The 111635-nt window shown below is 58.6% G+C and carries 112 protein-coding genes, 4 tRNA genes and 1 pseudogene (2 of these 117 running past the window's edge); 85 read left to right on the top strand and 32 right to left on the bottom strand.

Annotated elements, in window-relative coordinates; translation table 11 throughout:
- The 3 genes and pseudogenes from LOY56_RS19090 to LOY56_RS27065 all read left to right on the top strand — a co-directional run.
- A protein-coding gene (locus tag LOY56_RS19090) for a PLP-dependent aminotransferase family protein (protein WP_258616545.1) crosses the window boundary here: on the top strand, window positions 1–990 show its 3' portion. The gene continues 396 nt to the left of window position 1, outside the view; only the last 990 of its 1386 coding nucleotides appear in the window; its start codon lies beyond the left edge, outside the window; the stop codon is at window positions 988–990.
- Between the two features lie 108 nt (window positions 991–1098).
- Window positions 1099–2154: pseudogene (locus tag LOY56_RS27070) on the top strand (methyl-accepting chemotaxis protein); the annotation flags it as partial.
- A 27-nt stretch (window positions 2155–2181) separates the two neighbouring features.
- Complete coding sequence (locus LOY56_RS27065) at window positions 2182–3063, top strand: methyl-accepting chemotaxis protein (protein ID WP_408980393.1); 882 nt, start codon at window positions 2182–2184, stop codon at window positions 3061–3063.
- A 195-nt stretch (window positions 3064–3258) separates the two neighbouring features.
- Here the strand turns inward: LOY56_RS27065 and LOY56_RS19080 are convergent, their stop codons facing one another.
- Entirely contained in the window at window positions 3259–4017 is a 759-nt protein-coding gene (locus LOY56_RS19080; RefSeq protein ID WP_258616534.1) for a hypothetical protein, read from the bottom strand.
- Between the two features lie 396 nt (window positions 4018–4413).
- Between LOY56_RS19080 and LOY56_RS19075 the strand changes: the two genes are divergently transcribed.
- The 4 genes from LOY56_RS19075 (at window position 4414) to LOY56_RS19060 (ending at window position 4826) form a co-directional block, all read left to right on the top strand.
- Window positions 4414–4489: transfer RNA gene (locus tag LOY56_RS19075), tRNA-Glu, on the top strand.
- Between the two features lie 2 nt (window positions 4490–4491).
- Window positions 4492–4567 (top strand) — tRNA-Gly (locus LOY56_RS19070).
- Between the two features lie 104 nt (window positions 4568–4671).
- Window positions 4672–4747 (top strand) — tRNA-Glu (locus tag LOY56_RS19065).
- A 3-nt stretch (window positions 4748–4750) separates the two neighbouring features.
- A tRNA-Gly gene (locus LOY56_RS19060) sits at window positions 4751–4826 on the top strand.
- A 60-nt stretch (window positions 4827–4886) separates the two neighbouring features.
- Here LOY56_RS19060 and LOY56_RS19055 read toward each other — a convergent pair.
- A complete protein-coding gene (locus tag LOY56_RS19055) occupies window positions 4887–5753 on the bottom strand; it encodes a DNA-binding response regulator (RefSeq protein WP_258616533.1) in 867 nt (288 codons plus the stop codon).
- A 410-nt stretch (window positions 5754–6163) separates the two neighbouring features.
- Here LOY56_RS19055 and LOY56_RS19050 point away from each other — a divergent pair, with 410 nt between their 5' ends.
- From LOY56_RS19050 to LOY56_RS19000, 11 genes are all read left to right on the top strand, one after another.
- The gene (locus LOY56_RS19050; protein ID WP_258616531.1) at window positions 6164–6358 is read left to right on the top strand and encodes a Flp family type IVb pilin; all 195 of its coding nucleotides are present in this window, start codon (window positions 6164–6166) and stop codon (window positions 6356–6358) included.
- A 27-nt stretch (window positions 6359–6385) separates the two neighbouring features.
- Window positions 6386–6916 carry a prepilin peptidase gene (locus LOY56_RS19045; RefSeq protein ID WP_258616529.1) on the top strand — a complete coding sequence of 177 codons (531 nt, stop codon included), beginning with the start codon at window positions 6386–6388 and terminating at the stop codon, window positions 6914–6916.
- Between the two features lie 2 nt (window positions 6917–6918).
- On the top strand, window positions 6919–8247 hold the full coding sequence (locus tag LOY56_RS19040; RefSeq protein WP_258616526.1) for an AAA family ATPase: 1329 nt from the start codon (window positions 6919–6921) through the stop codon (window positions 8245–8247).
- A gap of 15 nt (window positions 8248–8262) precedes the next feature.
- Entirely contained in the window at window positions 8263–9075 is an 813-nt protein-coding gene (cpaB, locus tag LOY56_RS19035; RefSeq protein ID WP_258616523.1) for a Flp pilus assembly protein CpaB, read from the top strand.
- A gap of 73 nt (window positions 9076–9148) precedes the next feature.
- Window positions 9149–10477: a Tad domain-containing protein gene (locus LOY56_RS19030; RefSeq protein WP_258616522.1), complete on the top strand. Its 1329-nt coding sequence runs from the start codon at window positions 9149–9151 to the stop codon at window positions 10475–10477.
- Between the two features lie 8 nt (window positions 10478–10485).
- A complete protein-coding gene (locus tag LOY56_RS19025; protein WP_258616520.1) occupies window positions 10486–10965 on the top strand; it encodes a TadE/TadG family type IV pilus assembly protein in 480 nt (159 codons plus the stop codon).
- Complete coding sequence (locus tag LOY56_RS19020) at window positions 10965–11459, top strand: TadE/TadG family type IV pilus assembly protein (protein WP_258616519.1); 495 nt, start codon at window positions 10965–10967, stop codon at window positions 11457–11459. Before LOY56_RS19025 ends, LOY56_RS19020 begins: the two co-directional genes overlap by 1 nt.
- Entirely contained in the window at window positions 11453–12673 is a 1221-nt protein-coding gene (locus LOY56_RS19015; protein ID WP_258616517.1) for an AAA family ATPase, read from the top strand. The genes LOY56_RS19020 and LOY56_RS19015 overlap by 7 nt, the downstream gene beginning before the upstream one ends.
- Window positions 12674–12676: 3 nt before the next feature.
- Window positions 12677–14119 carry a CpaF family protein gene (locus LOY56_RS19010; protein ID WP_258616516.1) on the top strand — a complete coding sequence of 481 codons (1443 nt, stop codon included), beginning with the start codon at window positions 12677–12679 and terminating at the stop codon, window positions 14117–14119.
- On the top strand, window positions 14116–15102 hold the full coding sequence (locus LOY56_RS19005) for a type II secretion system F family protein (protein WP_258616512.1): 987 nt from the start codon (window positions 14116–14118) through the stop codon (window positions 15100–15102). The genes LOY56_RS19010 and LOY56_RS19005 overlap by 4 nt, the downstream gene beginning before the upstream one ends.
- A gap of 29 nt (window positions 15103–15131) precedes the next feature.
- Window positions 15132–16094: a type II secretion system F family protein gene (locus tag LOY56_RS19000; protein WP_258616508.1), complete on the top strand. Its 963-nt coding sequence runs from the start codon at window positions 15132–15134 to the stop codon at window positions 16092–16094.
- A 487-nt stretch (window positions 16095–16581) separates the two neighbouring features.
- Here LOY56_RS19000 and LOY56_RS18995 read toward each other — a convergent pair whose 3' ends face one another.
- The 6 genes from LOY56_RS18995 to LOY56_RS18970 form a co-directional block, all read right to left on the bottom strand.
- The gene (locus LOY56_RS18995; RefSeq protein ID WP_258615292.1) at window positions 16582–18003 is read right to left on the bottom strand and encodes an IS1182 family transposase; all 1422 of its coding nucleotides are present in this window, start codon (window positions 18001–18003) and stop codon (window positions 16582–16584) included.
- Between the two features lie 221 nt (window positions 18004–18224).
- Complete coding sequence (locus LOY56_RS18990) at window positions 18225–18494, bottom strand: DUF3613 domain-containing protein (RefSeq protein WP_258616504.1); 270 nt, start codon at window positions 18492–18494, stop codon at window positions 18225–18227.
- Between the two features lie 18 nt (window positions 18495–18512).
- Window positions 18513–19220: a tetratricopeptide repeat protein gene (locus LOY56_RS18985; protein WP_258616499.1), complete on the bottom strand. Its 708-nt coding sequence runs from the start codon at window positions 19218–19220 to the stop codon at window positions 18513–18515.
- A 119-nt stretch (window positions 19221–19339) separates the two neighbouring features.
- On the bottom strand, window positions 19340–20563 hold the full coding sequence (locus LOY56_RS18980; protein ID WP_258616497.1) for a type II and III secretion system protein family protein: 1224 nt from the start codon (window positions 20561–20563) through the stop codon (window positions 19340–19342).
- Window positions 20564–21132: 569 nt separating this feature from the next.
- Complete coding sequence (locus LOY56_RS18975) at window positions 21133–21450, bottom strand: hypothetical protein (RefSeq protein ID WP_258616496.1); 318 nt, start codon at window positions 21448–21450, stop codon at window positions 21133–21135.
- Window positions 21451–21542: 92 nt separating this feature from the next.
- On the bottom strand, window positions 21543–22169 hold the full coding sequence (locus LOY56_RS18970) for an alanyl-tRNA editing protein (RefSeq protein WP_258616493.1): 627 nt from the start codon (window positions 22167–22169) through the stop codon (window positions 21543–21545).
- Between the two features lie 90 nt (window positions 22170–22259).
- On the opposite strand from LOY56_RS18970, the gene LOY56_RS18965 reads away from it, so the two are divergent.
- Window positions 22260–23276 carry a LysR family transcriptional regulator gene (locus LOY56_RS18965; protein WP_258616492.1) on the top strand — a complete coding sequence of 339 codons (1017 nt, stop codon included), beginning with the start codon at window positions 22260–22262 and terminating at the stop codon, window positions 23274–23276.
- Window positions 23277–23362: 86 nt separating this feature from the next.
- Here LOY56_RS18965 and LOY56_RS18960 read toward each other — a convergent pair whose 3' ends face one another.
- Window positions 23363–23770: a PA2817 family protein gene (locus LOY56_RS18960; protein ID WP_007905217.1), complete on the bottom strand. Its 408-nt coding sequence runs from the start codon at window positions 23768–23770 to the stop codon at window positions 23363–23365.
- Between the two features lie 106 nt (window positions 23771–23876).
- On the bottom strand, window positions 23877–26324 hold the full coding sequence (locus tag LOY56_RS18955) for an acyl-CoA dehydrogenase (RefSeq protein WP_258616490.1): 2448 nt from the start codon (window positions 26322–26324) through the stop codon (window positions 23877–23879).
- A gap of 344 nt (window positions 26325–26668) precedes the next feature.
- Between LOY56_RS18955 and LOY56_RS18950 the strand changes: the two genes are divergently transcribed.
- From LOY56_RS18950 to LOY56_RS18935, 4 genes are all read left to right on the top strand, one after another.
- Entirely contained in the window at window positions 26669–27292 is a 624-nt protein-coding gene (locus tag LOY56_RS18950) for a glutathione S-transferase family protein (RefSeq protein WP_258616489.1), read from the top strand.
- Window positions 27293–27425: 133 nt separating this feature from the next.
- Window positions 27426–28358 carry an ABC transporter ATP-binding protein gene (locus LOY56_RS18945; protein WP_123494600.1) on the top strand — a complete coding sequence of 311 codons (933 nt, stop codon included), beginning with the start codon at window positions 27426–27428 and terminating at the stop codon, window positions 28356–28358.
- Window positions 28355–29134 carry an ABC transporter permease gene (locus LOY56_RS18940; RefSeq protein ID WP_258616486.1) on the top strand — a complete coding sequence of 260 codons (780 nt, stop codon included), beginning with the start codon at window positions 28355–28357 and terminating at the stop codon, window positions 29132–29134. Before LOY56_RS18945 ends, LOY56_RS18940 begins: the two co-directional genes overlap by 4 nt.
- 163 nt (window positions 29135–29297) lie before the next feature.
- Window positions 29298–30503: an ISL3 family transposase gene (locus LOY56_RS18935; protein WP_258616484.1), complete on the top strand. Its 1206-nt coding sequence runs from the start codon at window positions 29298–29300 to the stop codon at window positions 30501–30503.
- Between the two features lie 44 nt (window positions 30504–30547).
- Here the strand turns inward: LOY56_RS18935 and LOY56_RS18930 are convergent, their stop codons facing one another.
- Window positions 30548–31063 carry a DUF2062 domain-containing protein gene (locus LOY56_RS18930; protein WP_258616483.1) on the bottom strand — a complete coding sequence of 172 codons (516 nt, stop codon included), beginning with the start codon at window positions 31061–31063 and terminating at the stop codon, window positions 30548–30550.
- Window positions 31064–31199: 136 nt separating this feature from the next.
- On the opposite strand from LOY56_RS18930, the gene LOY56_RS18925 reads away from it, so the two are divergent.
- The 13 genes from LOY56_RS18925 (at window position 31200) to LOY56_RS18865 (ending at window position 44081) form a co-directional block, all read left to right on the top strand.
- Complete coding sequence (locus LOY56_RS18925) at window positions 31200–33434, top strand: DNA internalization-related competence protein ComEC/Rec2 (protein WP_258616482.1); 2235 nt, start codon at window positions 31200–31202, stop codon at window positions 33432–33434.
- Between the two features lie 97 nt (window positions 33435–33531).
- Window positions 33532–34167 carry a MotA/TolQ/ExbB proton channel family protein gene (locus tag LOY56_RS18920; protein ID WP_258616481.1) on the top strand — a complete coding sequence of 212 codons (636 nt, stop codon included), beginning with the start codon at window positions 33532–33534 and terminating at the stop codon, window positions 34165–34167.
- Window positions 34164–34592: a biopolymer transporter ExbD gene (locus LOY56_RS18915; RefSeq protein ID WP_258616480.1), complete on the top strand. Its 429-nt coding sequence runs from the start codon at window positions 34164–34166 to the stop codon at window positions 34590–34592. The genes LOY56_RS18920 and LOY56_RS18915 overlap by 4 nt, the downstream gene beginning before the upstream one ends.
- Window positions 34592–35602 (top strand): tetraacyldisaccharide 4'-kinase, encoded by a 1011-nt coding sequence (gene lpxK / locus LOY56_RS18910; protein WP_258616479.1) that lies wholly within the window; start codon window positions 34592–34594, stop codon window positions 35600–35602. The genes LOY56_RS18915 and lpxK overlap by 1 nt, the downstream gene beginning before the upstream one ends.
- 25 nt (window positions 35603–35627) lie before the next feature.
- The gene (locus tag LOY56_RS18905) at window positions 35628–35813 is read left to right on the top strand and encodes a Trm112 family protein (protein ID WP_003174668.1); all 186 of its coding nucleotides are present in this window, start codon (window positions 35628–35630) and stop codon (window positions 35811–35813) included.
- Window positions 35810–36574, top strand: a complete 765-nt coding sequence (gene kdsB / locus LOY56_RS18900) for a 3-deoxy-manno-octulosonate cytidylyltransferase (RefSeq protein WP_258616478.1) — start codon at window positions 35810–35812, stop codon at window positions 36572–36574. Before LOY56_RS18905 ends, kdsB begins: the two co-directional genes overlap by 4 nt.
- Window positions 36574–37038, top strand: coding sequence for a low molecular weight protein-tyrosine-phosphatase (locus tag LOY56_RS18895; RefSeq protein WP_258616477.1), 465 nt, complete (start codon window positions 36574–36576; stop codon window positions 37036–37038). Before kdsB ends, LOY56_RS18895 begins: the two co-directional genes overlap by 1 nt.
- Entirely contained in the window at window positions 37035–38054 is a 1020-nt protein-coding gene (gene murB / locus LOY56_RS18890; protein WP_258616476.1) for a UDP-N-acetylmuramate dehydrogenase, read from the top strand. The genes LOY56_RS18895 and murB overlap by 4 nt, the downstream gene beginning before the upstream one ends.
- Window positions 38055–38349: 295 nt before the next feature.
- Window positions 38350–38823, top strand: coding sequence for a (2Fe-2S)-binding protein (locus tag LOY56_RS18885; protein ID WP_258616475.1), 474 nt, complete (start codon window positions 38350–38352; stop codon window positions 38821–38823).
- Window positions 38820–41141 (top strand): xanthine dehydrogenase family protein molybdopterin-binding subunit, encoded by a 2322-nt coding sequence (locus LOY56_RS18880; protein ID WP_258616474.1) that lies wholly within the window; start codon window positions 38820–38822, stop codon window positions 41139–41141. Before LOY56_RS18885 ends, LOY56_RS18880 begins: the two co-directional genes overlap by 4 nt.
- Window positions 41141–42124, top strand: coding sequence for an XdhC family protein (locus tag LOY56_RS18875; RefSeq protein WP_258616473.1), 984 nt, complete (start codon window positions 41141–41143; stop codon window positions 42122–42124). Before LOY56_RS18880 ends, LOY56_RS18875 begins: the two co-directional genes overlap by 1 nt.
- Window positions 42121–42714, top strand: coding sequence for an NTP transferase domain-containing protein (locus LOY56_RS18870; protein ID WP_258616471.1), 594 nt, complete (start codon window positions 42121–42123; stop codon window positions 42712–42714). Before LOY56_RS18875 ends, LOY56_RS18870 begins: the two co-directional genes overlap by 4 nt.
- A 449-nt stretch (window positions 42715–43163) precedes the next feature.
- On the top strand, window positions 43164–44081 hold the full coding sequence (locus LOY56_RS18865) for a DMT family transporter (RefSeq protein WP_258616465.1): 918 nt from the start codon (window positions 43164–43166) through the stop codon (window positions 44079–44081).
- 26 nt (window positions 44082–44107) lie between these two features.
- Here the strand turns inward: LOY56_RS18865 and LOY56_RS18860 are convergent, their stop codons facing one another.
- The 3 genes from LOY56_RS18860 to rne all read right to left on the bottom strand — a co-directional run bounded on the left by LOY56_RS18860 (window position 44108) and on the right by rne (window position 49726).
- On the bottom strand, window positions 44108–45001 hold the full coding sequence (locus tag LOY56_RS18860) for a LysR family transcriptional regulator (protein ID WP_258616459.1): 894 nt from the start codon (window positions 44999–45001) through the stop codon (window positions 44108–44110).
- Window positions 45002–45183: 182 nt separating this feature from the next.
- On the bottom strand, window positions 45184–46389 hold the full coding sequence (locus LOY56_RS18855) for an ISL3 family transposase (RefSeq protein WP_258614918.1): 1206 nt from the start codon (window positions 46387–46389) through the stop codon (window positions 45184–45186).
- A gap of 151 nt (window positions 46390–46540) precedes the next feature.
- The gene (gene rne / locus LOY56_RS18850) at window positions 46541–49726 is read right to left on the bottom strand and encodes a ribonuclease E (protein ID WP_258616458.1); all 3186 of its coding nucleotides are present in this window, start codon (window positions 49724–49726) and stop codon (window positions 46541–46543) included.
- A 701-nt stretch (window positions 49727–50427) separates the two neighbouring features.
- On the opposite strand from rne, the gene rluC reads away from it, so the two are divergent.
- The 3 genes from rluC to LOY56_RS18835 are packed head-to-tail and all read left to right on the top strand — an operon-like array spanning window position 50428 to window position 53052.
- On the top strand, window positions 50428–51390 hold the full coding sequence (gene rluC / locus LOY56_RS18845; RefSeq protein WP_258616457.1) for a 23S rRNA pseudouridine(955/2504/2580) synthase RluC: 963 nt from the start codon (window positions 50428–50430) through the stop codon (window positions 51388–51390).
- A complete protein-coding gene (locus LOY56_RS18840; protein ID WP_258616455.1) occupies window positions 51377–52039 on the top strand; it encodes an HAD-IA family hydrolase in 663 nt (220 codons plus the stop codon). The genes rluC and LOY56_RS18840 overlap by 14 nt, the downstream gene beginning before the upstream one ends.
- Window positions 52040–52062: 23 nt before the next feature.
- Window positions 52063–53052: a S49 family peptidase gene (locus LOY56_RS18835; protein ID WP_258616452.1), complete on the top strand. Its 990-nt coding sequence runs from the start codon at window positions 52063–52065 to the stop codon at window positions 53050–53052.
- Between the two features lie 387 nt (window positions 53053–53439).
- Here the strand turns inward: LOY56_RS18835 and LOY56_RS18830 are convergent, their stop codons facing one another.
- The 3 genes from LOY56_RS18830 to LOY56_RS18820 form a co-directional block, all read right to left on the bottom strand.
- Window positions 53440–53712: a hypothetical protein gene (locus LOY56_RS18830; protein ID WP_258616451.1), complete on the bottom strand. Its 273-nt coding sequence runs from the start codon at window positions 53710–53712 to the stop codon at window positions 53440–53442.
- Window positions 53712–55484, bottom strand: coding sequence for an S-type pyocin domain-containing protein (locus LOY56_RS18825; RefSeq protein WP_258616450.1), 1773 nt, complete (start codon window positions 55482–55484; stop codon window positions 53712–53714). Before LOY56_RS18825 ends, LOY56_RS18830 begins: the two co-directional genes overlap by 1 nt.
- Window positions 55485–55910: 426 nt before the next feature.
- Window positions 55911–56489: a nucleoside triphosphate pyrophosphatase gene (locus tag LOY56_RS18820; protein WP_258616449.1), complete on the bottom strand. Its 579-nt coding sequence runs from the start codon at window positions 56487–56489 to the stop codon at window positions 55911–55913.
- Window positions 56490–56594: 105 nt separating this feature from the next.
- On the opposite strand from LOY56_RS18820, the gene LOY56_RS18815 reads away from it, so the two are divergent.
- The 17 genes from LOY56_RS18815 (at window position 56595) to LOY56_RS18735 (ending at window position 70319) form a co-directional block, all read left to right on the top strand.
- Window positions 56595–57122, top strand: coding sequence for a YceD family protein (locus LOY56_RS18815; RefSeq protein WP_004371317.1), 528 nt, complete (start codon window positions 56595–56597; stop codon window positions 57120–57122).
- A 13-nt stretch (window positions 57123–57135) separates the two neighbouring features.
- A complete protein-coding gene (rpmF, locus tag LOY56_RS18810) occupies window positions 57136–57318 on the top strand; it encodes a 50S ribosomal protein L32 (RefSeq protein WP_003179396.1) in 183 nt (60 codons plus the stop codon).
- A gap of 3 nt (window positions 57319–57321) precedes the next feature.
- The gene (plsX, locus tag LOY56_RS18805) at window positions 57322–58332 is read left to right on the top strand and encodes a phosphate acyltransferase PlsX (RefSeq protein ID WP_258616446.1); all 1011 of its coding nucleotides are present in this window, start codon (window positions 57322–57324) and stop codon (window positions 58330–58332) included.
- Window positions 58333–58457: 125 nt separating this feature from the next.
- On the top strand, window positions 58458–59396 hold the full coding sequence (gene fabD / locus LOY56_RS18800; RefSeq protein WP_258616442.1) for an ACP S-malonyltransferase: 939 nt from the start codon (window positions 58458–58460) through the stop codon (window positions 59394–59396).
- Window positions 59397–59412: 16 nt separating this feature from the next.
- Window positions 59413–60156 (top strand): 3-oxoacyl-ACP reductase FabG, encoded by a 744-nt coding sequence (fabG, locus tag LOY56_RS18795; RefSeq protein ID WP_258616434.1) that lies wholly within the window; start codon window positions 59413–59415, stop codon window positions 60154–60156.
- A 192-nt stretch (window positions 60157–60348) separates the two neighbouring features.
- Window positions 60349–60585 (top strand): acyl carrier protein, encoded by a 237-nt coding sequence (acpP, locus tag LOY56_RS18790; RefSeq protein WP_003442511.1) that lies wholly within the window; start codon window positions 60349–60351, stop codon window positions 60583–60585.
- 108 nt (window positions 60586–60693) lie between these two features.
- The gene (fabF, locus tag LOY56_RS18785; protein WP_258616427.1) at window positions 60694–61938 is read left to right on the top strand and encodes a beta-ketoacyl-ACP synthase II; all 1245 of its coding nucleotides are present in this window, start codon (window positions 60694–60696) and stop codon (window positions 61936–61938) included.
- Window positions 61938–62753: an aminodeoxychorismate lyase gene (gene pabC / locus LOY56_RS18780; protein ID WP_258616424.1), complete on the top strand. Its 816-nt coding sequence runs from the start codon at window positions 61938–61940 to the stop codon at window positions 62751–62753. Before fabF ends, pabC begins: the two co-directional genes overlap by 1 nt.
- Before the next feature lie 3 nt (window positions 62754–62756).
- Window positions 62757–63965, top strand: coding sequence for an endolytic transglycosylase MltG (gene mltG, locus LOY56_RS18775; RefSeq protein WP_258616422.1), 1209 nt, complete (start codon window positions 62757–62759; stop codon window positions 63963–63965).
- A 19-nt stretch (window positions 63966–63984) separates the two neighbouring features.
- On the top strand, window positions 63985–64617 hold the full coding sequence (tmk, locus tag LOY56_RS18770; protein WP_258616421.1) for a dTMP kinase: 633 nt from the start codon (window positions 63985–63987) through the stop codon (window positions 64615–64617).
- Window positions 64610–65596, top strand: coding sequence for a DNA polymerase III subunit delta' (locus LOY56_RS18765; RefSeq protein ID WP_052964848.1), 987 nt, complete (start codon window positions 64610–64612; stop codon window positions 65594–65596). The genes tmk and LOY56_RS18765 overlap by 8 nt, the downstream gene beginning before the upstream one ends.
- 32 nt (window positions 65597–65628) lie before the next feature.
- Entirely contained in the window at window positions 65629–65985 is a 357-nt protein-coding gene (locus LOY56_RS18760) for a PilZ domain-containing protein (RefSeq protein WP_258616417.1), read from the top strand.
- Between the two features lie 13 nt (window positions 65986–65998).
- Window positions 65999–66790 carry a TatD family hydrolase gene (locus LOY56_RS18755; RefSeq protein ID WP_258616416.1) on the top strand — a complete coding sequence of 264 codons (792 nt, stop codon included), beginning with the start codon at window positions 65999–66001 and terminating at the stop codon, window positions 66788–66790.
- A 381-nt stretch (window positions 66791–67171) separates the two neighbouring features.
- Window positions 67172–67810 carry a TetR/AcrR family transcriptional regulator gene (locus LOY56_RS18750; RefSeq protein ID WP_007903981.1) on the top strand — a complete coding sequence of 213 codons (639 nt, stop codon included), beginning with the start codon at window positions 67172–67174 and terminating at the stop codon, window positions 67808–67810.
- A 141-nt stretch (window positions 67811–67951) separates the two neighbouring features.
- Window positions 67952–68920 carry a GTP 3',8-cyclase MoaA gene (locus LOY56_RS18745; protein WP_258616415.1) on the top strand — a complete coding sequence of 323 codons (969 nt, stop codon included), beginning with the start codon at window positions 67952–67954 and terminating at the stop codon, window positions 68918–68920.
- Between the two features lie 216 nt (window positions 68921–69136).
- Window positions 69137–69742 carry a DUF4823 domain-containing protein gene (locus tag LOY56_RS18740; RefSeq protein WP_258616414.1) on the top strand — a complete coding sequence of 202 codons (606 nt, stop codon included), beginning with the start codon at window positions 69137–69139 and terminating at the stop codon, window positions 69740–69742.
- 16 nt (window positions 69743–69758) lie between these two features.
- Window positions 69759–70319, top strand: a complete 561-nt coding sequence (locus tag LOY56_RS18735; RefSeq protein ID WP_258616413.1) for a DUF1285 domain-containing protein — start codon at window positions 69759–69761, stop codon at window positions 70317–70319.
- 74 nt (window positions 70320–70393) lie between these two features.
- Here the strand turns inward: LOY56_RS18735 and LOY56_RS18730 are convergent, their stop codons facing one another.
- Entirely contained in the window at window positions 70394–71266 is an 873-nt protein-coding gene (locus tag LOY56_RS18730; RefSeq protein WP_258616411.1) for a triacylglycerol lipase, read from the bottom strand.
- A 248-nt stretch (window positions 71267–71514) separates the two neighbouring features.
- Between LOY56_RS18730 and LOY56_RS18725 the strand changes: the two genes are divergently transcribed.
- From LOY56_RS18725 to LOY56_RS18680, 10 genes are all read left to right on the top strand, one after another.
- Window positions 71515–72231 carry a FadR/GntR family transcriptional regulator gene (locus LOY56_RS18725; RefSeq protein ID WP_258616409.1) on the top strand — a complete coding sequence of 239 codons (717 nt, stop codon included), beginning with the start codon at window positions 71515–71517 and terminating at the stop codon, window positions 72229–72231.
- 41 nt (window positions 72232–72272) lie between these two features.
- Window positions 72273–73148, top strand: coding sequence for an SMP-30/gluconolactonase/LRE family protein (locus LOY56_RS18720; RefSeq protein ID WP_258616406.1), 876 nt, complete (start codon window positions 72273–72275; stop codon window positions 73146–73148).
- Window positions 73149–73420: 272 nt separating this feature from the next.
- Window positions 73421–74239, top strand: coding sequence for an SDR family oxidoreductase (locus tag LOY56_RS18715; RefSeq protein ID WP_258616403.1), 819 nt, complete (start codon window positions 73421–73423; stop codon window positions 74237–74239).
- A gap of 130 nt (window positions 74240–74369) precedes the next feature.
- Window positions 74370–75374: a substrate-binding domain-containing protein gene (locus tag LOY56_RS18710; protein ID WP_258616402.1), complete on the top strand. Its 1005-nt coding sequence runs from the start codon at window positions 74370–74372 to the stop codon at window positions 75372–75374.
- A 66-nt stretch (window positions 75375–75440) separates the two neighbouring features.
- Window positions 75441–76985, top strand: coding sequence for an L-arabinose ABC transporter ATP-binding protein AraG (gene araG / locus LOY56_RS18705; RefSeq protein ID WP_258616399.1), 1545 nt, complete (start codon window positions 75441–75443; stop codon window positions 76983–76985).
- Between the two features lie 9 nt (window positions 76986–76994).
- On the top strand, window positions 76995–77963 hold the full coding sequence (gene araH / locus LOY56_RS18700) for an L-arabinose ABC transporter permease AraH (RefSeq protein ID WP_258616397.1): 969 nt from the start codon (window positions 76995–76997) through the stop codon (window positions 77961–77963).
- A gap of 220 nt (window positions 77964–78183) precedes the next feature.
- Window positions 78184–78897: a GntR family transcriptional regulator gene (locus LOY56_RS18695; RefSeq protein ID WP_258616395.1), complete on the top strand. Its 714-nt coding sequence runs from the start codon at window positions 78184–78186 to the stop codon at window positions 78895–78897.
- Window positions 78894–79892 carry an ADP-ribosylglycohydrolase family protein gene (locus LOY56_RS18690; protein ID WP_258616393.1) on the top strand — a complete coding sequence of 333 codons (999 nt, stop codon included), beginning with the start codon at window positions 78894–78896 and terminating at the stop codon, window positions 79890–79892. The genes LOY56_RS18695 and LOY56_RS18690 overlap by 4 nt, the downstream gene beginning before the upstream one ends.
- 83 nt (window positions 79893–79975) lie before the next feature.
- Window positions 79976–81442 carry a cytosine permease gene (locus LOY56_RS18685; protein WP_258616391.1) on the top strand — a complete coding sequence of 489 codons (1467 nt, stop codon included), beginning with the start codon at window positions 79976–79978 and terminating at the stop codon, window positions 81440–81442.
- Window positions 81435–82364, top strand: a complete 930-nt coding sequence (locus tag LOY56_RS18680) for a PfkB family carbohydrate kinase (protein ID WP_258616390.1) — start codon at window positions 81435–81437, stop codon at window positions 82362–82364. The genes LOY56_RS18685 and LOY56_RS18680 overlap by 8 nt, the downstream gene beginning before the upstream one ends.
- A gap of 90 nt (window positions 82365–82454) precedes the next feature.
- Here LOY56_RS18680 and LOY56_RS18675 read toward each other — a convergent pair whose 3' ends face one another.
- The 4 genes from LOY56_RS18675 to LOY56_RS18660 form a co-directional block, all read right to left on the bottom strand.
- Window positions 82455–82835, bottom strand: coding sequence for a Rho termination factor N-terminal domain-containing protein (locus LOY56_RS18675; RefSeq protein WP_258616387.1), 381 nt, complete (start codon window positions 82833–82835; stop codon window positions 82455–82457).
- A gap of 44 nt (window positions 82836–82879) precedes the next feature.
- Window positions 82880–83134: a hypothetical protein gene (locus tag LOY56_RS18670; RefSeq protein WP_258616384.1), complete on the bottom strand. Its 255-nt coding sequence runs from the start codon at window positions 83132–83134 to the stop codon at window positions 82880–82882.
- Window positions 83135–83177: 43 nt separating this feature from the next.
- Entirely contained in the window at window positions 83178–83498 is a 321-nt protein-coding gene (locus LOY56_RS18665; protein ID WP_258616382.1) for a hypothetical protein, read from the bottom strand.
- Window positions 83499–83638: 140 nt separating this feature from the next.
- On the bottom strand, window positions 83639–84289 hold the full coding sequence (locus tag LOY56_RS18660; protein WP_258616381.1) for an HD domain-containing protein: 651 nt from the start codon (window positions 84287–84289) through the stop codon (window positions 83639–83641).
- A gap of 222 nt (window positions 84290–84511) precedes the next feature.
- Between LOY56_RS18660 and LOY56_RS18655 the strand changes: the two genes are divergently transcribed.
- The 5 genes from LOY56_RS18655 to LOY56_RS18635 all read left to right on the top strand — a co-directional run bounded on the left by LOY56_RS18655 (window position 84512) and on the right by LOY56_RS18635 (window position 89128).
- Window positions 84512–84994 (top strand): GNAT family N-acetyltransferase, encoded by a 483-nt coding sequence (locus LOY56_RS18655; protein ID WP_258616379.1) that lies wholly within the window; start codon window positions 84512–84514, stop codon window positions 84992–84994.
- Between the two features lie 210 nt (window positions 84995–85204).
- Window positions 85205–86197 carry a 2-dehydro-3-deoxygalactonokinase gene (locus LOY56_RS18650; protein ID WP_258616375.1) on the top strand — a complete coding sequence of 331 codons (993 nt, stop codon included), beginning with the start codon at window positions 85205–85207 and terminating at the stop codon, window positions 86195–86197.
- Window positions 86198–86216: 19 nt separating this feature from the next.
- Window positions 86217–86837 (top strand): 2-dehydro-3-deoxy-6-phosphogalactonate aldolase, encoded by a 621-nt coding sequence (locus LOY56_RS18645; protein WP_258616373.1) that lies wholly within the window; start codon window positions 86217–86219, stop codon window positions 86835–86837.
- Window positions 86838–86884: 47 nt separating this feature from the next.
- Window positions 86885–88033 carry a galactonate dehydratase gene (gene dgoD, locus LOY56_RS18640; RefSeq protein ID WP_258616371.1) on the top strand — a complete coding sequence of 383 codons (1149 nt, stop codon included), beginning with the start codon at window positions 86885–86887 and terminating at the stop codon, window positions 88031–88033.
- A gap of 291 nt (window positions 88034–88324) precedes the next feature.
- A complete protein-coding gene (locus LOY56_RS18635) occupies window positions 88325–89128 on the top strand; it encodes an IclR family transcriptional regulator (protein WP_258616370.1) in 804 nt (267 codons plus the stop codon).
- On the opposite strand, the gene LOY56_RS18630 is transcribed toward LOY56_RS18635, so the two are convergent.
- Complete coding sequence (locus LOY56_RS18630; RefSeq protein ID WP_258616368.1) at window positions 89129–90181, bottom strand: NAD(P)-dependent alcohol dehydrogenase; 1053 nt, start codon at window positions 90179–90181, stop codon at window positions 89129–89131.
- A 191-nt stretch (window positions 90182–90372) separates the two neighbouring features.
- Between LOY56_RS18630 and LOY56_RS18625 the strand changes: the two genes are divergently transcribed.
- Window positions 90373–91263 (top strand): AraC family transcriptional regulator, encoded by an 891-nt coding sequence (locus tag LOY56_RS18625; RefSeq protein WP_258616367.1) that lies wholly within the window; start codon window positions 90373–90375, stop codon window positions 91261–91263.
- Between the two features lie 90 nt (window positions 91264–91353).
- On the opposite strand, the gene LOY56_RS18620 is transcribed toward LOY56_RS18625, so the two are convergent.
- Entirely contained in the window at window positions 91354–93018 is a 1665-nt protein-coding gene (locus LOY56_RS18620; RefSeq protein ID WP_258616366.1) for an electron transfer flavoprotein-ubiquinone oxidoreductase, read from the bottom strand.
- 547 nt (window positions 93019–93565) lie between these two features.
- On the opposite strand from LOY56_RS18620, the gene LOY56_RS18615 reads away from it, so the two are divergent.
- The 10 genes from LOY56_RS18615 (at window position 93566) to LOY56_RS18570 (ending at window position 103152) form a co-directional block, all read left to right on the top strand.
- Window positions 93566–94315, top strand: a complete 750-nt coding sequence (locus tag LOY56_RS18615) for an electron transfer flavoprotein subunit beta/FixA family protein (RefSeq protein WP_258616363.1) — start codon at window positions 93566–93568, stop codon at window positions 94313–94315.
- Window positions 94316–95245, top strand: coding sequence for an electron transfer flavoprotein subunit alpha/FixB family protein (locus LOY56_RS18610; protein WP_258616362.1), 930 nt, complete (start codon window positions 94316–94318; stop codon window positions 95243–95245).
- Window positions 95246–95326: 81 nt separating this feature from the next.
- Entirely contained in the window at window positions 95327–96175 is an 849-nt protein-coding gene (locus tag LOY56_RS18605) for an ABC transporter substrate-binding protein (RefSeq protein ID WP_258616361.1), read from the top strand.
- 9 nt (window positions 96176–96184) lie between these two features.
- Window positions 96185–96541, top strand: coding sequence for a DUF4398 domain-containing protein (locus LOY56_RS18600; RefSeq protein ID WP_258616359.1), 357 nt, complete (start codon window positions 96185–96187; stop codon window positions 96539–96541).
- Window positions 96538–97350: an OmpA family protein gene (locus LOY56_RS18595; protein WP_258616358.1), complete on the top strand. Its 813-nt coding sequence runs from the start codon at window positions 96538–96540 to the stop codon at window positions 97348–97350. Before LOY56_RS18600 ends, LOY56_RS18595 begins: the two co-directional genes overlap by 4 nt.
- Window positions 97351–97557: 207 nt before the next feature.
- Window positions 97558–98997 (top strand): PLP-dependent aminotransferase family protein, encoded by a 1440-nt coding sequence (locus tag LOY56_RS18590; RefSeq protein ID WP_007903895.1) that lies wholly within the window; start codon window positions 97558–97560, stop codon window positions 98995–98997.
- Between the two features lie 87 nt (window positions 98998–99084).
- Entirely contained in the window at window positions 99085–99552 is a 468-nt protein-coding gene (locus tag LOY56_RS18585) for a translation initiation factor 2 (protein WP_258616357.1), read from the top strand.
- A gap of 167 nt (window positions 99553–99719) precedes the next feature.
- Entirely contained in the window at window positions 99720–99974 is a 255-nt protein-coding gene (locus LOY56_RS18580) for a YkgJ family cysteine cluster protein (RefSeq protein ID WP_258616356.1), read from the top strand.
- 41 nt (window positions 99975–100015) lie between these two features.
- A complete protein-coding gene (locus LOY56_RS18575; RefSeq protein WP_258616353.1) occupies window positions 100016–100615 on the top strand; it encodes an START domain-containing protein in 600 nt (199 codons plus the stop codon).
- A gap of 443 nt (window positions 100616–101058) precedes the next feature.
- Entirely contained in the window at window positions 101059–103152 is a 2094-nt protein-coding gene (locus tag LOY56_RS18570; protein WP_258616352.1) for an LTA synthase family protein, read from the top strand.
- A 60-nt stretch (window positions 103153–103212) separates the two neighbouring features.
- On the opposite strand, the gene LOY56_RS18565 is transcribed toward LOY56_RS18570, so the two are convergent.
- Window positions 103213–103365, bottom strand: a complete 153-nt coding sequence (locus tag LOY56_RS18565; RefSeq protein ID WP_008012020.1) for a DUF3309 family protein — start codon at window positions 103363–103365, stop codon at window positions 103213–103215.
- Window positions 103366–103657: 292 nt separating this feature from the next.
- Between LOY56_RS18565 and LOY56_RS18560 the strand changes: the two genes are divergently transcribed.
- The 3 genes from LOY56_RS18560 (at window position 103658) to csrA (ending at window position 105205) form a co-directional block, all read left to right on the top strand.
- The gene (locus LOY56_RS18560; protein WP_258616350.1) at window positions 103658–104473 is read left to right on the top strand and encodes an SDR family oxidoreductase; all 816 of its coding nucleotides are present in this window, start codon (window positions 103658–103660) and stop codon (window positions 104471–104473) included.
- A 64-nt stretch (window positions 104474–104537) separates the two neighbouring features.
- Entirely contained in the window at window positions 104538–104870 is a 333-nt protein-coding gene (locus LOY56_RS18555) for a YnfA family protein (RefSeq protein ID WP_258616348.1), read from the top strand.
- A 152-nt stretch (window positions 104871–105022) separates the two neighbouring features.
- Entirely contained in the window at window positions 105023–105205 is a 183-nt protein-coding gene (gene csrA / locus LOY56_RS18550) for a carbon storage regulator CsrA (protein ID WP_258616346.1), read from the top strand.
- Between the two features lie 5 nt (window positions 105206–105210).
- Here the strand turns inward: csrA and LOY56_RS18545 are convergent, their stop codons facing one another.
- The 7 genes from LOY56_RS18545 to LOY56_RS18515 all read right to left on the bottom strand — a co-directional run.
- A complete protein-coding gene (locus LOY56_RS18545) occupies window positions 105211–105438 on the bottom strand; it encodes a YheU family protein (RefSeq protein ID WP_003199186.1) in 228 nt (75 codons plus the stop codon).
- Between the two features lie 155 nt (window positions 105439–105593).
- Complete coding sequence (locus tag LOY56_RS18540) at window positions 105594–106592, bottom strand: sulfate ABC transporter substrate-binding protein (RefSeq protein WP_258616345.1); 999 nt, start codon at window positions 106590–106592, stop codon at window positions 105594–105596.
- Window positions 106593–106698: 106 nt separating this feature from the next.
- On the bottom strand, window positions 106699–107523 hold the full coding sequence (locus tag LOY56_RS18535) for an ion transporter (RefSeq protein ID WP_258616344.1): 825 nt from the start codon (window positions 107521–107523) through the stop codon (window positions 106699–106701).
- 21 nt (window positions 107524–107544) lie between these two features.
- Window positions 107545–108459 (bottom strand): urea transporter, encoded by a 915-nt coding sequence (locus tag LOY56_RS18530; protein ID WP_258616342.1) that lies wholly within the window; start codon window positions 108457–108459, stop codon window positions 107545–107547.
- A 139-nt stretch (window positions 108460–108598) separates the two neighbouring features.
- Entirely contained in the window at window positions 108599–110014 is a 1416-nt protein-coding gene (pyk, locus tag LOY56_RS18525) for a pyruvate kinase (protein WP_258616338.1), read from the bottom strand.
- Window positions 110004–111284 (bottom strand): glycerate kinase, encoded by a 1281-nt coding sequence (locus LOY56_RS18520; RefSeq protein ID WP_258616336.1) that lies wholly within the window; start codon window positions 111282–111284, stop codon window positions 110004–110006. Before LOY56_RS18520 ends, pyk begins: the two co-directional genes overlap by 11 nt.
- Window positions 111285–111368: 84 nt before the next feature.
- A protein-coding gene (locus LOY56_RS18515) for a 2-hydroxy-3-oxopropionate reductase (RefSeq protein ID WP_258616335.1) crosses the window boundary here: on the bottom strand, window positions 111369–111635 show its final stretch. It continues 624 nt past the right edge of the window; the window shows 267 of its 891 coding nt (coding positions 625–891); its start codon lies beyond the right edge, outside the window; the stop codon is at window positions 111369–111371.

Raw genomic sequence — 111635 nt, 5'->3', positions numbered from 1 at the left:
GACATGGCCGGGCTGTTCAACTACAGCACGCCGCTGGGCCTGCCTGCTTTGCGCCAGCAGATCCTAAAACGGTTGAAGCAACTTTGTATCGAGGTGGATGAAAGCCGAATAATGACCACCGCGGGGGCCAGTCATGGGCTCGATCTGATTGTGCGCACTTTGTTCAAACCGGGCGATTGCGTGGTGGTAGAAAGTCCTGGTTATTCGATGTTGTTCGATCTGCTCAGGCTGCACGGCGTCAGTATGATCGAGGTGCCACGCACCCCTCGCGGGCCAGACACCGAAGCACTCGAGGCATTGTTGCGCAAGTACAAACCCCGTGGCTTGTTCATCAACAGTTTTTATCACAACCCTACTGGCAGCAGTCTGACCTCGGGGGTGGCTCAGCAGGTCCTGCAACTGGCCAAGAAAAATGGTCTGCTGGTGGTCGAAGACGATGTCTATGCGGATTTTCACAGCGGCCCCGGCACGCGTCTTGCGGCACTCGGCATTGATGACAACGTGATCTACGTCGGCAGCTACTCCAAAACCCTCAGCAGTTCGTTACGGGTCGGTTTTGTCGTGGCCGGTGCTGATGTTATTTCGCGATTGGCAGAGGTCAAGATGATCAGCAGCATGGGCGCTTCACGATTTAGCGAATCGGTACTGGCGTGCTTGTTGGCCAGTGGTGCCTATCGCAAGTTGGTGCAGCGCCAGCGCCAGCGTTTAAGTATTGGCAGGGAAGCAGCCTTGCAAGTACTTGAAGACGCCGAGTGGGAGGTTTTCGGCAAACCGGTGGGCGGTCTGTTCATCTGGGCGCGATCGCGCGAGTCCGACTACGCTCAGGTGCAAATTCAGGCACGGCGCTTCGGTGTGCTGCTGTCTTGCCCAACGGCGTTCAGTCCGAGCGACCAGGCCCATGACTGGCAGCGCATCAATGTCGCCTATGCGGGTGATCCTCGCGCCCGGGCATTTTTTCAGGCCACTCTGGATCGACCTAAAGCGTTCTGAAAGCGACGCGGACGTAGCTTTTGGCCATTATTCCGACGCCAGAGACTTGTGTTGGCCCAAGCCCGTTGCGAATCTGCATCAACAGACAATGGCAGGGGACTAAGCGCAATGATTTCGGCCGTGCAAGGACGTTTTGCCAACCTCGGTATGGCGAAAAAACTGGGTGTCGGGTTTGTATTGGTGCTGCTGTTGACAGCCTTGGTGGCGGCCATCGGCGTAAGGTCCCTGCAAACCATCAGTCAGCGCTTCGACGGGCTCAAGCAGATGTCGTCGCTTAACAGCGGTTTGCTCAAGGTTCGCCTGCTTGAGCAGGAATACGCCTTGCACGGTAATCCGAAAACCGCGGACGCCTTGCACACCGGGGTGGACGCTTTGATCGCCCTGGCGACCGAACTCAAGGCACAGTCGGCGGCCAATGTGCCGATCATGAATGACGTCGAACAGTCTCTGGGGGCTTATCGCAAGGCGTTTGACGAGTTCGTCTCGCTGAGTCAGGCCAAGGACCTGGCACTGGAAATGGCCAGTTGGTCGGTGTCCAGCGTGGCTAATAACCTCGATGTGCTGCAGGCCGGGCTCACCGATGATGGTGCCTATACCTTGAAAGAATCCGCGGGCAAGGACGGCGCGCAATTCATCGAGCAGGCGAATCAGGTCAGCCAGGTTTCGCGGTTGATGTTGCAAGCCATGAACGAAGCGCGCCTCCGCCTGGACCAGAGCCGCAAGGGCGACGACAGCGGCGGGCAGGGCAAGATCGAACAGGCCGACCAGGCGCTGACCCAGGCTGGGCAACTGAAAACCACGATCAAGGATGAGGGGTATCAGACGGTTCTCAATGAAGTGTCCGGTCACATCGCCGGTTTCAGTGAAAAACTCACCGAGTACACCGACCTGTTGGCACAGGAAAAGACCGTTTACGAACAACTCCATCAGCGTGCCGCTCAAGTAGTGGAGCGAGTGGATCAGGCCTATGTAGCCGAAGATCAATCGATGCAGGCCGAGCTGAAAAAGAATTCGCTGCTGATCATTGGCTCTTCGGCACTGGCCTTGCTAGTGGGGCTGATTGCGGCGTGGGTGATTACCCGGTTGATCGTTGCGCCGCTGCGCAGGGTGATTCATGTTGCTCAGCAGATCGCCGCGGGCGATTTGAGTGCAACGATTGAAGTGACCCGCCGCGACGAGATCGGCCAGTTGATGCAAGCCATGCAACAGATGGGCGCGGGGCTCAGCAGTATCGTCGGTGGTTTGCAGGCCGGTATCGAACAGCTGGCAAGTTCAGCGCAGTCTCTGTCGGCGGTGACCGAGCAGACCAACCTTGAAGTCAGCAGCCAGAAGGAAGAAACCGAGCAGGTCGCCACCGCGATGAACCAGATGACCGCCACGGTCCACGACGTCGCACGTAACGCCGAGGAGGCTGCTCAGGCGGCGCAAACTGCGGACGGCAAGGTCGAAAGCGGTCAGCAGGTGGTGCGTCAGAGCATGACGCGGATCGAGCTGTTGGCGGACTCGGCGACCTCGGCCAGCTCCAGCATCGAAAGCCTCAGTGCGCAAATCCAGAACATCGGCACGGTGCTCAGCGTGATCAAAAGTGTCGCTGAACAGACCAACCTGTTGGCCCTCAATGCGGCCATCGAGGCCGCGCGGGCCGGCGAGCAGGGCAGGGGCTTTGCGGTAGTGGCCGATGAGGTTCGGGCACTGGCCAAACGCACTCAGCAATCAACCGAAGAAATCGAGCGACTGGTCAGTGCCTTGCGCTCGGCGGCGCAGTCGTCGGTGCAGCAGATTCAGAACAGTGGCGAATTGGTGAAGCTGGCGGTGAGCGATGCGTTGCAGACTGAGAGCGCGTTGGGGAGCATTGCGGCAGCGGTGTCGTTGATTCAGCAGATGAACCAGCAGATTGCGGCGGCTGCTGAAGAGCAGAGTTCAGTGGCCGAGGAGATCAATCGCAGTGTCACCAGTATTCGCGCCAGTGCGGATCAGTCGTCATTGGCGATGCGGGGCAATGCGGCGTCGAGTATTGAGTTGGCGCAGTTGGGGGTTGAGTTGAAGGGGATGGTGGGGCACTTCAGGCTGTAGGGGCTGCCCTCCATCATGTGGCGACGGAGCTTGCACCCGTCGGACTGCGAAGCAGTTCCCCTCTTTTTGGGGATAGGGGGGCGCTTCGCGGCCCAGCGGGAGCAAGCTCCCTCGCCACAGGTTACTTATCGCTTGTTTTATCTCTTAGCTGACTGGCATTAAATCTGACCCGGTGGCTTTTCAGCATTCGCCTGATCAGTCGTAGATGACTTTTTTCTTCCAGTCGGCATCAGCCTCGGCGTCTTTAAGGCCTTCGGTCAGTTGGTTCACCTCGCCTTCAACCGGAGCGATCTTGTCCATGACCTGGGCGTTGGCGCGGGCCAGGAGTTTCTCCAGGTATTCCAGCTGTTCAGCGTAAATCTGTGGTTCCTGTTGTTTGCGCAGGTATTGCACACCGCGTTCAAAGGCGAGGCGGGCCTGGCCGGGCTGGTTCTGTTGCAGGGAATGCTGACCCAGGTTGTTGAAGAATTCGATGTGCAGCAGGACCAGGATGTGACGGACCTCACGGATCCAGCGCTTGGCTTCGTTGGTCGGCAGGAAACCGTCCTGTGCGGCGCGGGTGATCTGGCCATGCAGGGCTTCGAGCAGGAAGCGCACGTCTTTGGCTTTGGCTTCGGTCTGGATCGGTGCCGGCGGGTTGTTGACCGGGATCGATTCGCCTTGCGCGACCAAGGCATTCAGTTCGGTAATCCGAGCCTTTAATGTGGCATTGGTATTTTCCAGGTTCAGCAAACGCTGGCAGACGTTCAGCTCCAGACGGGTCAACAGCAGCTTGAGCGCCGGTGTCATCAACTGACCGGGGAAGGTTTCGGTGATTTCGCCGCAGCGACGCAGTCGGTCATTGAGTTCGACCTTGGTGCGGGCCTTTTCCAGCTTGTTGTTTTCCACCACATGGTTCATGTAGCCAATGGCGATCAATAGTGCGATCCCGGCTACGACGAGCAGGGTGATCATGAGTGGTGTCACCGGTAAGACCTCTTTTTATGGGGTTCGCATGCGAATCGAGTGTAGTGGCTTGGCATTGGGGCGCATAGGACCGCTCGACGAGTTGAATCGACGACGGCTCTGCTTATATCGGCCGTATGGCTGCATATATAAGTAAATAGCGCCCGAGGTGCACATTGCCATCATCTCGGCGTGGACTATAGCGCCTTGCTGGATGCCAGAATATAGGCGCCAAAGGTCAGTCGACGGAAAAGCCTGAAACGCTGCTGAAAGCAGGGCGAAGTCATTGATTTAAATAAATTTATATCTGGGGGTTGACGACCCCTCAATCCATCCATAGAATGCGCGCCACTTACAGCGTAAAGCACACAGCGAAACGCGGTAGGGAGTGAATGTTGTACGTGTGTCCCCTTCGTCTAGTGGCCTAGGACACCGCCCTTTCACGGCGGTAACAGGGGTTCGAGTCCCCTAGGGGACGCCAATGCGGGAATAGCTCAGTTGGTAGAGCACGACCTTGCCAAGGTCGGGGTCGCGAGTTCGAGTCTCGTTTCCCGCTCCAGTTTTAAACAGCTTTGCTTTCGGGCAGGGCTGAGTGAAACCAGAACCAAATCTTCGGATGCGGATCTGGGCACCGAAACACACACCATGTGTTCCGGGCAGCGTGTCCCCTTCGTCTAGTGGCCTAGGACACCGCCCTTTCACGGCGGTAACAGGGGTTCGAGTCCCCTAGGGGACGCCATTTGCGGGAATAGCTCAGTTGGTAGAGCACGACCTTGCCAAGGTCGGGGTCGCGAGTTCGAGTCTCGTTTCCCGCTCCAAATTCAAAGAAAACGCCGCTCATTGAGCGGCGTTTTTTTATGCGCGTGAAAAAAGCTGCCTCAACTTCCGAGGCTCTGCACCAGGCTTTCGAGCACTTCAGCGGTTGTGTCCTCCAGCGCCGGTTGTGCGGCTACCGCTCTGAGTTGGCAGGTCAGACGGTATTCGCTGGGCGTGCAGTTGACGAACTGCTTGAAGGCGCGAGCGAAGTAGGACGGGTCCTTGAAGCCGGCCTCATAGCCGATACTGGTAATCGGCATCTGGCTGTTGTCGAGCAGTTGTTTGGCGAAGTTCATGCGTTTGTCCAGGATGTAATCGGTGAAACCAACGCCATTGGCTTCCTTGAACAGGCGGCTGAAGCGGAAGGTTGTCATGCCGCAGCGCTTGGCTAAATCCCTCTGGTCGATGCTGTCCCGGAAGTGCTGGTCGATGTACAGCATGATATGGCTCAGCGCCTGGTGTTTTTGGTGTCCAGCGGTCAGTCGGATGCTGTCCGGCAGGGTCGGGGAGTGATCGATCAACGATGTCTGGCCCTGGCCGTGGACATTTCGGCGCAACTCGCATAACTGCACCACCGCCGTCAGATAGCGCTTTTTCTCGGAGGCTGAGAGCGGAAGCACCATGTATTCCCAGACACTGGAACGCATGGCCCATACCGCCAGTTCTTCCGAGTGCTGCACGGTGAACATGGTGATCGGGATGGTGGGGGTGGTGCGTTTGATTTCCAGCAACAGCCTCAAGCCAGGGGTGTCGGGGCGATCGAAATGGATGCAGATCATGTCGGCCTGTTCCCCGTGGGGCAACACGGAGTTTTTCGTCAATTTGCAGTCGCAGGTACCCTCGAACTGCGCGATGAGTTCCTTCGTGGAACGATCGTGAGTCAGATCGAACCACAGTAGCGATGGCCTTCTGGTCAAATTGGACGTCATGTCTCTACTCTGGGGTTCTTAGCGCCGCTCTTCGCTGAGTAGTATTGCTAACGTTCGATCACTTTGCAGACTAAATGCTTATAAGGAACTCATGCTTTAGTTCTATGCGCTCTATATTTCGTTTGAAAATCGACCCTGCGCGATTGTTTGTTAGCGTGGAATCAATGTCCCGAGCCTCAACCGCTCGTCGCTTGTGAATCAACGACAATCGCATTCGCAAGTCATTTCCTTTTTTACCCCGTCGTTCCTTCCAAAAGCCAATTAACGGTAGTTGGCACCCCCCGCAAAAAAGTCCTAGTGATGTGCAAAATCTTCCTAACGCCTATGCCTTGCTCCTGACTAGGGTTGCATCCAGGCAGAGCAGAACGCACTGCCTTCCGAAAAAACAACATACGAGTGAGGTGGGCAAAATGATCATGCAAACAATCAAGGCTTCGGTAATGAAGTTCATCAAAGACGAAGATGGCCTGACCATTGTGGAGTACGCCGTGGCGGGTGGGTTGATTACGGTGACTGTCGCCGCAGCGTTCGTGGCGCTTGGAGGTCAGGTGGAAACCAAAATCGATGCACTGTGCGCCGCGGTCAACGGTGGGGTCGCTTGCTAACGATAACTCGCAATCGGGAGACGTGCCATGTCCATGGAATTGCTGGTGTCGACAGTTGTACTGCTAGGACTGCTGGCCGTCGCGGTGGTGAGCGATCTGCTTCACCACCGTATTCCCAACATGCTGGTCTTGTTGGGCCTTGCCCTGGGATTGGCCGGTCAGACTTATTCAGGTGGTGTCAGCGGATTGGGTGACGGCCTGTTGGGTATGCTGATCTGTTTTGGGCTGTTTCTGCCCATGTACGCTTTTGGTGGCATGGCCGCCGGCGATGTCAAGCTAATGACCATGGTCGGCAGTTTTCTACCGTTTCATTTCGCGTTGTGGGCTGCCTTTTTCAGCCTGATAGCCGGTGGCGTGTGCGGTTTTCTGATAGTCCTGGTTCGCGGTCAATTGCGCCAGACCTTCGGGCGCTATTGGTTGATTCTGAGAGCGCAGGCCTATTTTGCGCCGACTTCAGATGAAGTGGCCGGCAAACCTTTTCCTTATTCGATCGCCATCCTGATCGGCACTTTGAATAGCGTCTACTGGCAACTCGTTGCCGGTGGATTGGGAGCTTAGTCATGCACGTCATCGTCGATAGTGATGCCTACCCCAGCGACCGGGACGCGGTGCAACGACTGGCGCCTCAGCCGTGCACAATCAGCGATACCGGTCTTACAGACAGTTTTCTCGGTGAGTTGGTATGCAAGCATCTGCATGACGCCGGCGTGCTGGACATGCCGCGGCTGGTGGAGCGCCTGGCACTGACCGGCGCCGTACTGGAAGAAGTTCTGGCGTTTCTGCGCAAGGATGGCCGTGTCGAAGTGCTTGGCCAGATGGGGCAATCCGGTGGGCAGATGCTGCGTTATGGTCTGACCGAACGCGGACGCAGTGCCGCCCGCGATGCCCTGTCGCGCAGTGGCTACATCGGCGCGGCACCTTTTCCGGTGAGTACCTACCGTTCCCTGATCAAACTCCAGACCATTCATCATGGTCGTATCAATGCCAACGATATGCACAACGCCCTTGCTGGCGTGGTGCTTACCGAGGGCATGCTCGATCAGCTGGGCGTGGCCTTGAACTCCGGTCGCGCAATCATGATTTATGGCCCTGCGGGTACCGGCAAGACTTATGTCAGCAGTCGGCTGATTCGTCTGTTCGCCGAGGCCATCTGGGTGCCTCACGCTATCGTCATCAACGAGTCGGTGATCGAGATCTATGACCCGCAGGTGCATCAGCGCCTGGATGACAACAGTCAACCGAACAGTCTGATGCTCAACGAAGGGATCGACCGTCGTCTGCTGTGCTGCAAACGCCCGATCGTGATTACGGGCGGTGAGCTGAGCATGGAACAGCTGGACGTTCGCTATGACCCCTACACCCGTCAATACCAGGCCGCCTTGCAGCTCAAGGCCAGTAATGGCCTGTTCATCATCGACGACATGGGACGCCAGCGCATGGCACCCGCCGAGCTGTTGAACCGCTGGATCGTACCGATGGAAGAGAAGCGCGACTTCATCAACCTGGGCGGTGGTCGGCATTGCGAGTTGCCGTTCGATCTGATTCTGGTGTTCTCCACCAACCTCAATCCCCTGGAGCTGGCCGATGAGGCCTTCCTGCGCCGGATTGGCTACAAGCTGCAATTCGGTTACCTGAAGCCTGAGGAGTACGAAAAGATCTGGCGTCAGGAAAGCGAGCGTCTGGGCATTCCTTTTGACCCGTTGCTGCTGCGTTATGTGCTGCAAAGGCTTTATGCAAGTGAAGGCATGCCCCTGGTGCCTTGCCATCCCCGCGATCTCCTGAACATGGCACTCGACCGTCAGCGTTACCTGGGCGGCTCCGGGGCTCTGTCGCCACAGGAACTGGAATGGGCCTGGCACAACTATTTCGTCCAGCTCGACTTTCTTTGATGCGGAGATACTGACATGAGCTCTCGTACTGTTTCCCTGATAGGCGTTTCCCTGGTCATGGGCCTTGGTGCTGCATGGATGGCCGACTCCTGGCTGAGCGCCCGGCTCAATGCCACCCCGGATGACCACCTTCGAAGCGTGGTGGTTGCCACGGTAGAAATTCCATTTGGCCAGATGGTCGAGGCTCAACAGGTCACGACCCTGCGCATGCCCATGGACACGATCCCGGACGATGCCTTCGATTCCACCGAAAAAGCAGTAGGCAAGATCGCAACGTTCGACATCTTGAAGGGCGACATCATGCGCGGCGCGCGTCTGAGTGAGCACTTGGGTGGCAGTACCCTTGCCTCGCTGATTGCGACAGACAAACGGGCCATATCGGTACGCGTGGACGATGTGGTTGGCGTGGGCGGGTTCCTTCTGCCAGGTAACCGGGTCGATGTTCTGGCGACCAAAACCACCAGTGCCGGCGGTAACAACGCCGTGTCCAGGACCATCCTCGAGAACTTGCGGGTGCTGGCGGTGGACCAGACGGCAGGGACGGACAAGACCCAACCGGTGGTGGTGCGTGCAGTGACGCTGGAGATGACGACTGCAGAGGCTGAAACCCTGGTCACCGCGCAAACAGAAGGGAAATTGCAACTGACCCTGCGCAATCCGCTGAACTCCGAGAAAAAAATAGCGACCGTTGCGCCTGCTGCACCGGTCATGGCGGTGGCCACTGCCACGGTGCCAAAACGCGTAGTACAGCGTAGAAGCAGTGGCGAGGGTGGCGCAGCCATCACCATTATTCGTGGGATCGAAACCAAAGTAGTCAACATTCGCTGATAGGGCGCAACAGGTCCTGGACACCAGGTCTTGGCGGAGCCGATCCGGATCAGCATCGGCAAATGAGGGCTTGATGATGAATCTTCGTATTCAGCAGCCGTTCACTGCGACGCCAAGGCGCCAGGAAGGATCGGTGAGCGTATTGATGGTAATCGCGTTGGCGGCGATGGCGATGATGGCGGCGTTGGCGTTGGACGGCGGACACATGTTGCTGAACAAAACGCGCCTGCAGAATGCGGTAGACGCCGCCGCCCTGAGTGGTGCCAAAACCCTGAGTCAGGTGGCGGGAGAAGTCAACGCTGCCAGCGCGACGCAGGCTGCCGCGCTCAATACGCTGATGCAAAATGCCAATGCTCCGGGCAACAATGAATTGGCAGCGGCTGTCGGCGGCAACGGCTTCGCGGTGGTGGAATTGTCCAGCCTCGTCTATGGCCCGTTCTCTTATCCCGGGCCTTCGGATGCCAAATACGTTCGGGTATCGGTGCCGAACTATAACCTGACGGGGTTTTTCTGGAACTTCGCCCAGTCATTCGGCTCCGTGGGGAACAAAGCGGTGGCGGCGATTGCCACGGCAGGCCCCAGCCCCACTAGCCCGTGTGATCTCGCACCTTTGATGGTCTGTGGCGAGGCGAGTCAATACGACCCGGACGCTGGCATGTTCTGGGGCTTCCAATTTGGTGATTTGCAAGTATTGAAGTCGGCTGCCGGCAATTCGTCCCCCATTGGTCCAGGCAACTTTCAGTTGCTCGATTTTGGTTCGGGCGGCAGTTCGGTCAGGGATGATATGGCCGGAGGCGGCTCGGTCTGCCGCAACGTGGGGGAAAATGTCCAGACCAAACCCGGCAACACGGTGGGCCCTGCGTCTCAAGGCTTGAATACGCGCTTCGGCATCTATCAGGGGCCGGTCAATTCCTCGGACTATCCGCCAGACCTGGTGACGACATCCAGCAACCCCGCGATCACTTACGACGGCTCAACGGAAGAAAAGAAGTACCAAGGGCAAACTGTCACATCGAGCGACGGCAATCTCACAGCGGGCGGCAACACGATATATGACTACAACGACTGGCGTGCGAGCGTTGCCGCGTGTGTGGCAGGGGGCGGCAGTGGCTGTGAAAGCAACGGGGTGTTCGAGCGCCGGATGATGAAAATCGTTGTGGGTGACTGCACCGGTAAACAGGGCGGCTCAACCACGGTCCCGGTCCTGGGGTTTGGCTGCTATTACGTGGTGCAGCCGATGAGTAACGGCGGCACGGAAGCGCAAATCTTCGGCCAGTTTGTGAAGGAGTGCGAAGGCGACAACGTACCCGGTCCTAATCCGACGGGCGATTCCGGTCCGCAGATCATCCAGCTTTACAAAACCTATCTCAACGGCAGCGGCACTCCGAGCACTGACTCGTAGGAGGCGTCATGAGACTTCACGCATTTAGACGAGCACAGGCCCAGCAGGGCTTGGCCCTGGTGGAATTCACCCTCGTGCTGCCGATATTGCTGCTGTTGGTGCTCGCCTTCGGTGAGTTCGGTCGCATGCTCTATCAGTACAACGTGCTGCTGCAGGCCAGTCGTGATGCCGACCGCTTCGTCGCCGGCCAGGCCTGGAACTCGACGCTCGGCGAGATTTCTTTGAGCAGTACGCTACAGACCCAGACGAAAAATGTCGCGGTCTATGGTGTGCCCAGTAATACCGGCAGCCCTGTGGTATCAGGGTTGACGACCGGCATGGTGGAGGTCGCTGCTGTGGGTGCCGACCATGTGCGGGTCACCATCACTTATACGTTTTGTCCGGTGATTGGCAGTGGTAATTGTACCGGCTCGATTCCGGGTTTTTTTGGTAGTCAGATTGCGCTGAGCATTCCGCTGGTCGCCACGACTGTCATGAGGGCACTGTGATGAATCGCAAACGCATGCGCGGCACCTATGTCGTGGAGTTCGCCATCATTGGCATGCTGGTATTCACGCTGTTGTTCGCCGTATTGGAAATGGGCCGCCTGTACTTCACGGTCAATGCATTGGATGAAGCAGCCCGTCGCGGTGCACGCCTGGCGGCAGTGTGCAATATCAGCGATCCGGTGATCCTGCAGCGGGCGATTTTCAATGCCGCGGGGGATGCCGGTACGAGCCAGCTGATCACCGATCTGACCACTAGCAACCTGGTACTGACTTATCTGGATGCAAACGGTGCTCTGGTGGCCAACCCTGGCGACACGAGTGGGGTCACTGGATTCCGTGCCATCCGCTACGTCCAGTTGAGCCTGCAAAACTTCGTTTTCAACCTGTTTATTCCCGGGTTCGGCGTGCCCATTACCTTGCCCACATTCAGGGCAACGTTGCCACGCGAAAGCCTCGGGCGTCATTCCGATTCCGGGGAGATCACACCATGCTGAATACCAAGGAAACGCCAGTCTCCAGCTCGACTGGCAAAGCCGGGCTCCGGTTGCTGATCAGCAGCCGTGATGCCACCTCTTTGCGCGATCTGCAGAGTGTCTGCCAGCGCATGCCCGGTCTTGAGGTGAGCACTCGCCTGGTAAGCAACGGGCATGTCGACCCGCTCTACGGTCTGGACCGGATGCCCGATCTGCTGCTGTTGCGCGTCAGCCACCTGTGGCGCGAGGAGCTGGCGGCGCTGTTGCTGCACCCGGCCCATGAACGTCCGCCGATGTTGGTCTGCGGTCTGCTAAGCGATCAGGAAGGCATGCGCATGGCGATGCAGGCCGGTGCCCGTGACGTGCTGCCGGAGCCCATCGCCGAGGCAGAACTGGTCGCCGCCTTGAATCGGCTGGTCATGGAGGTTCGGACCGGCAGTGGGGCGGAAGGGAAATTGATCGCCGTGATGAGCGCCAAGGGCGGCTCCGGCGGAACCCTGGTGGCCTGCAACCTGGCCCAGCAGCTCAGTGCCAGGGGCGGCAGTACCCTGTTGCTGGATATGGACCTGCAATTTGGCAGCGTGACGCATTATCTGGATGTGGCGCAGTCGCACAGCCATCTGGAGGTGTTGCATCAGATCGACGGCATGGACAGCGTCGCGCTACGCGGTTTTTGCAGTCACTTCAGCCCCACCTTGCATGTGCTGGGTGGTCGGGCCGGTGAGCTGTGTCTGCCGCAAGATGCCCAACCCGAGCAACTTGACACCCTGTTGAAGTTGGCTCGCGCCAGCTATGACTGGGTGGTGATCGACCTGCCGCGGCAAATCGACCACCTCACCGGCTCCGTGCTGGAGCAGGTGGATCGGGTGTACGTAGTGGTGCAGCAGAGCGTCAGTCATCTGCGCGATGCCAGCTCCCTGGTGCGGATTCTTCGCGATGACCTGGGTGTGCGCGGGGATCAATTGCAGATAGTGGTCAACCGCTTTGACAAGTCGGGAGCGATCAGCCTCAAAGATATCGGCGAGGCGCTGCGCTGCACCAATCTGTCGAAAATACCCAACGACTTCAACCTGGTCAGCCAGAGTCAGAACACTGGCGTGCCGTTGGGCCTGCATGCGCCGAGGGCAGCGATTACTGCCGCACTGCGCGACATGACCGAGGACCTGGTCGGTCAACAGGTAGCCGGGAACAAAGGCTTACTCAAACGCGCCTTCAACCGTTTTTTCGGGGGATGACCCATGATCAGCGACTTTCGTAACCGCTTGCGCAAACAGTCCGGTAAACCCGCCTCTTCGTCGGCGACTCAGTTGGGCGATGATCTGCCGGATCCGGCAGATGAAATGATGGCGTGGGAGCACATAGTCCCGGATGTTCTTTACGAAACCAGAAGCCAGGTCACCCCGGTGGAGGCCGAGTGGCGGGAAAAGATCTACCAGCAATTGCTCAAGGTCATGGACCTGTCCTTGCTGGACTCCCTTGAACAGGCCGAAGCCACGCGGCAGATTCGCGATATTTGCCAGCGCTTGCTCGATGAACATTCGGCGCCAGTGAGTTCCGTCAGCCGCCAGTTGATTATCAAGCAGATCACCGACGAGGTGCTGGGCCTGGGTCCATTGGAACCGTTGCTGGCCGATCACAGCGTGTCCGACATTCTGGTCAACGGCCATGCCTCGGTCTATGTCGAGCGCTTCGGCAAACTGCAACGGACCGATGTGCGTTTTCGCGATGATCAGCATTTGCTCAACATCATTGACCGCATCGTGTCCAGCCTGGGGCGGCGTATCGACGAGTCCTCGCCATTGGTGGATGCCCGGCTCAAGGACGGTTCGCGGGTCAACGCGATTATCCCGCCGCTGGCCATCGACGGCCCGAGCATGTCGATTCGCCGCTTTGCGGTGGACCTGCTCAACACCGACAGTTTGATCTCGGTAGGGACGTTGACCCCGGCCATTGCCCTGCTGCTCAAGGCGATTGTCCGTGGGCGCCTGAACGTGCTGATTTCCGGCGGTACCGGCAGCGGCAAGACCACCATGCTCAATGTGCTGTCCAGTTTCATTCCGCAAAACGAGCGGATCGTCACCATCGAAGACTCGGCCGAACTGCAACTGCAGCAGCCCCATGTGGTGCGCCTGGAAACCCGGCCTTCGAATATCGAGGGGCGTGGCGAGGTGAGTCAGCGGGAATTGGTGCGCAACAGCCTGCGGATGCGCCCGGACCGCATTGTCATCGGCGAAGTACGCGGCGCCGAGGCGCTGGACATGCTGACGGCCATGAACACCGGTCACGACGGCTCATTGACCACCATCCACGCCAACACCGCACGCGATGCGTTGGGGCGAATCGAGAACATGGTGTCGATGACCGGGGCGACCTTCCCGATCAAGGCCATGCGGCAGCAGATCGCGTCGGCCATCGACGTGGTGATCCAGCTGGAACGTCAGGAGGACGGCAAGCGCCGGCTGGTCAGCGTGCAGGAGATCAACGGCATGGAGGGCGAGATCATCACCATGACCGAAATCTTCTCCTTTGCGCGTCAAGGCATGGGCGAGAACGGCGAAGTGCTTGGCGATTATCGCCCCAGCGGCATGATCCCGGCCTTCCGCGATGTGCTGGCCAAGCGCGGCATCGAGTTGCCGCTGACGATGTTCAGGCCTGAGTGGATGGAGGCACGGCAGTCATGAACAATATTCCCAGTGAATTCATTCTGATGTTCCTCGGCATGGTGTTTATCGCCGTGTTCCTTCTGTCCCAAGGCGTGGTGGTACCGGTGTTCGGCGAGGCTGGCAAGATGCGCAAGCGCATTCGCGGCCGTTTGCATGTACTGGAGAAAGCCAACAATTTGCCCAATATGCAGACAGTGTTGCGGCAGAAATACCTGACTCGATTGTCGCCGCTGGAAGCCATGCTCGAGCAGTTGCCCTTTATGGCGAACCTGACACAGATGATCGAGCAGGCCGGGCATGAATATCGTGCTTATCGGGTGCTGTTGCTCGGGCTGTTCCTGGGCGCCTGTACGGGCATCTCGATCTGGATGATCTCGTCGGTCTGGTGGATGGCGCTGCTAGCGGGCTTCGGGGTGTTCTGGTTACCGCTGCTGAAAATTTCTCGGGACCGTGGCAAACGCTTCGCTGAGTTTGAGGAAGGCTTGCCGGATGCGCTGGATGCCATGTGCCGTGCCCTGCGCGCCGGGCACCCGTTCAATGAAACCCTGCGTCTGGTCGCCGAGGAGCACAAAGGGGCGGTCGCTCATGAGTTCGGCCTGACCTTCGCCGATATCAACTACGGTAATGATGTGCGCCGGGCAATGCTCGGCCTGCTCGAGCGTATGCCGAGCATGACGGTGATGATGCTGGTGACCTCGATCCTCATCCATCGCGAGACGGGCGGCAATCTGACTGAAGTGCTGGAGCGTCTGAGTCGCCTGATTCGTGGGCGCTTCCGTTTTCAGCGCAAGATCAAAACCTTGTCGGCGGAAGGGCGGATGTCCGCCTGGATACTGGTGGCCATTCCCTTCGTGCTGGCGATCGCGATCATAGTTACAAGCCCCACTTACATGCCTGTTCTGCTCAATGATCCTACGGGCCAAAAGCTGATCATCGGGGCTTTCTGCTCCATGTTGGTCGGGATTTTCTGGATACGCAAAATCATCCGGATTCAGGTTTAAGCGGTATTCGCTACCGGGAGGTACAGTTCATGGACTTTTTACTCGGGTTGTTCAGTCGGGTCACGGGGAACGAGGAGATGGGGCGTCTGTTGTTCCTCGGCGCGATCGGTTTGAGTACGGTGCTTGCGGTCGTCGCCGTGATTTTGCTGATGCTGGGTCTTCAGGACCCGGTGCAGCGTCGCCTGGCGCTGATCAAGCGTGGTCATTTAGGCAATACGACCGGGCAGGACGCTCCTGGTAATCTGCAACTGTTGCTGGAGCGGGTCGGCCAGCGCTTTGCCTCGACCGAATCCGCTCAGGCGTCCGTCACCCAGACCCTGTTGACGCATGCAGGGTACCGTTCCTCTTCAGCGGTGCAGATATATTGGGCGGTGCGCTTGCTGTTACCACTGTTGTTGGTCGGCATTGCGTTGTTGCTATTACCGATGATTCCCAAGGTTTCCTTGATCACGGGACTGCTGTTGGTGGTCATGATGGCCGCTGTCGGATGGCTGCTGCCAGCGATATATGTCGGCAAGCGCAAAAAATCGCGACAAGGCCGGCTGCGTGCCGCGTTTCCGGACGCACTGGATCTGATGGTGGTGTGCGTGGAGTCGGGCCTGGCCCTGCCCACGACCATCGAGCGGGTGGCTGAGGAGATGTCGGTCAGTCAGGTTGAACTGGCTGAAGAACTAGCCCTGGTCAATGCGCAAATCCGCGCGGGCATTACCAGTACCGAAGCGCTCAAACAACTGGCCGTGCGCACCGGTCTGGATGACGTACAGGGGTTGGTCAGCCTATTGGCGCAGAGTATCCGCTTTGGTACCAGCGTAGCCGATACTTTGCGCATCTATGCCGATGAGTTCCGTGACCGGCGTACGCAGGCCGCCGAAGAGGCGGGGGCAAAAATTGGCACCAAACTTATCTTCCCGCTGATTTTCTGCCTGTGGCCGAGCTTCTTCCTGGTCGCCATCGGCCCTGCCTTGATCGGTGTGGTGAGAGCATTCGGGTGAGGTAAACGGGTGGAAGCTGTCGAGCACGATGGCCTTGCCGCCCGAGTCTGATCTGCATTTTCCCGCCATAGGTTTACACATCCTCTGTAGGCGCTGCCGAAGGCTGCGATCTTTTGATTTTTCTGGCAGGCAATTTATTGCCCGGGCCTCTGAATCAAAGGATCGCAGCCTTCGGCAGCGCCTACAGAGATTTGCGTAAATCTGTTAATCACGACCTAGCGCTATTGTCGCGATACGCTCGGTGACAGGCTGGTCAAGGCAGAAGCAATGATTTGCCAGGCGCCTCTTTAAGGAACACCGACGCGGTCAAGCGTAGGAGCTGGCGAAGCCTGCGATCTTTTGATTTTGATGGCCGAGGGGAATCGCTGAAGAGCAAAAGATCGCAGCCTTCCAGACTGTGTGAAAACGCAGTAATCGCGGCCCAAGCAAACGCCACGGCTTGTTCGGGGCGTTTGCTCTTTGCGGGAAGCAGACGAAAAAAGGCTATTCAGCCCATTAACGCCATCAGTTGACGTGCTCCCAGCACATTAATCACTCTTTTGAGGTTGTAGGCGTTTATCGCCAGCGCCATTTCCGCTCTCGCGCCTTCCAATTGACGCAGCAGGAAGCGGCCGTTGCCGAACAGCCATTGTTTGAGGTTGCCGAAAGGGTGTTCAACGATGGATCTTCGGCTGACCATCATCTCTGGATGTGCCCGCATCCGTTGCCCCATGCGCTCAAAGGCATCTTCGTTTGCATGCCGCGAGACATACCGACGAGGCGCATCGGTGCACTGTGCTTTTAATGCACAGGAGGTGCAATCCTTGATGGCCTGGTACTCACGATTGCCGTTGTGCAATTGCTTGAGTGTCAGTAATTGGCCGGCAGGGCATTGGTAATGGTCGTGCTCTACGTCGTAAACAAAGTCTTTTCGGTCGAAAAAATCCTTACCTTTGCGGCTGGAGTTCTTTGATCGGCTGGGCGGCACATAAGCCGTGATGTTGGCGTCTTCACATGCCTGGAATTGCTGGCCATTGGAGTAGCCGGCGTCAGCCGTCACGGTCAGCTCTGGCTGCTGCAACTGTTCTTTGGCCTCCTTGGCCATCGGCTCCAACTGACGCCGATCGTCGCCATCCTGAGTCACTGCATGGTGCAGGATCAGGCAGTGTTCAGCGTCCACCGCCGTTTGCACGTTGTAAGCAACTCGCGGACCTTTGGCGGTGCGCATCATTCGAGCATCGCTTTCGTGAGCGTTGAACTGCTCCAGATCCATAGACTTCATCAAAGCCTGGCAAGTCCGGTTATTCGACTGCTTGTCTTCAAGTCGCGCCAGCGCGGTTTTGATCGCGCTGCGATCAACCGTTTCACCCGCCTCGTCCTTGTCGGCCTCATCCAGCTGCACCAGATACTGGGCAATGCGCTTGTCCAGCTTTTCCTCCTGGAGCTTGAGCTGTTTGAGATTCAGATGCCGTCGTGCAGACGCCACCGTCCGAAATTTACTGCCATCGATGGCAACCAGGTCGCCCGCAATCAAACCGACCGCGCGGCAGAATTGGACAAAGGCCCGGCACGTGGCAATGAACGCGGTTTTGTTGTCCCGACGAAAGTCGGCAATGGTTTTAAAGTCGGGCTTGAGTCGATTGATCAGCCACATGACTTCGACGTTGCGTTGGCACTCGGCTTCAAGTCGGCGCGAGGAGCGAATCCGCTGGAAATAGCCGTAGAGATACAGTTTGAGCTGGTCGGCAGGATCGTAAGAGGGACGTCCTGTGCCTTTGGGAGTTGCCCTGCCGAAGCCCAATTGAACAAGATCCAGTCCTGCGACATAGGCGTCAATCACGCGAACGAGATGATCTTCAGGTATTAAATCTTCCAGAGAAACCGGGAATAGACTGGTCTGGTTTCGTGGTTCACCTTGGATATACGCCACAGCAAAAATGCCCCGTATCTTTCAATGATGGGGCATTTTCTTGAATCGCTGCGCAAATGGCTAGGTTTTCACACAGTCTGCTGCGGCAGTTCCTGCAGGGGAATCCGGCCAGGCTTGGATAATCTGTAGATACCAATGCTTTCCTGCATACGACGTCTAGCCCGGCTTTGCAGCCAGGCCACTCTAGACGACGCCAGAGGCTGATCATCCATTGACGTGCCTCAGTTACTGCCAGGGATCTCTCCCGCCATATCCTGGTCAAAAAACTCCGGAATCGGGTAGAGGAAGCTGTTCAGCCAACGCTGCATGGCCAGGTCACGTTCGGTGGCCGAAGCAGTTTGCAGTTTAGGGGAGGCAAATACACCGCGACTCTGTAACACCAACCACTGCTCGGTGCCTTTTTGCTCCTTCGAAGAGGGGCCCGGTTCAATAGCCCAGGCACTGGTGGACAGGCAAGCCATGCACACGATCAACAGCCTCTTGGTATTCATCTCGACTCCTCGTACGTTTTACTTGGTCGCACTGGATGAGGCAGCGGCTACCTCAGTTCTGCGATTCCCCTCGGATGCCACTGCTTTTTTAGCAGAAGCCTTGAGTTTTTCCGCGCGACTCTGAGCCTCTGCGACTTGCTGAGGACTCAAGCTGGCGCGGGTCACGAGTTCGGAAGCTGCCTTCCAGTTATCCTGATAGATCAGCAGCGTCACCATATTGAGTGCCGCCAGTGAATTGGACTGTTTGAGCTCCATGGAGGTCATGAACTCAAAGCGTGCTTCAGGGATCCGTCGCTGATTGAGGTAGACCACCCCCAGGTCATTGCGCATCCTGTCGTCGGTGGGGGCCATCTTCACCGCACGCTCAAGGTGAGTGGTAGCGTTGGCGTAATCATTTTTGGCCGCGGCCAACTGGCCCAAGCCATGTTCCCCGTCAGCGGCCATACAGGTGCCGAGCAAGCTTTGATACAACGGCCCCGCCTCGTTACGCCCCATCAAGCGCAGCACCCGAGCCTTGCGCAGGCGAACCTGAACCAGGTTGTCGGGCAAACCTTCAAGATTCGCCAGGCTGGCATACAAACGGCCGTCGTTGGCCATGTTGTCGGCCAGACTCAGGGCCAACTCTTGATCCGAATCGGGCTTGGCACAGATAGGAGGTCGCGACACACCATTAGTGGCACAACCTGCGAGCATTAATGTCGCCATTATTGCAATGACTGCTTTCATCGAATGTCCTTTGGCTACAACACGTTGAACGTCTGGCCAATGGCAAGAAAGCTGTCCCGGCAAGCGCTCAAGGTCACCGTTACGAATGAGGGCGAGGCAAGTCTGATTCAGGCTCTGGCTCATTGTGAAAGCCCGGAGCGACTGTCGAAATCGCCATTTTCGAGGAAGAACATGCGGTAGAAGTTCGGGTCGTAATTGCGCAGCTGTTCGCCAGGCAACGACGGTAGTTGTGCGTTGGCAGCCAGTGGCTGGACCAGGTGTGGGGTGACGATCATCAGCAGTTCGCGCTCTTCACGGTTGATGGTGTTATCGCGAAAGAACGCCCCCAGAATCGGGATATCGCCCAGCCCCGGAAATTTGTTCACCTGGGAATTGTTACGGGTGCTGATCAGGCCGCTGATGACGAAGCTTTCGCCGTCGGCCAGGGAGATGCTGGTGTCGGTACGTCGAATGGTCAGCGCCGGAACGATGGTGCCGGCGATGCTTACGGCGTTGGTGAAGTCCAGTTCACTGACTTCCGGCGCCACCTTCAGCGCGATACGGTTTTTCCCGATGATGGTCGGCGTCAGGGTCAGGCGAATACCGAATTCCTTGTACTCGATGGACACGTTATCGCTGCCGGAACTGGGCACTGGAATCGGCACTTCACCACCGGCCAGGAAGCTCGCACTCTGCCCGCTGAGCGCTACCAGGCTTGGCCGTGCCAGGGTGTAGGCGAAACCGCTGCCTTCCAGTGCGTTGATCGACACTAGAGTATCGCTGGACGCAAAAGCGAAGTTGAACATGCCGTTGTTCACCGGCACCGACGGCGTGACAATGCCGCCGACGGTGGGCAAGGTTCTCGGTGAGCCGAACAGGAAATTGCCTTGGCGGCCAAAAATCGAGGCATTGGCTTCCTTGAGTTTGGTCCGGCTGACTTCAACGAAGCGGATGTCGGTTTGCACCTGGATCGGCAACAGCGGGTCTTCGGAAGGCACTGTCGAGACGCTGGTCAGCGCCGCGGTGGCCTTGCCCTTGACGAACACCATGCTTTGGCGCGGTGTTTTCGAGCAGGCGGTCCAGACCATCAGGCTGGTGGCCCCTGGCGTGAGACCCGTAAGGATAAAGGCATTGCTGCCGCTGGGTTGCACATCGGCGACTTTCGGGTCGCCGACTGCCAGCTGCGTCACCGGGACGGGGACGCGCAGTTCATTTTGCAGCCCCTGACCGACCTCGAACGTTGCCGGCATACTGTCCAGTTGTGAACAGTTGGCCGGCGCGGCCTGAGCCGCATTCACGCTGAGGCCCGTCCAGAACAGGCCATGGATAATTCGCTTGAAAGCGGGCACGGTACGATAGCTCATTAAGTGCATCCTCGCTGAAGGCCATCTTTAGGCTAACTGGGTTGCCTCGGATCACTACAAGGGGCCCGGGCCGGCCCTCCACCTCGCCAGACCCCCGACTAATGGCCCCGGCAATATCCCTCGGTGCTACAAGCAAACCGCAGCAGTACGCGGGTTTGACCGAGCAGCGAACAATCTTTGCTATAACGGTTTTTAGTGATCCAGATACCCTGAACTGCCGAGTAGAGCGACAGGCGTCGGCTCTACAGCAGTAACAGCTAAAGACGGCACTTTTCGCCGACCTGACTCCCCTACAAAGCAACCGGCAATCAATACACAGAGCCGGAAAACGCTTGCCAGGATCATAGTGAGGTAACTCCTTTTGCCAATCCGCTATCTGATCGCTGAACCTGATGTGGTCATTCCCAACCGTTATGATTTCTTCTTGTTTGAAAGGTAGTTCAACCAAAGCAAAGCGCCACGCTTTGAACGAAAACTTTCTGTTCAAAGGGTGGAGATAGGCAGGTTAAGGGGTAGTGGGTGGCACATGAGGCTGTTCGAGGAGCGACTTCGGCGACGCTCGAGCGAACTTATTTGTCCTGCTTTTTGACCGGCGTGAACCAGACCACGCCGATGCCCCGAATAGTCGCCGTATTGCGGGCAAATCGGCCCTCGGCGTTGCAACGCATCCCGCGAAGTTCATGCCCGAATTGACGCGACAGCACGTCAAGACTTTTGCAATCGACGAAAATCAGATTGTCCGAAAGCACTAACGCTTTGATTGCAATCCCGGCGTCACGCATGTCGCGGGTCAGGCCGTTAAAGGTCGCCAACCTGACCGGGAATTCCTCGGTAAGGATGCTCAGCGGCGAGGCTGACGGCGACGCTACGAGGCATAGAGCGGCCATGTCACACCTCCTTGCCCAACTCTGTTGGCGGTGACAATCAACGCGCCGAAGTGGGCGCTCAGGCAATGACGGGACTGTGATCGCCTAAACGCTCAGTCCACGCTGTAATGGACGGCCAGCGTGCCCTTTTTCTGTGAAAGGGCTGCGATCGTGACTGTGCCCACATCCTTCAGGCTCCGTACATGAGTACCGCCGCAGCCGTAAGCGGGCAATTCACCGAAACCGATTTCCCGGGCGCCTTCGTGCAATGACGTCTGGCGCGGCAAGTCATGGGCGATCCATTGGTTGATGCCATGCTGAATGGTCTGGGCATCGACCTCCTGCGCACTGTCGCCCGGTTTGAACTGGACCCGTCCTTCCTCCGGCCAGTGATGCGCCTTGGTCGGCATCCAGCCCATCGCCTGGACGAAGTGACCAATCAGGTGCCCCGCCGAATGCATGCGCGTGTTGAACCGGCGGCGTTGCTCGTCGACCTGAATATGGATCATGCCGAGCTTTACCGGGTGGTCGACAAAATGGATGATCCGGTCCGGATCCTGAACCACGCGCAGCACCTGACTTTCGCCAATCCAGCCGGTATCTCCGGGTTGCCCGCCGCCCTGGGGATGAAACAGAGTAGCGCGCAGTACCACGGCGAATTCGTTCTCGTGGGGGGTGCAATCCTGGACTTCCACATTGGCCTTGAGGTCATCACTTTGGAAAAAGAGGCGAAGCGTCATATTCCATGCCCTTAATAAACTTTCTATTCTTATTATATGAATCGTGGAGTTGCGTGATAATCCGTTCAACCATCAAAGGACTGTTGCGCTGTGAGCATAAATATTCCCCTGCCGCTGCTCGGTGAAATGGCGATTTTCGTCAAGGTTGTAGAGACCGGCAGCTTCTCCGAAGCAGCACGCCAATCAGGTTCTTCTCCTTCGGCGGTCAGTCGCAGCATTTCGCGGCTGGAGAAGGCGCTCGCCATGCGCCTGCTGCAGCGAACCACGCGCAAGCTGCGCCTGAGCGACGGTGGCGAAGAGGTGTTCAAGCGTTGCCAGGAAATGGTCAGCGCGGCGAAGTCGGTGATGGAACTCAGCGGTCAATTCACTTATGAAGCGCAAGGGCTGGTGCGAGTCAGCGTGCCCAAGGCCGTCGGGCGATTCGTGATTCATCCGCACATGCCGGAATTTCTGCGGCGTTATCCCAAGGTGAATGTTGAGCTGTTGCTCGAAGATCGTCAGGTGGATTTGATTGATGACAACGTCGATCTGGCGATCCGTATTACCGACCGTCCACCCGCAGGGCTGGTGGGGCGGCAGTTGCTGACCATCGATCATTTGCTCTGTGCAACGCCGCAGTACCTGGCCGAACACGGTACGCCGACTCATCCCCACGACTTGCTCAACCACAGCTGTATCTATCTGGGCGAAACCCCGAGCGATGCGCGCTGGAAATTCAAGAAAGGCAGCAAAGCCGTGACCGTCGGCGTGCGCGGGCGTTATGCCGCCAACCACACAGGCGTGCGACTGGACGCGATATTGCAACACATCGGAATCGGCAGCCTGCCGTACTTCACCGCCCGATATGCGCTGGAGCAGGGGCTGATTGTGCAGGTTCTGCCGGACTGGACTTTTCTGGCGTCCTATCACGGCGGCGCCTGGCTGCTGCATTCGCCAACCCGCTATCTACCGCCCAAGTTACGGGTGTTTATCGACTATCTGGTGGAGTGCCTGGAGAAGGAGCCGACCTTGAGCAAGCCGGGCAAGCCAAGGGTGTTGGGCAAGGTCGCGGTGGAGTATGAATTACCCGAGCGTGATGGGTTGCTCCGACTTGCCCGCGAAGACTGACTTCTAACCACCACATCACTCGGCAATGCCACAAAAAAAGGCCCACATGTTCAACCATGCGGGCCTTTTGCATAACTGATTGGGGATCAGTGCTTGCTGTCCTGGTTCGACATCGCCAGCAGCTGTTTTTCCTGATTCCAGTCGAACGGTTCGTCGTTCTGTTCGGCTTCGAAGCGACGCTCTTCAAGGGCCTGGTACAGGTCGATTTCATCGTCGGGCATGTAATGCAGGCAGTCGCCGGCGAAATACCACAGCAGGTCGCGCGGGACCAGATGGGCGATTTGCGGATAACGAGTGATCACCTGACACAGAATGTCTTGGCCCAGGTATTGGCTTTCGATCGGGTCGACCGGCAGCAATGCACGCAGTTCGTCGAAGCGCTCCAGGAACAAGGCATGGCTTTCTTCGGGAACCTGTTCGGCCTCACCTACGGCGACCAGGATGCTGCGCAGGTGGTCGAGCAAGACGAGATGATCGGCAACGACGTTGGACACGAGATAAGTCCTCAAGAGCAAAACGGGCGCGGGAGTATAAAGCTCCTGCGCCCCTTTTCACATGATAAAGAGCCCCCTGATAGAACACATAGGGTAGTCGACTGGATCAGCGGACCTTGCCTTTGGCCAATACCAGCTCCTTTGGGTCGAAATCATCGACATCAATCACCTTGCGTCGTGCCACTTCTGCCTCGCGCAAGGTCTGGGCTTCAACTGGTTGCAAGACGCCAGCCTCCAGGGCGGCATCAATGGCAGATTCTCCAACAGTGGGTTTGACCTGGCGACTTCTCAATGCCGTATTGAGCTTTTTCTGCAGTGGCTTGGCGTCGTTCAGCAAGTTGCAAGCGTGCTGCAGAGCGCCGACCGAGTCTTCTGGTGATTGCGGGCGATAGCAGCCCCCCAGTAACTCTTCAAGCGTTGGATCGCCCTTGGCGCGGCTGATGACGGCTGCTACTTGGGCCGCCAGTCTGTCCGACGGGCCTCTGTGGCGACGACCGAACGGAAACACCATCACCCGCAGCAAGCATCCAAGTACCTTGTTCGGGAAGTTGGTCAGCAGTTCGTCCAGCGCGCGTTCGGACTGGCCGAGACTCTCTTCCATGGCCCAGGTGAACAGCGGATGCATATGCTCGGGCGAGTCGAGATCGTGATAACGCTTGAGTGCACCGGAGGCCAGATACAGATGGCTGAGCACATCACCCAAACGTGCGGACAGCCGTTCGCGACGTTTCAATTCACCGCCCAGCAGCATCATGCTCAGGTCTGCAAGCAGGGCAAATGCCGCGGCCTGACGGTTGAGGGCGCGGAAGTAGCCTTGGCTGAGCTTGTCCCCGGGCATGTGTTCGAAATGCCCGAGGCCGAGGTTCAGCACCAGTGTGCTGGCGGCGTTGCACACGGCAAAACCAAGGTGATCGAGTAGCAGTGCATCGAACTCGATCAGGGCCTGTTGTTTGTCTTCGCGGTGGGCGAGGGCCATTTCCTTGAGTACGAACGGATGGCAGCGAATAGCGCCCTGGCCGAAGATCATCAAGTTACGTGTCAGGATGTTCGCGCCTTCGACCGTGACGGAAATGGGCGCACCTTGCCAGCTACGCGCCAGGTAGTTGTTCGGGCCCATGATGATGGCCCTGCCGCCGTGCACGTCCATGGCGTGGCTGATGCACTCGCGGCCGCGTTCGGAGAGGTGGTATTTGATAATGGCCGAGGGTACCGATGGTTTTTCGCCGAGGTCGACCGCGTTGGCGGTGAGCATCCGTGCGCTGTCCATCAGCCAGGTACTGCCGGCGATCCGCGCCAGTGCTTCCTGAATGCCTTCGAAGGCGGACAGCGGTGCGTTGAATTGTTCGCGAACCTGCGCGTACTGGCCCGTCACCAGACTGGTGAACTTGCCCGCGGCGGTACCGATGGCAGGCAGCGAAATGGAACGCCCGACCGACAGGCAATTCATCAGCATCATCCAGCCTTCACCGAGCATCTCCTGACCGCCGATGATGAATTCCAGCGGTACGAATACATCCTTGCCGGAGTTTGGGCCGTTCATGAATGAGGCGCCCAGCGGCAGGTGACGGCGACCGATTTCAACTCCGGCGGTCTGGGTTGGAATCAAGGCGAGGCTGATCCCCAGGTCGACTTTGTCGCCCAGTAGATGGTCCGGGTCATAGGCCTTGAAGGCCAGGCCGATCAGGGTCGCCACCGGGCCGAGGGTGATGTAGCGTTTTTCCCAGTTCAGACGCAGGCCGAGGGTTTCCTTGCCTTCCCATTCACCTGTGCAGATCACCCCGGTGTCGGTCATCCCGCCGACGTTGGAGCCCGCCATCGGACCCGTCAGGGCAAAGCAGGGGATATCGTCGCCGCGAGCCAGCCGTGGCAGGTAATGATTGCGTTGTTCGTCGGTGCCGTAATGCAGCAGCAGTTCCGCCGGGCCGAGGGAATTGGGCACCATGACCGTCGAGGCCAGGTCGCCGCTGCGGGTGGCCAGTTTCATCGCGATCTGGGAGTGGGCATAGGCCGAGAAGCCTTTACCACCGTATTCCTTGGGAATGATCAGGGCAAAAAAGCCATGCTGTTTGATGTGATCCCAGGCTTGGGGCGGCAGGTCCATCAACTGGCTGATCTGCCAATCGCTGACCATGGCGCAGAGCGCTTCGGTCGGGCCGTCGATAAAGGCTTGTTCTTCTTCGCTCAGTTGCGCTTTTGGATAGGCCAGCAGTGTGTTCCAGTCCGGGCGGCCGCTGAACAGCTCGCCGTCCCACCAGACCGTGCCGGCTTCAATGGCTTCACGTTCGGTTTGCGACATCGGCGGCAAGTTTTTTTGAAACCAGCTGAACATCGGTGCCGTGAAGAGTTTTCGGCGCAGATCCGGCAGCAACAGGAACGCGGCCACAGCGGCGAGCATCACCCAGAAAATCAGCATCAGCCAGACAGGAGCATGGCTGAAGATGCCCATTGCAAGCAGATAGACAGCGATGATGCCCAAGGCGGGCAGCGGCGCAGTGCGGCGATGTGCCAGATAGGCCATCCCGACCACCAGAACCAGTATCCACAACAGCAGCATATTCAATTCTCCGTTAAGCCAAGGGCAAAACCACTTTCAGAGCTTAGACGGCATCCATGAAAAGGGTGGTCAGAGCGATGAGTCTGAGCGTGTAGGAAGCAACGGTTGGAATGCGTCGGATATTTCGAGGGCGGGCGGAAGTACGCTTTCGCGACAGGTCGGCAAATGCTGATATTTGGCCGAAACGTCGTTATCTCTGTGCTGAAGCTGTCACACAGACTTGTGGCTTCTCCCTAGGGAATTGGGCGAGCAATCGTCGGTGTTGCGGGTGGACATGCAGAGCGATTTGAGCCGCGTCTGATCCGGCGTATGCTGCCTGCGCATTCATCCAAAAAGGGGCGGTCATGCTGAAGATCTGGGGTCGGAAAAATTCGTCGAATGTCAGGAAGCCGTTGTGGGCGGCCGAAGAACTGGGCCTGGCCTATGAAGCCATCGACGCCGGCGGCGCCTTTGGCGTGGTCGACACGCCTGAGTACCGCGCGATGAATCCCAACGGCCGCGTGCCGGTGATCGAAGACGACGGTTTTGTGCTGTGGGAGTCCAACACCATCGTCCGTTATCTGATGGCCCGTCATGCCAGCGATACGGCCTGGTATCCGACAGATCTGCAAGCCCGGGCCTCGGCGGAAAAGTGGATGGACTGGACCACCTCAAGTTTTGCCGCGCCGTTCCGCACGGTGTTCTGGGGCGTATTGCGCACCCCGGCAGACCAGCAGGACTGGCCGGCCATCAAGGCCGCGATCAAGGAGTGCGACGATCTGCTGTCAATGGCCGATCAAGCGCTGGCGGCTAAACCGTACCTGTCCGGCGACGAGATCGGCATGGGCGACATTCCTTTGGGCAGTTTCATTTATGCCTGGTTCGAGATGCCGATCGAGCGAGCGCCGCAGCCTCATCTCCAAGCCTGGTATGCGCGATTGAAACAGCGTCCGGCCTATCAGAAGGCGGTCATGACCGCGTTGACTTAATACTCACTATCGACACGCTTGACTGTACTTGTGCGGCAGCGACAAGCACCATTGCGCTCATGCGCCGCGGTTGCATTGCTCGCCGCCCGCCCTTATTTATTCCTTTCTTCCCTTCTTGGTGCGTAAATCCGATATGAGTTCCGCTCTGTCCATCCGGCAGCTAACCAAAACCTACGGCAACGGTTTCCAGGCCTTGAGTGGTATCGATCTGGACGTCGCCGAAGGTGACTTTTTCGCCTTGCTCGGCCCTAACGGCGCCGGCAAATCCACGACCATTGGCATTCTCTCGACCCTGGTGAACAAGACCAGCGGAACGGTGAATATCTTTGGTCATGACCTGGACAAGGAACCGGCGGCGCTCAAGCGCTGCATTGGTGTGGTGCCCCAGGAATTCAACTTCAACCAGTTCGAAAAAACCTTCGACATCGTCGTGACCCAGGCCGGTTACTACGGCATCCCGGCGAAAATCGCCAAGGAACGCGCCGAGCAGTACCTGACCCAGCTGGGCCTGTGGGACAAGCGCGATGTGCCGTCGCGCTCCCTGTCCGGCGGCATGAAGCGCCGACTGATGATCGCCCGTGCGCTGGTTCACGAACCGCGCCTGCTGATCCTCGACGAACCGACGGCGGGGGTAGACATCGAATTGCGTCGCTCGATGTGGACCTTCCTCACCGAACTGAACAAGAAAGGCATCACCATCATCCTCACCACTCACTATCTGGAAGAGGCTGAGCAGTTGTGCCGCAACATCGGCATCATCGACCACGGCACCATTGTCGAGAACACCAGCATGAAGCAGTTGCTCAGCCAGCTGCATGTCGAAACCTTCCTGCTGGATATGAAGAACACCTTGCAAGTGGCTCCGCAGTTGCTCGGTTACCCGGCCAAACTGATCGACAGTCATACCCTGGAAGTTCAGGTCGACAAGGCCATGGGCATTACCGCGCTGTTCACCCAATTGGCGCAGCAGAACATCGAAGTGTTGAGCCTGCGTAACAAAACCAATCGCCTCGAGGAGTTGTTCGTGTCCCTGGTGGAGAAGAATCTGTCGAAGGTGGCGGTATGAGTTCCGAGCTGCAGCCCAACCTCGTTGCCCTCAATACCATCGTTTACCGTGAGGTCAAGCGCTTCACCCGGATCTGGCCGCAGACCCTGCTGCCGCCGGCCATCACCATGGTTCTGTACTTCGTGATCTTCGGCAATCTGATCGGTCGGCAGATCGGCGGCATGGGTGGCTTCACGTACATGGAGTACATCGTGCCGGGGCTGATCATGATGTCGGTGATCACCAACTCTTACGGCAACGTGGTGTCGAGTTTCTTTGGCAGCAAGTTCCAGCGTTCCATCGAAGAATTGATGGTGTCGCCGGTGTCACCGCATACAATTCTGATCGGCTACACCCTGGGCGGCGTACTGCGCGGGTTGATGGTTGGGCTCATCGTGACAGTGCTGTCGTTGTTCTTCACCACGCTGCAGGTGCATCACCTGGGTGTGACCGTTCTGGTGGTGGTGCTGACGGCGACGATCTTTTCGTTGCTGGGTTTCATCAACGCGGTATTTGCGCGCAACTTCGATGACATCTCGATCATTCCCACTTTTGTGCTGACACCGCTGACTTATCTGGGCGGGGTGTTCTACTCGATCAGTTTGTTGCCACCGTTCTGGCAGACCGTGTCGCTGGCCAACCCGGTGCTGCACATGGTCAACGCTTTCCGTTACGGCATTCTTGGTGTGTCGGACATCAGGATCAGCGTGGCGATTACCTTCATGCTCATTGCGACCGTTGTGCTGTATATCGGCTGTGCGCGGTTACTGGTGAGTGGTCGCGGGATGCGTACCTAAGGGAGACCGAGTCGCCTGCATCGCGAGCAGGCTCGCGATGACGTCAGCCCAGACACCGCAAAAAAAAGGTTCTTCACGGAATCCCGGGAAACACAGAAACAAGAACGCCGATTTGATTGATGATGTTCGTGCGAGCAAACACATCTAACAAACCGGCGTTCTTATGCGCGATATTAATACTTTCCTTCCTTTTTGGGAGGGCTTTTCTGTTGTCACCATCAAGCCTGATGGCGATACGCTACAAATCGATCTAACCCCTCATGCCACCCGGTTCCCCTCCTGTGGCGGGTGCCAAAAGCCCTGTTCAACCACTCATGAGTATTGCGAGCGAACCGTTCGTGATTTACCCATCCTCGGCCGTGCGGTGCGTCTCAGTGTGTTGCTCAGACGTGTGGGCTGCCGTGATTGCGGTAAACGTATGGAGGCCGTCAGTTGGCTGGATCGCTATGCCCGCATGACGCGCCGCCTGGCTGAGGCCGTCATTCAAGCCTGCGAGCGCCTTCCCACGCTGCACGTGGCTCAGATGTTTGGGCTGCATTGGGACACCGTGCGGTTGCTGGAGCGTCGGGCCTTGCAAGCGGCGCTGAGTGTTTTGCCGAAGGCGCAGCCACGGCGCCTGGTGATGGACGAATTCGCCCTGTTCAAAGGTCATCGCTACGCCAGCGTTGTGCTGGATGCGGATACACGACGAGTGCTGTGGATCGGCGAAGGCCGCAGCCGAGCGGCGGTCAGGCCATTTTTCGAAGAGCTCGGACCGCAGGGTTGCGCTCGCATAGAAGCGGTGGCGATGGACATGAACACCGCGTTTGACCTGGAGGTTCGCCAGCAATGTCCGAACGCGCGAGTGATCTACGACCTCTTTCATGTGGTGGCCAAATATGGCCGAGAGGTCATTGATCGAGTCCGCGTCGACGAAGCTAATCGGCTACGTCACGACAAGCCTGCGCGCAAGGTCATCAAGCAAGCGCGATGGCTGCTTCTGCGTAATCCGCAGAACCTGAAAACGCCGGAGCAACAGGTCCGTTTGGAGGATCTGCTGGCGGCCAACCAAGCGTTGATGACGGTCTACTTGATGAAGGCTGAACTCAAAACGCTTTGGACGCCGAGCACCGCTTGGGGCTGGCGATCAGCCTGGAAGCAATGGCTGCGCCATGCTCAAGAAAGTGAAATACCGGCTCTGATCCAGTTTGCAAAGCGACTAAAGGGTTACTGGCGGGGCATCGTCAGCCGGGTTCGCTGGCCGATGCACACGGGTCAGCTGGAAGGCATAAACAATCGAATAAAGGTCATTAAGCGGATGGCGTACGGTTACCGGGACAGCGAATTCTTTTTCATGAAGATCAAGAGCGTCTTTCCCGGTAATCCGTGAAGAACCAAAAAAAAGGCCTCCGCATCGGAGGCCGTTTTCCATTCTTACATTCGACTTTTCTTTCGCCGCTTCCACTGCCGACTCACCCACCAGCGCCAATACATCATGGTCAGGCAATAGGCGAGAGCACCCAGCCCCAGCCCCGTCACCACCGAGCCAAGCAAAAACGGCTGCCACAGTGTCGAAATTTCGCCACTGATCCATTCCCAGGTCAACTCATCCGGCAGGCTGCGGGCGGGAACATCCATTAACCAGGCACCCGTCTGATAAGTGCAGAAGAACACCGCGGGCATGGTGATCGGGTTGGTCAGCCAGACCAGGCTAACGGCAATCGGCATGTTGCCGCGCACCACAATGGCAAGGATCGCCGCCAACAGCATTTGCAGCGGGATAGGCAGGAACGCCGCAAACAGACCGACCGCCATGGCCCGGGCCACGGAGTGGCGATTGAGGTGCCAGAGGTTCGGGTCATGCAGTAGGGTGCCAAGAAAGCGTAAGGATTTGTGTTCCCTGATGCTGCTCGGGTCTGGCATGTAACGTTTGAATAAACGCCGGGGCATAAGGCTTCTCGGTCGGTTCAGGCGGCAAGTATGTCTGGATTCTACGAACCGCCCATTCAGACTTTGTGACAATTGATAACAACAGACGTGCGGCGAACCGGCTAAGCCTAGGGAGGGGACTCTCAAGGACGGGCTTATGCGCACAGGGATGATGGCGCTGGCGTTGGGTCTGCTGGCCCTGCGTTTTTTACCGGCATTACCGCCGGCGGGGTTATGGCTGTTGCTGACGGTAGTGGGATTGATGTTGCTGCCGTTTCGCACCTTTCCCCTGGCATTTTTGTTGTTCGGTTTGAGTTGGGCGGGCGCGAATGCGCAGTGGGCGCTGAATGATCGTCTGGCACTGAATCTCGATGGCGAGACTCGCTGGGTCGAAGGTCGTGTGACCGGGTTGCCGCAACAGGTCGAGGGCGTGGTGCGTTTCGAGCTGACGGACAATCAGTCGCGTCGCACCAGACTGCCTCGGCACCTGCGCCTGGCCTGGTATGGCGGGCCGCCCGTGAACAGCGGCGAGCGTTGGCGACTGGCGGTCAAATTGAAGCGTCCTGCCGGATTGCTCAATCCGCATGCGTTCGATTACGACGCCTGGTTACTGGCCCGGCACATCGGCGCCACCGGGACCGTCAAAGATGGCCAACGACTGATGGAAGCACAGTGGGCCTGGCGCGACGGCATCCGTCAGCGCTTGCAGGCCGTGGATGCCCAAGGGCGAACGGGAGCGCTGACGGCGTTGGTGCTGGGGGATGGCGCCGGGCTCAGTCGTGAGGACTGGCAGGTGCTGCAAGACACCGGCACCGTGCATTTGTTGGTGATTTCCGGGCAGCACGTTGGTTTGCTGGCGGGAGTGGTGTATCTGCTGATTGCCGGATTGGCGCGTTACGGCTTATGGCCCAAGCGCTTACCGTGGTTGCCATGGGCGTGCGGACTGGCGTTCGCGGCGGCGCTCGGTTACGGGCTACTAGCCGGCTTTGAGGTGCCGGTGCGGCGGGCCTGCCTGATGATCGGTCTGGTGCTGTTGTGGCGGCTACGATTTCGTCATCTTGGCGCGTGGTGGCCGCTGTTGCTGGCGTTTGATGGCATTCTGCTGCTGGACCCGCTGGCGAGCCTGCAACCAGGTTTCTGGTTGTCCTTCGCGGCGGTGGCGGTGCTGATTTTCACCTTTGGCGGGCGATTGGGGCCGTGGCGTTGGTGGCAAACCTGGACTCGCGCCCAATGGCTGATCGCGATCGGTCTGTGTCCGCTGCTGTTGGTGCTGGGGTTGCCGATCAGTCTCAGCGGGCCAATGGCTAATTTACTGGCGGTGCCCTGGATCAGTCTGGTGGTGCTGCCGCCGGCCTTGCTCGGGACGCTGTTGTTGCCCGTTCCTTATGTGGGTGAAGGGTTGCTGTGGTTGGCCGGCGGTCTGATCGAACTTTTGTTCAAGGGGTTGGCGTTGATCGCCGGGCAATTGCCCGCGTGGGTGCCGGTGGCGGTGCCGTTGTGGGTATGGGCGCTCGGCACGCTGGGGGCCTTTGTGCTGTTATTGCCGCGAGGCGTGCCGTTGCGCCTGTTGGGCTGGCCGATGTTGCTTTTGCTGGTTTTTCCGCCCCGGCACACGTTGCCTGAAGGCATGGCCGAGGTCTGGCAGCTGGATGTCGGTCAGGGGTTGGCCATCCTGGTGCGCACTCGCCATCACACCTTGCTGTATGACGCCGGGCCACGGTTTGGCGATATTGATCTGGGTGAGCGGGTGGTGCTGCCGTCATTGCGCAAACTGGGGGTGAACGGGCTCGATCTGATGCTGATCAGCCATGCCGATGCCGATCACGCCGGTGGTGCGCGAGCGATTGCCAGCGCAATGCCAGTGAAGCAAGTATTGAGTGGCGATCACTTGGCCCTGCCAGACGAGTTACACGCCGAGGGCTGCGAGAGCGGTCAGCAATGGACCTGGGACGGGGTAACGTTTCAACTCTGGCAGTGGCCGTCTGCCAGCGACAGCAATCAAAAATCCTGCGTGTTGCAGATTGAAGCCAATGACGAGCGGTTGCTGCTGACCGGCGACATCGATGCTGCCGCCGAGCGGGCGCTGCTCGACGGTCCATTGGCGGTGCCGACGGATTGGTTGCAAGCCCCGCACCATGGCAGTCGCAGTTCGTCTTCGGTGGCGTTGCTCCGCGCCTTGCAACCCAAAGCAGTGCTGATCTCCCGTGGCAACGGCAATTCTTTCGGCCATCCCCATCCCACGGTGGTGGCGCGCTATCAAAAGCGCGGTGTGGCGATTTACGACAGCGCCGAGCAAGGTGCCATTCGTCTGCAACTGGGACGCTTCGAGCCGCCGTGGACGATGCTTCAAGAACGGCGTTTCTGGCGCGATCCGCCACCCTTGAGCCAGTAACCCGCGCAATTGAAGCCCGATCGGATGCGACATCGCGGTCTTCGGTGCGTCCACCCCCTATGTTAGAGTGGCGCACTTTTTCGAGGGGACTGTCACTGTGTGGGAATTGGTCAAATCCGGCGGCTGGATGATGCTGCCGATCATTCTGAGTTCCATCGCGGCCATGGCGATCGTCGCCGAGCGTCTCTGGACCCTGCGTGCCAGCCGTGTGACCCCGGAGCACTTGCTCGGTCAGGTCTGGGTCTGGATCAAGGACAAACAACTCAATAAAGAAAAACTCAAGGAACTGCGCGCCAACTCTCCGTTGGGCGAGATCCTGGCCGCCGGTCTGGCGAACTCCAGGCATGGTCGCGAGATCATGAAAGAGTGCATCGAAGAAGCCGCAGCGCGGGTGATTCATGAGCTCGAACGCTATATCAATGCCCTCGGCACCATTGCCGCCATGGCCCCGTTGCTGGGTTTGCTGGGTACGGTGCTGGGCATGATCGATATTTTCAGTGCGTTCATGGGCACGGGCATGGGCACCAACGCCACCGTGCTGGCCGGGGGTATTTCCAAGGCGCTGATCACCACCGCCGCAGGTCTGATGGTCGGCATCCCAGCCGTGTTCTTCCACCGCTTTCTGCAACGCCGGATCGATGAGTTGGTGGTGGGCATGGAGCAGGAAGCGATCAAATTGGTCGAGGTGGTACAGGGCGACCGCGACGTGGACCTGGCCGAGGGCAAGGCGTGAAGTTCCGTCGTAAACCGCGGGAAACGGTAGACATCAACCTCGCGTCGCTGATCGACGTGGTGTTTATCCTGCTGCTGTTTTTCGTCGTGACCACTACCTTCACCCGTGAAACCCAGTTGCGTGTCGACTTGCCGGAAGCGGTCAGCGGTTCCCCGGCCGAAGACCAGCAGCTCAAGCAACTGGACATCGCCATCAGCGCCGACGGGGCGTTCTCGGTCAACAACCAGTTATTGCCGAAGAACGACCTGACCAGTCTGATGGAAGCGCTGCAGAAAGAATCCAACGGCGACACTAACCTGCCGCTGTCCATCAGCGCCGATGGCAAGACGCCCCATCAGTCCGTCATCACCGCGATGGATGCTGCCGGCAAGCTCGGTTTCAGTCATTTGCGCATGACCACTGTCGAGGCGGCGCCAGCATCCTGATGGCTATGTCCGATCGATTGCTCGCTGCATGGTACGAAGGTCATCCGGCATTGAAGCTGTTGCAGCCGCTTGAATGGCTGTATCGGCGTGTGGTCACCGGCAAGCGCAAGCGCTTTTTGGCAGGCGAGGGCGAGATCTACCAATCGCCGGTGCCGCTGATCGTGGTCGGTAACATCACGGTGGGCGGCACCGGCAAGACGCCGTTGATCCTCTGGATGATCGAGCATTGTCAGCGCAGAGGTTTGCGGGTCGGCGTGGTCAGCCGTGGTTATGGCGCCAAACCTTCGCAATTGCCGTGGCGAGTCGAGGCGGATCAAGGCGCGGACGTGGCGGGCGATGAGCCGTTGTTGATCGTTCAGCGCACCGGCGTGCCGCTGATGATCGACCCGGACCGCAGCCGCGCGGTCAAAGCCTTGCTGGCGAGTGAGCCGCTGGACCTGATCCTTTCCGACGACGGCATGCAGCATTATCGGCTGGCCCGGGACCTGGAACTGGTGCTGATCGATGCCGCCCGAGGGCTGGGCAACCAACGTTGCCTGCCGGCCGGGCCGTTGCGCGAACCGATCGAGCGCCTGCAAAGCGTCGATGCGGTGCTTTATAACGGCGCCACGGCCGACCGCATCGACGGTTTTGCCTTCCAGCTGCAACCCACCGCGCTGGTCAATCTGCAAAGCGGCGAACGCTGGCCTCTCGACCACTTCCCCTCAGGCCAAGCCATTCACGCCGTGGCCGGGATCGGCAATCCCCAGCGTTTCTTCACGACCCTCGAAACGCTACACTGGCGACCAGTGCCGCATGCATTTGCCGACCACGCCGAGTACAGCGTGCAGGCCTTGAATTTCACCCCGTCATTGCCCGTGGTGATGACGGAAAAAGACGCGGTGAAGTGCCGTGCCTTCGCCGCCGCCGATTGGTGGTACCTGGCGGTCGATGCTGCGCCATCGCCGGCCTTCGTGGCCTGGTTCGATACGCAGTTGATGCGCCTGGTGCCGGCTCGTCTTTTGCCTTAACTCCGTTTTTATCCAGGGAATGTTCATGGACACCAAATTGCTCGATATTCTCGCTTGCCCGATCTGCAAAGGTCCGCTCAAGCTCAGCGCCGACAAAACCGAACTGATCAGCAAGGGCGCCGGCCTCGCATACCCGATTCGCGACGGCATCCCGGTGATGCTCGAAAGCGAAGCGCGCACCCTGACCACCGACGAGCGCCTGGATAAATGACCACAGCCTTTACCGTCGTCATTCCATCGCGTTATGCCTCCACGCGTCTGCCGGGCAAACCCCTGTTGCTGATCGCCGGCAAGCCGATGATCCAGCATGTCTGGGAACAGGCGAGCAAAAGCAGTGCCCAGCGCGTGGTCGTGGCCACTGACGATGCGCGCATCATCGAGGCCTGCAAAAGCTTTGGCGCCGAAGTGGTGCTGACGCGCGAAGATCATAACTCCGGCACTGACCGCCTGGCCGAAGTCGCCGCGAAACTGGGTCTGGCTCCAGACGCTATCGTGGTCAACGTTCAGGGCGATGAGCCGTTGATTCCGCCGAGCGTGATCGATCAGGTCGCCGCCAACCTGGCGGCCCACACCGAAGCACGCATGGCCACCCTGGCCGAGCCGATCGAAGACGTGGAAACCCTGTTCAATCCCAACGTGGTCAAAGTGGTCAGCGACCTCAATGGCCTGGCGCTGACGTTCAGTCGTGCCACCTTGCCGTGGGCTCGCGACGCGTTCGCCAAGAGCCGCGAGCAATTGCCGGAAGGTGTGCCGTATCGCCGTCACATTGGCATTTATGCTTATCGCGCCGGTTTCCTGCAGGACTTCGTCTCCTGGGGCCCATGCTGGCTGGAGAACACCGAGTCTCTGGAACAACTGCGGGCGCTCTGGCATGGCGTGCGAATTCATGTCGCTGATGCATTGATCGCGCCACCCACCGGCGTCGATACCCTTGAAGACCTCGAGCGCGTTCGTCGCTTGCTGGAGGCCTGATGCGGGTTCTGTTCGTTTGCCTGGGCAATATCTGCCGTTCCCCCACGGCCGAAGGCGTATTGCGGCACAAGCTGCGTGAGGCGGGGCTGGCTGATCAAGTCGAGGTGGCTTCCGCTGGCACCGGTGACTGGCACGTCGGCAAGCCCCCGGACAAGCGCAGCCAGGCCGCGGCGAAACTGCGCGGCTACGACCTGTCCGCCCAGCGTGCTCAGCAAGTCAACCGCGCCGATTTCGCCACCTACGACCTGATTCTGGCGATGGACAACAGCAACCTGCGCCACCTCAAGGCTCTGCAACCAGCCAAGGGCAAGGCCGAGTTGGACCTGTTCCTGCGTCGCTTCCAGTCGGAAATCGATGAAGTGCCGGATCCTTATCACGACAGCGACCAGGGATTCGAAACGGTACTGGACCTGATTGAGCGCGCCAGCGACCTGCTGGTGATCGAATTGAAGGGACGGTTATGAGTTTGCAGGTACATCCGCTGGTATCGCTCAAGCCGTTCAACAGCTTTGGTGTGGATGTTCAGGCCCGGCTATTTGCCGAGGCCCATAGCGATGCTGACGTGCGCGAAGCCCTGGCCTATGGGTTGGAACATGATGTGCCCGTGCTGGTGATTGGTGGCGGCAGCAATTTGCTGCTGACCGCGGATGTGCAGGCGCTGGTGTTGCGCATGGCCACACGCGGGATTCGTGTACTGAGCGATGACGGCAACCAGGTGGTGATCGAAGCCGAGGCGGGCGAGCCTTGGCATCCCTTTGTGCAACACACCTTGGCGCAAGGGTTGGCGGGGCTGGAAAACCTCAGCCTGATTCCCGGCACTGTGGGCGCGGCACCGATGCAGAATATCGGCGCTTATGGCGTCGAGATCAAAGACGTGTTTGCCGGCCTCACCGCCCTCGATCGCCAGACCGGTGAGCTGCGGGATTTCACACTGGCCGAGTGCAACTTCGCCTACCGCGACAGCCTGTTCAAACAAGAGCCGGGGCGTTGGTTGATCCTGCGGGTGCGTTTCACCCTCAATCGCACCGCGCACCTGCACCTGGAATACGGCCCGGTTCGCCAGCGTCTGACGTCGCTGGGCATCGATCACCCGACGCCTACCGATGTCAGTCAGGCCATTTGCAGCATTCGCAACGAAAAGCTCCCGGACCCGGTGGTGCTCGGCAATGCCGGCAGCTTCTTCAAGAATCCGTTGGTACCAGCCGCACTCGTGGCGCAACTCAAGGGTGAATACCCGGATCTGGTGGCGTATGCGCAACCCGATGGGCAAATGAAACTGGCGGCGGGCTGGCTGATCGAACGGGCCGGCTGGAAGGGCTTTCGCGACGGCGATGCCGGTGTGCATAAATTACAGGCGCTGGTGCTGGTCAACTATGGCACCGCAACGGGCCTGCAATTGCTGAACCTGGCGCAACGCATTCAGAAAGACATTTCAGAACGTTTCCACGTCGACCTGGAAATGGAGCCCAATCGGTATTAGGAAAGCAGCGTCAAGCTTCAAGCTGCAAGCTGCAATATCGAGCTTCGCTGCTTTGTTTCTACTTGAAGCTTGCAGCTTAAAACTTGCAGCTAAAAAGCCCTGTCTAAGCAGGGCTTTTTTGTTAATGCTGGGTTAACTTAGCGACCTAACGATGCAAGCATTTGCTCCACCAAAGGCCCGGTGCAGACGTTGCCGTCCGCATAAGAGAGCCCATTAGCCTGAGTCGATCTGCGTGAAGGAACCCACGCGGCAGATTGCTCGACCCCATAACCTCTATAACTATGCGGGCGTGCCCATGAATACTCTGATTCTCAACGGTCAACCTTATAAAATGGATGTTGCGGACGAGATGCCGCTGTTGTGGGCCATTCGCGATATAGCGGGCGGCCATCCCGGCACGAAATTCGGCTGCGGCATGGGCCTGTGCGGCGCCTGTACGATTCATATCGACGGCCAGCCTGCGCGGGCGTGCATCACGACCATCGGTTCCGCGTTCGGGCAGAACGTCACAACGATCGATGAATTGCACAACGACCCAATAGGCAAGATTGTTCAGCAAGCCTGGCTCGATACAGCCGTGGCCCAGTGCGGCTTCTGTCAGGGCGGTCAGATCATGTCCGCGACGGCGCTGCTCAAAACCAATCCCGACCCCACCGACGAGCAAATCGAAGAGGCAATGGTCGGCAACATTTGCCGTTGCGGCACCTACAACCGGATCAAGACCGCCATCCGCCAGGCATCCACTCACCTGAAGGAGGCCAAGGCATGAGCCAGTTACCGAATGACTTTGCGCTGAGCAACCTCAGCCGCCGTGGTTTCCTCAAAGGCGTAGGCGCCACCAGTGCGCTGGTGCTGGCAGCCAGTTGGGGTTGGCAGGACGCGCTTGCCGCCGAAAAAGACAAAAAGTTCGGCGCCGACGGCATGCCTAACGGCTGGATCGATGATCCCAAGGTTTACGTCAGCATCGCCGCCGATGGCAGCGTGACCGTGGTTTGCAACCGCTCGGAAATGGGCCAGGGCGTGCGCACCAGCCTGACCATGGTAGTAGCCGATGAACTGGACGCCGACTGGGCGCTGGTCAAAGTGCAACAGGCGCCGGGCGACGAAGTGCGTTTCGGTAACCAGGACACCGACGGTTCGCGCAGCATGCGTCACTGGTACGAGCCGATGCGCCGTTGCGGGGCTACCGCGCGGACCATGCTTGAGCAAGCCGCCGCCGCGCAGTGGAAAGTGCCGGTCAGCGAGTGCCATGCGCAATTGCATAAAGTCATTCACCAACCGACCGGTCGTGAACTGGGCTACGGCGCGTTGGCCGCTGCTGCCAGCGCATTGGCAGTGCCGGCCCGCGACAGCCTGCGGCTCAAGCAACCCTCGGAATTCCGTTACATCGGCAAGGAAGGCAGCAAGGCTATCGACGGTGCAGACATCGTCAACGGCCGTGCAGTTTACGGCGCCGATGTGCATTTCGACGGCATGCTCTTCGCCACCATCGCGCGTCCAGCGGTCTACGGTGGCAAGGTCAAATCCTTCGATGCCAGCGCCGCGATGAAAGTCCCGGGCGTGATCAAGGTTCTGCAAATCGAAAGCCGTCCATTGCCGTCCGAATTTCAGCCTCTGGGCGGTGTGGCCGTGGTGGCTAGCAATACCTGGGCGGCGATCAAGGGCCGCGAGGCGCTGAAAATCGAGTGGGATGACGGCCCCAACGCCAGTTATGACTCGATCGCCTACCGCAAGGAACTCGAAGCCGCGTCTCTCAAACCCGGCAAAGTGGTGCGCAATACCGGCAGCATCGACCAGGCCATGAGCAGCGCCGACAGCACCCTCGAAGCCTCTTACTACCTGCCGCACCTGGCGCAATCGCCAATGGAACCGATGGTCGCCATCGCCCGTTTCAAGGACGGCGTGTGCGAAGCCTGGGCGCCAAGCCAGGCACCGCAAGTCACCCGTGAACGGATCGGCGAGCGCCTCGGCATTCCATTCGATAACGTCACGCTCAACGTCACCTTGCTCGGCGGCGGTTTCGGTCGCAAATCCAAGCCGGACTTTGTCGTTGAAGCGGCGATCCTGGCCAAGGAGTTCCCGGGTAAGGCAGTGCGGGTGCAATGGACCCGTGAAGACGACATCCACAACTCCTATTTCCACACCGTGTCGGCCGAATACCTAAAGGCCAGCCTGAACAAGGATGGTCTGCCGTCCGGCTGGCTGCACCGCACGGTGGCGCCGAGTATCACCGCGCTGTTTGCACCGGGGATGAACCATCAGGCGGCTTTCGAGCTGGGCCTGGGCTTTACCAACATGGCTTACGCGATCCCCAACGTGCGCCTGGAAAACCCTGAAGCGACGGTCCATACCCGGGTCGGCTGGTATCGCTCGGTATCAAACATTCCACACGGCTTTGCGATCCAGAGTTTTGTCGATGAACTGGCCCACAAGGCTGGCCAGGATCCGCTCAAGTACCAGATCAAACTGCTCGGCCCGGACAGATTGATCGATCCGCGCACCTTGAGTGAAGAGTGGAACTACGGCGAATCTCCCGAGCGTTATCCAATCGACACTGCACGGATGCGCACCGTGCTGGAAACCGCCGCCAAAGCGGCCGGTTGGGGGCGTGAATTGCCCAAGGGCCGAGGCTTGGGCCTGGCGGTGCACTATAGTTTTGTCACTTATGTGGCGGCGGTGATCGAGGTGGAAGTCAAAGACGATGGCACGTTGATCGTGCACAAGGCCGACATCGCCGTGGATTGCGGTCCGCAGATTAACCCCGAGCGGATTCGCTCGCAGTTCGAAGGCGCCTGCGTCATGGGCCTTGGCAACGCGGTGTTGGGGGAGATCAGCTTCAAGGACGGCAAGGTTCAGCAGGATAATTTTCACATGTACGAGATAGCGCGCATGTCTCTGGCACCGAAAGAAGTCGCCGTGCACCTGGTCACGCCACCGGGCGATGTGCCGTTGGGTGGAGTCGGTGAACCAGGTGTGCCGCCGATCGCGCCAGCGCTGTGCAACGCGATCTTCGCCGCCACCGGCAAACGCATCCGTAATCTGCCGGTGCGCTATCAGTTACAAGGCTGGCAGAAGGCGCAAGCCTGATGGACAGCGTCGACCTGAATGTCCTGCGCAGCGTGCTGCAATGGCGCCGCGCCGGTCAGCGGGTGATGTTGTACAGCGTGGTCCAGACCTGGGGCACCGCGCCCCGGGCACCTGGTGCCATGCTCGCCTTGCGTGAAGACGGCGTGGTGATTGGTTCGGTGTCCGGTGGCTGTGTCGAGGATGACCTGATTGCCCGGCTGCACGATGGCCGTATCCCGGCCGATGGGCCGCCGGTGCAGTTGATTACTTATGGCGTCACCCGTGAGGAGGCCGCACGGTTTGGTTTGCCGTGCGGCGGCACGCTGCGCCTGACCGAAGAGCGCGTCGGCGATCCGGCGTGGGTCGCCGAATTGCTGACGCGCTGCGAGGCGCATGAAATCGTTGCGCGTGAGCTGAATCTGGCGACCGGTGACGTGATTTTGCAGGCGGCGAGCAAGACAGATGTGCTGGTGTTTGACGGGCAGACCTTGCGTGCCATTTATGGTCCGCGCTGGCGATTGTTGTTGATCGGTGCCGGCCAACTGTCGCGCTACGTTGCCGAGATGGCGCGGCTGCTGGATTTCGAAGTGCTGATCTGCGACCCGCGCACCGAGTTCGTCTACGGCTGGGAAGAGCAACACGGTCGCTTCGTCCCGGGCATGCCCGATGAAGCGGTGCTGAGCATCCAGACCGACGAGCGCACGGCCATCGTCGCGCTGACCCACGATCCGCGCCTGGATGACATGGCGCTGCTCACGGCGCTGGACTCCAAGGCGTTTTATGTCGGTGCGCTGGGCTCGCGAGTCAACAGCCAGAAGCGCCGGGACACCCTGGCTCAGCTAGGCTTGTCACAACAGGCCATCGAGCGCTTGCACGGCCCGATCGGTTTGCACATCGGCAGCCATACGCCAGCGGAAATCGCCTTGTCGCTGCTGGCCGAAATTGTGGCGATCAAGAACGGCGTCGAGCTGAGACAGAAGAGGCCGTTGCAGGAGGGCGTATGAACGACTCCATTGGCGTTATCGTTCTGGCCGCCGGGCAGGGCAGTCGGTTTCGACAGGTAGCGGGTGACGACAAGGACAAGCTGCTGGTGGACTGCACCGCTCGTGACGGCATCACCGTGCATTCGATGATTGAGCAGGTGCTGTTGAATCTGCCGGCCGCGCTTGATAAGCGCGTGCTGGTGACCACGGCGAATCGCCCGCAAGTGATTCGCATGGCTCAGGCCTATGGGTGTGAAATTGTGCGGATCGAGTCGACCGGTCTGGGCGACAGCATTGCGGCAGGTGTGGCGGCGTGCTCACAACTCGGTGGCTGGCTGATCGTGCTGGGGGATATGCCGTTTATTCTGCCGCCCAGCATTGAGCAGGTTGTCGCGAATATTGCCGAGGATGCCGTCAGCGTGCCAGTGCATAAGGGACAATATGGGCATCCGGTGGGGTTCGGGCGAAGTTTTGGTTCGGGATTGATGGCGTTGACCGGTGATCACGGCGCCAGGTCGCTGTTCACGCAGGCGAGGGTGGTCGAGGTGGCGGTGGAGGATCCCGGGGTGTTGTGGGATGTGGATGTGCCTGCAGCGCTGGTTTTTCAATAACGGTTGTCAACGGGGTCGCATTCGCACTTCCCCGGAATAATCGGCTCTTCCTTTCGCCCATTCGTATTTATCGATGGGTGCCAGCTATAAAACTCGTTATTCAGTGGGTTTTATCCGACATACGATCATGTGGCGTGTGGTGTTCACAGTGGGGGTGAACATCCGTTCAGTACTCACTGCTCTCACCTCGGCCGGCGATTTTACTGTCGCCGTCGATGGGGTAACTCACTGATTGTCGCCAACCGTTCGCCTGTCGAAGCCGAGCCTTGCCGAGTCTATGTCAATGAACTGGCCCGGGTACTGGCGACGCAGGCACTGTTGCGGGTGCCCATTACGGATGTGTTGCACGCGCAACTGTCTGTGTATCAAGACTTGTTCCATCTGCAAGGGGAGGTCGAGTTCGACGGTGCCTCTTCCATGTTAATTAAGAAAATCTAACGGAGGCGTCAATGCCGTACTTATTGCTTTCACTCGCTGCCGTGTTCTGGGGCGGTAACTATGTTGTCGGAAAGTTGATGGTGGTGGATGTTGATCCGGTGCTGCTGTCGCAACTTCGATGGCTGATTACCAGTGCTTTACTACTGCTGATTAACTATAAGGCCGTGATCGCCAGTTTGCCGGCCGCCCGTAAATCATGGTTAACCCTGGTTATGTTGGCGGTCTGTGGCCAGGTTATATTTCCGTTGACCTTGTATATCGGTTTGCAATACACCAGTTCGTTGAATGCGGCGATTTACCTGTCGGCCACGCCCTGTCTGGTACTGGCCCTCAACCGTTTTGTTTTCGGTGATTTCATCTCCAGGTCGAACATGCTTGGGGTGGTCATCAGTACGGTGGGGGTGTTCTGGCTGGTGACGATGGGGCATCTGTCCGATTTGAGCTTTCTGGAAGGCTTCAACAAAGGCGATTTCTGGACCATGGCCTCGGCTGCCAGTTGGGCTGTCTATTGCTCCTTTTTGCGGACAAAGCCCAAAACCATCGCCGGCAACGCGTTCGTGACGTATTGCGCGGTGGTGGGGGCGTTATGCCTGATTCCGTTCAGCCTGGGTATTTGGGCGTTGCACCCTGATCTGACGTTCAACCTTGGGCAGGGCGCTGCACCGTGGCTGGGCCTGGCGTATCTGGTGATTTTCCCGTCCTGGCTGTCGTACTTGTTCTGGAGCAAAGGCATCGGTGAAATCGGTGCCACCCGTGGTGAGATCTTCACTCACTTGGTGCCACTGTCCGGTGGGCTGTTCAGCATCGTGTTCCTCGACGTGCAACTGCACGCCTATCACTTGGTCAGTCTGGTGCTGATCGTGTTTGGGGTGATCCTCTGTTCCATTAAAAGGAGGGCACCGGTGGCACTGCGCGCGGAGGCGGTTTGACTAACTGCTGACGGATGCCCGGCCCGTTATTCTGCCGTCAGCGGTAGGCCGGCCGGTTTTTCGAAGTCCAGCACCCGTTGTGCCAGCGCTCTGGGGGCTGGTTTGCCTGGCTGATCGAAAAACACGAATTCGGTGGTCAGCGAGGCATATGAACCACTCAGGAAATATGTTTGCACCTGTTCACTGCGGCAACACGAATCGACCAGTGACACCGGCACCAGGGCAACGCCCACGCCGTTGATCACATTTGAAAACAACAGCGGATAAGAGCCGCACTCGATGATTTTTTTCGGGGTGATATTGCCCATCACAAACAGTTCGTCGAGATTACGTTGCGAAGCGCTGCGCCGGCTGTTGACCAGGAACACTTGGCCGCTGAACGCTTTCAGGTCCTGGATGGCGGGGTGTGCTGCACTGTAGATCAAGGCCAGCGGATCGTTGAACAGTGTTACCCGGCGATAATGCGAAGGTGCAAAGCCGGCGCCGACAATCGCTGCGTCGAGCTTGCCGGCCTCAAGATCCTTGAGCAGCGACTGTGTATGACCAATGCTGATATCCACGGCCAGCCCGTCGGGATTGGCAACGATGCTTTGCAACAGGTTCTGGCGAGTAATAGTGAGGTTTTCGATGACACCCAAACGCACCCGTGTTTCGGTTTTTGTCAGGCTCAGGCTCAGGCTGGCTTGAGCGCGAGCAACCAGTTCGAGGATTTGTGAGGCGTAGGCATAGAGCTCCTTGCCTTGCACCGTCATCGTGATACCGCGGCCGGAGCGTTCGAACAGCTTGGTATTGAGCCGTGATTCGAGTGTCTTGATGCGGAAGGAAATACTGGATTGAGCGCGGTTTAACCTGATCGCTGCCTGTGTGACGCTGCCGTAGTCAACAATCGCTTTGAAAGCGTCCAGTTCAGCAATTTCCATAGTCACGCACTCTTTGCTCCATAACGGGCCGAAGGCTTTCGGGCCGTGGCAGGACCTACTTTGAGCCCTGCACCGCTCTATTCTGCACGTTGCACAGCTCTTTCGTAATGCTTGCTTACAAATATTTAAGTGAGTGTAGGTAGCAGCAGAACTTCAGTTTCCATAAGCAAAAAAAAGGTTCTTCACGGATTACCGGGAAAGACGCTCTTGATCTTCATGAAAAAGAATTCGCTGTCCCGGTAACCGTACGCCATCCGCTTAATGACCTTTATTCGATTGTTTATGCCTTCCAGCTGACCCGTGTGCATCGGCCAGCGAACCCGGCTGACGATGCCCCGCCAGTAACCCTTTAGTCGCTTTGCAAACTGGATCAGAGCCGGTATTTCACTTTCTTGAGCATGGCGCAGCCATTGCTTCCAGGCTGATCGCCAGCCCCAAGCGGTGCTCGGCGTCCAAAGCGTTTTGAGTTCAGCCTTCATCAAGTAGACCGTCATCAACGCTTGGTTGGCCGCCAGCAGATCCTCCAAACGGACCTGTTGCTCCGGCGTTTTCAGGTTCTGCGGATTACGCAGAAGCAGCCATCGCGCTTGCTTGATGACCTTGCGCGCAGGCTTGTCGTGACGTAGCCGATTAGCTTCGTCGACGCGGACTCGATCAATGACCTCTCGGCCATATTTGGCCACCACATGAAAGAGGTCGTAGATCACTCGCGCGTTCGGACATTGCTGGCGAACCTCCAGGTCAAACGCGGTGTTCATGTCCATCGCCACCGCTTCTATGCGAGCGCAACCCTGCGGTCCGAGCTCTTCGAAAAATGGCCTGACCGCCGCTCGGCTGCGGCCTTCGCCGATCCACAGCACTCGTCGTGTATCCGCATCCAGCACAACGCTGGCGTAGCGATGACCTTTGAACAGGGCGAATTCGTCCATCACCAGGCGCCGTGGCTGCGCCTTCGGCAAAACACTCAGCGCCGCTTGCAAGGCCCGACGCTCCAGCAACCGCACGGTGTCCCAATGCAGCCCAAACATCTGAGCCACGTGCAGCGTGGGCAGACGCTCGCAGGCTTGAATGACGGCCTCAGACAGGCGGCGCGTCATGCGGGCATAGCGATCCAGCCAACTGACGGCTTCCATGCGTTTGCCGCAATCACGGCAGCCAACACGTCTGAGCAACACGCTGAGACGCACCGCACGGCCGAGGATGGGCAAATCACGAACGGTTCGCTCGCAATACTCATGAGTGGTTGAACAGGGCTTTTGGCACCCGCCACAAGATGGGAACCGGGTGGCATGAGGGGTTAGATCGATTTGTAGCGTATCGCCATCAGGCTTGATGGTGACAACAGAAAAGCCCTCCCAAAAAGGAAGGAAAGTATTAATATCGCGCATAAGAACGCCGGTTTGTTAGATGTGTTTGCTCGCACGAACATCATCAATCAAATCGGCGTTCTTGTTTCTGTGTTTCCCGGGATTCCGTGAAGAACCAAAAAAAAGCCCCGCCTGGATCACCAGGCGGGGCCTTTTTTAGTGGCCGATGGAATCAGACGAGGGGTTTAGGCTCGTGCTCTTTTTCCTGGGCTTGCTCGTGTTGCTCTACCGCTTCCTGAACGGAGCGCGGTGCTTCGTCGATCACCGATTCAACTGGCTCGGCGGCGACTTCAGCAGCCGGGGCAGGGGCTGCCTCGACAACTTCAGCAACAACCGGTGCTGGCTCGGCAACGGCCGGAGCCGCAGTGGCAGCCAGTTCGGCTTCCTTCTGCAGACGCTCTTCTTCACGCTTGCGACGACGTACTTCACGTGGGTCGTTCGGCGCACGGCCACTTGGGGTCAGGGCACTGACAGGGGCGGTTTCAACCACCGGAGCGGCTTCGGCTACAACCGGTGCTTCAACCACCGCTGGAGCAGGCTCGGCAGCAGCAACCACTGGCTCGGAGACCATGGCTTCAGCCACCGGGGCTTCAGCGACTGACGCTGGTGCTTCGACCGCGACAGGCGGCTCGGCAACCCAGTTGAACGTGGTTTGTTCTTCGCGAACTTTACGTACCGGTTCAGCCACAGGCTCTGCAGCAACTACTGGTTCAGCGACGACGGACGGTTCAGCGGCAGCTTCAACTTCAGGCTGGGCTTCACGAACCGGTGCCACTTCGATTTCCGGAGAAGCAGTGACTTCGACTGGCGTGGTCGCTTCAACGACGGGTGCTTCGACCGGAGCGGCTTCCTGCGTGGCGGCAGTGGCGCGTTCAGCTTGCTCGTTGGCTTGCGCTTCAGCAGGTGCGCTGATCACGGAGCTGGCAACGGCTGCGGTAACAGCCAGGCCGGCGGCCAGATCGGCAGCGCTTGGCGCTTCGGCGTTTTCCGTCGATTCGGACTCTTCCGAACCTTCGATCACGTTGCCGTTGGCATCGCGTTGACGCTCACGACGGTTGCTGCGACGACGCTGGCCACGGGAGCGGCGGCGTGGACGATCGCCTTCGGCGCCTTCCTGACCGTCTTCCTGCAGTTGCTCTTCGTTGGTGGTCAACTCTTCTTCAGCAACGGCAGCAGCGGCTTGCTCGGTACGTGGCTGACGTTCTTCACGCGGTGGGCGTGGAGCACGTTCTTCACGTGGCTGGCGAGCTGGACGCTCTTCAGCGGTAGCAGTAGCAGCAGCGGCCGGAGCAGCATCAAGAGGCTCGCGCAGTTCACGAACCGGACGTTCTTCACGCTCGCCACGTGGCTTGCGATCTTCACGCGGGGCGCGCGGTGCACGTTCTTCACGAGGGGCGCGTGGTGCGCGCTCTTCACGCGGAGCGCGTTCCTGGGCGACTACTGGAGCTTCTTCGCGGGCTTCGCGTGGCTCACGGGGGGCGCGCTCTTCACGCGGAGCACGTTCCTCACGAGGCTTGCGCTCTTCATCGCGGCGACCGTTACGGTTGCGGCTCTGTTGACGGCCGTTACGGCGTTCTTCGTTGCGAGCAGGGCGTTCGGTGGCTGGCTTTTCAACCACCACCGGCGCAGCAGGCTCTTCCTTGGTGGCGAACAGGCTGACCAGTGACTTCACCAGGCCTTTGAACAGGCTTGGTTCTGGGGCGACGGCCGGTGCAGCCACCGGAGCAGCGGCGACTTCGGTCGGAACCGGAGCGTTGGCGCGGGCTGGAGCCGTCTTGACCGCGGCTTCCTGGCGAACCAGGGTGCGGGTCGCGGCGGCTGGCTGGACTTCTTCGACTTCGGCGGCGGCAGCCGCGATTTCGTAGCTGGACTGGTTGATGCTGGCTTCCGGGCTGTCATCGCGCAGACGCTGAACTTCGAAGTGCGGCGTTTCGAGGTGATCGTTCGGCAGAATGACGATGCGGGCACGGGTGCGCAGTTCGATCTTGGTGATCGAGTTGCGTTTTTCGTTGAGCAGGAAAGCTGCAACCGGAATCGGCACTTGGGCGCGAACTTCGGCGGTGCGGTCTTTCAGGGCTTCTTCTTCGATCAGGCGCAGGATCGCCAGCGACAGCGATTCAACATCCCGGATGATGCCGGTGCCGTTGCAACGCGGGCAGACGATGCCGCTGCTTTCGCCCAGCGATGGACGCAGGCGCTGACGGGACATTTCCAGCAGACCGAAGCGCGAGATGCGACCGACTTGTACGCGAGCGCGGTCGGCTTCCAGGCATTCGCGGACTTTCTCTTCCACGGCGCGCTGGTTCTTGGCAGGGGTCATGTCGATGAAGTCGATGACGATCAGGCCGCCGATGTCGCGCAAGCGCAACTGACGGGCGATTTCTTCGGCGGCTTCAAGGTTGGTCTGCAGGGCTGTTTCTTCGATGTCGCTGCCTTTGGTGGCGCGCGCCGAGTTGATGTCGATGGACACCAGGGCTTCGGTCGGATCGATAACGATGGAGCCGCCGGAAGGCAGTTCGACGACGCGCTGGAAGGCGGTTTCGATCTGGCTTTCGATCTGGAAACGGTTGAACAGCGGAACGCTGTCTTCGTACAACTTGATCTTGCTGGCGTACTGCGGCATCACCTGGCGAATGAAGGTCAGGGCTTCGTCCTGGGCTTCAACGCTGTCGATCAGCACTTCGCCGATGTCCTGGCGCAGGTAATCGCGGATGGCGCGGATGATCACGTTGCTTTCCTGGTAGATCAGGAACGGCGCGGAACGATCCAGCGAAGCTTCTTTGATGGCGGTCCAGAGTTGCAGCAGGTAATCGAGGTCCCACTGCATTTCTTCGCTGCTGCGACCAAGGCCGGCAGTACGAACGATCAGACCCATGTCGGCCGGGGCAACCAGACCGTTCAGCGCTTCACGCAGTTCGTTGCGCTCTTCACCTTCGATGCGACGGGAGATACCGCCGGCACGTGGGTTGTTCGGCATCAGAACCAGGTAACGACCGGCCAGGCTGATGAAGGTGGTCAGGGCGGCGCCCTTGTTGCCACGTTCTTCTTTTTCAACCTGAACGATGACTTCCTGGCCTTCGCTCAGGACGTCCTTGATGTTGACGCGGCCTTCAGGGGCTTTCTTGAAGTATTCGCGGGAGATTTCTTTGAGGGGCAGGAAGCCATGGCGCTCGGAGCCGAAATCGACAAAGGCAGCCTCAAGGCTTGGTTCGATGCGAGTGATCCGGCCTTTATAGATGTTGGCCTTCTTTTGCTCGCGTGCACCGGATTCGATGTCCAGGTCGTAGAGGCGCTGGCCATCTACCAGTGCAACACGCAACTCTTCGGGTTGAGTTGCGTTAATCAGCATTCTTTTCATGTAGTACCGTCGGTTTCCGGGCTGCCGGAAACGGCGTTCGGCACACACGACTTCTCACGGTCGGTGTCAGGTGCGTCGGGAGTGGTTGGCCATTCCCGTGTCCAGCGAGGTCCGGCCAATGTGGGCCTTCATCGCGACGTACGCGTCCTGCTTGCTGTGGCTACTTAAGCACTCAGTCAGGAGGAGGAATCAACCGGCGGCTGTGGACGAGATGAAGCGTCTTGATAAAGCCTATTGCTACACAGTCCAGCGGTTGTGCATCTCCACCCTACACGTATCCCTGATAATTCGGGTGCTGCCGCGCGCAGAATCCGCAGCGGGTTGGCATTTACCGTGAGCTCCGAAAGGGGAGGTCACGCATCATGGCTAATTTAGGCGTTGTTTCCGAAGCGTTCGCTCGGGGTCGTTCGCGGCTGACTGCACTTTGTGAACTGGCCGTGAATATTTGCTCGGAAGGCGAGTGAAAACTCTGCTTTGCGGCATGATTCAGGCCTTATGTCACCTGCGCTTGTTACAACTGCAAACTCCACCGTTACGTAGCGAAAGCCCCGTAGGACGGCCTCGCGTCCTGGTGAATTGCGTTGGTCAGGGCCGGTTTTTGACCGTGGTTCCGCTGTCCAGGCCGCTTTTGGCGGCGTTCGCGACTATAGCAGCAATGATTAAGTGCTTCAATTCCATAAAAAATTGTTATCATCCGCGCCATGACGACTACTGCCCCTTCGACCCCAGCCGTACAACTGCTGGAGGTCTCGCCGGAATATGCCGGCCAACGTATTGATAACTTCCTTCTCGCTCGGCTCAAAGGCGTGCCCAAGACCTTGATTTACCGCATTTTGCGCAAGGGCGAAGTGCGGGTGAACAAAGGTCGGATCAAGCCCGAATACAAGCTGCAGGCGGGCGATATCGTGCGCGTGCCGCCGGTTCGCGTGCCTGAGCGCGACGAACCTGTGCCGCTGGCCCAAGGCCTGCTGCAGCGGCTCGAGGCCTCGATTGTCTTCGAAGACAAGGCGTTGATCGTGATCAACAAGCCTTGCGGCATCGCAGTTCATGGCGGCAGCGGCCTGACTTACGGGGTGATCGAAGCCTTTCGTCAGTTGCGTCCCGATTGCAAAGAGCTCGAACTGGTTCACCGTCTCGACCGTGATACGTCCGGCCTGTTGATGATCGCCAAGAAGCGCAGCATGTTGCGCCACTTGCACACGGCGTTGCGCGGCGATGGCGTCGATAAGCGCTATATGGCACTGGTCCGTGGCAACTGGGCGGCCTCGATCAAGCAAGTCAGGGCGTCGCTCGGCAAGAGCAATTTGCGCTCCGGCGAGCGTATGGTCGAGGTCGACGAGGAGGAGGGCAAGGAGTCTGTGACCGTGTTCAAGGTCCTGCGTCGTTTTGGTGACTTTGCCACCCTAATCGAAGCCAAGCCGATCACCGGTCGCACTCACCAGATTCGCGTCCATACTCTGCATGCCGGACATTGCATTGCTGGTGATACCAAGTACGGCGATGAAGGTTTCAGCAAAGAGATTCGTGATCTCGGCGGCAAGCGTCTGTTTCTGCACGCCTACCTGCTGACTGTGCCGCTGCCTGATGGTAGTGAGCTCAAGTTGCAGGCGCCGGTCGACGAGATGTGGGCCAAAACCGTGGAGCGCTTGAGTGCACCCTACTGATTACAAGCTGCTGATTTTCGATTGGGACGGCACGCTCGCTGACTCCATTGGTCGGATTGTCGAGGCGATGCATGTCGCATCCGAGCGGTCCGGTTTTCAGTTGCGTGATGATTTTGCCGTCAAAGGCATTATTGGTCTGGGCTTGCCGGAGGCGATTCGCGCGCTGTATCCCGAGATTCGCGACGCCGAGCTGGTGGCATTCCGTCAGCATTATGCGGATCACTACATTGCGGCGGAGGCCGTGCCTTCCCCGCTGTTTGAGGGGGTTGTCGAGTCTCTCGAGGCCTTTCGTGTCGAGGGTTATCATCTGGCAGTAGCGACCGGCAAGGCTCGTCGAGGGCTGGATCGGGTGCTGAAGTCTCACGGTTGGGAAAATTATTTTGATGTCACCCGCGCGGCGGATGAAACGGCCAGCAAACCTCATCCGCTGATGCTCGAGCAGATTCTCGCCCATTGCGAGGTTCGCCCGGAGCAGGCGTTGATGGTCGGCGATTCGTCCTTCGATCTGCAGATGGCACGCAACGCCGGCATGGGTTCGGTGGCGGTCAGCTATGGCGCTCAATCGATTGACGCGTTGAAATTGTTCGAGCCGCGACTGGCCATTGATCGTTTTTCAGAATTGCACGCCTGGCTGAGTCAGCGGGCTTAACGGGTTTTGCTGGAGTAGATGTCATGACCGACGAATGGAAGTCGCCCGCCAAGGCGAGCGCGGAGAGTGGTGACGAGAAGAGTTGGAAGCTGCTGGAAAAGACCCTGCTGGCTGGTGTGCAGGAACAGCGTCGGTCTCGTCGCTGGGGGATTTTCTTCAAGCTGCTGACCTTTGTGTATCTGTTTGGTATGTTGATTCTGTTCACGCCGCTGATGGACATGGAGAAAGGCGCCACCCGTGGTTCCGGTTACACGGCGCTGATCGACGTGACCGGCATGATCGCCGACAAGGAGCCGGCCAGTGCCGACAACATTGTCGGCAGTCTGCGTGCAGCCTTCGAGGACAAGAAGGTCAAGGGTGTGATTCTGCGAATCAATAGCCCTGGCGGCAGTCCGGTGCAGTCGGGTTATGTCTATGATGAAATCCGTCGTTTGCGCGGCCTGAATCCAGATACCAAGGTTTATGCGGTGATCTCGGATCTGGGCGCTTCCGGTGCCTATTACATCGCCAGTGCAGCGGATCAGATCTACGCCGACAAGGCGAGCCTGGTGGGTTCCATTGGTGTGACAGCGGCCGGTTACGGTTTTGTCGGGACGATGGAGAAGTTGGGTGTCGAGCGTCGTACCTACACCTCCGGCGAGCACAAATCGTTCCTCGATCCGTTCCAGCCCCAGAAGCTCGCGGAAACCCAGTTCTGGCAGGGCGTGCTCGATACCACTCATCAGCAGTTCATCAGCAGCGTCAAGAAGGGTCGGGGTGATCGGCTGAAGGATAAAGAGCATCCGGAGCTGTTCTCCGGGCTGATCTGGTCGGGTGAGCAGGCGCTGTCGTTGGGCTTGATCGATGGTCTGGGCAATGCCAGTTCGGTTGCGCGTGATGTGATCGGCGAGAAAGAGCTGGTGGATTTCACTATTGAGGAATCGCCATTCGATCGCTTCTCGAAAAAGCTCGGCGCCAGCGTGGCTGAACATTTGGCGATGTGGATGGGCTTTCAGGGGCCGTCGATGCGCTGATCCTTTGGCTGTATAAAAAACCGGCCTTTGTGGTTAATGCCGATCAGTTAAGCCATCTTGCTTGACCTTTGGCCGCTAGACATCAAAATCCGATGCCTGCACGGGTATCGGATTTTTTATGCGTCTCGCTCGGGCATGGAAACTGACCCACAACTTTGCTTTCACCCCAAATTCAGTCGAAGGACTGGCTTGAAAATAAAAATGCCAGTCAGCATAGCTGACCGGCATTACGCAGGCGCTCGCTTTTTGTTAATCGTCTACCCCTGAAGCAATCGTAAGCATATCTCTGGGCTAGGCTGAATCCAATCACCAAGGTCAGGGCGTCGGACGTCCTCGAAACAATAGATATAGCTTGTCGCCCCTGAAGGTGACAGAGGCTTAGCAATATCAATCAAAAGTATATTTTCCCTCTACCATGAATATCGGCTCCCTCCAGTTAGGCCCCCTCCTAATCCCGGTTCCATCCATTTTTACAAATCCAGCGTCACGCATTTTCCAAACAAGATGCAATAATCCCATGTTGTCTCCCACATGCGCCCAGCTAGCCATATTGTAAAATCTGTCCAGTTGAGGAAGCGAGATACCTAACTCAGGCTTCGTGAAAAATAGAATCACCTCTTCGGGCTCTTCGTTGAGCACAATTTCTTTTATGACACCCATTATTTTACTCCGCCCAGTTGTTTGTACATTCTTTCCCGTTGTTTTTCATCCGCCTCTAAAGCATCAGGTGTGTAGAGCAATTCAGAAGCATCCTTGAGTTTGTAGTCTTCCAAAGTCGCCGCGTGGGTATTATTCCAAGTAGCACCTTCATCATTCGGCCTTACGCCATCTATCACACCTAATGTTCTGAAGCGTTCAAGCTCTCTCAACTCATGAGTATAGAAACGTTTGTCGATAGCCGTGACTACTAATTTACCCTCAAATATCCTTTCCAAGCGATCAACCATGATTGCATTGGCATCCGAAGGTTCGAAGCGGCCCGTATGCAATTTGACAAGATCAATACCCGCTTTCGTGACGCTAGTATTGGTCCAATCCAAATCCAGGATTGGGCCTCCGGCCTGGGCGGGATTGAACAATCGACCGCTGTACTTTCCTCTCGTAGTAGCCCCTTCATAAGGGCTATTGAAAACAACATAAATCGGCGGCAAGCCGCTGTTGATCGGAAAACAGTAAATACAATCCCTGAAGTCCGGTAACTCGAACGCAGGCAATGTCTCGGGCTGCACGAGTAGTGGCAATAGCTCAACGCCACTGTAACGCGGTACTTCCACGGGTCTAGCAGGTGAAGTTGTCGAACTGTTATCCCAGTGGATAATGGGAAAACTGAGGGTGATCGGTGGTGTGTCGGTGGAGGTGAAGCTGTAGCTGTTAGTCTTCTGGTCGAACTCCAGCGCTCGAACTGGTACCGCTGATGAAATGCCCCCTCCCGCCGGCGTTGCAACGAGGGTGTATTGGCCAAGGTCACCATAAATCCGGTAGGGAAGATCGATGGTTCCTTCGACAGCGGCGATTTCATTCAGGTTGGACGGTGCATCTGGCAAGACTGCACTGCCAGATAGTTTGAGTGCCGTTTGAGGATAACGCTCGCCGTTACCCAAAGAGGGTGAATAGAGCAACGCACCGATCCCAATCGCCGTCGCTCGACTGAGAACTACGTCTCCCAACCCTGTCAACAACAAAACGCTTTTACGGATCGCTGCCTCGAAGGTCCAACCGTCCGCGTTTTGGAGGGTGGCGGCACCCGCCACAGTGACCACCTGCGCGGATTGACTAAGGGTTAAATTGAAGCTGTAGGCAGTTTCGCCTCTAGCCAAGGCAGAGTGGATTGCAGCATCTATAGCTGGAGATGCGTCGTCCAAAATGGAAACAGCCTCGACAAGTATTCGTTTAACGTAGGCGGCTGTCAGAGATCTCAGGAAGCTTTCATAAAGGCCTAGGCGTTCTGCATCGTGTTCTGCTGAATCCACATAAGCTGCGAATAGCTCGGCACTTTCCATGCTGTCGAGCGACAATGCATCTATGCCAAAAAATGCATCCGCTTCATACCAGCTCCTATTCAATCTAACTCGTTGCAGGAGCTCGACAATAATAATTTTCTTTTTTAAGGCGCCCTCCAGCTTGTTGAATGGGTGGGCATCAGTGGCTGAGCTTATACGCCCCTCTATTTCATTTCGAACGCCCGCCGTACCATTCGAAAAAACACCTCTTATCTGATCTTGCGCCGAATGTGCTATAGCTACTAACTTTGAATATGCGTCGGGCTCTTTATCGATAGTTTCAATACGGTGAGCCACAGTAACCGTCGGAAGCGCTCCATCCCAATTTAGAGCACTGTCAAAATTTGACAGAAACCTTGGATATTCCATGGGTGGGTTGGGCGGGGCGTTCGATGATGTCAAAGGCGGAGGAGAAGCGATAGAATTTTGCATGCAGCGTCCCTTGCAATAATTTAAATTCCATTTGAAGAGCGTCTAAGTTATGCCGCAACCACGGCACCCTATCAACAGTAAAATGTTTACTGCGTATAACGTCTTTAGAGATTGGGTAAGTTCAATATCAACTACGATCCACAGTAATATTTCTTACATCAAAAAATCCGATTTCAGGCAGAAATTTTTGGTGCGTTCTGTAGGGATTGATGATCTGTTACCCGGATTTGACTCGTGGCGCCGATCGCCTGCTTGAAAAGCGCGTTTTTGCTGCTGATGGGTCGGATCGTTTGCAAGTTCGGCGCTTTAAAGTTTGAAATGTCGGATTAAAACTCCGCTGATAGGACTATTGCCTATCAGTTCAGCGTTGCTATTGAAATTGCTTAACGGATCGGCATTGAGTCGTTGCGGCCGGTTTTTTTATGGTCAGGGAATTTGCACGCCTTCGGCCAGCAGCATGTCGATCAGGCGAATCAACGGCAGGCCGATCAGGCTGGTGGCGTCAGGGCCTTCGGTGCTTTGAAACAGGCTCACCCCCAAACCTTCGGCCTTGAAGCTGCCAGCGCAGTCATAGGGCTGTTCAGTGCGCAGATAGCGTTCGATGCGCGCTGCGTCGAGTGTGCGCATGTGTACGGTAAAGGGCACGCAATCGACCTGGCAATGGCCGGTTTGGCTATTGAGCAGTGCCAGGCCGGTCAGGAAGGTCACGCTTGCACCGCTGGATGCCAGCAGTTGTTCGCGGGCCTTTTCGAAGGTGTGGGGTTTGCCGATAATCCGCTCGCCAAGTATGGCGACCTGATCCGATCCGATGATCAGGTGGGCTGGATGACTGCCAGCAAGTGCGCGGGCTTTTTCTTCGGCGAGGCGCTTTACCAGCTCGACGGCTGACTCGTCGGGGCGATGACTTTCGTCGATATCCGGCGAGCTGCACGTGAACGGCAGCTGCAAGCGGGCCAGCAATTCCCGGCGATAGGTCGAGCTTGAAGCGAGTAATAAAGGCAGCATGCGCATCTCCAAAGAGCAGGGGCAAATTCTAGCGAGGCTTGCAAGTGACGGACAGGGCTGAATTTCCTTTGACATGGCTGGGGGCATCCCTATAATGCTGCGCCTATGTTGAATGACCCGATTCCACCTCACGTTGACCCGCGCAAATTGGCTGACCGTGGCACCACCCTTCAAGGTGAACTGCTGCTGGCCGATTTGGAGAGACTCTGCGACCCGCTTTCCGATACTGTCGGTACGGTGCAGGCTAAATTCGTTTTTGAACGAGATGAACGTAAATCTGTGGTAATTCACAGCTTTATCGACACCGAAGTCAAAATGGTTTGCCAGCGTTGTCTTGAGCTGGTCACCCTGCCGATCCATAGCGAATGCAGTTATGCTGTGGTGAAGGAGGGTGCGAATACCCAGTCGTTGCCGAAAGGTTATGACGTGCTGGAACTGGGCGAAGATCCTTTGGATCTGCAGTCACTGATCGAGGAGGAGCTTCTGCTCGCCTTGCCCATTGTGCCTGCTCATCATCCGGAAGAATGCCAGCAGCCGGCGGGTCTCGATGAGCCCGAACCGAGCGAGGACGAGGTAACGCGGTCCAACCCGTTCAGTGTATTGGCGCAGTTAAAGCGTGACCCAAACGTTTAGGAGTTAATCAATTATGGCTGTTCAGCAGAACAAAAAATCCCGCTCTGCCCGTGACATGCGTCGTTCGCACGACGCTCTCGAGGCTAGCACCCTGTCTGTAGAAAAAACCACCGGTGAAGTTCACCTGCGTCACCACGTATCGCCAGAAGGCGTTTACCGTGGTCGTAAAGTGATCGACAAGGGCGCTGACGAGTAATCCTTGTCCGCTCAAGTCATCGCGATTGACGCAATGGGCGGGGACTTCGGTCCCCGCAGCATTGTTCAGGCCAGCCTTGCTTGTCTGTCTGCTACGCCCTCGCTGCACCTGACCCTCGTCGGTCAACCCTCCCTTCTTGAAGAATTGCTCGCCAGCCAATCGGCTGTGGATCGCGCGCGCCTGTCGATTGCGCCGGCGTCCGAAGTCATCACCATGGACGAAAAACCTGCCCAGGCCTTGCGCGGCAAACCCGATTCGTCGATGCGCGTGGCGCTGGAATTGCTGCGTGATGGCAAGGTTCAGGCCTGTGTCAGTGCCGGTAATACCGGGGCGCTGATGGCGTTGTCACGGTTTGTGCTCAAGACCTTGCCGGGCATCGATCGGCCGGCAATGATCGCGGCCATTCCGACGCAGAAGGGCTACTGCCAGTTGCTCGACCTGGGTGCCAACGTCGATTGCAGTGCCGAGCACTTATTGCAGTTTGCAGTGATGGGGTCGGTCGCGGCAGAAACCTTGGGCATCGTTCGCCCAAGGGTCGCATTGCTGAACATCGGCACCGAAGACATCAAGGGCAATCAGCAGGTCAAACTGGCGGCCACCTTGTTGCAGAGTGCTCGTGGCATCAACTACATCGGGTTTGTCGAAGGTGACGGCTTGTACCGTGGCGAGGCGGATGTGGTGGTGTGTGACGGCTTTGTCGGCAACATCCTGCTCAAGTCCAGCGAAGGCCTGGCGACCATGATTGCCGGGCGCATTGAGGCGTTGTTCAAGAAAAATTTCGCGTCGAAAATGGTGGGCGCACTGGCGCTGCCGCTGATGAAGCGCTTGCAGGCCGAACTGGCGCCGGCGCGACATAACGGCGCAAGTTTCCTCGGTTTGCAGGGAATTGTCGTGAAAAGCCATGGTTCGGCGGGGGTACAGGGTTTTCAGAGTGCGATTCAGCGCGCGCTGATCGAGATCCAGGAAAACTTGCCGGAGCGGCTTCATGGGCGCCTGGAAGATTTGTTGCCTTAGGTGTTTTCGTCGGACAATGCTTAAATGTGACCGCTCAGTTCAATGGGCCATCCAACTGTGAGTTTCTTGCGTTCCACAAGCGGGACGTCAATTCTCCGACGACAAGATCATTAGGGGCTTGTTACATGTCTGCTTCCCTCGCATTCGTCTTTCCAGGACAGGGTTCGCAGTCCCTCGGCATGCTGGCCGAGTTGGGCGCGCAACATCCGGTGGTCCTCGAAACATTCAAAGAAGCTTCCGATGCTCTGGGTTACGACCTGTGGGCACTGACCCAGCAAGGGCCGGAAGAACAACTCAATCAAACCGATAAAACCCAGCCGGCCATTCTGACCGCCTCGATCGCCTTGTGGCGCCTGTGGCTGGCTGAAGGCGGCGCGCGTCCGGCTTACGTTGCCGGTCACAGCCTGGGCGAATACAGCGCCCTCGTCGCTGCAGGCAGTCTGAGCCTGGGCGACGCGGTGAAGCTGGTAGAGCGCCGCGGTCAGTTGATGCAGGAAGCCGTTCCGGCCGGGCAGGGTGGCATGGCCGCCATCCTTGGTCTGGACGATGCCGACGTGCTGGCAGCCTGTGCCGAAGCGGCGCAAGGTGAAGTGGTGAGCGCGGTGAACTTCAACTCCCCGGGCCAGGTGGTGATCGCTGGCGCCAAGGCGGCGGTTGAGCGCGCCATCGAAGGCTGCAAGGCACGTGGCGCCAAGCGCGCCATGCCATTGCCGGTCAGCGTGCCGTCCCACTGCGAATTGATGCGCCCAGCCGCCGAGCGGTTCGCCGAGTCGATCGCAGCGATCGACTGGCAGGCGCCGCAGATTCCTGTGGTACAGAACGTCAGCGCCAACGTGCCGGCCGATCTGGAAACCCTCAAGCGCGATCTGCTTGAACAGCTCTACAAGCCTGTGCGCTGGGTCGAGTCGGTCCAGGCGCTGGCTGCCAAGGGCGCGACCGAACTGGTCGAATGCGGCCCTGGCAAAGTACTTGCCGGTTTGAACAAACGTTGCGCCGAAGGCGTGTCGACCTCTAATCTCAATACCCCAGACGCTTTCGCTGCCGCCCGTGCAGCGTTGGTCTGAACAAGGAGAAGCTTGCATGAGCCTGCAAGGTAAAGTTGCATTGGTCACCGGTGCCAGCCGTGGTATCGGCCAGGCTATCGCTCTGGAATTGGGTCGTCAGGGTGCCATTGTTATCGGCACCGCGACTTCCGCTTCGGGGGCTGAGCGTATCGCTGCGACCCTGAAAGAAAATGGTATTCAGGGCGCTGGCCTGGAACTCAATGTCACCAGCGACGAGTCCGTAGCGGCTGTGCTGGCGAGCATTCAGGAGCAATTCGGTGCGCCGTCGATCCTGGTCAATAATGCCGGTATCACCCGCGATAACTTGATGATGCGCATGAAAGATGACGAATGGCATGACGTCGTCGATACCAATCTGAACAGTCTGTTTCGCCTGTCCAAAGGCGTTCTGCGCGGCATGACCAAAGCCCGTTGGGGACGAATTATCAGTATTGGCTCGGTTGTGGGTGCCATGGGCAACGCAGGCCAAGTAAACTACGCTGCCGCCAAGGCCGGTCTGGAAGGTTTCAGTCGTGCATTGGCGCGTGAAGTCGGTTCGCGTTCGATTACGGTAAACTCGGTGGCCCCTGGGTTCATCGACACCGATATGACCCGTGAACTGCCCGAGGCGCAGCGTGAAGCCTTGCAGACGCAGATTCCGCTGGGTCGTCTGGGGCAAGCTCAAGAGATCGCGTCTGTGGTCGCTTTTCTTGCATCCGACGGTGCGGCTTACGTTACTGGGGCTACAATCCCGGTGAACGGCGGGATGTACATGAGTTAAATGTGACGGATTGCTTCAAAAAAATGTCATACGAGCTGTCTAAAATCCGTTATAAAGCTGCAATCTATTTTATCGGCAGAGGGCCTAAGGGTTTGAGGAGTGAAGCTTTCAGTTGAAAAACTGAAAAGTCTTTCTATACACTTACCCACCGGCCAGCTGCCTGAATTTGTCCATTAGGAGTGAAAACAAGGTATGAGCACCATCGAAGAGCGCGTCAAGAAAATCGTTGCTGAGCAACTGGGCGTTAAAGAAGAAGAAGTGGTCAACACTGCTTCCTTCGTTGAAGACCTGGGTGCCGACTCCCTTGACACTGTTGAGCTGGTGATGGCTCTGGAAGAGGAATTCGAGACCGAAATTCCTGACGAAGAAGCTGAGAAGATCACTACTGTACAAGCCGCAATCGATTACGTTACTAACCATCAGGCTTAATAGCTTGTAATCGTTGCTCGCTGTCATGGAAAAACCGCACTGCCATCATGGCGTGCGGTTTTTTCTTTAGGCCTGATGCAAAGTCGTCATTTGAAAAAGGAGAGTGCTGTGTCGCGTAGACGCGTCGTAGTCACCGGTATGGGTATGTTGTCGCCACTGGGCACGGATGTGCCGAGCAGCTGGCAGGGCATTCTGGCTGGCCGTAGTGGCATTGGTCTGATCGAACACACCGACCTTTCTGCCTATTCCACCCGTTTTGGCGGTTCGGTAAAGGGCTTCAATGTCGAGGAATACCTGTCGGTCAAGGAAGCTCGCAAACTCGACCTGTTCATTCAATACGGTCTGGCTGCAGGTTTTCAAGCCGTGCGTAACGCAGGTCTTGAGGTCACCGACGCCAATCGCGAGCGGATCGGCGTGGCGATGGGTTCGGGTATTGGCGGTCTGACCAATATCGAAGAAACCAGCCGCACACTGCATGATTCCGGCCCACGACGGATTTCGCCGTTTTTCGTGCCTGGCTCGATCATCAATATGATTTCCGGTTTCCTGTCCATCCACTTGGGCGCACAGGGACCTAACTACGCCATCGCCACGGCGTGTACCACCGGTACGCACTGCATTGGCATGGCGGCACGCAACATCATGTACGACGAAGCTGACGTCATGATCGCCGGTGGTGCCGAGATGGCCGCGTGTGGTCTGGGCATGGGCGGCTTCGGTGCCTCCCGCGCACTGTCGACCCGCAACGACGAGCCGACCCGTGCCAGCCGTCCATGGGACAAGGGGCGTGATGGCTTCGTGTTGTCCGATGGTGCCGGCGCACTGGTGCTCGAAGAACTCGAGCACGCCAAGGCCCGTGGCGCGACCATCTACGCCGAGCTGATCGGTTTCGGTACCAGTGGCGATGCTTACCACATGACCTCGCCACCGGCCGATGGCGCGGGTGCTGCGCGTTGCATCACCAATGCCTTGCGTGATGCGAAGATCAATGGCGATCAGGTTCAGTACATCAACGCCCACGGCACTTCGACCTCGGCGGGCGACCTCGCCGAAGCCTGTGCGATCAAGGCCGTGTTCGGTGATCACGCCTACAAGCTGGCGGTCAGTTCGACCAAATCGATGACCGGTCACCTGTTGGGTGCGGCAGGTGCGGTCGAGGCGATTTTCAGTGTGCTGGCAATCAACAGCCAGGTAGCACCACCGACCATCAACCTTGATGAGCCGGACGAAGGTTGCGACCTCGACTTCGTACCCCACACCGCGCGTGGCATGGATATCGACGTGGTGCTGTCCAACTCCTTCGGATTTGGCGGCACCAATGGCTCGCTGGTGTTCCGCCGGTTCGCTGACTGATGGACAGCTGGGTCGACGGTCAACCGGCTGACGCTTTGTCGCTGAAGGATCGCGGCCTGGCTTACGGTGATGGTCTGTTCGAGACCCTTGTGGTCAAGGGCGGGCAGCCGCTGCTGCTGGACCGACATCTGTCGCGTCTGGCCGAGGGTTGTTCGCGCCTGGCGATTGCCGCCGATCATCAACTGATCCGCGCGGAGCTACTGGCCTATGCCGCCGCGCTGGGCGAGGGCGTGCTCAAACTCATCCTCACCCGCGGCGACAGTCTGCGTGGTTATGCCGCCGATCCCTCGGCTCAGGCTCGACGCATTCTGCAAGGTAATCCTCCTGCTGGTTATCCGGCTGTTCATGCGGAGCAGGGCATTCGGCTGTTTCCTTGTGCGACACGGCTTTCAAAACAGCCATTGCTCGCTGGCCTCAAACATCTGAATCGTCTGGAGCAGGTCATCGCCCGTTCCGAATGGCAAGACACCGAGCATGCCGAAGGCTTAATGCTGGATCAGGTCGGGCGGGTAATCGAAGGCGTGTTCAGCAATCTGTTCCTGGTGCGCGATGGCGTGCTGGTGACGGCCGATCTCAAACGCTGTGGCGTGGCGGGCGTGATGCGTGCCGAATTATTGTTTCAAGCTGAGTCATTGGGGATTCCCACGCAAATCACTGATATCACCCTCGAGCAGCTGCAATGGGCTGACGAGGTCTTTGTCTGCAACAGCGTGTATGGCGTTTGGCCGGTGCGCGCCTATGCCGCACTGAGCTGGCCGGTTGGGCCGCTCACCCGTAAACTCCAAACCATTGCTCGTGCGCTACTGGATGCTTGATTCGTGAGACGTAAATTCTTGCTGCTGCTGGAAACCGGACTGGTTCTGGCGGGGCTGTTGGCGGGCGCTTGCGCCTGGAAAATCGATTCGGCGCTGGAACAGCCGCTGAACATCGCCCAGGAAGAGCTGCTGGAAGTGCCCAAAGGCACTACGCCAAACCGCACTTTCCTACGACTTGAAGCTGATGGTGTCATCAAAGACGCCTTCTGGCTGCGCGTGTATTGGCGCTTTAATCTGGCAGGGCAACCGCTGCACAGCGGCGAATACCGCATGGTGCCCGGTATGACAGTCAACGGGCTGATCGACCTGTGGAAGCGCGGGGAAATGGTGCAGTACAGCCTGACGCTGGTCGAAGGTTGGAATTTCCATCAGGTTCGCGCGGCCCTGGCCAAGGATGAAAAACTCGAGCAGACCCTCAACGGTCTTAGCGACAGCCAAGTGATGGACAAACTCGGGCACAGCGGGATTTTCCCCGAAGGGCGATTCTTCCCCGACACGTATCGCTTCGTGCGCGGCATGACCGACGCCGATCTGCTCAAGAAAGCTTACGACCGCCTCGACGAGGTTCTCGCCAAGGAATGGAACCAGCGCGCTGCCGACGTCCCCTACACCGAGCCCTATCAGGCGCTGATCATGGCCTCGCTGGTGGAAAAGGAAACCGGTGTGCCGCAGGAGCGGGGGCAGATCGCTGGCGTGTTCGTGCGACGGATGGAAATGGGCATGCTGTTGCAGACCGATCCGACCGTGATCTATGGTCTGGGTGATCGTTACAACGGCAAGTTGACCCGTGCTCATCTCAAGGAGCCAACGCCGTACAACACTTACATGATTGCTGGTCTGCCGCCGACGCCGATTGCGATGGTCGGTCGCGAAGCGATCCATGCGGCGTTGAATCCGGCGGACGGCAACAGCCTGTATTTTGTCGCGCGCGGGGATGGCAGCCACGTGTTCTCCGATGATCTGGACGCCCACAATAATGCGGTGCGCGAGTTCCAGATCAATCGACGTGCCGATTACCGTTCCAGCCCGGCGCCGACTGTTACGCCGCCGACGGAGGATGCTCAGGCGCCAATCCCGGCAGCTTCGCCCGACACGGCGATCGAAGACATGCCGCCAGTAGTGCCGCAGGATTCTGGGCAAGACTCTGTACAAGAGCAAGAACCTGCGCCAGCACCCGAAGCGGATGCGCCCGCGCCGCAAAGCCCGCAATGACTCTGACTAAGGACTGCCTGTGACTGGCTTGTTTATTACCCTGGAAGGCCCGGAAGGCGCCGGCAAGAGCACCAATCGCGAATACCTGGCCGAGCGTCTGCGCGCTGCCGGGATCGAGGTGGTGTTGACCCGGGAGCCCGGCGGCACGCCCTTGGCCGAACGGATCCGTGACGTGCTGTTGGCGCCTGTCGATGAGGTCATGACCCCTGACACCGAGCTGTTGTTGGTGTTCGCCGCGCGAGCCCAGCATCTGGCCGAAGTGATCCGCCCGGCGCTGGCCCGTGGCGCGGTGGTCCTGTGCGATCGCTTTACCGATTCGACCTATGCCTACCAGGGCGGAGGTCGTGGTTTGTCGCTGGAGCGCATCGCGACTCTCGAAACGTTCGTCCAGGGCGATCTGCGCCCGGACTTGACACTGATCTTCGATCTGCCGGTAGAAGTGGGCTTGGCTCGAGCCAGTGCCCGCGGTCGGCTGGACCGCTTCGAGCTTGAAGGCCGAGCGTTTTTCGATGCGGTGCGCACGGCCTTCCTCGAGCGTGCCAAAGCGGATCCTGCGCGTTATGTCCTGGTGGATGCCGCTCAGCCGCTGGCGCAGGTTCAGCAGTCTCTGGATGTCTTATTGCCACGTCTGCTGGAGTTGAGTCGTGGCTGAAGCCTATCCATGGCAGGACAGTCTCTGGCAGCAATTGGCCGGGCGTGCCCAACACGCTCACGCCTATTTGCTACATGGCCCGGCCGGGATCGGCAAGCGTGCGCTGGCCGAGCGTCTGATGGCCCATTTATTGTGTCAGCGCCCGACCGCCCAAGACGCCTGCGGTGAGTGCAAATCCTGCTTGTTGCTGAAGGCCGGCAGTCACCCCGACAACTACATCCTGGAGCCGGAAGAAGCAGACAAGGCGATCAAGGTCGATCAGGTGCGTGATCTGGTCAGCTTCGTGGTTCAGACCGCGCAGATGGGCGGTCGCAAAGTGGTGCTGATCGAGCCAGTCGAATCGATGAACATCAATGCCGCCAACGCCTTGCTCAAAAGCCTTGAAGAGCCATCCGGCGATACCGTTTTGCTGTTGGTCAGCCACCAGACCAGCCGTCTGCTGCCGACCATCAAGAGCCGTTGCGTGCAGCAGGCCTGTCCGTTGCCGAGTGAAGCGATGAGTCTGGCCTGGCTGGCCAGCGCTTTGCCGGACTGTTCGGAAGAAGAGCGCATTGAACTGCTGACCCTCGCCGCCGGTTCGCCATTGGCCGCGGTCAAATTGCAGGCGCAAGGCGTGCGTGAACAGCGGGCGCTGGTGGTTGAAGGCGTGAAGAAGCTGCTCAAGCAGCAGCAATCGCCGACGCAATTGGCCGAAGAGTGGAAAACCATTCCCATGCTGCTGCTGTTCGACTGGTTCTGCGATTGGTCGAGCCTGATCCTGCGTTATCAATTGACTCAGGATGAAGCAGGGCTGGGGCTGGCAGACATGCGCAAGGTGATTCAATACCTGGCGCAGAAATCCGCTCAGGACAAAGTCCTGAATATCCAGGACTGGATTCTCGCCCAGCGCCAGAAAGTGATGAGCAAAGCCAACCTCAATCCGGCGTTGTTGCTGGAGGCGCTGTTAGTGCAATGGGTATCCTTGCCAACCCAGAAGTGACTAGACTCTGATCATCCGAAATGGAGGTCAGTATGAATGAACCTGTCAGTCCAGGGCCGCGCAACGGCATTTTGTCCCTGACCATCAAGGACAGGGCCGTGCTCTACGCGGCCTACATGCCGTTCATCAAGAACGGTGGCCTGTTTATCCCGACCAACAAGAGCTACAAGTTGGGCGATGAGGTCTTCATGCTGCTGCACCTGATGGACGAGCCGGAAAAGATTCCGGTCGCCGGCAAGGTCACCTGGATTACCCCCAAAGGTGCCCAGGGCAATCGCGCCGCCGGGGTCGGCGTGCAATTCAATGAAGGCGACGACACCGCGCGCAGTCGAATCGAAACCCATCTGGCCGGAGCCGTTAAGTCCGACCGTCCCACTCATACGATGTAAGTTGCAGCCCTTTATGCTCGTAGATTCCCATTGTCACCTTGATCGCCTCGACCTCACCGCCCACGACGGCTCCCTGGATGCTGCGCTCGATGCGGCGCGCGCGCGCGGGGTAGGGCACTTTCTGTGCATTGGCGTCAGCGCCGATAACGCCGCCGACGTCAAAGCCCTGGCCGAACGTTACGACGATGTCGACTGTTCGGTCGGCGTGCATCCACTCGATGTGCAGCCGGGTGCCGCACCGGCGCTGGATTGGCTGTTGCGCGAACTCAATCATCCGCGGGTGGTGGCGATCGGTGAAACCGGTCTGGATTATCACTACGAGCCGCAAGCCGCGACGTTGCAGCAGGAATCGTTTCGCCTGCACCTGCAAGCGGCGGGGCAGACCGGCAAACCGGTGATCATCCATACCCGTGGCGCGCGGGCCGATACCCTGGAGCTGCTGCGCGAAGCGGCACTGCCTCAGGCGGGTGTGCTGCATTGCTTCACTGAAGACTGGGAGATGGCCAAGGCTGCGCTGGACATGGGGTATTACATTTCCTTGTCCGGTATTGTCACTTTTCGCAATGCCGATGCCCTGCGGGATGTGGCCAGCAAGGTACCGGCTGAGCGGTTGCTGGTAGAAACCGACTCGCCGTACCTGGCGCCGATCCCTTATCGCGGCAAACCGAACCTGCCGCAATACGTGCGTGAAGTGGCGGAGTTTCTGGCAATGCTGCGAGGTGAGTCCTATGAGCGGTTTGCCGAGCAGACCACCGAGAATTTCAAGCGGTTATTCCCGTTGGCGCACGTCGGGGCAACCGTGTAACGTTGGAAAAGATCGCAGCCTTCGGTCATTGAGCCCTGAATCGCAGGCAAAAAAAACCCGGGTTCTGGGGGGTGAATCCGGGTTAAGACCATTAGGAGTAAAACAAAGGCACGCAGTCCTTTGGTACCTTCATCGGCGCGACACTTGGGGGAGATGCCTCGCCGACAGTTGAAGTATTGATCAGTATTGCGCCGAGTCCAGTTTAGCGGGTCGGGTTTTTAAACAAATTTGGAATACACGCGCTTCGGTTGGGTTCTCATCGATCGGCGAAGTGCTACGAATTCATCAAGAAACATATATATGGTCGGATGATCCGTGCATTTTGGCGTAAGTTAGGCATAATACGCGGCTTCGAATTTTGACCCCTACAGACCTTTTCTTATGCATAAAGAACCTCGTAAGGTCCGTGAGTTTCGTCGCCGCGAGCAAGAAATTCTCGATACCGCGCTCAAGCTGTTCCTCGAACAAGGTGAAGACAGTGTCACCGTCGAGATGATTGCTGATGCCGTCGGTATCGGCAAAGGCACGATCTACAAGCACTTCAAATCCAAGGCGGAGATCTATCTGCGCCTGATGCTCGATTACGAGCGCGATTTGAACGAGCTGTTGCATTCGGCCGATGTCGATAAGGACAAGGAAGCCCTGTCCCGGGCCTACTTCGAATTCCGCATGCGCGATCCGCAACGCTATCGGTTGTTCGATCGCCTGGAAGAGAAGGTGGTCAAGGGCAACCAGGTGCCAGAGATGGTCGAGGAGCTGCACAAGATCCGCGCCTCGAACTTCGAACGCCTGACCCTGCTGATCAAGGGCCGGATCAGCGAAGGCAAGCTCGAAGACGTGCCGCCTTACTTCCATTACTGCGCGGCCTGGGCGCTGGTGCACGGCGCCGTGGCGCTGTATCACTCGCCGTTCTGGAGCAACGTGCTGGAAGATCAGGAAGGTTTCTTCCAGTTCCTGATGGACATCGGCGTGCGCATGGGCAACAAGCGCAAACGCGATACCGACACGCCGAGCAACTGAACCCGTCAGTTGCTCTTACTGCGCCATGATTTAGCTACATGGCGCAGGTACCGCAGGAATATACTCAGGCATAGGGCTTGCTAAAACTTGATTTGTGAGTCAAGTTTTGCGCGTTCGAATCTTCTTTCGCCGGAGTGATCCATGATCGTTGACCGTCAAGGCAGGCGCTTTCGCAATTTGCGGATCAGTCTGACCTCAGCCTGCAACTACGCTTGTACCTACTGCGTGCCCAACGGCAAGCGGCTGGTGGCTGCGCAGGATGAGTTGTCGGCCGAGGCCATGGCACGCGGCGTGGCCTATCTGATCGAAGCGGCGGGCATCGAACGGTTACGCATTACCGGTGGCGAGCCGCTGGTCAGCCCCAAACTCGAAGCCTTTATGACCGCCGTCGGGCAGATGGGCCTGGCGGACATCAGCCTGACCACCAATGGTCAGTTGCTGGCGAAGAAGCTGCCGCTATTGGTGGATGCCGGCATTCGGCGCATCAACGTTTCCCTCGATACTCTGGATGCCAGCGCTTTTCGCAGCATTGCGCGCGGCGGCGATCTGGCGACTGTCCTCGACGGCATGGGCCAGGCCGCCGCGGCCGGCATGAAGATCAAGGTCAATATGGTGCCGCTGCGGGGGCAGAACCTCGATCAGGTGATGCCGCTGCTTGATTATTGCCTGGATCGCGGCTATGAGTTGCGCTTTATTGAGTTGATGCGCATGGGCCATTTGGCCAGCGATTCCAATGCCTTCCTGCAGCAGTTCGTCAGCCTTCAGCAGTTACTGAGCCTGATCGGTGAGCGCTACGAGTACCTTCAGGCCGATGCGCCGGTCGATGCCACGGCGGTGCGCTATCAGATTCCGGGGCTGGGCCACTTCGGCGTGATCGCCAATGAAAGCGTTCCTTTCTGCCGGACCTGTTCGCGGCTTCGTCTGTCGTCCACTGGCTGGCTGCATGGCTGCCTGTCGTCGAGCAATCGCCATTATGTCGGCGACCTCCTGGACAAGCCTCGCCACCAGGCGCTGCCGGCCTTGCAGCGACTGCTGGTCAAAGCCTTGGGGGACAAGCAGGAAGTGGCGTTCTCTGGTGGCGCGACCATCATGAAAATCATCGGCGGCTGATCGGGCCTCTTCGCGGGCAAGCCTCGCTCCTACAGGTCATATGTCAGATGCAGAAACTGCGACCGACACATGACCTGTAGGAGCGAGGCTTGCCCGCGAAAGCTATCTCCCGATCCCCCCAAAATCACCTGACACGCCTTGTCACATTGAGCTGGCGCAAAAGCTGCATCCCATGGCCATTCGCCGGTTTTCCGTCACCGGCTTCTGGAGGGTAGGATGCGTAGCCTGGTTTTGCTGCTGGCCATTTTGGCACTTGGTGGCTGCATGAATGTCAGCGATATGGCTGAGGAGACTCGCTACCACATGAGTGACGTGGGGCTGCTGGACCACAGCGACAGCCGTCGGGTGAATAACTTCCGCATTCAGCCGGATTCGTTCATCTATATTGCCCAGGGTGCCTTCGCGCCGCCGGGCAGTGGCTACCCGCGACCTAACGTGGTGGCCGAAGAGGCCTTCAACGGCTTTATCGAATATTTCCCGATGGTCCGCCGCGCCCGCGTGCCGGAAGGCCTCGACGCGGCCATGGGCGAAGCCCGTGCCGCCGGCGCCCATTACCTGCTTTATACCCGCTTCGCCAAGGCCGACGACCGCATCGGCAACTCGGACGATTGGCTGGATCAGGAACACGTGGATCGGTTCGGGATCGACAGCGGCGTGATTCAAATCATGTTGATCGAGACCAGCACCCAGTATTTGATCGATACTGCACGTATCAAGAGTCGTGGCGGTTTACTGACGTTCCACGACAACAAGCCAGCCGATCTGCTGGGCCCGCCGCTGGAGCAATACGCTCGTAGCCTGCTGGGGCTCAGCGACCAGTAATTCAAAGGAGAACGCCATGAGTGGCCCGCAAAAAGCCAACGACCTGTTGGGGCAAATCCCCAAAACCAAAGGCTTGCCGCCGGTCCACTTGTGGAACCCCGACTTCTGCGGCGACATCGACATGCGCATCGCCCGCGACGGTACCTGGTATTACCTGGGTACGCCGATCGGGCGCAAACCGATGGTCAAGCTGTTCTCCACCATCATTCGCCGCGACGGCGATGATTACTTTCTGATTACTCCGGTCGAAAAGGTGGGCATCAAGGTTGACGATGCGCCGTTCGTGGCGAATGCCGTGGAGGTCGAAGGCGAGGGCGAAGCCCAAGTCTTGCGCTTTACCACCAACGTCGATGAAACGGCCGATGCCGGCGCCGAGCACCCTATGCGCGTGGTGATCGACCCGGTCACTCAGGAGCCCGCGCCGTACGTGCATGTGCGCACCAACCTTGAAGCGCTGATTCACCGCAATGTGTTCTACCAACTGGTGGAGCTGGCGGTGAGCCGTGAAATCGACGGGCAGCGTTGGTTGGGCGTATGGAGCGGTGGCGAATTCTTCCCTATCGGGCTTGAGCCGTAACGCGCTGTCTTTCTGTGCTTCTGTGTTGTAAAAAAGAACGGCCCGTTATTGCAATGGGCCGTTTTTTTTGGGGCTTACAAACCTTTGCTCTTGAGTCGCGCAGCATGTTCCAGGTAGAGCCTGACCGGGCTCACGTTCCAGCTGGTGATCCCGGCCATCTGATTGACCGCGTCAAAATGGTCCATCGGGTAATCCGAGCGAATCACTTTCCCCAGGTGTGAGCTATAGCGGCCGACCAGCCCATCGTTGGCGTGCTTCTCTTTATAAAATAACTTCGACAGCACGACAGTGTTCAAATGGCTCGGGTCGAGTGGTTGCAGGCTTTGGAACCTCTGCACGATCCCGCTCCAGGAGTAGTAATACACGCCGTTTTCAACTTCGTTGCCTTCCCCGCCCCAAACCTTTGGCATCCCTTGCGGGTACTTGCGATTGAAGGCGGCCAATCCTGCACTGGTCAGCGATTCGAATGCCGCCTCAGGGTCAATCGGGTTTTCCGGATGGCCGCTAATCAACGAAATGAAGGTGCCGACCGCGCCCAACAGGGCCAGTACGAACGCTTCGGGCAACTCTCCAGGCGTCAGCGCTTTATGCAGTTGGTCGGCAATCTCAGAGCCATGATTGGGGCAACTGACAGACGTGACCGACGCAACCTTTTCCGGGTGCAGGGCTGCTACGTAGCGTGCGGCCAGGGGGCCTTGGCTATGCCCGATCAGATTGACCTTGGCAGCTCCGGTTTCCAGCAAAATGCGGTTGACGTGCTCGAGCAGTTTTTCACCGCGTTCCTCATTACCGTTGACGGTTGGAATATTGACGGCAAACACCTGGGCGCCGGCGCGTTCCAGGGCTTCCTCGATTTCGAAGAAGTAGGGATAACCAGCGATTTTATCGAAACCGAAAAGCCCGTGAACCAACACAATGGGGTATTTCGTAGACGCATCCATGTCCATGTTCATACCTATCAATAGCGGATTTGAAGGGGAGCAGATCGCTGACGGCCTGATCTGTTGCGGCTAACCGTAGTTTACAAAGTGGATGGGATCAAAGCGCTTCGAGCAGGATTCGGACGAACAGCCATGTCCGTATTGGCGGGGCACCTGAAAATCCAATTGACACCCAATCATATGATGATTAGCGTGGCCCCCCATGTGAACGGCTGTGTGCCGTTTGTTTTTTATCGCCGGTCGACGAGGTGCCCATGTCCAGCAGTTTTCATGCGTCGACGGTCGACTGGCTGGGGTGCTGGATTGCTGCCGGCCAGGTAAAGCCCGGCGAAACCATCAAGGTCGAAGCCGATCTGGGCGAGCAGCTCGGTGTCAGTCGTACGGTCATCCGCGAAGCCATCAAAACCCTGGTGGCCAAAGGCATGCTTGAAGTCGGGCCGAAGGTTGGCACACGCGTATTGCCGGTGCGGCGCTGGAACCTCTTTGATCCGCAAGTCGTTGGCTGGCTGTCGCGCAGCGGCTTACCGGAAAACTTCGTCGACGACTTGCTCGACCTGCGCCGCACCATCGAACCCATGGCGGTGCGCTGGGCCTGCGAGCGGGCGACGGTGGAACAAGTGCAAGCCGTGCTCCAGGCCTATAACGCGCTGGAACGGGCAGTGAACAGCGGCATCGATTACAACCGCGCCGACCAGTTCTTCCATGAGTGCATTCTCGCCGCCAGCCACAATCAATTCATCGAACAAATGGTCCCGGCCCTTGGCGCGTTGCTGGCCGTGTCTTTCGAAGTGTCTGCCGCTGACCCGGACGAACTGCGCCGAACCTTGCCGATTCACAAAGACATGGCCGATGCCATCGCCGCCCGGGATGCCGCGCGGGGTGTGTGGGCCTGCATGACGCTGATCGATAACGCCGACCTGGCGATCAAACGTTTCTACCCCCAAGTCATGGCCGACAAAAAGGCCAGCTAACAATAAAGAACCTACATAAAAGCAATAAAAAAGGAGGTTTCATGACGTGGACTGCGGTTACCGGACACCGTGCGCAACTCGGCGAAGGCCCGTTCTGGGATGCACCGACCCAGGCGCTGTATTGGGTAGATATCGCCGGTAAACAAGCGCTCAGGCTGATCGGCGCCAATGTGCAAATCTGGCAGATGCCGGAGCACGTGTCCGCGTTCATCCCCTGCGAAAGCGGCGATGCCCTGGTGACATTGAGCAGTGGGGTTTATCGGCTGGATCTGGATTCTCCAGGCCTGGAACCTCGGCTGACCTTGTTCTGCATTGCCGATCCGCAACCCGGCAATCGCCCCAACGAAGCCCGCTGCGATGCCCAGGGCCGGCTCTGGTTGGGCACCATGCAAAACAACATCGGTGAGCAGGGCGAAGATTTGCCCGTCGTGCGCCGGTCCGGTGGCCTGTTTCGCGTCGACCGCGATGCGCGGGTCACGCCGCTGCTTCGAGGGTTAGGCATCCCCAACACGTTGCTGTGGAGCGACGACGGCACAACCCTGTATTTCGCCGACAGCCTCGACAAAACGCTTTATCGGCGTTTCATCCATACCGACGGCAATCTGGACACCGCCTATGTCTGGTTTGGCCCCCACGAACGTGGCGGCCCCGACGGCTCGGCGATGGATACCGAGGGCTATCTTTGGAATGCCCGTTGGGACGGCAGTTGTCTGCTCAGGCTGAACCCGGACGGCTATGTGGATCGGATGATCGAACTGCCGGTCAGCCGTCCCACCAGTTGTGTGTTCGGTGGCGAAGACTTCAAGACCCTGTACATCACCAGCGCCGCAAGCCCGCTCAATCACCCGCTGGACGGTGCGCTGTTATCGATTCGAGTGGATGTGCCCGGAAAAGCCTGTCGGCGGTTTGCTGGATAAATCCCAAAATATGGGACGCAAAATTATATATTGAGATTATTGGGTGGTCGGGTTTATAGTCGGCCCCATCAGTTACACGCACTCACACTTAAAAAAACAAACAGGTGACGTGATGCAGCGATATTCCACCGCACTCCCTTACGGAGTCAGTGCTTCAGGCCGCCTCGACGCCCGGGTGTTTTCGCGCCTGCCTGCCCATTCCCAAAAGCTATTCGACCGGACATCGACAGATGTCCGGTTTTCGTCGTGCCTTCGAACAGGAGTGTTGATCCATGGCTGAGCCTCTTTCCTTGCCACCGGAGCCCGAACCGCCCAAGGGTGAGCGCCTGAAAAACAAAGTCGTGCTGCTGACCGGCGCGGCTCAGGGAATCGGCGAAGCGATTGTCGCGACCTTCGCCTCTCAGCAGGCCAATCTGGTCATCAGCGATATCCAGGCCGAGAAAGTCGAAAAAGTCGCGGCGCACTGGCGTGAACAAGGCGCGGATGTCGTGGCGATCAAGGCCGACGTGTCACGCCAGCAAGACCTGCACGCCATGGCCGGATTGGCCATCGAACTTCACGGCCGAATCGACGTGCTGGTCAACTGCGCCGGGGTCAACGTATTCCGCGATCCGCTGCAAATGACCGAGGAAGACTGGCGTCGCTGCTTCGCCATCGACCTGGACGGCGCCTGGTATGGCTGCAAAGCCGTGTTGCCGCAAATGATCGAACAGGGCATCGGTAGCATCATCAACATTGCCTCCACCCATTCCACTCACATCATTCCCGGTTGCTTCCCGTACCCGGTGGCCAAGCATGGTTTGCTGGGCCTGACCCGCGCCTTGGGCATTGAATACGCACCCAAAGGCATTCGCGTCAACGCCATCGCGCCGGGCTACATCGAAACCCAACTGAACGTCGATTACTGGAACGGTTTTGCCGACCCCCATGCCGAACGTCAACGGGCCTTCGACCTGCATCCACCGCGGCGTATCGGCCAGCCGATTGAAGTGGCGATGACCGCTGTGTTCCTGGCCAGCGATGAAGCGCCGTTCATTAATGCTTCATGCATCACCGTCGATGGTGGGCGCTCGGTCATGTACCACGACTGAATAATCCGGGTTTGAAGCGCGAAACTACGTCTGAAATCCAATCATCATACGATATGACTATTGGTTGCAGGCTTTGACCGCTGTATTGGCTTTCAAATAACGCTCAAAAAAAATAACAAGGAGTCAGATTATGAAACGTCGTCGTGGGATCCGTTCCCTGTGCTGTGCCGCTTTGGCGGTTACCGCGGTCAGCCTGAGCAGTACGTTGCTGGCGGCCGAGGAAGTGAAGATCGGTTTTCTGGTCAAGCAAGCGGAAGAGCCCTGGTTCCAGACCGAATGGGCCTTCGCCGAAAAAGCCGGCAAGGACAAAGGCTTCACCCTCATCAAGATCGCCGTGCCTGACGGCGAGAAAACCCTCTCGGCCATCGACAGCCTGGCGGCCAACGGCGCCAAGGGCTTCGTGATTTGCCCGCCGGACGTCTCCCTTGGCCCGGCCATCATGGCCAAGGCCAAGCTCAACGGGTTGAAAGTGATCGCCGTCGATGACCGTTTCGTCGATGCCGGCGGCAAGTTCATGGAGCACGTGCCGTACCTCGGCATGGCCGCTTTCGAAGTCGGCCAGAAACAGGGCGTCGCCATGGCTGCCGAAGCGAAAAAACGCGGTTGGGAATGGAAAGACACCTACGCGGTGATCAACACCTACAACGAACTCGACACCGGCAAGAAACGCACTGACGGTTCTGTCAAAGCGCTGGAAGACGCCGGTATGCCGAAAGACCACATCCTCTTCTCGGCGCTGAAAACCCTCGACGTACCGGGCAGCATGGACGCCACCAACTCAGCCTTGGTGAAGCTTCCGGGCGCGGCGAAAAACCTGATCATCGGCGGCATGAACGACAACACCGTGCTGGGCGGCGTGCGCGCTACCGAAAGCGCCGGTTTTGCCGCGACCAACGTGATCGGCATCGGCATCAACGGCACCGATGCCATCGGCGAACTGAAGAAGCCCAACAGCGGCTTTTTCGGCTCGATGCTGCCGAGCCCGCACATCGAGGGCTACAACACCGCGAGCATGATGTACGAGTGGGTCACCACCGGCAAAGAACCGCCGAAATACACCGCGATGGACGACGTTACGCTGATCACGCGCGACAACTTCAAGCAGGAACTGGAAAAGATCGGCCTGTGGAACTGAGGCGCGGTTGATTTCATCGGCAGCCCTGGCGACGGGGTTGCCTGACCGGTGTGATGAGGTGGGTTTATGCACGCACACGTACAGACAGATCAACAGAGCATTGGCGGCAGCCTGCGCTTCAACGGGATCGGCAAAACCTTTCCCGGGGTGAAGGCGCTGGACGGCATCAGCTTCGTCGCCCATCCGGGGCAAGTTCACGCCTTGATGGGCGAGAACGGTGCCGGTAAATCCACGCTGCTGAAAATCCTTGGCGGTGCTTATACGCCGAGCAGTGGCGATCTGCAGATCGGCGAGCAGACGAGGGTCTTCAAGTCCACCGCCGACAGCATTGGCAGCGGGGTCGCGGTGATTCATCAGGAGCTGCACCTGGTGCCGGAAATGACCGTGGCCGAGAACCTGTTTCTTGGGCATCTGCCGGCGAGTTTCGGCCTGATCAATCGCGGCGTTTTGCGGCAACAGGCCTTGGCCTGTCTTAAAGGCCTGGCCGATGAAATCGACCCGCAAGAGAAAGTCGGGCGCCTATCCCTCGGCCAGCGGCAACTGGTGGAAATCGCCAAGGCGTTGTCTCGTGGGGCGCATGTAATTGCGTTCGACGAACCCACCAGCAGCCTGTCGGCACGGGAAATCGATCGCTTGATGGCGATCATCGGGCGCCTGCGTGACGAAGGTAAAGTGGTGCTTTACGTCTCCCATCGCATGGAAGAAGTGTTCCGTATCTGCAACGCGGTGACGGTGTTCAAGGACGGTCGCTTTGTGCGCACCTTCGAGGACATGAGCGCGCTGACCCATGATCAGTTAGTGACGTGCATGGTTGGTCGCGACATTCAGGACATCTACGATTACCGCAGCCGTCCGCGCGGCGCAGTGGCGCTAAAGGTCGACGGATTACTGGGGCCGGGCTTGCGTGAGCCGGTAAGTTTCGAGGCGCACAAGGGTGAAATCCTCGGGCTGTTCGGCCTGGTCGGGGCCGGGCGCACCGAGCTGTTCCGGATGCTCAGCGGGCTCACGCGTAACACCGCCGGGCGCCTGGAGCTGCGCGGTCGTGAACTGAAATTGCATTCGCCGCGCGATGCCATCGCGGCGGGAATTCTGTTGTGCCCCGAGGACCGCAAGAAGGAGGGCATCCTGCCGCTCGCCAGCGTCGCCGAGAACATCAACATCAGCGCTCGCGGCGCCCATTCCACCTTCGGCTGCCTGTTGCGCGGCTTGTGGGAAAAGGACAATGCCGACAAGCAGATCAAGGCGCTGAAGGTGAAGACACCGAACGCGGCGCAGAAAATCATGTACCTGTCTGGCGGCAATCAGCAGAAGGCGATTCTCGGTCGCTGGCTGTCGATGCCGATGAAAGTCCTGCTGCTCGACGAGCCCACCCGGGGCATCGACATCGGGGCAAAAGCCGAGATCTACCAGATCATCCATAACCTGGCGGCCAGCGGCATCGCGGTGATTGTGGTGTCCAGCGACCTGATGGAAGTCATGGGCATTTCCGACCGCATCCTGGTGCTCTGCGAAGGCGCGATGCGCGGCGAACTGACCCGTGAACAAGCCAATGAATTCAGCCTGCTGCAACTGGCGTTGCCACGCCAACGCGCTGCCGACGTGGCGAACTGAGAGGTGACTATGACCATCCAAAACAATGCTTTGCCAACCCCGCGCAAACCGCTGGACTTGCGGCGCTTTCTCGACGACTGGGTGATGCTGCTGGCGGCCGTCGGGACCTTTGTGCTCTGCACCTTGCTGATCGACAACTTCCTGTCGCCGCTGAACATGCGCGGTCTGGGCCTGGCGATTTCCACCACCGGGATTGCCGCATGCACCATGTTGTATTGCCTGGCGTCCGGGCATTTCGACTTGTCGGTGGGCTCGGTGATTGCCTGCGCCGGCGTCGTCGCGGCGGTGGTGATGCGCGATACCGACAGCGTATTCCTTGGCGTCAGCGCGGCGCTGGTGATGGGGCTGATGGTCGGGCTGGTCAACGGCATCGTGATCGCCAAGCTGCGGGTCAATGCGTTGATCACCACGCTGGCGACGATGCAGATCGTGCGTGGCCTGGCCTATATTTTTGCCAACGGCAAAGCGGTAGGCGTTTCGCAGGAGCAGTTCTTCGTCTTCGGTAATGGTCAGTTGTTCGGCGTGCCGGTGCCGATTTTGATCACTATTGTCTGCTTCCTGTTTTTCGGCTGGTTGCTGAATTACACCACCTACGGGCGTAACACCATGGCCATCGGCGGCAACCAGGAAGCGGCGTTGCTGGCCGGCGTGAATGTCGACCGGACCAAGATCATCATCTTCGCCGTGCACGGTGTGATCGGTGCGTTGGCCGGGGTGATCCTGGCGTCGCGCATGACGTCTGGCCAGCCGATGATTGGCCAGGGCTTCGAGCTGACGGTGATCTCGGCTTGCGTGCTCGGCGGGGTGTCGCTGAGTGGCGGGATCGGGATGATTCGGCATGTGATTGCCGGGGTGCTGATTCTGGCGATCATCGAGAATGCGATGAGCCTGAAGAACATTGATACGTTTTATCAGTACGTGATTCGCGGTTCGATCCTGTTGCTGGCCGTCGTGATCGATCGACTGAAACAACGCTGATTTCACTCGTGGGAGCGGGTTGTCACCAATCATTCCCACGCTCTGCGTGGGAATGCAGCCCGGGGCGCTCCGCGTCCCATCAGCGGACGCAGAGCGTCCATTGAGGCATTCCTTTACTGCGCATGGGAACGATCGTCTGGAGGATCCTTCACCGACTTTCACAAAATATCCCTTGCTCACCCTGAACCGTTTCAGCTATGACGGTACACCCGAGGTGTACATGATTAGACCGGTACGATTTGACAAGAAACAACAGGTGGTCGACGAGCTCGTCCAGCGCATCGAAAACGGCCTCATGGAGGACGGCGTTCTATTGCCTGGCGAACATCAGTTGGCTCAAGAATTCAAGGTCAGCCGTGGCACGCTGCGTGAAGCGCTGGTCGAATTGAAACGGCGCCACTCCATCGCTACGCAAAGCGGGGTGGGGTCGATCATCACGTTCGACGGTGTGGTGCTCGATCAGCGCAGTGGCTGGGCTCAGGCGCTGGCCGACAGCGGGGCGTTGATCAATACCGAAGTGCTGCGGCTGGAGGCGGTCACCCGACCGGACTTGCTACCCCGTTTCGGCACCGATCAGTTCATCACCCTCGACCGTCGCCGCCGCGGTACCGATGGCACGCTGGTCTCCCTTGAACGTTCATTGATGCCCGCCACCGGAGGCCTGGAAGGCCTACCGCGAGTCGGCCTGATCGATGACTCCCTGACCATCACGCTGGCCGCCTACGGCTACATCGGCGACCACGGCGATCAGTGGATCGGCGCCGAACCCTTGAACGCTGAAGACGCCGAATTGCTCGGGCGCCCGGAGGGCACGGTATTCCTCAAGGCCCTGCGCACCACCTACGACCGTCAGAACCGCTTCATGGAACAGGTCGAGAGCCTGCTCGATCCGGTGCATTTTCGTCTGCACCTGCAAATTGGAACTGCAAAATGACCGTGCTCGACCGTGCCCTCGGCGCGTTTTACGGGCTGGCCCTGGGCGATGCGTTGGGCATGCCGACACAATCCCTGAGCCGCGCCGAGATCAAGGCGCGCTTTGGCGAGATCACCGATCTGCAAGACGCTGGCCCGGATCAACCGATCGCTGCGAACATGCCCAAAGGCTCGATCACTGACGATACCGAACAGGCGATCCTGGTCGGTCAGTTATTGATTGAAGGCGAGGGCCGGATCGAACCGGCGGTGCTGGCGCAACGCTTGATCGAATGGGAAGCCGGGATGCAAGCCAAGGGCTCGCAGGATTTGCTCGGCCCCTCGACCAAACGCGCGATCGAGATGATCCTCGCCGGCCACTCGCTGGAAGAGGCGGGCCGCCACGGCACCACCAATGGCGCGGCGATGCGCATCACGCCGGTGGGGATTGCGGCCGATGTTGCCGATCCCGAGCGTTTCATCCGCACCGTGGTGCAGGCCTGTCAGGTGACCCACAACACCACGCTGGGAATTGCCAGTGCGGCGGCGGTGGCGGCGGTGGTTTCTGCCGGGATCAACGGCATAAACCTGGGCGAGGCATTGAACCTCGGTCAGCAGATCGCTCAGCAAGCCGAAAATAATGGCCACTGGGTCGCCGGCGGGCGTATCGCCTCGCGGATCAGTTGGGCGCGGAGCCTCAGCATCGACAGCGACAAGGCGTTGCTGGCGGACGTGCTGTATGACGTGATAGGCACGTCGGTGGCCTCGCAGGAGTCGGTGGTGGTGTCGTTTGCGCTGGCTCAGCAAGTGGCTATCGGCAAGATGACGGCCTTCGAAGCGTTGTGCATGGCTGCCAGCCTGGGCGGCGATACCGACACCATCGCGGCGATTCTCGGCGCGATGCTTGGGGCCTGTCTGGGACTTCAAAGTTGGCCGGTGGCGATGATCGAGCAGGTTAAAGCCGTCAACGATCTGGAGCTAGAGTCGTTGGTAAAAGGACTCCTCGGACTACGTTGAGATACACAAAACCCGTGTAGGAGCTGCAGGCCGATCTGAATCTGATTTGCCCGCAACCACAATAATTGCAAGGAGCAGTTTTCATGAGTGCATCGAACACCGGACACAGTGCCGGGCAATTGGAAACCCGTGGCATCGAACCAGTGCCGGAAGGGGAGTGTAACGGTCATCCGCTGCAACTGTTCTGGGTCTGGTTCGCGGCCAACATTTCCATCCTCGGCTTGCCGTTGGGCGCCACACTGGTGGCTTTTCGCGGCCTGGCGATCTGGCAGGCGATCATCGTCGCGGTCCTCGGTGCCGCCGGTTCGTTCGCGGTGGTCGGAATCATCTCCATTGCTGGTCGTCGTGGTCGCGCACCGAGCCTCACGCTGTCGCGAGCGATCTTTGGTGTACGCGGCAATATCGGCCCGACGCTGGTTTCGTTGATGTCGCGACTGGGTTGGGAAACCGTGAACACCACCACGGCCGCGTTCGTCTTGCTGTCGTTGTGCTCGATGCTGTTCGGCTCGCCGGTGGAAGCCAAAAGCGCGCCGCTGCTGACCCTCGCGTTCATCGCGATTTTCGTGCTGCTGACGTTGTCGGTGTCCGGTCTCGGTCATGCCACGTTGCTGGTGATCCAGAGATGGGCGACCTACGTGTTCGGTGCATTGAACATCCTGGTCGGCGGTTTCCTCTGCGCGACCATCGACTGGAGCGCCGTATTCAACGCCACCCCAGCGCCCCTGAGCGCAATGATCATCGGCATCGGTACCATGGCCGCCGGCACCGGGATCGGTTGGGCCAACGCCGGTGCGGACATGTCGCGCTACCAGCACCGCAGCGTCAAAGCCGTGCGTCTGGTGGCATCGGCAGCCTTCGGTGCGGGGATTCCGCTGGTACTGCTGATCACCCTCGGCGGTCTGCTGTCAGTGGGCAACAATGATCTGGCCTCGGCCACTGACCCAATCGTCGCGATTCGCGACATGCTGCCGACCTGGATGGCCGTCCCGTACCTGATCACCGCATTCGGCGGGTTGTTGCTGTCGAACAACCTGTCGGTGTACTCCGCCGGTTTGACCACCTTGACCCTCGGCCTGAAGGTCAAACGCGTGTATGCGGTGGTGCTGGATATCGTCGCGATTTTTGCCGGTTCGATCTACTTCATGCTGATCGCAGAGAGCTTTTACGGTCCGTTCATCACCTTCATTTCCCTGCTGGCGGTGCCGATCACCGCGTGGGTCGGGATCTTTGTGGTCGACTTGATCCATCGTCATTACTACAGCCCCAAAGACCTGCTGGACGTCAGCCCGAGCAGCGCCTACTGGTATCGCGGTGGCGTCGAGTGGCGCGCCTTCGGTGCATGGGCGCTGGCGATTGTGTTGGGTTTCAGCTTCACCACCATTGGCACCACTGAACAAGATGTCTGGTTTCGGGGCTTTTTGTCCGACTCCTGGCTGGGCCACAACGGCCTGGGCTGGATCGTGACATTCGTGGTGGCCGGTGGCATTTACGGGGTACTCGGCGGTGCCAAGGATCGCCGCGCCGCGTTGATCGAGCCGGCTCATGCCTAGAATGCTGCACACCGGCCAGGTCATGATCGACCTGGTCATGGCCGTGGATAAACTGCCTCATTCAGGCGGCGACGTGCTGGCGCATTCCGCCCGTTTCGAGGCCGGCGGCGGCTTCAATGTGATGGCTGCGGCCCGGCGAAACGGCTTGCCGGTGGTCTACCTCGGCGGCCATGGCAAGGGCCGTTTCGGCGACCTGGCCCGAGAGGCGATGACGGCTGAAGACATTCAGATTGCTATCGATCAGAGCACCGAGCGCGACACGGGCGTCTGCGTCGCGCTGACCGAAGCCTCAGCCGAGCGCACGTTCATTTCCTGCATCGGCGCCGAAGGCGAATTGACTGCCGAAGACCTGGCGAGTGTGTCAGCCGAGGCGGGCGACTTTGTCTATGTCAGCGGCTACAGCCTGCAGCATCGCGGCAAGGCTCAGGCGCTGGTGGATTGGGTGTTGGATTTGTCGGAAGGGGTCAAGGTGGTATTCGATCCGGGGCCGTTGGCGAACTCACCGGACACACCGCTGATGAAGGCCTTGTTGCCACGCATCGATCTGTGGACCAGTAACCGTGTCGAGGCGCTGCGGTTTACCGGGGCGACGGACATCGGCGAGGCATTGAATCGGTTGGCTGATCATCTGCCCACCGAGGTGTTGACGGTGTTACGCGATGGGCCACAAGGGTGCTGGATCAGCCAACGTGGCGCTCACCAGCACGTGCCGGGCTTCGAGGTCGAGGCGGTGGACAGCAACGGCGCGGGGGATGCTCACGCGGGCGTTTTTGTCGCCGGGTTGGCGCGCGGATTATCGACGGTCGAAGCGGCGCGGCGGGCGAATGCGGCTGCGGCATTGGCGGTCACTCGCTGGGGGCCGGCGACTTCGCCGGGGGCGGCTGAGGTGGATGCGTTCATCCGCAAAGCTTTTGGCGCCTGATCCACCGCTTTCGCGAGCAAGTCGCAGCGGCGGTGCGGCGATCCGACTTGCTCGCGAAGGGGCCCTCAAACTCGCCCGCAAATCCGGACCTTACCCGGCCTTGCGCAACGCTTCGATCAACGCTTGCTTGCGCATGCTCGAGCGCCCCGGAATCTTTTTCGCCCGGGCTTCTTTCATCAGGCTGTCCACTGTCTGCGTATCGCGCGAAGCCTTGCTGTTGCGCGGCTTGCCTTCACGGGTAGCCACTGCACGTCGGGATGATTCCTTGCGATCTGCGGACTTGGCGCTGGCTGGTTTCTTGCGCCCGGAACCGCCAGCGCGTTCACCTCCGCCCGACTGCTTGTTCACCGTGGCCCAGGCGCGAGCTTCGGCTTCCTCTTTCGACACGCCTTTGTGCTCGTAGCTTTCTTCGATGTGTTCGGCCTTGCGCTTTTGCTCGGCGGTGTATTTGTCTTTGCTTCCACGAGGCATGGGATTTCTCCTGGTTGTAGGAGCCTTTACCGGCTCCTATAGGATCAATTATCCAGCTTGCGCGCCGCTTCAACCCCGGCGGCGCTGAGTTTGATCGGCAGGTTCAACGAGTGCTCGCCGGCTTCGTTGCGGACCACATGACCGTGCTGGATCAGCCCGCGTTCCTGCAGAGTCGCGAGCGTGCTGGCCACGACTCTCTCCCCCCGGTAATTGTCCAGAACCTCCTTGCCCAAGCCATTTGGGTGGGCGTGCAGCAGGCGGGTCAGGACTTCTTTTTCCAGGTTTTTATCGACGTTCATGGTTACCTCTTTGTCAGGATGGACAGGTATTGCATCGGCGATCTTATTGACGGGCACCACTGCCTTCGTAACCCGAGCCACCGGTGGTGGTTTTCGAGCCGACGCCGGTGGCGGCGTTGTCGGGAGTTTGGGTGTCGGGAGCGCTCATGTCGCCCTGACGGCCCGGATCGTCACCTTGCACGCGTGGGTCGGTGGCCGCGGGAGAAGGGGGGATATCGGTGTCGACACCTGTGCCTTGGGTGGCCGCGGATTTTGGCCTTTCGACTGGATCGGTCGGGCCGGCCCCGGAAGAGGTGGTTGCGGCGAGCGCGACAGAGGAGAGCAGCAGGGTGAGAGCGAAGGCGATCAGTCGGGACGTGATCATGGTGTCGTCTCCATTGATTAGAGTCCTTACCCGATATTGGTCCTTCCCGACCTGAATTGGTGCCTGATGAACGACGAGCGGTCCAGGCCTGCTGCAACGCTTTGATCCTGCCTGACGCCAGATCAATCGACCTACGGTGATCACACGCCGATTTCCTCCTTGAACAACTCCATGAAACCCTTCAGGCGTTCGTGGCGAATCTGTGCCAGACGTTGACCGGTAGTCGTTTGGAAACCGCCCGCCAAGTGCAGCAGCTTGGTCTGGAAATGATCGAGGCAAAAACGTTTGTCGTCGTAGTCCCGTTCTTTTGCCTCTGGGTCCAGCGGGTCGTACAACGCACTGCCCATGCGCCCGGCGATGTAGAAGGTACGCGCCACGCCGAGCATGCCAAGGGAGTCGAGGCGGTCGGCGTCCTGGATAATTTTCGCTTCGAGGGTGATGGGCGTGATGTTGGCGCTGAAGCTGTGGGCTTCGATGGCGTGGACGACCGCTGTGATTTTTGCGTCAGGCCAATCCATGGCTATCAGTACAGTCGAAGCTTTCTGCGCCGCCAGTCGTGATGCCTGTGAGCGCAACGGCGAGTTCTTCTCTACCGCCACGCAATCGTGCAACAGCACGGCTGCCAGCAGCACCTCAAGATCGCCGCCTTCTTCGGCATGAAGCGTGCGCACGTTGTGCCACACCCGCTGCAAGTGCGACAGGTCATGGGCGCCATCCTCGCCAGGCTCCAGTGCATGAGGCAGCAGTTCAGAAGCCAGATTTTGCAGCGGCGCGAAAGCGAGTGTTGTCATAGAAATCCTTGGGTTCGACTGGGTCTTTTGTGATCAATGAGCGCCCTGTGGGAGCGGGCTTGCCCGCGAAGACGTCAGCACAGTCACGCTGATCTCGCAGGCCGACCTGTTCATGCAAAACGCCACAAAAACAGCGATGCTATATGACATTTTGCATTCAAATGTGACGAGCATCGCGCGCGGACTTAGTATGGCGTTTTCAACTTTTGACAAGGCACGTTCATGACGATCGAAATCCGCCCGGCAACCCCCAGCGATGCTCCGCAAATCCTCGCGTTCATCACTGAACTGGCGGACTTCGAACGTGCCCGCCACGAAGTCATCGCCAGCGTCGCCGACATCGAGCGTAGCCTGTTCAGCGAAGGCGCCACCGCCCATGGCCTGATCTGCCTGCGCGGTGGCTTGCCGATCGGCTTTGCGGTGTTCTTTTTCAGCTATTCCACCTGGTTGGGCAGCAATTGCCTGTATCTCGAAGACCTCTACATCACGCCTGAACAACGGGGCGGCGGCGCCGGCAAAACCTTGTTGCGCCACCTGGCGAAAATCGCCTGCGCCAATGACTGCGGTCGTTTCGAATGGAGCGTGCTGGACTGGAACAAACCGGCGATCGAATTCTACAAATCCCTCGGCGCACAGCCGCAGGAGGAGTGGGTGCGGTATCGGATGGATGGGGCGGTGTTAAGGGATTTTGCCGCAGGTAATTGATCCCTTAAAAGATCGCAGCCTTCGGCAGCTCCTACATGGGATTGTGTTCGACCGCGCTATTGCGTCGTGCATCCAAGGAGCTGCCGAAGGTTGCGATCTTTTTTTGTCGTTGTTCCAATATATGGGATTGATATTTATATATTGAGATTTTGTTTCATCCAGGTTTATAGTCCAGCTCACTCACTGCCAAAAAACAAAACAGGTGAAGCGATGCTGGCGCAATTGATCGCGCTCGATTGGGGGACAACCTCATTACGTGCTTACAAACTCGGCTTCGGTGGCCAGGTGCTGGAACAGCGCTCGCTGTCGTCCGGGATCATGCGGCTGCCCAAGACGCCGCGAATCATCGCCGGCCAGGCCTGTGCCGACGGTTTTGAATTGGCCTTCGATGAGGCCTGCGGTGACTGGCTCGAGGCGCAGCCCGATTTGCCGGTGATTGCTTGCGGCATGGTCGGCAGTGCTCAGGGCTGGCGCGAAGCGGCCTACTGCGACACACCGGCGAACGTCGCCAATCTCGGAACTTCCCTACAAACTGTTCGCAGTCTTCGCGGTGTCGATGTGCACATCGTGCCGGGCGTGATTCAGCGTTCGCGCTTGCCGAACGTGATGCGCGGCGAGGAAACCCAAGTCCTCGGCGTGTTGCAGAATCTGCCGAGTGGGGCGGGCAGCGATCTGTTGATCGGCTTGCCGGGCAGTCATTCGAAATGGGTGGAAGTGGCCGACGGCTGCATTGAGCATTTCGATACTTTCATGACTGGCGAAGTCTTCGCCGTCCTCAGTGAACACAGCATTCTGGGGCGCACTCAGCAACGCGGCGCGTCTTTCGATGGCGCAGCGTTCGATCGTGGCGTGCGAGTGGCGCTGTCGGCGGACGGCGAGATCGGGCCGCTGTCGACATTGTTCAGTGCCCGCAGTCTGGGGCTGACCGGTGAACTCAGCGCCGTCGCGCAACCGGACTATCTGTCCGGCCTGTTGATCGGCCATGAACTGTCGGCCCTGGCCAATGTTCAGCGTCGTCGGCGCAACAGCGTGCACCTGCCTTCGATCATCCTCATCGGCAATGCGCAACTCTGCGCCCGCTACAGCCGGGCGCTCGACGCCTGCGGTTTTGCCCGGGTGACCCTGGCCGAGCAGGCCACCGAACGCGGGTTGTGGCAGTTGGCGGTCGCCGCGGGATTGATCACGACACCCCCATCCCGTTAAACCTTGCTGGAGGTCTGAGATGCTCAAGCAAGCACTGGCACAAAACGGTCTGATCGCGATCCTGCGTGGCCTGCGTCCGCAAGAAGCGGCAGCTGTTGGCGAAGTCCTGTACTCGGCCGGATTTCGCATCATTGAAGTGCCGCTTAATTCCCCCGAACCGTACGAAAGCATCCGCATTCTGCGCAGTACCTTACCCGCCGATTGCCTGATCGGTGCGGGCACGGTGTTGACGCCAGAACAGGTCGAGCAAGTGAAAGCGGCGGGCGGCCAGGTGATCGTCATGCCCCACAGCGATGCCAAGGTGTTGCGTGCGGCGAAAGCGGCGGGGTTGTTCCTGTCGCCGGGCGTGGCGACGCCGACCGAAGCCTTTGCGGCGCTGGCCGAAGGGGCGGATGCGCTGAAGATGTTCCCGGCCGAACAAATGGGCCCTGCTGTTGTGAAAGCCTGGCTGGCGGTGTTGCCGGTGGGGACGGTGCTGCTGCCGGTGGGCGGGATTACGCCGGACAACATGCAGGTGTTTGTCGAGGCTGGCGTCAAAGGTTTCGGCCTTGGTTCCGGGTTGTTCAAACCGGGCATGACACCTGAGCAAGTGGCAGTAAACGCCAAGGCGTATGTCGCTGCCTGGAATGCTCTGCGTTAAGACTTTTTGGCGCTGTGAGCGCTGCATCTACAAGAGAGACAATAAAGATGAAAATCACCAAACTCACGACCTTCATCGTTCCGCCGCGCTGGTGCTTCCTCAAAGTCGAAACCGACGAGGGCGTGACCGGTTGGGGTGAGCCCGTGGTCGAAGGTCGGGCGCATACCGTCGCTGCTGCGGTTGAGGAGTTGTCCGACTACCTGATCGGCAAAGACCCACGCAACATCGAAGACATCTGGACCGTGCTCTACCGTGGCGGCTTCTACCGGGGCGGTGCGATCCACATGAGTGCGCTGGCCGGTATCGACCAGGCGCTGTGGGACATCAAGGGCAAGGCGCTGGGAGTGTCGGTCAGCGATCTGCTGGGTGGTCAGGTGCGGGACAAGATTCGCGTGTATTCGTGGATCGGTGGTGATCGCCCGGCGGACACCGCTCGCGCCGCGAAAGAAGCGGTCAGCCGTGGTTTCGCGGCGGTGAAAATGAACGGCACCGAAGAACTGCAATTCCTCGACTCCTTCGAGAAGGTTGACCTGGCCTTGGCCAACGTCGCCGCCGTACGCGATGCTGTCGGCCCGAATGTCGGCATCGGCGTGGACTTCCATGGTCGGGTGCACAAGCCCATGGCCAAGGTGCTGATGAAGGAACTCGACCCGTACAAGCTGATGTTCATCGAAGAGCCGGTGCTCAGCGAAAACTACGAAGCGCTGAAAGAACTGGCGCCGCTGACCAGCACGCCGATTGCCCTCGGCGAACGGTTGTTTTCGCGTTGGGATTTCAAGCGGGTGCTCAGCGAAGGCTACGTCGACATCATCCAGCCGGATGCCTCCCACGCAGGTGGCATCACCGAAACCCGCAAGATCGCCAACATGGCCGAAGCCTACGACGTGGCACTGGCACTGCATTGCCCGTTGGGCCCGATTGCCCTGGCGGCGTGCCTGCAACTGGACGCCGTTTGCTACAACGCGTTCATCCAGGAACAGAGCCTGGGCATCCATTACAACGAGAGCAATGACCTGCTCGATTATGTGAAGGATCCGCGGGTGTTCGACTACGACAAGGGCTTCGTGAAAATCCCTAACGGCCCGGGCCTGGGCATCGAGATCAACGAGGAATACGTGATCGAACGCGCCGCCGTCGGCCACCGCTGGCGCAACCCGATCTGGCGCCATGCCGATGGCAGCTTTGCCGAGTGGTGATTTGACACCGTCCTTGTAGGAGCGAGCGGTGCGGCGATCCGACTTGCCCGCGAAGGCCACGCCTCGGTCTGCCTGATTCTCATCGGCGTCCCCTCTGACGCCTTCGCGGGCAAGCCTCGCTCCTACAGATTTGTTGTGTTTCGTCCATTGACCTCAATAAACATAAGAAGAGGCACCCCTGCACTTTCCTACGTGTTGCTGGTGGGCAAGGTCGAGCGTATCAAGTTGTAGTCGCGGCCATCGGGCGACCATAATGCCGCCCGTTCACTCGCTCAACGGTAAAGGCTGGATATGCAGGAAGACGCCCCAAAAATCGCCAAGGACGCCGCGCCGACTGGCACCCAGACATTGCTTCGTGGTTTGGGTGTGGTTCAGGCCGTGGCCAGTGGCGCCCGCGATCTCAAGGAAATCGCCCGGTTGATCGGCACGACGCGCAGCACTACCCATCGTCTGGCCAGCTGCCTGGTGGACGAGCGTTATCTGCGGGTGGTGCCGCAAGTCGGTTATCTGCTGGGGCCGAAACTGATCGAGCTGGGTTTTCAGGCACGTGAAGAGCTGCCGCTGGTCACGCTGGCCGGGCCGTATCTGGATGAGTTGTCGGCGTTAACCGGTGACACCATTCACTTGGCGATTCGTGAGGGCGACGAGGTGCTGTACCTGCTCAAGAATCCAGGGCGCAACGGTCCGGAAATGCGCTCGCGAGTCGGCCATCGCATGCCATTGGCGCGTACAGGGATCGGTAAGGCGCTGATGCTCGATGACACGCAGGAAGAATGGCAACGGCTGTACGAAATCAGCTTGCCGGTGGGTGGAAAAAATCAGTTCTGGCCGCAGCACCCGGAGCAATCCTGGGAGCAGTTTCAGCAGCGCATGATCGAGTACGTGGCCGGCGGCTACGCCTTCGACCTGGAAGACAACGAACCGTCGATCCGCTGCGTGGCGGCGCCGGTCCGCGATGCCAGCAAGCGCATCGTCGCCGGTATCAGCATCGCCAGTACCGTGCCTTACATGCCATTGGAAAAAATGGCCGAGCTGATTCCCCTGATCAAAGGGGTCACAGCCCGGCTTTCTGCTGAACTCGGCGCGAAAGTCTGATTAGACTTTCAACGTCGCCATATCGATCACGAAGCGGTACTTCACGTCACCGGCAATCATGCGGGTGTAAGCCTCGTTGATCTGGCGAATGTCGAGCATTTCGATGTCGCAGGTGATGCCATGCTCGGCGCAGAAATCCAGCACTTCCTGGGTTTCGGCGATACCGCCGATCAGCGAGCCGGCCAACACGCGACGACCCAATATCAGTTTGGCAGCGTGAACCGGTGGATCGATCGGCTCGACCAAGCCCACCAGAATGTGTACGCCATCGAAACGCAGCGTATCGAGGTAGGGATTGAGGTCGTGCTGCACCGGAATGGTGTCCAACAGGAAGTCGAAATGTCCTGCGGCGGCTTTCATCTGCTGCGCATCGGTGGACACGATCACATGGTCCGCGCCTTGACGACGAGCTTCTTCAGCCTTGCTCGCCGAGCGGGTAAACAGCGTCACTTCAGCGCCCATTGCCTTGGCGAACTTGATGCCCATATGGCCAAGACCACCCATGCCGAGAATCCCGATCTTGTCACCAGCCTTCACGCCGTAGTGCTTGAGCGGTGAGTAGGTGGTGATGCCGGCGCACAGAATCGGCGCGGCGCTGGCCGGGTCGAGTTTCTCGGGGATACGCACGACAAAGTGCTCGCTGACCACGATGCTGTCGGAGTAACCGCCCATGGTGTTGCTGCCATCGACCCGGTCCGGGGTGGCGTAGGTCAAGGTCGGACCTTCCAGGCAGTATTGCTCCAGATCCGCCTGGCAGGCTTCGCAGTGACGGCACGAGTCAACCATGCAGCCGACGCCGACCAGGTCGCCGACTTTGTGTTGGGTAACGTTAGCGCCGACGGCGGTCACTTTGCCGACGATCTCATGGCCGGGCATCAGCGGGTAAACCGCAATGCCCCACTCGTTGCGTGCCTGATGGATGTCGGAATGGCAGACGCCGCAGTAGAGGATGTCGATCGCAACGTCGTCGGCCCGTGGGCTGCGGCGTTCGAATTTCATCGGGGCGAGGGGAGTGGTGGCTGACTGAGCGGCGTATCCGATGGCGGTGTACATGGTGAACCTCGTAAAAGCGGTGACAGGTGAGGCGAGCCATTCTGGGCGCCGCACGGATTACCGGCCATGGCGATTCCTCCGGGTGTCATGCCTAATCCTCCGGTATGCACCTTCGATGAGGCGCATTGGCGTTCAGACCTGCGATGATGCTTTCATCCATTTTTTCGCGACTTTTTTGTGAAGAGCTCCTCATGTTGTTGACCCGTCATCTCGACGCCAATGCCACCCTGGTTTCCTTGATCCAGCCGCTGATCACCCGCGACGGCTTTGCACCTACCGCGTTGCCGGGCGTGCAGCTTATGCGAGCCAGTTGCGATGTCTCCCGTGGCCCGCAAATCTACGAGCCAAGCCTGGTCTTCATCGCCCAGGGCGGCAAGTTGGCGCATCTTGGCCCGCGTACTCTGGAATATGGCACTGGGTATTACCTGATTCAGGCGTTGCCGGTACCCTTCGAATGCGAGACGTTTTCGGCGCCAGATGGCCCGATGCTGGGCGTCTCCATCGCCATTGACCGGGTGCTGCTCAGTGAGTTGGTGCTGGCCATGGGGCTGGCGCCGGGGCGCACGGTTCCCGCACAGACGCCCGAGTCCATGACCTCGGCGGTGCTCGACGATGCCATGCGCGGTTGTGTGGAACGGTTGTTGCGCTGCCTGCACGATCCGCTGGAATGCCAGATCATGGGCCCGGCGCGCTTGCGTGAATTGTTGTTCGTGGCATTGCGGGGGCCGCAAGCCGATGTGTTGCGAGCGTTGGTGGAACAACAGGGGCAGTTCGCGCGGATCGCGGCGTCCCTGAGTCATCTGCATGCGCATTACACCGAGCCGTTGAACGTCGAGACGCTCGCCAGTTGCGCGAACATGAGTGCGTCGACGTTTCATGAGCATTTCAAACGCTGCACCTTGTTGTCGCCGGTGCAATATTTGAAGCGTTTGCGTTTGTTCAGGGCCCAGCAATTGTTGTTGGGCGAAGGCTTGGGCGTGGCCCAGGTGGCGCATCGGGTGGGGTATCAGAGCACGTCGCAGTTCAGCCGGGAGTACAAGCGTTACTTCGAGCGTAATCCCGGGGATGAGCGGGGGGCTTGAGACAACACCGCGGGGGCTTGTGTTGACGCTTGAATTGCAGGCAACAAAAAGGCCCCCATTTCGGGAGCCTTCGTTGTTCAGCGATTTGACTTACATATTCGGGTAAGTCGGGCCGCCAGAGCCTTCCGGCGCCACCCAGGTGATGTTCTGTGCAGGGTCCTTGATGTCGCAGGTCTTGCAGTGAACGCAGTTCTGGGCGTTGATCTGGAAGCGCTTCTCGCCGTCTTCCTGGGTTACCACTTCGTACACGCCGGCCGGGCAGTAACGCTGGGCAGGTTCATCGTACAGCGGCAGGTTCTTGCCGATCGGGATGCTCGCGTCGGCCAGCTTCAGGTGGCACGGCTGTTCTTCTTCGTGGTTGGTACCCGAGATGAACACCGAGCTGAGTTTATCGAAGCTGATCTTGCCGTCCGGTTTCGGGTAGTCGATCTTCTTGCAGTCGGCCGCCAGTTTCAGGCAAGCGTAATCCGGCTTGGTGTCGTGCAGGGTGAACGGCAGTTTGCCGCCGAAGATATTCTGATCGAGCCAGTTGAAACCGGCACCGATGATCGGGCCGAATTTGTGCATCGCCGGGCCGAAATTGCGGCTGGCGAACAGTTCGTCGTAGAGCCAGCTCTTCTTGAAGGCATCGACGTAAGTGGTCAGCTCTTCGGTGCCGTCTTTTTCAGCGAACAGTGCCTCGGCCACGGATTCAGCGGCGAGCATGCCGGACTTCATCGCCGTGTGGCTGCCTTTGATCTTGGCGAAGTTCAGCGTGCCGAGGTCGCAACCGATCAGCGCGCCGCCCTTGAAGATCATTTTCGGCAGTGAGTTCAGGCCGCCTTTGGAGATGGCACGCGCGCCATAGCTGATGCGCTTGCCGCCTTCCAGGTATTGCTTGAGCACCGGGTGATGCTTGAGGCGCTGGAACTCATCGAACGGCGACAGGAAGGTGTTGCTGTAGGAAAGATCGACGATCAGGCCGACCACCACCTGGTTGTTTTCCAGGTGATAGAGGAACGAGCCGCCGGTGTTCTCGGTGCTCATGATGTCCAGCGGCCAACCGGCGGTATGGACCACCAGGCCTGGCTGGTGCTTGGCCGGGTCGATTTCCCAGATTTCTTTCAGACCGATGCCGTAATGCTGGGCGTCGGCCTCGCTGTCGAGGTTGAAACGCTTGATCAGTTGCTTGCCGATATGGCCACGGCAACCTTCGGCGAACAGCGTGTACTTGGCACGCAGTTCCATGCCCGGGGTGTACAGGCCTTCTTTCGGATTGCCTTCGCGGTCAACGCCCAAGTCGCCGGTGATGATCCCGCGAACCACGCCGTTCTCGTCGAACAGCGCTTCCTGGGCGGCGAAGCCCGGGTAGATTTCCACGCCCAGGTTCTCGGCCTGCTGAGCCAGCCAGCGGCACAAATTGCCCAGGGAGATGATGTAGTTGCCTTCGTTGTGCATGGTCTTGGGCACAAAGAAGTCAGGAATCTTCTGCGCGCTGTCGGCGTTCTTGAGCACGAAGATGTCATCGCGGGTGACTGGCGTATTCAGCGGCGCGCCGAGTTCTTTCCAGTCCGGGAACAATTCGTTCAAGGCCCGTGGTTCGAACACGGCACCGGACAGGATGTGAGCGCCGACTTCAGAGCCTTTTTCGACCACGCAGACGCTGATTTCCTTACCGGCTTCGGCGGCCTTCTGCTTCAAACGGCAGGCGGCGGACAGGCCAGCGGGGCCGGCACCGACGATGACCACGTCGAATTCCATGTATTCGCGTTCCACAGGCTATCTCCTACTCAAGGCTCAACAGTTTTTTTCTAATTGGAGGTTTGGCGTTGCATCCATTATTTCCTCCGGCAATTGCCGGAAGGGACAATGGATGACCCACCTTTCTCTCTAGGTGGCGCATTATATCTACACCACTCCTAGCGTCCAATACAAACGTTTGTTTGAATGGGCTCAAACCCAGAGAAATCAAAGTCACGCGGCTTATGACTGGCCATTTTGCCGTATTGACCGGAATAGGTGTTCCGGTCAAGATACGGGCGGTTTTGCGCTCGCCGTAGGCTGGCTGTTGGTTTCAAGAGCACCTCTAAAGACAGGGCGATGGCAGTATAAGGTGATGCGCAGCGCAGGTCAGGCGCGCAGTTTACACGCCGCGATAATGAATGACTCGTCGGTCACCACTGACGAACGGTTAATCAACCTCGTGAGCAACGTTCACCCGATACACCTGCCAGCGTTTTTAGAGGTGCCCTTGCGCCGATGAGCATCAACCGCCAGGTTCGCCTAGGCGACTTTCTTTTCACCGGAGAGTAACGAGGAATCCATGAAGGTTCTTGTAGCTGTCAAACGCGTTGTGGATTACAACGTCAAGGTTCGTGTCAAGGCGGACAATTCCGGCGTCGACCTCGCTAACGTCAAGATGTCGATGAACCCGTTCTGCGAAATCGCAGTGGAAGAAGCCGTACGTCTGAAAGAGAAAGGCGTTGCGACTGAAATCGTCGTCGTCACCATCGGCCCGTCCACCGCTCAAGAGCAATTGCGCACCGCGCTGGCTCTGGGTGCCGACCGCGCCATCCTCGTCGAATCCGCTGAAGATCTGACTTCCCTGGCGGTTGCCAAGTTGTTGAAAGCTGTTGTCGACAAGGAACAGCCTCAGCTGGTGATCCTCGGCAAACAAGCCATCGACAGCGACAACAACCAGACTGGCCAGATGCTCGCGGCATTGAGCGGCTACGGTCAGGGCACGTTCGCTTCGAAAGTCGAAGTCAGTGGCGATACTGTTGCCGTGACCCGTGAAGTCGACGGCGGCGCGCAGACGGTTTCCCTGAAGCTGCCGGCCATCGTCACCACCGACCTGCGTTTGAACGAGCCGCGCTATGCGTCTCTGCCAAACATCATGAAAGCCAAGAAGAAGCCTCTCGAAGTGCTGACTCCGGACGCTTTGGGCGTTTCCACCGCCTCCACCAACAAGACCCTGAAAGTCGAAGCGCCGGCTGCACGCAGCGCGGGTATCAAGGTCAAGTCGGTGGCTGAACTGGTCGAGAAACTGAAAAACGAAGCGAAGGTAATCTAAATGACTATCTTGGTTATTGCTGAACACGACAACAAAGTACTCGCCCCGGCCACGCTGAACACTGTGGCTGCTGCCGCCAAGATCGGTGGTGATATCCATGTTCTGGTTGCAGGCCAGGGCGCTGGCGCCGTGGCTGAAGCCGCTGCGAAAATCGCTGGCGTGGCGAAAGTGCTGGTGGCCGACAACGCCGCTTACGCTCATCAACTGCCGGAAAACGTTGCTCCGCTGATTGCAGAGTTGGGCAAGGCTTACAGCCACATCCTGGCTGCCGCCACTTCCAACGGCAAAAACATCCTGCCGCGCGTTGCCGCGTCCCTGGACGTTGATCAGATTTCCGAGATCATTTCGGTCGAAAGCGCTGACACCTTCAAGCGCCCGATCTACGCCGGTAACGCCATTGCTACCGTACAGTCCAACGCGGCGGTCAAAGTAATCACCGTGCGTGCCACCGGTTTCGATCCGGTCGCTGCAGAAGGTGGTTCGGCTGCCGTTGAAGCCGTTGCGGCTGCTCATGACGCTGGCACTTCGAGCTTCGTTGGCGAAGAACTGGCCAAGTCCGATCGTCCGGAACTGACCGCTGCCAAAATCGTCGTTTCCGGCGGTCGCGGCATGCAGAACGGCGACAACTTCAAACACCTGTACGCCCTGGCCGACAAGCTGGGCGCTGCCGTCGGTGCTTCCCGCGCCGCGGTCGACGCAGGTTTTGTACCCAACGACATGCAGGTCGGTCAGACCGGCAAGATCGTTGCGCCACAACTGTACATTGCCGTCGGTATTTCCGGCGCGATCCAGCACCTGGCCGGCATGAAAGACTCCAAAGTGATCGTTGCGATCAACAAGGACGAAGAAGCGCCGATCTTCCAGGTGGCCGATTATGGCCTGGTGGCAGACCTGTTCGACGCTATCCCCGAGTTCGAGAAGCTGGTCTAATCCGGCGGCTTGACTTATAAAGAGCCCGACCTTTTGGTCGGGCTTTTTTTTGTTCCGGATTTGGGTGGGGAGAGTGTTGCCATGAATCTGCGCCGCTGGTTTGGCTGCTCTTTTTTGTCGGGTTTGTGGTTAAGCCTGACGCTGTTGCCGGGGCTCTCCATAGCCGCGGGCAAATGCGAGCGCCTGGTGGTGACCGGCAGCCCTGACGCGCCGCCGTACCTGTGGCAAGACCCGCAAAATCCCAAGTACCTGATAGGCGCCAGCGCCGACCTGTTGCAGCAAGTGGCGGGGGAGTTGGGCATCAAGGTCGAGCTGCTTTACGCCGGCAAACGCTCCCAGGCCCTGGGCGAAGTGCGCAGCGGACGCATGGACATGCTGGCCGATGCGCCGTTGATGGTCAGTGAGCTGGAAAATCTGGATTACATCCATCCACCGCTGCTGGAAAACGATTACCTGGTCTGGACCCGCAACGACTCGTTGCTGGTCTACAACGAAGCGCAGGACCTGCACGGTCATCCCGGTGCGTTGTCGGAAAAGGCTCGAGTGACCCCCTCGTTCAGCACTTTCGCCGAGCAGCAATTGACCCTGGTGCGCACGCCCAATCTGACCCAGGCCTTTCAGAAATTGCTGCTGAATGAGGTGGAATTTGTCCTCGCCGGACGCTACTCGGGTATGGCCATGGTGCAAACGCTGGGGATGGCCGATGACTTGATGGCTCACCCACAACCCATCGACAAACCCGGCCTGTTTCTCGCGGTTTCCCATAACTCTGCCTGCAACGATCCTTGGTTGCGCGGACAGCTGGCCAAAAAGATGACAGAATTGCCCGCGTCCGGACTGACAGAAGCTGCGCTGCTGCGCAATATCGAGCGTTGGAAAGCGCAACGCTCGCAACCGCAGCCACAACCTGTCAGTACCCCAAAACAGTAGGGATTCTTAGTGAGTATTCGACCTCTTTTCGCTGCCCTGGCCGTTCTGGCTCTGGCGGGTTGTGCAGCCGATCCGGCGCCGAATGAACAAATACGCCTGACCGAACAGGCCCTTCAACAAGCCAAGGCCGTGGGTGCTACCGCCGACGAAGTGCCAGAGATGAAACTGGCCGAAGACAAGTTCAAGCGTGCCAAGGGCAACATGGCCGATCAGTCCTTCAAGAATGCGCGCATGCGGGCCGAGCAGGCCGAGCTGGACGCGCGTCTGGCCGAAGCCCGGGTTCTGACCCTCAAGAGCGAGGCGCAGTTGAACGTGCTCAATACCCGCATCACTCGCCTGCGCAAGCAATTGGGAGATGCCCAATGAGCCTGACGACCAAAGCATTTGGCGGCTTGATCCTGGCTGGCTGCGCAAGCCTTTATGGCTGCGCAGGGCAACACAGCGAAGCCGTATTGCAGCAGGCTGGCGCCGACTTCCAGAAGGTCAAGGAAGACTCCAATGTGCTGCGCATTGCGCCCAAGGACGTGATCCGTGCCGGCGAATCCCTGGCCCGCGCCGATCGTCTGTCCAGCTATTGGGGCAGCGGTTCGGACGTTGTGCATTACGCCTACCTGAGCCAGCGCTACAGCGAAATTGCTCGGGAGCACGCCAATCAAGTGCTCAACGAGGAACGCGCGGCAAAGCTCGAATTGGAGCGTCAGCGCCTGCAATTGGCCCTGCGTGAGTCCAAGTTGCTCAGCGTGCAGCAACAGGGCAAGTGGCTTGAAGAGCAGATCGTGGCGTTGGCGACGACCCAAACTGACCGTGGTCTGGTGATGACCCTGGGCGATGTGCTGTTCGATACCGGTGAAGCAGAGCTGAAAAGCTCGGCAAACCGCGTGGTGCTGAAGATCGTCCAGTTCTTGCAGCTCAATCCCAAGCGTGTGGTGCGGATCGAGGGCTACACCGACAGCACCGGCGGCAAACAGGAAAACCTCAAGCTGTCCCGCGACCGGGCGCAATCGGTGGCTGACGTGCTGATCGACCTGGGCATCGACGACAAACGCATCCAGGTCGAAGGTTATGGCGATGAATACCCGGTGGACGTGAACGCCTCAGAACGTGGTCGTGCACAGAACCGTCGGGTGGAAATTGTGTTCTCCGACGAAAAAGGCCAGCTCGGCGCCGCCCGCTAAGGGTTGCGTTACTGGAAAACCCGGCCTGTCAGCAGTGCCGGGTTTTTTTGTGCGTGCCAATCCTATATATCCCATAAAAGCAGTACAGATTTTGCTGACAATGCACTGTACGGTCGACTATGGTGACAACTGTCCCAGTACACTTCTAAACTGTTCCGGTATTGTTTCACACAAGAATAAAATGCCCGTGAAATCGAGTGCTGCGTCATGACCAATCTCTTGCTCTATCAACGAATTGCTCAGCAACTGGCAGAAGACATCCGCCGTGGTGTCTATCAACCAGGGGAGCGCGTGCCTTCGGTGCGCAAGATGAGCTCGCAGCTCAACGTCAGCCATGCAACGGTGTTGCAGGCCTACGCCAACCTTGAGGATCAGGGGCTGATCCGTGCCCGGCCGCAATCGGGCTACTACGTGCACCAGACGCCGGCGCTCACGGCGCCAACCCCGGACATTGCCCGGGTTGAGCGACCTGGCCTCGTCACCCGCAGCAGCATCATTCAGCAAGTCCTGGTTGAATCCCGCCGCGAAGGCGTCTTCCCGTTGGGGGCCGCCGTACCGAGCGTCGATTATCTGCCGGTGCGGGCCCTGCATCAGCAACTGGCCAAAGTCACCCGTTTCCATAGCCCGCGGGCGTTCAGCTACATGTTCAGCCCCGGTTTCGAGCCGTTGCGTCGGCAAGTGGCGATCCGCATGCGCGATGCCGGCGTGGTGGTCGATCCGTCAGAAGTGGTGATCACCCACGGCTGCGTCGATGCGTTGCAGATGTCTCTGCGCGTGTTGACCCGACCGGGCGATCTGATCGCCGCCGAGTCGCCAACTTATTACGGTTTGCTGCAGCTGGCCGACCTGCTGGGGCTGAAAGTCATCGAGATTCCCAGCGACCCGGCCACCGGCATGAGCCTCGAAGCTCTGCAACTGGCGGCCAACCAATGGTCGATCAAGGCGCTGGTACTGACCACGCGCCTGAGCAACCCCTTGGGCGGCACCATGCCCGAAGAGCGGCAGAAACAACTGCTGCGCCTGGCTTCGGATTTCGATATCCAGGTCGTCGAAGACGATATTTACGGCGAACTGATGTTTGAGCAGGGCCGCACCAAATCGCTCAAGGCCTATGACCGGCTGGATCGGGTGATCTATTGCTCCAGCTTCTCTAAAACCCTGTCGCCGGGTGTGCGGATCGGCTGGATGATTGCCGGCAAGTATCAGCAGGAAATCCAGCGCTTGCAGACCTTCAGTACCCATTCGGCCTGCAGCGTCACGCAAATGGGCATCGCGGCTTATTTGGAGAACGGCGGTTACGACCGGCATTTGCGCTATATCCGTCAGGAATACCGCAAGAACCTCAGCGCTTTCCAGCTGGCGGTGCAGCAGTACTTTCCGGAAGGTACGCAGATGACCCGGCCCACCGGCGGCTTCATTCTGTGGGTCAGCCTGCCGGGGCGGGTGAATACGCAGGAACTGCATGTGCGTGCGTTGCAGCAGGGCATCAGTATTGCGCCGGGGTTGATTTTCAGTAATACCGAGCAGTTCAATCATTGCATTCGCCTGAACTGTGGCATCCCCTGGAACCGCGAGGCCGAGCGTGCGTTGATGACACTGGGGTTGCTGGCGACGCAACTTTGCCAAGAGACAGCGAGCGGTTTTTAACGTGCGGGGCCGTTCTGTACTGCACGCTTGTCTTGTTGTCGCCAACAGGCGAGCATATAGCCTTCTGCCGTTCGCGCCGTTGGGTCCATGAAGCCGATTTTTCCTGCCGCCTGGTTGTTGATCTGCCTCTTGATGACTTGTCACGCGCAAGGCGTCATGGCGGCTTCCGTCCAGGAAAAACCGACAGCCAGCACCACCGCGAAAAAAGCGGCACCGGTCAAGAAGACCACACCGACCAAAAAGAAAGCTGCAGTGGTCAAAAAACATTCCTCTATTGCTTCCAAGTCAAAACTGGCCAGTGAAGTGGTGAAAACCAAACTCCCTCCCGCGAGCCTCGACTTGAGCTTGCCCAAGGATATGGTCGAAGAACTGAAACCGGTCGGCACGGTACCATTGCCCCGACATGAGACGGTATTACCGCAAATGTTTGGTGACAAAACTAGCCCGTTCCAGCTCAACGGTCGCTTGCTCAGCAACGAAATGCAGCTGCAACTGCGCAATGAAGAGCGTCGGGAAGTTGAAGGCGCGGCGCTGGAATTCGAGTTCAAGCAGTAAATTTCTCCCATTCGTGATCCGCGGACCAGACGCTTTGTCGGAGACTGGTCGGTCACATTCGTTTGAGCGAAAAAAACCCGGGCTCAGGTAATTTTAAACAGTCGTTTTAGCCGTTACTCTGTGCCACGTCCCTTTAACCCATCGCCCGTCGCGAGGAGCTTTTCGTCATGAGATGCCGTGAAGGCTGTGGCGCCTGTTGCATTGCCCCTTCCATCAGTTCGCCGATTCCCGGGATGCCCAATGGCAAAGCCGCCGGAGAGCGTTGCCTACAACTGTCTGTCGATAACCTGTGCAGCATTTTCGGCAAGCCAGAACGTCCTGCGGTGTGTTCGGCATTTGAAGCCGATATCGAGGTCTGCGGAAACAGCAGCGACGAAGCGATCAAATTGCTGGGCTGGTGGGAACAAATGACGACCGCGTGATGTGTTCAACGAACGGAACTTCAACAATAAGGAATAAGACTATGGGTTCGCTGCATCGTATGGCTGTGTTGTGTGGTTTGACGGTTTTGCTGGCCTCCACGGCCCAGGCCGAAGAATGGAAAACCGCCAAGGAAGAAGACGGCATCAAGGTGTCCTTGAGTGAAGTGGCCGGTTCCCAATACAAGGCCTACCGTGGCGTGACCGTCATGAAGACCACCGTGGCCAAACTGCGTGCATTGCAGGAAGATGTGCCGGGTGCCTGTTCCTGGATTCACGAGTGCAAGATTCAGAAGTTACTCAAGCATGAGGGCAATCAGAGTTGGACCTACACCCAGTTCAATACCCCTTGGCCGGTCACTCCTCGCGACTCCGTGCTGCATGTCACCACCGTTGAAGCCGATGGCAGCCTGATCCGCGAGCTGGAAGGGCAGCCAAAGTACATCCCGGAGGAAAAGGGTTTTGTACGGGTCGCCCAGGTTAAAGGTTTCTGGAAGCTTGTGCCTCAAGGCGATCAAGTCGAAGTCACTTATCAGGCTCATACCGAACCCGGCGGCAGCGTGCCGTCGTGGTTGGCCAACAAGTTTGTGGTCGATGCACCGTTCAACACCCTCAAAGCCCTGAAAGAACGCGCCGAGAAGTAACCGCGTACTCTTTTGATATGGCCTGTTGGACAACGCCCCGATTTGATCGGGGCGTTTGCGTTTTTACCAAGGGCGGGGCTTTATTTTGTTTCTGGATATGCTTTGAACGAAATTTTCACAAAGCCTCCAAGACAATTCACCCGCACCTAATAATCAGTCCACCTGCGCAACTTTGCGTCACGTCTCTTGTCCCAGAGCGCTACCAGCGACAGTCGGCCTGCGGGTCAGTAATCAATGGTAATGCCGCGGTTGATCGTGCACCATTTGCGCACCGCGCAAGCCCCGGGGCCGAGGATGGTCAACAGAGGGCGAGACAGCTGATGCCGGTCAGTTAAACGCAATCCATGTGGGAGCAAGCCCGTTCCCACCGGTTAACCGACCAGCCTTAGGCAAGGCGCCGCTGTATTTTTGAAACTTCAACTTCCAATGGGTCCTAAAACGACATGGCAAACCCGGACGCCCTGAGTCAGCAGCGAGCTTCTAGTCGTCTGCTGCAACCGACCGTCAAATCGCATCTGGCCTATACGCTGTTATGCGCCCTGGTCATGATGGTCATGTTCAGCCTGCTGCGCGTGGCGCTGCTGGTCTACAACAGCTCGATGATCCTCGACACACCGGCTTCGACCTTCCTGGAAGCATTCGCCAACGGCTTGCGTTTCGACTTGCGCCTGGTGGTTTACCTCAGCGTTCCGTTGCTGCTGGCCTTGTTCAGCGCCCGGGCCATGGCCGCCCGCGGATTCTTCCGGCTGTGGCTGACCGTTGCCTCGAGCATCGCGCTGTTCCTCGGCCTGATGGAGATGGACTTCTACCGCGAGTTCCACCAGCGCCTCAACGGTTTGGTCTTCCAGTACGTGAAAGAAGACCCGAAAACCGTGATGAGCATGCTCTGGTACGGTTTTCCGGTGGTTCGCTACCTGTTGGCCTGGGCCGTGGGCACGTTGATGCTGACCCTCGCGTTCAAGGGCGCCGACCGCGCCATGCGTCCTCGCGGGCCGTTCAGTGGTGGCAGCATTGGCACGCGTCAGGTCGCTCCGTGGTATGCGCGGGGCGTGGTATTTGTGGTTTGCCTGATGGTTTGCGTGGTCGCCGCTCGTGGCACCCTGCGCCAGGGCCCGCCACTGCGTTGGGGTGATGTTTACACCACCGATTCGAACTTCGCCAACCAGCTGGGCCTCAACGGCACGCTGTCGCTGATTGCGGCGGCCAAGAGCCGGATGTCCGAAGAACGCGACAATATCTGGAAAGCCACACTGCCGCAGCCTCTGGCCCAACAGACTGTGCGCGATATGTTACTGACCCCGAGCGACAAGCTGGTCGATCCCGAGACCGCCGCGGTGCGCCGCAATTACAGCCCCGACACCAACAAGACACTGCCAATCAAGAACGTCGTGGTCATCCTGATGGAAAGCTTCGCCGGTCATTCGGTGGGCGCTTTGGGACGTCCGGGTGGAATCACGCCGTACTTCGACAAACTGTCGAAAGAAGGGCTGTTGTTCGACCGTTTCTTCTCCAACGGTACCCATACCCATCAGGGCATGTTCGCCACCATGGCCTGCTTCCCGAACCTGCCGGGTTTCGAATACCTGATGCAGACGCCCGAAGGCAGCCACAAACTGTCTGGCCTGCCGCAGTTGCTCAGTGCCCGTGACTATGACGATGTGTATGTCTATAACGGCGACTTTGCTTGGGATAACCAGGCGGGCTTCTTCAGCAACCAGGGCATGACCAACTTCATCGGGCGCAATGACTTCGTCAACCCGGTGTTCTCTGATCCGACCTGGGGCGTGTCCGACCAGGACATGTTCAACCGTGGTCTGGAAGAACTGAAAGCCCGTGATGGCAAGGACAAGAAGCCGTTCTACGCCTTGCTGCAAACCCTGTCCAACCACACGCCATACGCCTTGCCGACGCCATTGCCGGTTGAGCGCGTGACTGATCGGGGCAGCCTCAACGAACACTTGACCGCCATGCGCTATTCCGACTGGGCGTTGGGTCAATTTTTCGAGCAGGCCCGCAAAGAGCCGTACTTCAAGGAAACCCTGTTCGTGATTGTCGGCGATCACGGTTTTGGCAACGAACAGCAGATCACCGAAATGGACCTGGGTCGCTTCAACGTACCGATGCTGATGATCGGGCCAGGCGTCCAGGAAAAATTCGGTCAGATCGATCACACCGTGGGCACCCAGATCGATATCGTGCCGACCATCATGGGCCGCGTCGGTGGCGATGTGGTTCATCAATGCTGGGGGCGCGACTTGCTGAACCTGCCGGAAGGCGACAAGGGTTTTGGTGTGATCAAACCGTCGGGCAGCGATCAGACGGTCGCATTGCTCACCGCGGATCGCGTGCTGGTACTGCCCAAAGAGATGCCACCGAAGTTGTATCAATACGAACTGGGCGCCAACCCGAAAGGTGAAGTGATCCCGACATCGGCTGATGAAGCGGCCCTCAAGCAGAAGCTCGAGTCGTTTATCCAGACGGCCACCAAAAGCCTGATCGATAACACCGCGGGTGTGGTTGACGGCAAGCCAGACTAAATGTTTGCGCAATAGAAAAGAGGCCTGTCGCAGGGCCTCTTTTTTTTGCCGGTAAAACCTTTATATCTTGCCAAGTAGCAACAGGATCAACAGCACCACCAACACCACGCCGATGATACCGGACGGGCCGTAACCCCAACTTCTGGAGTGCGGGAAGACCGGCAAGCCACCTATCAACAACAGGATAAGAATAACGATAAGAATTGTGCCCATGTCTGTTTCCTTGTTGGAAGCGTTGTGGATTGACCTAGGGTTTAGCCATCAGCTGGACTTGTATTAATCCTAGCTGCTTACAAAATCCGACTCATGGATATGAAGAAAAATTCCAGGTTTTTTTAATGTATTTGGAAAGTACGTTTATTTCTTTTACGGCGTCTCAAAGTTGAAACAACCGGACTGCGCCGTGGTTCATTGCTGGCCATTCAGCAATCTGATGGAGCGTGGGTCGCGCATTATCCTTCGCTACACTCGGTGCATCTTCCCCGGAACAACAAGGCTGTTTGCTATGCAAAATCGCATGATGATCACTGGCGCTGGCTCAGGCCTGGGTCGCGAAATCGCGCTGCGCTGGGCGCGTGAAGGCTGGCAGCTGGCCTTGTCGGATGTCAGTGAACCTGGCCTGCAAGAAACCCTGAAAATGGTTCGCGAAGCCGGCGGCGACGGTTTCATCCAGCGTTGCGATGTGCGTGACTACAGCCAGCTGACGGCGCTCGCCCAAGCCTGTGAAGAGAAGTTCGGCGGCATCGACGTCATCGTCAACAACGCCGGTGTGGCCTCGGGCGGTTTTTTCAGTGAACTGTCGCTGGAAGACTGGGACTGGCAGATCGCGATCAACCTGATGGGTGTGGTCAAGGGCTGCAAGGCCTTCCTGCCGCTGCTGGAAAAAAGCCAAGGCAGGATCATCAACATCGCCTCGATGGCAGCGTTGATGCAAGGTCCGGCGATGAGCAACTACAACGTGGCGAAGGCGGGTGTTGTGGCCTTGTCCGAAAGTCTGTTGATCGAGCTGGCCCACGCGCAAGTCAGTGTGCATGTGGTGTGCCCGTCGTTCTTCCAGACCAACCTGCTGGACTCTTTTCGCGGCCCGACCCCGGCCATGAAAGCCCAGGTTGGCAAATTGCTGGAAAGCTCACCCATCACCGCTGTCGACATTGCCGACTACATCTATCAGCAGGTCGCCGCTGGCGAATTCTTGATCCTGCCTCACGAACAAGGCCGCATGGCCTGGGCGATCAAGCAAAAAGACCCGCAGTTGCTCTACAACGAAATGACTGTGATGGCCGACAAAATGCGCGCCAAGGCCAAACAAAACGCAGGCTGACCTTGCCCGTACGCAACACCGTCGTTAGGGTGGCCATAATCGGCCATTCTCACGAGACGTCTGCATGTTCAATTACCTATGGTTTTTCTTCGCCGCGCTGTTTGAAATCGCCGGCTGCTTCGCCTTCTGGATGTGGCTGCGCCAAGGCAAAAGCGCTTGGTGGATTGTCCCGGCATTGCTCAGCCTGATCTTGTTCGCAGTGCTGCTGACCCGGGTCGAAGCGATCTACGCCGGCCGCGCCTACGCCGCCTATGGAGGCATCTACATCATTGCGTCTATTGGCTGGTTGGCGGTGGTCGAGCGGATTCGTCCATTGGGCTCGGACTGGATCGGCGTGGTGCTGTGTGTGATCGGAGCGAGTGTCATCCTGTTTGGTCCGCGCTTTTCCGCTTCCTGAAGGATGGGGCCTTCATAGAGCCGATTTGTCGGACACTTCCGACGGGGGATGCAGCCTGTGCCGTAGGGCAAGACTGTTTTGCTGCCGTTGCATTGAAGCCCCGCCATGCGCCGGGCATCTTCAAGGCCCGGTAACCCTGAAGGATGAATGCCATGCTTGTACTTAGTCGCGTTGTGGGCGAGTTGATATCTATTGGAGACACCATTAGCGTGCGGGTTCTTGCCGTTAACGGAAGCAGTGTGCGCTTCGGTATTGAAGCACCGCAGCAAATCAACGTACATCGCGCCGGAGTCTATGAGCGCATCCAGATCAAACAGGCCAAAGCCAAAGCTTAGATGCCTCAGTCGAACAGATGCTTGGGCACGTCGTGCTTGAGCATCAACTGGCATTGTTCGCTTTCCGGATCGAAAACGATCAGCGCCTGGCCTTTGGTCAATGCTTGACGAACACGCAAGACGCGGGTTTCCAGCGGCGTGTCATCGCCATTATCCGTGCCGTCACGGGTCACGAAATCCTCGATCAGGCGGGTGAGGGTATCGACTTCAAGTTGGTCGTGGGGGATCAGCATAAGGCACCTCGGCTAAACAATGGCGCGATGCTACGGCGAATGAAGGGGCGCGGCTAGCTGGGTCTGTGTTGTCGTTTGAACCGTTTTCTTTACCAGAAAAGCCGTGCCCACAAAAAAGGCGGCCTGCACGGGTCGCCTTTTCGTTGGACTGGGCGTTACTGACCGCTGTAAATCTGATCAAAAACCCCGCCATCATTGAAATGCGTCTTCTGCACGGTGCGCCAGTCACCAAAGGTCTTCTCCACCGAAAGGAAATCCACTGCCGGGAAGCGATCGGTGTATTTGGCCAATACCGCCGGATCGCGCGGACGCAGGTAGTTGGCTGCCGCAATCTCCTGACCTTCCGGCGACCACAGGTACTTCAAATATTCCTCGGCGGCGGCGCGGGTGCCTTTTTTCTCGACCACTTTGTCGACCACAGACACCGGCGGCTCGGCCTCAGCGGAAACACTCGGGTAAATCACTTCAAACTGATCACGACCAAATTCACGCGCAATCATTTCCGCTTCGTTTTCGAAGGTCACCAGCACGTCGCCGATCTGGTTGGTCATGAACGTGGTGGTCGCTGCACGACCACCGGTATCCAACACTGGCGCTTGTTTGAACAGTTTGCCGACGAAGGCTTTGGCCTTGTTCTCGTCACCGCCGTTTTTCAGCACATAACCCCACGCCGAGAGGTAGGTGTAGCGGCCGTTGCCCGATGTTTTCGGGTTGGGGACGATCACTTGCACGCCATCCTTGAGCAGGTCGGGCCAGTCTTTCAGGGCTTTCGGGTTGCCTTTGCGCACGATGAACACGGTGGCCGAGGTGAATGGCGCGCTGTTGTTTGGCAGGCGCGTAACCCAATTGTCCGGGACCAGCTTGCCGTTATCCGCCAGGGCGTTGATGTCGGTGGCCATGTTCATGGTGATGACATCAGCTGGCAGGCCATCGATCACTGAGCGCGCCTGTTTGCTGGAGCCGCCGAAGGACATCTGCAGCGTGATGTTTTCGTTGTGCTCGGCTTGCCAGTGTTTCTGGAAGGCAGCGTTGTAGTCCTTGTAGAAATCTCGCATCACGTCGTAGGAAACGTTAAGCAGGGTCGGTGCAGCCTGAGCCATGCTGCCCAAGGCCAGGCCAGCGGCCAGAAGTGAGGCGCCAAAGAGTTTTTTCACTGCGCATTCCTTGTTTTATCAAACATGTTCTATGGAAAGTGTTGGCAATTTGCCGGCGACTATAGCCGGGCTCGCATAGTCGTTTAAAGATTAAAAAGCACTTTGCTTATTCCAGTTTTTTGAACAACGCATTGCCGCAGCGGGAGCAAAAGGCTGCGCCGTGTTCGTGACTGTTTTTCTGGCAGGTCGGGCAATCGTGTTGCAATTGTTCGCCGCGCATGGCGTTGGCCAGTTCCGCGGTAAAGATCCCTGTTGGCACGGCGATGATTGAGTAACCGGTGATCATCACCAGCGACGAAACCACCTGACCCAATGGCGTCCTGGGCACGATATCGCCAAAGCCCACGGTGGTCAGTGTGACGATGGCCCAATAGATGCCTTTGGGGATGCTGGTGAAGCCGTGTTCCGGGCCTTCGATCACGTACATCAGCGTGCCGAACACCGTCACCAGGGTGCTGACGCTGAGCAGAAACACCACGATCTTCTGCTTGCTGCCGCGCAACGCCGTCATCAAATAGTTGGCTTGCTTCAGATACGGGCTGAGCTTGAGTACGCGGAAAATCCGCAGCATCCGAATGATCCGGATAATCAGCAGGTACTGCGCATCGCTGTAATACAGCGCGAGGATGCCGGGCACGATCGCCAGCAAATCCACCAGCCCATAAAAGCTGAATGCGTAGCGCAGCGGCTTGGGCGAGCAGTACAGGCGCAGACCGTATTCGATGGCGAAAACGACGGTGAAGCCCCATTCGATGTACGCCAGTAGGTCGGCGTAGTTCTGGTGAACGCTGTCGATACTGTCCAGAATCACGATCACCAGGCTTGCGAGGATGATCAACAACAGAATGCTGTCGAAGCGGCGACCGGCCGGGGTATCGGATTGGAAGATGATGACGTAAAGCTCTTCACGCCAGTTTTTTCTGCTGTCCATGGAAAACGCCTGAACCTGGAATCAGCGAAGCCTAGGTTGATTCTCCCCGGTAGCGCAAGGCGCGCTGTCCATGGCGGCCTGATGCAGCACCCGGATGCCTGCGCGAATCAGCCAGCACGCGAGGATGAAGGGTGCAGTCAACGTGGTCAGGCCGAGTGCGGCGAACCCTGGTGTGAGCAACACCGCCAGCAGGATTCCCAACAATGGCAGCCAGGGCTGGCGGCGATTTTGGCTGAAGGCGAGGGCGGCGAGCACGGCGTTGTAACCGCTCAAACCCAGCAGCGCGGTTGATGTTTCGTGATGCAAAAGGGCGAATCCGAGGCCGGCGGCGGAGCCCAGCAATGCCCATAAGAAGGCGCGGCGGTCGGCGATCAGTAATCCGATGGCAATGAGTGCGCCGGCCAGCGGATGACCGAGAAACAGCACCTGACCGAGCCCTTTCAATGACGCGGCGAGCAGGTTAAGGGTATTCAGTTCGATCGGTGGAATGGATTGCTGGGGTGCGGCAAAGCCAAGCAACAACCAACTCAATCCAACGAAGGGCGCGGTGTAAGCCGGTAGACAATGATGATCGCGGGCGTGCTTGAGCCATTGCTGAGTGAGCATCGCGCTCAGGCCCCCAGCAGCAATGATCAGCGGTGGCAACAGCGCCGACCATGGGAAATAAAGGCTCAGCAGCAGACCGAGCAAAACACCGTTGTAGCTGAACAGCCCGGCCTGACGATCAGCTTTGGTGTACCCGCGACGTTGCGCGGTGAGCAACCCGGCGACCCCTCCCAGCAACGCACCGCCGAGCAGGGCCGGCGCGCTGAACAGAATCGCCAGCAGACACAGCAGCCCGCACAGCGGATGGCACTGGAGGAATATCTGGCTGAAGCCATTGAGCAGGGCAGTGGCCCAGTCGGGGCAGTGGGTGTTGAAGTGGTTGGCGGGCATGATAAGGGTCGTTCAGTACAGATCGTTCCCACGCTCTGCGTGGGAATGCCTCAATGGACGCTCTGCGTCTGCTCTTGGGACGCAGAGCGTCCCGGGCTGCATTCCCACGCAGAGCGTGGGAACGATCATCGTGTAGGGGTTAAATCAGGGTTTCGATACGCAGTGAGTTGGTCGACCCCGGCTGCCCAAACGGCACGCCAGCCGTGATCAACAACGTATCCCCCCGCTGAGCCATCCCCTGTGCCTGGGCAATCTCCAGCGCCGTCGAGCACACTTCATCCACCTGGCGCAGCCGGTCGTTGACCACCGAGTGCACGCCCCACGCCACCGTCAACCGGCGAGCGGTTTGCAGATTAGGCGTCAGATTGAGGATCGGCACCGTCGGCCGTTCCCGCGCCGCCCGCAGACTCGAGGTGCCAGACTCGCTGTAGTTCACCAGCACCGCCACCGGCAGCACATTGCTGATACGGCGAATCGCGCAGCTGATTGCGTCCGACACCGTGGCCTCGGCTTTCGGTCGGCTCACGTCCAGTTGGGCCTGATAGTCCGGGCCGTTTTCCACCTGACGGATGATCTTGCTCATCATCTGCACGGCTTCCAGCGGGTACTCACCGGATGCGGTTTCCGCCGACAGCATCACCGCGTCCGCACCTTCGGCCACCGCGTTGGCGACGTCAGTGACTTCGGCGCGGGTTGGGGCGGGGGAGAAGCGCATCGACTCCAGCATCTGCGTCGCCACCACCACCGGTTTGCCGAGTTCACGGCAGGTGCTGATGATGTTTTTCTGAATCTGCGGCACGCTTTCGGCCGGCACTTCCACGCCCAGGTCACCGCGAGCGACCATGATCGCATCGCTTAATTCGGCGATTTCCCGCAGTTGCGTCACGGCCGATGGCTTCTCGATTTTCGCCATCAAAAACGCCTTGTCGCCGATCAGTGCGCGGGCTTCGCGGATGTCTTCCGGGCGTTGCACGAACGACAGCGCGACCCAATCCACACCCAGTTCCAGACCGAAGCTCAAATCGCGACGATCCTTGGCGGTCAGCGGGCTCAGGTCCAGCACCGCTTGCGGCACGTTGACGCCTTTGCGATCCGACAGTTCGCCACCGTTGAGCACCGTGGTGTCGATGGCGTCGGCGTATTGGGTCACCACCCGCAGGCGCAACTTGCCATCGTCCAGCAACAGGTCCATGCCCGGTTCCAGGGCTGCGATGATTTCCGGGTGAGGCAGGTTGACCCGGCGCTGATCCCCCGGTGTTGCATCCAGGTCCAGGCGCAAGGCCTGACCGCGATGCAGCTGCACTTTGCCTTGGGCGAATTTGCCGACCCGCAATTTCGGGCCTTGCAGGTCCATCAGAATCCCCAGCGGGTAATTCAGCTGGCGCTCGACTTCACGAATCCACTGATAGCGCTGGGCGTGGTCGGCGTGATCGCCGTGGCTGAAATTCAGGCGAAAGATATTGACCCCGGCCTGCACCAACTCACGGATATCGTCGATCCCGTCAGTGGCCGGGCCAAGGGTGGCGAGGATTTTTACCTTCTTGTCAGGCGTCATGTTTAGGGCTCTCGAGAATCAGAATGGCGCGAAAGTCGTTGACGTTGGTGCGGGTCGGCTCGGTGACGATCAGCGCATCCAGCGCGGCGAAATAGCCGTAGCCATTGTTGTTGTCCAGTTCATCGCTGGCGCTCAGGCCGAGGGCGGCGGCGCGGGCGTAACTGCTCGGGGTCATGATGGCGCCGGCGTTGTCTTCGGAGCCGTCGATACCGTCGGTGTCACCGGCCAGCGCGTAGACGCCGGGCAGGCCTTTGAGGCTGTCGGTCAGGCTCAGCAGGAATTCAGCGTTGCGCCCGCCACGGCCATTGCCGCGCACGGTGACGGTGGTTTCGCCGCCGGACAGAATCACGCACGGCGCTGCCAGCGGCTGATCATGCTGGACGATCTGCCGCGCAATGCCGGCGTGGACTTTCGCCACGTCCCGGGATTCACCTTCCAGGTCGCCGAGAATCAATGGACTGAAGCCGGCCTGACGGGCTTTCACCGCTGCCGCTTCCAGCGATTGCTGTGGGCGGGCGATCAACTGGAAATGACTGCGGGCCAGGCTCGGATCGCCGGGTTTGACCGTTTCCGATTCCGGGTTTTGCAGCCAGGTGCGCACCGAGGCCGGGACTTCGATGCCATAACGCTTGAGGATCGCCAGCGCTTCGGCCGAGGTGCTCGGGTCGGCCACGGTGGGGCCGGACGCGATGACCGTGGCGAGGTCGCCCGGTACATCGGAAATCGCATAGGTATAAACCGTGGCCGGCCAGCAAGCTTTGCCCAGACGACCGCCCTTGATTGCCGAGAGGTGCTTGCGCACGCCATTCATCTCGCCGATGGTCGCGCCGGATTTGAGCAGCGCTTTGTTGATCGACTGTTTGTCGGCGAGGGTGATGCCGGCTGCGGGCAAGGCGAGGAGGGCAGAGCCACCGCCCGAGAGCAGGAAGATCACGCGGTCGTTTTCGCTCAAGCCGCTGACCAGTTCCAATACCCGTTTCGCGACAGCCAAACCAGCCGCATCCGGCACCGGGTGCGCGGCTTCGACCACTTCGATTTTTTCGCACGGGGCGCCGTGGCCGTAACGGGTCACCACTAGGCCGGATACTTCGCCCTGCCAGCAGCGCTCGACCACCTGGGCCATGGCGGCTGCGGCTTTACCGGCGCCGATGACGATCACCCGACCGCTGCGATCTTTGGGCAGATGGGCTTCGAGGACGTGCTGCGGATGGGCCGCGTCGATGGCTGTGGCAAACAGCTCGCGCAGCAGTTGTTGCGGATCGACCGACATGGCGAACTCCCAGTCTTATTGTTTTGTTTAGCGCAAATGATCGTTCCCACGCTCTGCGTGGGAACGATCAGTACGGGGCAGGTGTTATTTATCGCGAATCGAGAAATTCGCCATGTGTTCCAGGCCCTTGATCAGCGCCGAGTGGTCCCAGTTGCTGCCGCCGATGGCCGCGCAGGTGCTGAACACTTGCTGGGTATTGGCGGTGTTCGGCAGGTTGATGCCCAGTTCGCGAGCGCCGGCCAGGGCGAGGTTCAGGTCCTTCTGGTGCAGGCTGATGCGGAAGCCCGGATCGAAGGTGCCTTTGATCATGCGTTCGCCGTGAACCTCAAGAATCTTCGACGAAGCGAAACC

The sequence above is a fragment of the Pseudomonas sp. B21-048 genome (assembly GCF_024748615.1).
GTDB lineage: Bacteria > Pseudomonadota > Gammaproteobacteria > Pseudomonadales > Pseudomonadaceae > Aquipseudomonas.
Note: the sequence above shows the minus strand (reverse complement) of the source record. Positions and strands in the feature narration are given on the sequence as shown.

Excerpts from the sequence above, each read along its gene's own strand:
- LOY56_RS19040 (WP_258616526.1), top strand. The coding sequence starts at position 6,919 with ATGCACGTCATCGTCGATAGTGATGCCTACCCCAGCGACCGGGACGCG.
- LOY56_RS18860 (WP_258616459.1), bottom strand. The coding sequence starts at position 45,001 with ATGGAAATTGCTGAACTGGACGCTTTCAAAGCGATTGTTGACTACGGC.
- cpaB (WP_258616523.1), top strand. The coding sequence starts at position 8,263 with ATGAGCTCTCGTACTGTTTCCCTGATAGGCGTTTCCCTGGTCATGGGC.
- LOY56_RS18675 (WP_258616387.1), bottom strand. The coding sequence starts at position 82,835 with ATGCCTCGTGGAAGCAAAGACAAATACACCGCCGAGCAAAAGCGCAAG.
- LOY56_RS18560 (WP_258616350.1), top strand. The coding sequence starts at position 103,658 with ATGCAAAATCGCATGATGATCACTGGCGCTGGCTCAGGCCTGGGTCGC.
- LOY56_RS18970 (WP_258616493.1), bottom strand. The coding sequence starts at position 22,169 with ATGACGCTTCGCCTCTTTTTCCAAAGTGATGACCTCAAGGCCAATGTG.
- LOY56_RS18925 (WP_258616482.1), top strand. The coding sequence starts at position 31,200 with ATGCGCACAGGGATGATGGCGCTGGCGTTGGGTCTGCTGGCCCTGCGT.
- LOY56_RS19055 (WP_258616533.1), bottom strand. The coding sequence starts at position 5,753 with ATGACGTCCAATTTGACCAGAAGGCCATCGCTACTGTGGTTCGATCTG.
- LOY56_RS18630 (WP_258616368.1), bottom strand. The coding sequence starts at position 90,181 with ATGTACACCGCCATCGGATACGCCGCTCAGTCAGCCACCACTCCCCTC.
- LOY56_RS18580 (WP_258616356.1), top strand. The coding sequence starts at position 99,720 with ATGAGATGCCGTGAAGGCTGTGGCGCCTGTTGCATTGCCCCTTCCATC.
- LOY56_RS19025 (WP_258616520.1), top strand. The coding sequence starts at position 10,486 with ATGAGACTTCACGCATTTAGACGAGCACAGGCCCAGCAGGGCTTGGCC.
- LOY56_RS18570 (WP_258616352.1), top strand. The coding sequence starts at position 101,059 with ATGGCAAACCCGGACGCCCTGAGTCAGCAGCGAGCTTCTAGTCGTCTG.
- LOY56_RS18830 (WP_258616451.1), bottom strand. The coding sequence starts at position 53,712 with ATGGGTGTCATAAAAGAAATTGTGCTCAACGAAGAGCCCGAAGAGGTG.
- LOY56_RS18950 (WP_258616489.1), top strand. The coding sequence starts at position 26,669 with ATGCTGAAGATCTGGGGTCGGAAAAATTCGTCGAATGTCAGGAAGCCG.
- LOY56_RS18725 (WP_258616409.1), top strand. The coding sequence starts at position 71,515 with ATGTCCAGCAGTTTTCATGCGTCGACGGTCGACTGGCTGGGGTGCTGG.
- LOY56_RS18885 (WP_258616475.1), top strand. The coding sequence starts at position 38,350 with ATGAATACTCTGATTCTCAACGGTCAACCTTATAAAATGGATGTTGCG.
- LOY56_RS18610 (WP_258616362.1), top strand. The coding sequence starts at position 94,316 with ATGACTATCTTGGTTATTGCTGAACACGACAACAAAGTACTCGCCCCG.
- pyk (WP_258616338.1), bottom strand. The coding sequence starts at position 110,014 with ATGACGCCTGACAAGAAGGTAAAAATCCTCGCCACCCTTGGCCCGGCC.
- LOY56_RS18955 (WP_258616490.1), bottom strand. The coding sequence starts at position 26,324 with ATGCTGCTGTTGTGGATACTGGTTCTGGTGGTCGGGATGGCCTATCTG.
- LOY56_RS18665 (WP_258616382.1), bottom strand. The coding sequence starts at position 83,498 with ATGATCACGTCCCGACTGATCGCCTTCGCTCTCACCCTGCTGCTCTCC.
- LOY56_RS18595 (WP_258616358.1), top strand. The coding sequence starts at position 96,538 with ATGAGCCTGACGACCAAAGCATTTGGCGGCTTGATCCTGGCTGGCTGC.
- LOY56_RS18530 (WP_258616342.1), bottom strand. The coding sequence starts at position 108,459 with ATGCCCGCCAACCACTTCAACACCCACTGCCCCGACTGGGCCACTGCC.
- LOY56_RS18715 (WP_258616403.1), top strand. The coding sequence starts at position 73,421 with ATGGCTGAGCCTCTTTCCTTGCCACCGGAGCCCGAACCGCCCAAGGGT.
- LOY56_RS27065 (WP_408980393.1), top strand. The coding sequence starts at position 2,182 with ATGCAAGCCATGCAACAGATGGGCGCGGGGCTCAGCAGTATCGTCGGT.
- LOY56_RS18605 (WP_258616361.1), top strand. The coding sequence starts at position 95,327 with ATGAATCTGCGCCGCTGGTTTGGCTGCTCTTTTTTGTCGGGTTTGTGG.
- LOY56_RS18750 (WP_007903981.1), top strand. The coding sequence starts at position 67,172 with ATGCATAAAGAACCTCGTAAGGTCCGTGAGTTTCGTCGCCGCGAGCAA.
- dgoD (WP_258616371.1), top strand. The coding sequence starts at position 86,885 with ATGAAAATCACCAAACTCACGACCTTCATCGTTCCGCCGCGCTGGTGC.
- LOY56_RS18990 (WP_258616504.1), bottom strand. The coding sequence starts at position 18,494 with ATGAATACCAAGAGGCTGTTGATCGTGTGCATGGCTTGCCTGTCCACC.
- LOY56_RS18535 (WP_258616344.1), bottom strand. The coding sequence starts at position 107,523 with ATGGACAGCAGAAAAAACTGGCGTGAAGAGCTTTACGTCATCATCTTC.
- LOY56_RS19050 (WP_258616531.1), top strand. The coding sequence starts at position 6,164 with ATGATCATGCAAACAATCAAGGCTTCGGTAATGAAGTTCATCAAAGAC.
- LOY56_RS18980 (WP_258616497.1), bottom strand. The coding sequence starts at position 20,563 with ATGAGCTATCGTACCGTGCCCGCTTTCAAGCGAATTATCCATGGCCTG.
- csrA (WP_258616346.1), top strand. The coding sequence starts at position 105,023 with ATGCTTGTACTTAGTCGCGTTGTGGGCGAGTTGATATCTATTGGAGAC.
- LOY56_RS18735 (WP_258616413.1), top strand. The coding sequence starts at position 69,759 with ATGAGTGGCCCGCAAAAAGCCAACGACCTGTTGGGGCAAATCCCCAAA.
- LOY56_RS18880 (WP_258616474.1), top strand. The coding sequence starts at position 38,820 with ATGAGCCAGTTACCGAATGACTTTGCGCTGAGCAACCTCAGCCGCCGT.
- LOY56_RS18520 (WP_258616336.1), bottom strand. The coding sequence starts at position 111,284 with ATGTCGGTCGATCCGCAACAACTGCTGCGCGAGCTGTTTGCCACAGCC.
- LOY56_RS18720 (WP_258616406.1), top strand. The coding sequence starts at position 72,273 with ATGACGTGGACTGCGGTTACCGGACACCGTGCGCAACTCGGCGAAGGC.
- rne (WP_258616458.1), bottom strand. The coding sequence starts at position 49,726 with ATGAAAAGAATGCTGATTAACGCAACTCAACCCGAAGAGTTGCGTGTT.
- rpmF (WP_003179396.1), top strand. The coding sequence starts at position 57,136 with ATGGCTGTTCAGCAGAACAAAAAATCCCGCTCTGCCCGTGACATGCGT.
- LOY56_RS19045 (WP_258616529.1), top strand. The coding sequence starts at position 6,386 with ATGTCCATGGAATTGCTGGTGTCGACAGTTGTACTGCTAGGACTGCTG.
- LOY56_RS19015 (WP_258616517.1), top strand. The coding sequence starts at position 11,453 with ATGCTGAATACCAAGGAAACGCCAGTCTCCAGCTCGACTGGCAAAGCC.
- LOY56_RS18945 (WP_123494600.1), top strand. The coding sequence starts at position 27,426 with ATGAGTTCCGCTCTGTCCATCCGGCAGCTAACCAAAACCTACGGCAAC.
- LOY56_RS18655 (WP_258616379.1), top strand. The coding sequence starts at position 84,512 with ATGACGATCGAAATCCGCCCGGCAACCCCCAGCGATGCTCCGCAAATC.
- LOY56_RS18650 (WP_258616375.1), top strand. The coding sequence starts at position 85,205 with ATGCTGGCGCAATTGATCGCGCTCGATTGGGGGACAACCTCATTACGT.
- LOY56_RS18745 (WP_258616415.1), top strand. The coding sequence starts at position 67,952 with ATGATCGTTGACCGTCAAGGCAGGCGCTTTCGCAATTTGCGGATCAGT.
- LOY56_RS18555 (WP_258616348.1), top strand. The coding sequence starts at position 104,538 with ATGTTCAATTACCTATGGTTTTTCTTCGCCGCGCTGTTTGAAATCGCC.
- LOY56_RS18855 (WP_258614918.1), bottom strand. The coding sequence starts at position 46,389 with ATGCGCGATATTAATACTTTCCTTCCTTTTTGGGAGGGCTTTTCTGTT.
- LOY56_RS18940 (WP_258616486.1), top strand. The coding sequence starts at position 28,355 with ATGAGTTCCGAGCTGCAGCCCAACCTCGTTGCCCTCAATACCATCGTT.
- LOY56_RS18730 (WP_258616411.1), bottom strand. The coding sequence starts at position 71,266 with ATGGACATGGATGCGTCTACGAAATACCCCATTGTGTTGGTTCACGGG.
- LOY56_RS18680 (WP_258616390.1), top strand. The coding sequence starts at position 81,435 with ATGCCTAGAATGCTGCACACCGGCCAGGTCATGATCGACCTGGTCATG.
- LOY56_RS19010 (WP_258616516.1), top strand. The coding sequence starts at position 12,677 with ATGATCAGCGACTTTCGTAACCGCTTGCGCAAACAGTCCGGTAAACCC.
- rluC (WP_258616457.1), top strand. The coding sequence starts at position 50,428 with ATGACGACTACTGCCCCTTCGACCCCAGCCGTACAACTGCTGGAGGTC.
- LOY56_RS18685 (WP_258616391.1), top strand. The coding sequence starts at position 79,976 with ATGAGTGCATCGAACACCGGACACAGTGCCGGGCAATTGGAAACCCGT.
- LOY56_RS18760 (WP_258616417.1), top strand. The coding sequence starts at position 65,629 with ATGAATGAACCTGTCAGTCCAGGGCCGCGCAACGGCATTTTGTCCCTG.
- LOY56_RS18625 (WP_258616367.1), top strand. The coding sequence starts at position 90,373 with ATGTTGTTGACCCGTCATCTCGACGCCAATGCCACCCTGGTTTCCTTG.
- LOY56_RS18825 (WP_258616450.1), bottom strand. The coding sequence starts at position 55,484 with ATGCAAAATTCTATCGCTTCTCCTCCGCCTTTGACATCATCGAACGCC.
- LOY56_RS18905 (WP_003174668.1), top strand. The coding sequence starts at position 35,628 with ATGGACACCAAATTGCTCGATATTCTCGCTTGCCCGATCTGCAAAGGT.
- LOY56_RS18660 (WP_258616381.1), bottom strand. The coding sequence starts at position 84,289 with ATGACAACACTCGCTTTCGCGCCGCTGCAAAATCTGGCTTCTGAACTG.
- LOY56_RS18930 (WP_258616483.1), bottom strand. The coding sequence starts at position 31,063 with ATGCCCCGGCGTTTATTCAAACGTTACATGCCAGACCCGAGCAGCATC.
- LOY56_RS18755 (WP_258616416.1), top strand. The coding sequence starts at position 65,999 with ATGCTCGTAGATTCCCATTGTCACCTTGATCGCCTCGACCTCACCGCC.
- LOY56_RS18710 (WP_258616402.1), top strand. The coding sequence starts at position 74,370 with ATGAAACGTCGTCGTGGGATCCGTTCCCTGTGCTGTGCCGCTTTGGCG.
- LOY56_RS18985 (WP_258616499.1), bottom strand. The coding sequence starts at position 19,220 with ATGAAAGCAGTCATTGCAATAATGGCGACATTAATGCTCGCAGGTTGT.
- LOY56_RS18820 (WP_258616449.1), bottom strand. The coding sequence starts at position 56,489 with ATGCTGCCTTTATTACTCGCTTCAAGCTCGACCTATCGCCGGGAATTG.
- LOY56_RS18875 (WP_258616473.1), top strand. The coding sequence starts at position 41,141 with ATGGACAGCGTCGACCTGAATGTCCTGCGCAGCGTGCTGCAATGGCGC.
- fabG (WP_258616434.1), top strand. The coding sequence starts at position 59,413 with ATGAGCCTGCAAGGTAAAGTTGCATTGGTCACCGGTGCCAGCCGTGGT.
- LOY56_RS18815 (WP_004371317.1), top strand. The coding sequence starts at position 56,595 with ATGTTGAATGACCCGATTCCACCTCACGTTGACCCGCGCAAATTGGCT.
- LOY56_RS18585 (WP_258616357.1), top strand. The coding sequence starts at position 99,085 with ATGAAGCCGATTTTTCCTGCCGCCTGGTTGTTGATCTGCCTCTTGATG.
- LOY56_RS18835 (WP_258616452.1), top strand. The coding sequence starts at position 52,063 with ATGACCGACGAATGGAAGTCGCCCGCCAAGGCGAGCGCGGAGAGTGGT.
- murB (WP_258616476.1), top strand. The coding sequence starts at position 37,035 with ATGAGTTTGCAGGTACATCCGCTGGTATCGCTCAAGCCGTTCAACAGC.
- LOY56_RS18645 (WP_258616373.1), top strand. The coding sequence starts at position 86,217 with ATGCTCAAGCAAGCACTGGCACAAAACGGTCTGATCGCGATCCTGCGT.
- kdsB (WP_258616478.1), top strand. The coding sequence starts at position 35,810 with ATGACCACAGCCTTTACCGTCGTCATTCCATCGCGTTATGCCTCCACG.
- LOY56_RS18870 (WP_258616471.1), top strand. The coding sequence starts at position 42,121 with ATGAACGACTCCATTGGCGTTATCGTTCTGGCCGCCGGGCAGGGCAGT.
- LOY56_RS18615 (WP_258616363.1), top strand. The coding sequence starts at position 93,566 with ATGAAGGTTCTTGTAGCTGTCAAACGCGTTGTGGATTACAACGTCAAG.
- LOY56_RS18590 (WP_007903895.1), top strand. The coding sequence starts at position 97,558 with ATGACCAATCTCTTGCTCTATCAACGAATTGCTCAGCAACTGGCAGAA.
- LOY56_RS18865 (WP_258616465.1), top strand. The coding sequence starts at position 43,164 with ATGCCGTACTTATTGCTTTCACTCGCTGCCGTGTTCTGGGGCGGTAAC.
- araG (WP_258616399.1), top strand. The coding sequence starts at position 75,441 with ATGCACGCACACGTACAGACAGATCAACAGAGCATTGGCGGCAGCCTG.
- fabD (WP_258616442.1), top strand. The coding sequence starts at position 58,458 with ATGTCTGCTTCCCTCGCATTCGTCTTTCCAGGACAGGGTTCGCAGTCC.
- LOY56_RS18565 (WP_008012020.1), bottom strand. The coding sequence starts at position 103,365 with ATGGGCACAATTCTTATCGTTATTCTTATCCTGTTGTTGATAGGTGGC.
- pabC (WP_258616424.1), top strand. The coding sequence starts at position 61,938 with ATGGACAGCTGGGTCGACGGTCAACCGGCTGACGCTTTGTCGCTGAAG.
- LOY56_RS18545 (WP_003199186.1), bottom strand. The coding sequence starts at position 105,438 with ATGCTGATCCCCCACGACCAACTTGAAGTCGATACCCTCACCCGCCTG.
- LOY56_RS18670 (WP_258616384.1), bottom strand. The coding sequence starts at position 83,134 with ATGAACGTCGATAAAAACCTGGAAAAAGAAGTCCTGACCCGCCTGCTG.
- LOY56_RS18575 (WP_258616353.1), top strand. The coding sequence starts at position 100,016 with ATGGGTTCGCTGCATCGTATGGCTGTGTTGTGTGGTTTGACGGTTTTG.
- araH (WP_258616397.1), top strand. The coding sequence starts at position 76,995 with ATGACCATCCAAAACAATGCTTTGCCAACCCCGCGCAAACCGCTGGAC.
- LOY56_RS18695 (WP_258616395.1), top strand. The coding sequence starts at position 78,184 with ATGATTAGACCGGTACGATTTGACAAGAAACAACAGGTGGTCGACGAG.
- LOY56_RS19030 (WP_258616522.1), top strand. The coding sequence starts at position 9,149 with ATGATGAATCTTCGTATTCAGCAGCCGTTCACTGCGACGCCAAGGCGC.
- LOY56_RS18895 (WP_258616477.1), top strand. The coding sequence starts at position 36,574 with ATGCGGGTTCTGTTCGTTTGCCTGGGCAATATCTGCCGTTCCCCCACG.
- LOY56_RS19080 (WP_258616534.1), bottom strand. The coding sequence starts at position 4,017 with ATGATCACCCTGCTCGTCGTAGCCGGGATCGCACTATTGATCGCCATT.
- LOY56_RS19020 (WP_258616519.1), top strand. The coding sequence starts at position 10,965 with ATGAATCGCAAACGCATGCGCGGCACCTATGTCGTGGAGTTCGCCATC.
- LOY56_RS18740 (WP_258616414.1), top strand. The coding sequence starts at position 69,137 with ATGCGTAGCCTGGTTTTGCTGCTGGCCATTTTGGCACTTGGTGGCTGC.
- LOY56_RS18935 (WP_258616484.1), top strand. The coding sequence starts at position 29,298 with ATGCGCGATATTAATACTTTCCTTCCTTTTTGGGAGGGCTTTTCTGTT.
- LOY56_RS19005 (WP_258616512.1), top strand. The coding sequence starts at position 14,116 with ATGAACAATATTCCCAGTGAATTCATTCTGATGTTCCTCGGCATGGTG.
- LOY56_RS19000 (WP_258616508.1), top strand. The coding sequence starts at position 15,132 with ATGGACTTTTTACTCGGGTTGTTCAGTCGGGTCACGGGGAACGAGGAG.
- LOY56_RS18690 (WP_258616393.1), top strand. The coding sequence starts at position 78,894 with ATGACCGTGCTCGACCGTGCCCTCGGCGCGTTTTACGGGCTGGCCCTG.
- acpP (WP_003442511.1), top strand. The coding sequence starts at position 60,349 with ATGAGCACCATCGAAGAGCGCGTCAAGAAAATCGTTGCTGAGCAACTG.
- LOY56_RS18635 (WP_258616370.1), top strand. The coding sequence starts at position 88,325 with ATGCAGGAAGACGCCCCAAAAATCGCCAAGGACGCCGCGCCGACTGGC.
- LOY56_RS18975 (WP_258616496.1), bottom strand. The coding sequence starts at position 21,450 with ATGGCCGCTCTATGCCTCGTAGCGTCGCCGTCAGCCTCGCCGCTGAGC.
- lpxK (WP_258616479.1), top strand. The coding sequence starts at position 34,592 with ATGGCTATGTCCGATCGATTGCTCGCTGCATGGTACGAAGGTCATCCG.